The 113677-nt window shown below is 59.9% G+C and carries 106 protein-coding genes (2 of these 106 only partly in view); 47 read left to right on the plus strand and 59 right to left on the minus strand.

Going from position 1 to position 113677, the window contains the following annotated elements; translation table 11 throughout:
- On the plus strand, positions 1-442 hold the 3' portion of the coding sequence (locus HNR03_RS14905; RefSeq protein WP_259154363.1) for a nitrilase-related carbon-nitrogen hydrolase. It extends 533 nt beyond the left edge of the window; 442 of the gene's 975 nt are visible here — the last part of the coding sequence; its start codon lies off the left edge, out of view; it ends in the stop codon at positions 440-442.
- A gap of 460 nt (positions 443-902) precedes the next feature.
- On the opposite strand, the gene HNR03_RS14910 is transcribed toward HNR03_RS14905, so the two are convergent.
- The 4 genes from HNR03_RS14910 to HNR03_RS14925 are packed head-to-tail and all read right to left on the minus strand — an operon-like array spanning position 903 to position 3094.
- Positions 903-1601 carry a dienelactone hydrolase family protein gene (locus HNR03_RS14910; protein WP_222586099.1) on the minus strand — a complete coding sequence of 233 codons (699 nt, stop codon included), beginning with the start codon at positions 1599-1601 and terminating at the stop codon, positions 903-905.
- 37 nt (positions 1602-1638) lie between these two features.
- Positions 1639-2262 (minus strand): glutathione S-transferase family protein, encoded by a 624-nt coding sequence (locus tag HNR03_RS14915; RefSeq protein WP_090182999.1) that lies wholly within the window; start codon positions 2260-2262, stop codon positions 1639-1641.
- Between the two features lie 54 nt (positions 2263-2316).
- Complete coding sequence (locus tag HNR03_RS14920) at positions 2317-2832, minus strand: DoxX family protein (protein WP_222586100.1); 516 nt, start codon at positions 2830-2832, stop codon at positions 2317-2319.
- A gap of 58 nt (positions 2833-2890) precedes the next feature.
- Positions 2891-3094 carry a hypothetical protein gene (locus tag HNR03_RS14925; protein WP_090183003.1) on the minus strand — a complete coding sequence of 68 codons (204 nt, stop codon included), beginning with the start codon at positions 3092-3094 and terminating at the stop codon, positions 2891-2893.
- 377 nt (positions 3095-3471) lie between these two features.
- Between HNR03_RS14925 and glsB the strand changes: the two genes are divergently transcribed.
- From glsB to HNR03_RS14940, 3 genes are all read left to right on the plus strand, one after another.
- Positions 3472-4380 carry a glutaminase B gene (gene glsB, locus HNR03_RS14930; protein WP_222586102.1) on the plus strand — a complete coding sequence of 303 codons (909 nt, stop codon included), beginning with the start codon at positions 3472-3474 and terminating at the stop codon, positions 4378-4380.
- 84 nt (positions 4381-4464) lie between these two features.
- The gene (locus HNR03_RS14935) at positions 4465-5967 is read left to right on the plus strand and encodes an aldehyde dehydrogenase family protein (protein WP_259154364.1); all 1503 of its coding nucleotides are present in this window, start codon (positions 4465-4467) and stop codon (positions 5965-5967) included.
- A 76-nt stretch (positions 5968-6043) separates the two neighbouring features.
- Complete coding sequence (locus tag HNR03_RS14940; RefSeq protein WP_222586104.1) at positions 6044-6391, plus strand: BON domain-containing protein; 348 nt, start codon at positions 6044-6046, stop codon at positions 6389-6391.
- An 81-nt stretch (positions 6392-6472) separates the two neighbouring features.
- Here the strand turns inward: HNR03_RS14940 and HNR03_RS14945 are convergent, their stop codons facing one another.
- Together HNR03_RS14945 and cynS are read right to left on the minus strand one after the other, a co-directional pair.
- Positions 6473-7132 (minus strand): carbonic anhydrase, encoded by a 660-nt coding sequence (locus HNR03_RS14945; RefSeq protein ID WP_259154365.1) that lies wholly within the window; start codon positions 7130-7132, stop codon positions 6473-6475.
- A gap of 89 nt (positions 7133-7221) precedes the next feature.
- Positions 7222-7689, minus strand: coding sequence for a cyanase (cynS, locus tag HNR03_RS14950; RefSeq protein ID WP_008043963.1), 468 nt, complete (start codon positions 7687-7689; stop codon positions 7222-7224).
- A gap of 122 nt (positions 7690-7811) precedes the next feature.
- Between cynS and cynR the strand changes: the two genes are divergently transcribed.
- Positions 7812-8693, plus strand: a complete 882-nt coding sequence (gene cynR, locus HNR03_RS14955) for a transcriptional regulator CynR (protein ID WP_222586106.1) — start codon at positions 7812-7814, stop codon at positions 8691-8693.
- A 9-nt stretch (positions 8694-8702) separates the two neighbouring features.
- Here the strand turns inward: cynR and HNR03_RS14960 are convergent, their stop codons facing one another.
- The 6 genes from HNR03_RS14960 to HNR03_RS14985 all read right to left on the minus strand — a co-directional run bounded on the left by HNR03_RS14960 (position 8703) and on the right by HNR03_RS14985 (position 13242).
- On the minus strand, positions 8703-9002 hold the full coding sequence (locus HNR03_RS14960) for a hypothetical protein (RefSeq protein WP_259154368.1): 300 nt from the start codon (positions 9000-9002) through the stop codon (positions 8703-8705).
- A gap of 144 nt (positions 9003-9146) precedes the next feature.
- Positions 9147-9476: a hypothetical protein gene (locus HNR03_RS14965; protein ID WP_208667882.1), complete on the minus strand. Its 330-nt coding sequence runs from the start codon at positions 9474-9476 to the stop codon at positions 9147-9149.
- 221 nt (positions 9477-9697) lie between these two features.
- Positions 9698-9850, minus strand: coding sequence for a hypothetical protein (locus HNR03_RS14970; protein WP_007946257.1), 153 nt, complete (start codon positions 9848-9850; stop codon positions 9698-9700).
- Between the two features lie 145 nt (positions 9851-9995).
- Positions 9996-10499 (minus strand): GNAT family N-acetyltransferase, encoded by a 504-nt coding sequence (locus tag HNR03_RS14975; protein ID WP_259154371.1) that lies wholly within the window; start codon positions 10497-10499, stop codon positions 9996-9998.
- 50 nt (positions 10500-10549) lie between these two features.
- Positions 10550-11179, minus strand: a complete 630-nt coding sequence (locus tag HNR03_RS14980; RefSeq protein WP_259154372.1) for a glutathione S-transferase family protein — start codon at positions 11177-11179, stop codon at positions 10550-10552.
- Between the two features lie 113 nt (positions 11180-11292).
- Positions 11293-13242: a DNA topoisomerase III gene (locus tag HNR03_RS14985; protein WP_259154373.1), complete on the minus strand. Its 1950-nt coding sequence runs from the start codon at positions 13240-13242 to the stop codon at positions 11293-11295.
- 246 nt (positions 13243-13488) lie between these two features.
- Here HNR03_RS14985 and HNR03_RS14990 point away from each other — a divergent pair, with 246 nt between their 5' ends.
- Positions 13489-13857: a DUF427 domain-containing protein gene (locus tag HNR03_RS14990; protein WP_259154375.1), complete on the plus strand. Its 369-nt coding sequence runs from the start codon at positions 13489-13491 to the stop codon at positions 13855-13857.
- A gap of 226 nt (positions 13858-14083) precedes the next feature.
- On the opposite strand, the gene lldD is transcribed toward HNR03_RS14990, so the two are convergent.
- The 3 genes from lldD to HNR03_RS15005 form a co-directional block, all read right to left on the minus strand.
- A complete protein-coding gene (lldD, locus tag HNR03_RS14995; protein ID WP_259154377.1) occupies positions 14084-15226 on the minus strand; it encodes an FMN-dependent L-lactate dehydrogenase LldD in 1143 nt (380 codons plus the stop codon).
- Between the two features lie 1015 nt (positions 15227-16241).
- Entirely contained in the window at positions 16242-17864 is a 1623-nt protein-coding gene (locus tag HNR03_RS15000; RefSeq protein ID WP_259154378.1) for an MFS transporter, read from the minus strand.
- 141 nt (positions 17865-18005) lie between these two features.
- Positions 18006-19670, minus strand: a complete 1665-nt coding sequence (locus HNR03_RS15005) for a GMC family oxidoreductase (RefSeq protein WP_259154380.1) — start codon at positions 19668-19670, stop codon at positions 18006-18008.
- Between the two features lie 133 nt (positions 19671-19803).
- Here HNR03_RS15005 and HNR03_RS15010 point away from each other — a divergent pair, with 133 nt between their 5' ends.
- Positions 19804-20688 (plus strand): LysR family transcriptional regulator, encoded by an 885-nt coding sequence (locus tag HNR03_RS15010; protein ID WP_259154381.1) that lies wholly within the window; start codon positions 19804-19806, stop codon positions 20686-20688.
- Positions 20689-20945: 257 nt separating this feature from the next.
- On the opposite strand, the gene HNR03_RS15015 is transcribed toward HNR03_RS15010, so the two are convergent.
- The 9 genes from HNR03_RS15015 to HNR03_RS15055 all read right to left on the minus strand — a co-directional run bounded on the left by HNR03_RS15015 (position 20946) and on the right by HNR03_RS15055 (position 30252).
- Entirely contained in the window at positions 20946-21965 is a 1020-nt protein-coding gene (locus HNR03_RS15015) for an AbrB family transcriptional regulator (RefSeq protein WP_259154382.1), read from the minus strand.
- Between the two features lie 204 nt (positions 21966-22169).
- Positions 22170-23558 carry an amidohydrolase family protein gene (locus tag HNR03_RS15020; RefSeq protein ID WP_259154383.1) on the minus strand — a complete coding sequence of 463 codons (1389 nt, stop codon included), beginning with the start codon at positions 23556-23558 and terminating at the stop codon, positions 22170-22172.
- A 12-nt stretch (positions 23559-23570) separates the two neighbouring features.
- Entirely contained in the window at positions 23571-23876 is a 306-nt protein-coding gene (locus HNR03_RS15025; protein ID WP_259154384.1) for a solute carrier family 23 protein, read from the minus strand.
- Positions 23877-23968: 92 nt separating this feature from the next.
- Entirely contained in the window at positions 23969-25006 is a 1038-nt protein-coding gene (locus HNR03_RS15030) for a GTP-binding protein (RefSeq protein WP_259154385.1), read from the minus strand.
- A 76-nt stretch (positions 25007-25082) separates the two neighbouring features.
- On the minus strand, positions 25083-25700 hold the full coding sequence (locus tag HNR03_RS15035) for a UbiX family flavin prenyltransferase (RefSeq protein ID WP_259154387.1): 618 nt from the start codon (positions 25698-25700) through the stop codon (positions 25083-25085).
- Positions 25697-27082 (minus strand): UbiD family decarboxylase, encoded by a 1386-nt coding sequence (locus HNR03_RS15040; protein WP_259154389.1) that lies wholly within the window; start codon positions 27080-27082, stop codon positions 25697-25699. Before HNR03_RS15040 ends, HNR03_RS15035 begins: the two co-directional genes overlap by 4 nt.
- A 123-nt stretch (positions 27083-27205) precedes the next feature.
- Positions 27206-28120, minus strand: coding sequence for an amidohydrolase family protein (locus HNR03_RS15045; protein WP_259154390.1), 915 nt, complete (start codon positions 28118-28120; stop codon positions 27206-27208).
- A gap of 4 nt (positions 28121-28124) precedes the next feature.
- Positions 28125-29054 carry an amidohydrolase family protein gene (locus HNR03_RS15050; RefSeq protein ID WP_090183042.1) on the minus strand — a complete coding sequence of 310 codons (930 nt, stop codon included), beginning with the start codon at positions 29052-29054 and terminating at the stop codon, positions 28125-28127.
- A 307-nt stretch (positions 29055-29361) separates the two neighbouring features.
- Positions 29362-30252 carry a LysR substrate-binding domain-containing protein gene (locus HNR03_RS15055; RefSeq protein ID WP_259154391.1) on the minus strand — a complete coding sequence of 297 codons (891 nt, stop codon included), beginning with the start codon at positions 30250-30252 and terminating at the stop codon, positions 29362-29364.
- A gap of 118 nt (positions 30253-30370) precedes the next feature.
- Between HNR03_RS15055 and HNR03_RS15060 the strand changes: the two genes are divergently transcribed.
- From HNR03_RS15060 to HNR03_RS15080, 5 genes are all read left to right on the plus strand, one after another.
- The gene (locus HNR03_RS15060) at positions 30371-30835 is read left to right on the plus strand and encodes a (2Fe-2S)-binding protein (RefSeq protein ID WP_259154394.1); all 465 of its coding nucleotides are present in this window, start codon (positions 30371-30373) and stop codon (positions 30833-30835) included.
- Positions 30835-33048 (plus strand): molybdopterin cofactor-binding domain-containing protein, encoded by a 2214-nt coding sequence (locus HNR03_RS15065; protein WP_259154395.1) that lies wholly within the window; start codon positions 30835-30837, stop codon positions 33046-33048. Before HNR03_RS15060 ends, HNR03_RS15065 begins: the two co-directional genes overlap by 1 nt.
- 6 nt (positions 33049-33054) lie before the next feature.
- Positions 33055-33984, plus strand: a complete 930-nt coding sequence (locus HNR03_RS15070; RefSeq protein WP_259154396.1) for a LysR substrate-binding domain-containing protein — start codon at positions 33055-33057, stop codon at positions 33982-33984.
- A 141-nt stretch (positions 33985-34125) separates the two neighbouring features.
- Positions 34126-34833: a TetR/AcrR family transcriptional regulator gene (locus tag HNR03_RS15075; protein WP_259154397.1), complete on the plus strand. Its 708-nt coding sequence runs from the start codon at positions 34126-34128 to the stop codon at positions 34831-34833.
- Complete coding sequence (locus HNR03_RS15080; RefSeq protein WP_259154398.1) at positions 34823-35599, plus strand: pyrroline-5-carboxylate reductase; 777 nt, start codon at positions 34823-34825, stop codon at positions 35597-35599. The genes HNR03_RS15075 and HNR03_RS15080 overlap by 11 nt, the downstream gene beginning before the upstream one ends.
- Positions 35600-35638: 39 nt before the next feature.
- Here HNR03_RS15080 and HNR03_RS15085 read toward each other — a convergent pair whose 3' ends face one another.
- Positions 35639-37675 carry an NADH:flavin oxidoreductase gene (locus tag HNR03_RS15085; RefSeq protein WP_259154399.1) on the minus strand — a complete coding sequence of 679 codons (2037 nt, stop codon included), beginning with the start codon at positions 37673-37675 and terminating at the stop codon, positions 35639-35641.
- A 295-nt stretch (positions 37676-37970) separates the two neighbouring features.
- Between HNR03_RS15085 and HNR03_RS15090 the strand changes: the two genes are divergently transcribed.
- On the plus strand, positions 37971-38879 hold the full coding sequence (locus HNR03_RS15090) for a glycine betaine ABC transporter substrate-binding protein (RefSeq protein WP_259154400.1): 909 nt from the start codon (positions 37971-37973) through the stop codon (positions 38877-38879).
- 105 nt (positions 38880-38984) lie between these two features.
- Here the strand turns inward: HNR03_RS15090 and HNR03_RS15095 are convergent, their stop codons facing one another.
- From HNR03_RS15095 to HNR03_RS15125, 7 genes are all read right to left on the minus strand, one after another.
- Positions 38985-39581, minus strand: a complete 597-nt coding sequence (locus HNR03_RS15095; protein WP_259154401.1) for a sarcosine oxidase subunit gamma — start codon at positions 39579-39581, stop codon at positions 38985-38987.
- Between the two features lie 3 nt (positions 39582-39584).
- Positions 39585-42482: a 2Fe-2S iron-sulfur cluster-binding protein gene (locus HNR03_RS15100; protein ID WP_259154402.1), complete on the minus strand. Its 2898-nt coding sequence runs from the start codon at positions 42480-42482 to the stop codon at positions 39585-39587.
- Entirely contained in the window at positions 42479-42778 is a 300-nt protein-coding gene (locus HNR03_RS15105) for a sarcosine oxidase subunit delta (protein WP_259154403.1), read from the minus strand. The genes HNR03_RS15100 and HNR03_RS15105 overlap by 4 nt, the downstream gene beginning before the upstream one ends.
- Before the next feature lie 13 nt (positions 42779-42791).
- Positions 42792-44033: an FAD-dependent oxidoreductase gene (locus HNR03_RS15110; protein WP_222586120.1), complete on the minus strand. Its 1242-nt coding sequence runs from the start codon at positions 44031-44033 to the stop codon at positions 42792-42794.
- Positions 44015-44920, minus strand: a complete 906-nt coding sequence (gene folD / locus HNR03_RS15115; protein ID WP_259154404.1) for a bifunctional methylenetetrahydrofolate dehydrogenase/methenyltetrahydrofolate cyclohydrolase FolD — start codon at positions 44918-44920, stop codon at positions 44015-44017. Before folD ends, HNR03_RS15110 begins: the two co-directional genes overlap by 19 nt.
- Positions 44917-45783, minus strand: coding sequence for a formyltetrahydrofolate deformylase (gene purU / locus HNR03_RS15120; protein WP_259154405.1), 867 nt, complete (start codon positions 45781-45783; stop codon positions 44917-44919). Before purU ends, folD begins: the two co-directional genes overlap by 4 nt.
- Before the next feature lie 1184 nt (positions 45784-46967).
- A complete protein-coding gene (locus HNR03_RS15125) occupies positions 46968-47567 on the minus strand; it encodes a helix-turn-helix domain-containing protein (RefSeq protein ID WP_090183071.1) in 600 nt (199 codons plus the stop codon).
- Between the two features lie 282 nt (positions 47568-47849).
- On the opposite strand from HNR03_RS15125, the gene glnT reads away from it, so the two are divergent.
- From glnT to HNR03_RS15150, 5 genes are all read left to right on the plus strand, one after another.
- Entirely contained in the window at positions 47850-49184 is a 1335-nt protein-coding gene (gene glnT / locus HNR03_RS15130; protein ID WP_259154406.1) for a type III glutamate--ammonia ligase, read from the plus strand.
- A 78-nt stretch (positions 49185-49262) separates the two neighbouring features.
- Positions 49263-50168 (plus strand): glutamine amidotransferase family protein, encoded by a 906-nt coding sequence (locus HNR03_RS15135; RefSeq protein ID WP_090183074.1) that lies wholly within the window; start codon positions 49263-49265, stop codon positions 50166-50168.
- An 11-nt stretch (positions 50169-50179) separates the two neighbouring features.
- Complete coding sequence (locus HNR03_RS15140; RefSeq protein ID WP_222586124.1) at positions 50180-50863, plus strand: protein glxC; 684 nt, start codon at positions 50180-50182, stop codon at positions 50861-50863.
- Between the two features lie 20 nt (positions 50864-50883).
- Positions 50884-52218: an FMN-binding glutamate synthase family protein gene (locus HNR03_RS15145; protein ID WP_222586125.1), complete on the plus strand. Its 1335-nt coding sequence runs from the start codon at positions 50884-50886 to the stop codon at positions 52216-52218.
- A gap of 192 nt (positions 52219-52410) precedes the next feature.
- Complete coding sequence (locus HNR03_RS15150; RefSeq protein ID WP_259154407.1) at positions 52411-53736, plus strand: ammonium transporter; 1326 nt, start codon at positions 52411-52413, stop codon at positions 53734-53736.
- 52 nt (positions 53737-53788) lie between these two features.
- Here HNR03_RS15150 and HNR03_RS15155 read toward each other — a convergent pair whose 3' ends face one another.
- Positions 53789-54832: an LLM class flavin-dependent oxidoreductase gene (locus tag HNR03_RS15155; RefSeq protein ID WP_090183080.1), complete on the minus strand. Its 1044-nt coding sequence runs from the start codon at positions 54830-54832 to the stop codon at positions 53789-53791.
- Positions 54833-54931: 99 nt separating this feature from the next.
- Entirely contained in the window at positions 54932-55417 is a 486-nt protein-coding gene (locus HNR03_RS15160; RefSeq protein WP_208667910.1) for a flavin reductase family protein, read from the minus strand.
- Between the two features lie 325 nt (positions 55418-55742).
- Here HNR03_RS15160 and HNR03_RS15165 point away from each other — a divergent pair, with 325 nt between their 5' ends.
- Positions 55743-57149 carry a cytosine permease gene (locus HNR03_RS15165; protein WP_259154409.1) on the plus strand — a complete coding sequence of 469 codons (1407 nt, stop codon included), beginning with the start codon at positions 55743-55745 and terminating at the stop codon, positions 57147-57149.
- A gap of 1071 nt (positions 57150-58220) precedes the next feature.
- Here HNR03_RS15165 and HNR03_RS15170 read toward each other — a convergent pair.
- The 5 genes from HNR03_RS15170 to ribBA form a co-directional block, all read right to left on the minus strand.
- Positions 58221-59375: an ABC transporter ATP-binding protein gene (locus tag HNR03_RS15170; RefSeq protein WP_259154412.1), complete on the minus strand. Its 1155-nt coding sequence runs from the start codon at positions 59373-59375 to the stop codon at positions 58221-58223.
- 17 nt (positions 59376-59392) lie between these two features.
- Positions 59393-60202, minus strand: coding sequence for an ABC transporter permease (locus tag HNR03_RS15175; protein ID WP_222586128.1), 810 nt, complete (start codon positions 60200-60202; stop codon positions 59393-59395).
- A 6-nt stretch (positions 60203-60208) separates the two neighbouring features.
- Complete coding sequence (locus tag HNR03_RS15180) at positions 60209-61153, minus strand: ABC transporter permease (RefSeq protein WP_222590390.1); 945 nt, start codon at positions 61151-61153, stop codon at positions 60209-60211.
- Complete coding sequence (locus HNR03_RS15185) at positions 61150-62175, minus strand: ABC transporter substrate-binding protein (RefSeq protein ID WP_208667913.1); 1026 nt, start codon at positions 62173-62175, stop codon at positions 61150-61152. The genes HNR03_RS15180 and HNR03_RS15185 overlap by 4 nt, the downstream gene beginning before the upstream one ends.
- A gap of 274 nt (positions 62176-62449) precedes the next feature.
- The gene (ribBA, locus tag HNR03_RS15190; protein ID WP_259154413.1) at positions 62450-63559 is read right to left on the minus strand and encodes a bifunctional 3,4-dihydroxy-2-butanone-4-phosphate synthase/GTP cyclohydrolase II; all 1110 of its coding nucleotides are present in this window, start codon (positions 63557-63559) and stop codon (positions 62450-62452) included.
- A 70-nt stretch (positions 63560-63629) separates the two neighbouring features.
- Between ribBA and HNR03_RS15195 the strand changes: the two genes are divergently transcribed.
- The gene (locus HNR03_RS15195) at positions 63630-63926 is read left to right on the plus strand and encodes a DUF1330 domain-containing protein (protein WP_222586130.1); all 297 of its coding nucleotides are present in this window, start codon (positions 63630-63632) and stop codon (positions 63924-63926) included.
- Positions 63927-64507: 581 nt separating this feature from the next.
- On the opposite strand, the gene ppnN is transcribed toward HNR03_RS15195, so the two are convergent.
- Positions 64508-65881 (minus strand): nucleotide 5'-monophosphate nucleosidase PpnN, encoded by a 1374-nt coding sequence (gene ppnN / locus HNR03_RS15200; protein ID WP_222586131.1) that lies wholly within the window; start codon positions 65879-65881, stop codon positions 64508-64510.
- Positions 65882-66092: 211 nt separating this feature from the next.
- Between ppnN and HNR03_RS15205 the strand changes: the two genes are divergently transcribed.
- Positions 66093-66620 carry a DUF3087 domain-containing protein gene (locus tag HNR03_RS15205; RefSeq protein WP_259154415.1) on the plus strand — a complete coding sequence of 176 codons (528 nt, stop codon included), beginning with the start codon at positions 66093-66095 and terminating at the stop codon, positions 66618-66620.
- 128 nt (positions 66621-66748) lie between these two features.
- Positions 66749-68326, plus strand: coding sequence for a sensor domain-containing diguanylate cyclase (locus HNR03_RS15210; RefSeq protein WP_259154417.1), 1578 nt, complete (start codon positions 66749-66751; stop codon positions 68324-68326).
- Between the two features lie 45 nt (positions 68327-68371).
- Here HNR03_RS15210 and HNR03_RS15215 read toward each other — a convergent pair whose 3' ends face one another.
- On the minus strand, positions 68372-68773 hold the full coding sequence (locus tag HNR03_RS15215) for a DUF2784 domain-containing protein (protein WP_259154418.1): 402 nt from the start codon (positions 68771-68773) through the stop codon (positions 68372-68374).
- Positions 68774-68920: 147 nt separating this feature from the next.
- On the opposite strand from HNR03_RS15215, the gene HNR03_RS15220 reads away from it, so the two are divergent.
- From HNR03_RS15220 to HNR03_RS15230, 3 genes are read left to right on the plus strand one after another with little or no spacing between them, the layout of a single operon-like run.
- Positions 68921-69619, plus strand: a complete 699-nt coding sequence (locus tag HNR03_RS15220) for an AzlC family ABC transporter permease (protein ID WP_259154419.1) — start codon at positions 68921-68923, stop codon at positions 69617-69619.
- On the plus strand, positions 69619-69930 hold the full coding sequence (locus HNR03_RS15225) for an AzlD domain-containing protein (RefSeq protein WP_162830874.1): 312 nt from the start codon (positions 69619-69621) through the stop codon (positions 69928-69930). Before HNR03_RS15220 ends, HNR03_RS15225 begins: the two co-directional genes overlap by 1 nt.
- Before the next feature lie 60 nt (positions 69931-69990).
- Complete coding sequence (locus HNR03_RS15230; protein ID WP_222586136.1) at positions 69991-70149, plus strand: hypothetical protein; 159 nt, start codon at positions 69991-69993, stop codon at positions 70147-70149.
- 956 nt (positions 70150-71105) lie between these two features.
- On the opposite strand, the gene HNR03_RS15235 is transcribed toward HNR03_RS15230, so the two are convergent.
- Both HNR03_RS15235 and HNR03_RS15240 read right to left on the minus strand, forming a co-directional pair.
- Complete coding sequence (locus tag HNR03_RS15235; RefSeq protein WP_259154420.1) at positions 71106-72260, minus strand: NnrS family protein; 1155 nt, start codon at positions 72258-72260, stop codon at positions 71106-71108.
- Positions 72260-72508 (minus strand): transmembrane sensor/regulator PpyR, encoded by a 249-nt coding sequence (locus HNR03_RS15240; RefSeq protein WP_259154421.1) that lies wholly within the window; start codon positions 72506-72508, stop codon positions 72260-72262. The genes HNR03_RS15235 and HNR03_RS15240 overlap by 1 nt, the downstream gene beginning before the upstream one ends.
- Before the next feature lie 267 nt (positions 72509-72775).
- On the opposite strand from HNR03_RS15240, the gene HNR03_RS15245 reads away from it, so the two are divergent.
- The 3 genes from HNR03_RS15245 to HNR03_RS15255 all read left to right on the plus strand — a co-directional run bounded on the left by HNR03_RS15245 (position 72776) and on the right by HNR03_RS15255 (position 78006).
- The gene (locus tag HNR03_RS15245; protein ID WP_222587082.1) at positions 72776-73273 is read left to right on the plus strand and encodes a VOC family protein; all 498 of its coding nucleotides are present in this window, start codon (positions 72776-72778) and stop codon (positions 73271-73273) included.
- 34 nt (positions 73274-73307) lie between these two features.
- The gene (locus HNR03_RS15250) at positions 73308-74141 is read left to right on the plus strand and encodes an AraC family transcriptional regulator (protein ID WP_259154422.1); all 834 of its coding nucleotides are present in this window, start codon (positions 73308-73310) and stop codon (positions 74139-74141) included.
- 178 nt (positions 74142-74319) lie between these two features.
- Positions 74320-78006 carry a hypothetical protein gene (locus HNR03_RS15255; protein WP_259154423.1) on the plus strand — a complete coding sequence of 1229 codons (3687 nt, stop codon included), beginning with the start codon at positions 74320-74322 and terminating at the stop codon, positions 78004-78006.
- 25 nt (positions 78007-78031) lie between these two features.
- Here the strand turns inward: HNR03_RS15255 and HNR03_RS15260 are convergent, their stop codons facing one another.
- Positions 78032-78619: a LysE family translocator gene (locus tag HNR03_RS15260; protein WP_259154424.1), complete on the minus strand. Its 588-nt coding sequence runs from the start codon at positions 78617-78619 to the stop codon at positions 78032-78034.
- An 80-nt stretch (positions 78620-78699) separates the two neighbouring features.
- Positions 78700-80031, minus strand: coding sequence for a PLP-dependent aminotransferase family protein (locus HNR03_RS15265; RefSeq protein WP_259154426.1), 1332 nt, complete (start codon positions 80029-80031; stop codon positions 78700-78702).
- 91 nt (positions 80032-80122) lie between these two features.
- Between HNR03_RS15265 and HNR03_RS15270 the strand changes: the two genes are divergently transcribed.
- The 8 genes from HNR03_RS15270 to HNR03_RS15305 all read left to right on the plus strand — a co-directional run bounded on the left by HNR03_RS15270 (position 80123) and on the right by HNR03_RS15305 (position 86719).
- On the plus strand, positions 80123-81019 hold the full coding sequence (locus HNR03_RS15270; protein ID WP_259154427.1) for a DMT family transporter: 897 nt from the start codon (positions 80123-80125) through the stop codon (positions 81017-81019).
- Positions 81020-81119: 100 nt separating this feature from the next.
- A complete protein-coding gene (locus HNR03_RS15275) occupies positions 81120-81740 on the plus strand; it encodes a LysE family translocator (RefSeq protein WP_259154428.1) in 621 nt (206 codons plus the stop codon).
- 74 nt (positions 81741-81814) lie between these two features.
- Complete coding sequence (locus HNR03_RS15280; RefSeq protein ID WP_259154429.1) at positions 81815-82855, plus strand: DMT family transporter; 1041 nt, start codon at positions 81815-81817, stop codon at positions 82853-82855.
- A gap of 75 nt (positions 82856-82930) precedes the next feature.
- Entirely contained in the window at positions 82931-83416 is a 486-nt protein-coding gene (locus HNR03_RS15285) for an arsenate reductase ArsC (RefSeq protein WP_259154431.1), read from the plus strand.
- Positions 83416-84105 carry an arsenical resistance protein ArsH gene (arsH, locus tag HNR03_RS15290; RefSeq protein ID WP_259154432.1) on the plus strand — a complete coding sequence of 230 codons (690 nt, stop codon included), beginning with the start codon at positions 83416-83418 and terminating at the stop codon, positions 84103-84105. The genes HNR03_RS15285 and arsH overlap by 1 nt, the downstream gene beginning before the upstream one ends.
- A 64-nt stretch (positions 84106-84169) precedes the next feature.
- The gene (locus tag HNR03_RS15295) at positions 84170-85252 is read left to right on the plus strand and encodes a bifunctional transcriptional activator/DNA repair enzyme AdaA (protein WP_259154433.1); all 1083 of its coding nucleotides are present in this window, start codon (positions 84170-84172) and stop codon (positions 85250-85252) included.
- A 40-nt stretch (positions 85253-85292) separates the two neighbouring features.
- Complete coding sequence (locus HNR03_RS15300; protein ID WP_259154434.1) at positions 85293-86096, plus strand: isocitrate lyase/phosphoenolpyruvate mutase family protein; 804 nt, start codon at positions 85293-85295, stop codon at positions 86094-86096.
- 5 nt (positions 86097-86101) lie between these two features.
- Positions 86102-86719 carry a DNA-3-methyladenine glycosylase gene (locus HNR03_RS15305; RefSeq protein ID WP_259154435.1) on the plus strand — a complete coding sequence of 206 codons (618 nt, stop codon included), beginning with the start codon at positions 86102-86104 and terminating at the stop codon, positions 86717-86719.
- Between the two features lie 125 nt (positions 86720-86844).
- Here HNR03_RS15305 and HNR03_RS15310 read toward each other — a convergent pair whose 3' ends face one another.
- The 3 genes from HNR03_RS15310 to HNR03_RS15320 all read right to left on the minus strand — a co-directional run bounded on the left by HNR03_RS15310 (position 86845) and on the right by HNR03_RS15320 (position 90054).
- Complete coding sequence (locus tag HNR03_RS15310; protein ID WP_259154436.1) at positions 86845-87942, minus strand: extracellular solute-binding protein; 1098 nt, start codon at positions 87940-87942, stop codon at positions 86845-86847.
- A gap of 2 nt (positions 87943-87944) precedes the next feature.
- Positions 87945-89069 carry an agmatine deiminase gene (gene aguA, locus HNR03_RS15315; RefSeq protein ID WP_259154437.1) on the minus strand — a complete coding sequence of 375 codons (1125 nt, stop codon included), beginning with the start codon at positions 89067-89069 and terminating at the stop codon, positions 87945-87947.
- A 100-nt stretch (positions 89070-89169) separates the two neighbouring features.
- The gene (locus tag HNR03_RS15320) at positions 89170-90054 is read right to left on the minus strand and encodes a LysR substrate-binding domain-containing protein (protein WP_222587100.1); all 885 of its coding nucleotides are present in this window, start codon (positions 90052-90054) and stop codon (positions 89170-89172) included.
- A gap of 159 nt (positions 90055-90213) precedes the next feature.
- Here HNR03_RS15320 and HNR03_RS15325 point away from each other — a divergent pair, with 159 nt between their 5' ends.
- On the plus strand, positions 90214-90702 hold the full coding sequence (locus HNR03_RS15325; RefSeq protein WP_259154439.1) for a GFA family protein: 489 nt from the start codon (positions 90214-90216) through the stop codon (positions 90700-90702).
- Between the two features lie 170 nt (positions 90703-90872).
- Here the strand turns inward: HNR03_RS15325 and HNR03_RS15330 are convergent, their stop codons facing one another.
- From HNR03_RS15330 to HNR03_RS15340, 3 genes are all read right to left on the minus strand, one after another.
- Positions 90873-92159, minus strand: coding sequence for an ATP-binding protein (locus HNR03_RS15330; protein ID WP_259154440.1), 1287 nt, complete (start codon positions 92157-92159; stop codon positions 90873-90875).
- Complete coding sequence (locus HNR03_RS15335) at positions 92160-92867, minus strand: response regulator (RefSeq protein ID WP_259154722.1); 708 nt, start codon at positions 92865-92867, stop codon at positions 92160-92162. It lies immediately after the preceding gene.
- A gap of 209 nt (positions 92868-93076) precedes the next feature.
- The gene (locus HNR03_RS15340) at positions 93077-93685 is read right to left on the minus strand and encodes a tRNA-(ms[2]io[6]A)-hydroxylase (protein WP_090183294.1); all 609 of its coding nucleotides are present in this window, start codon (positions 93683-93685) and stop codon (positions 93077-93079) included.
- Positions 93686-93848: 163 nt separating this feature from the next.
- On the opposite strand from HNR03_RS15340, the gene HNR03_RS15345 reads away from it, so the two are divergent.
- Positions 93849-94712: a universal stress protein gene (locus HNR03_RS15345; RefSeq protein WP_222587103.1), complete on the plus strand. Its 864-nt coding sequence runs from the start codon at positions 93849-93851 to the stop codon at positions 94710-94712.
- A 39-nt stretch (positions 94713-94751) separates the two neighbouring features.
- Here the strand turns inward: HNR03_RS15345 and HNR03_RS15350 are convergent, their stop codons facing one another.
- Positions 94752-95222 (minus strand): DUF1289 domain-containing protein, encoded by a 471-nt coding sequence (locus HNR03_RS15350; protein ID WP_008149863.1) that lies wholly within the window; start codon positions 95220-95222, stop codon positions 94752-94754.
- Between the two features lie 408 nt (positions 95223-95630).
- On the opposite strand from HNR03_RS15350, the gene acnB reads away from it, so the two are divergent.
- Positions 95631-98240 carry a bifunctional aconitate hydratase 2/2-methylisocitrate dehydratase gene (acnB, locus tag HNR03_RS15355; RefSeq protein WP_259154723.1) on the plus strand — a complete coding sequence of 870 codons (2610 nt, stop codon included), beginning with the start codon at positions 95631-95633 and terminating at the stop codon, positions 98238-98240.
- Between the two features lie 680 nt (positions 98241-98920).
- On the opposite strand, the gene HNR03_RS15360 is transcribed toward acnB, so the two are convergent.
- Both HNR03_RS15360 and HNR03_RS15365 read right to left on the minus strand, forming a co-directional pair.
- Positions 98921-100582 (minus strand): SulP family inorganic anion transporter, encoded by a 1662-nt coding sequence (locus HNR03_RS15360; RefSeq protein ID WP_259154442.1) that lies wholly within the window; start codon positions 100580-100582, stop codon positions 98921-98923.
- A 195-nt stretch (positions 100583-100777) separates the two neighbouring features.
- Positions 100778-102058 carry a serine/threonine transporter gene (locus tag HNR03_RS15365; protein WP_259154443.1) on the minus strand — a complete coding sequence of 427 codons (1281 nt, stop codon included), beginning with the start codon at positions 102056-102058 and terminating at the stop codon, positions 100778-100780.
- A 269-nt stretch (positions 102059-102327) separates the two neighbouring features.
- Between HNR03_RS15365 and HNR03_RS15370 the strand changes: the two genes are divergently transcribed.
- The 6 genes from HNR03_RS15370 to HNR03_RS15395 all read left to right on the plus strand — a co-directional run bounded on the left by HNR03_RS15370 (position 102328) and on the right by HNR03_RS15395 (position 108275).
- Positions 102328-102711 (plus strand): tautomerase family protein, encoded by a 384-nt coding sequence (locus tag HNR03_RS15370; RefSeq protein WP_259154445.1) that lies wholly within the window; start codon positions 102328-102330, stop codon positions 102709-102711.
- Positions 102712-102753: 42 nt separating this feature from the next.
- Positions 102754-103692 (plus strand): DMT family transporter, encoded by a 939-nt coding sequence (locus tag HNR03_RS15375; RefSeq protein WP_259154447.1) that lies wholly within the window; start codon positions 102754-102756, stop codon positions 103690-103692.
- A gap of 195 nt (positions 103693-103887) precedes the next feature.
- Complete coding sequence (locus tag HNR03_RS15380; protein WP_259154449.1) at positions 103888-104853, plus strand: 2-hydroxyacid dehydrogenase; 966 nt, start codon at positions 103888-103890, stop codon at positions 104851-104853.
- 143 nt (positions 104854-104996) lie between these two features.
- The gene (locus HNR03_RS15385) at positions 104997-106064 is read left to right on the plus strand and encodes a phosphotransferase family protein (protein ID WP_259154451.1); all 1068 of its coding nucleotides are present in this window, start codon (positions 104997-104999) and stop codon (positions 106062-106064) included.
- A 44-nt stretch (positions 106065-106108) separates the two neighbouring features.
- Complete coding sequence (locus HNR03_RS15390) at positions 106109-106876, plus strand: SDR family oxidoreductase (RefSeq protein ID WP_259154453.1); 768 nt, start codon at positions 106109-106111, stop codon at positions 106874-106876.
- A 283-nt stretch (positions 106877-107159) separates the two neighbouring features.
- Positions 107160-108275 carry a Gfo/Idh/MocA family protein gene (locus HNR03_RS15395; protein ID WP_259154455.1) on the plus strand — a complete coding sequence of 372 codons (1116 nt, stop codon included), beginning with the start codon at positions 107160-107162 and terminating at the stop codon, positions 108273-108275.
- Between the two features lie 55 nt (positions 108276-108330).
- Here HNR03_RS15395 and HNR03_RS15400 read toward each other — a convergent pair whose 3' ends face one another.
- The 3 genes from HNR03_RS15400 to HNR03_RS15410 form a co-directional block, all read right to left on the minus strand.
- Positions 108331-108552: a hypothetical protein gene (locus HNR03_RS15400; protein ID WP_259154456.1), complete on the minus strand. Its 222-nt coding sequence runs from the start codon at positions 108550-108552 to the stop codon at positions 108331-108333.
- Positions 108553-108725: 173 nt separating this feature from the next.
- The gene (locus tag HNR03_RS15405) at positions 108726-108974 is read right to left on the minus strand and encodes a DUF1652 domain-containing protein (RefSeq protein WP_259154457.1); all 249 of its coding nucleotides are present in this window, start codon (positions 108972-108974) and stop codon (positions 108726-108728) included.
- Positions 108975-109174: 200 nt separating this feature from the next.
- Entirely contained in the window at positions 109175-110671 is a 1497-nt protein-coding gene (locus HNR03_RS15410) for a helix-turn-helix transcriptional regulator (RefSeq protein ID WP_259154458.1), read from the minus strand.
- A gap of 187 nt (positions 110672-110858) precedes the next feature.
- Between HNR03_RS15410 and HNR03_RS15415 the strand changes: the two genes are divergently transcribed.
- Together HNR03_RS15415 and HNR03_RS15420 are read left to right on the plus strand one after the other, a co-directional pair.
- Positions 110859-111290, plus strand: a complete 432-nt coding sequence (locus tag HNR03_RS15415; RefSeq protein ID WP_405046056.1) for a YeeE/YedE family protein — start codon at positions 110859-110861, stop codon at positions 111288-111290.
- A gap of 2 nt (positions 111291-111292) precedes the next feature.
- The gene (locus tag HNR03_RS15420) at positions 111293-111706 is read left to right on the plus strand and encodes a DUF6691 family protein (protein ID WP_259154460.1); all 414 of its coding nucleotides are present in this window, start codon (positions 111293-111295) and stop codon (positions 111704-111706) included.
- 78 nt (positions 111707-111784) lie between these two features.
- Here the strand turns inward: HNR03_RS15420 and HNR03_RS15425 are convergent, their stop codons facing one another.
- Positions 111785-113068 carry a Zn-dependent hydrolase gene (locus HNR03_RS15425; RefSeq protein WP_222587114.1) on the minus strand — a complete coding sequence of 428 codons (1284 nt, stop codon included), beginning with the start codon at positions 113066-113068 and terminating at the stop codon, positions 111785-111787.
- Positions 113069-113234: 166 nt separating this feature from the next.
- Positions 113235-113677, minus strand: partial view of an NCS1 family nucleobase:cation symporter-1 gene (locus HNR03_RS15430; protein ID WP_259154462.1) — the 3' portion only. Its footprint extends 1042 nt past the window's final position; the window shows 443 of its 1485 coding nt (coding positions 1043-1485); the start codon falls outside the window, past its right edge; it ends in the stop codon at positions 113235-113237.

The raw sequence follows: 113677 nt of genomic DNA on the forward strand, positions 1-113677 counted from the left end.
GATCCACGCCTCGATGTACCCGGGCTCATTCGCAGGTCCTTTGTTCACTCGCCAGATGGAAGTCAGCATCCGCATGCACGCGCTGGAGTCGGCGTGCTTTGTGGTCAACTCCACGGCCTGGTTGTACCCGGAGCAGCAGGCCCAGATCATGGCCGACACCGGCTGCGAGATTGGACCGATCTCCGGCGGCTGCTACACCGCGATCATCGACCCTCAGGGTGAAGTCGTCGGCGCATTGACCGAAGGCGAGGGCGAAGTAATTGCCGACATCGACCTGTTCCAGATCGAAATCCGCAAACGCCAGATGGACGGCCGCGGTCACTACAGCCGTCCGGAAATCCTGAGCCTGAACATCGACCGTACGCCGCATCGCCATGTTCACGAGCGCAATGACCAGCCGAAACCGGGTGTGATCGACACTGCTGAAGAAACTGGGCGTTGAAAACGGCTTGAGACCGAGGCGCTCCCATCGCGAGCAGGCTCGCTCCCACAGTTAATCTTTGTCGAACACAAATGCTGTGTTCACTGAAAATTCCCTGTGGGAGCGGGCTTGCTCGCGAAAGCGATATACCAGGCACTGCCAAGCTGAATGTGCCACCGCTTTTGCGAGCAGGCTCGCTCCCACACTTGATCTTTGTCGAACACAAATGCTGTGTTCACTGAAGATCCCTTGTGGGAGCGAGCTTGCTCGCGAAAGCGATATACCCGTCACCGCAATGCTGAATGTACGACCGTCATCGCGGGCAAGCCCGCTCCCACAGTTGATCTTTGTCGAACATAAATGCTGTGTTCACTGAAAATCCCCTGTGGGAGCGGGCTTGCCCGCGATAGGGCCATCACAGCGCTGAAAAAAAAGGGACTTCCACCGAGCAATGGAAGCCCTCCTTTTTCCAGTTTTGCTTTTACAGTTCCTGACCCAAAAAGATCAGTGTATTGCCATGGGCCTCAGCGGCGGCGCGCTGGTTGTAGCTTTCACGGTGCGAGCAGTTGAAGCCATGTTCGGCGTCCGGATACACGACAATTTCCACGTTGTCGTTGTTCTCGAAACGCTCGGCGATTTTCTCCACGGCTTCCAGTGGAATGTGGCTGTCCTGTTCGCCGAAGTGCATCAGCAACGGCACCTCGATGTCGTCGGCGCGGTCCAGGTGGTTCTGGATGCCACCGCCGTAATAGGCGACGGCCACTTCCACCAGGCCGTTGGCGGCGGTGAGGTACGACAGCAAGCCGCCAAAGCAATAACCGATGGAGGCGATGCCGCCGTCCAGGCCTGGCTGTGCATCGAGTGCGTCGATGGCCAGCTTGATGTCGGCCTGGGCCTTGTCGATGTCGGTGGCGTTCATCAACTCGACGGCGCGTTTCCAGCCGGCTTCGTCGTAGCCCAGTTCGATGCGGTGGCCGTTGCGCCAGAACAGGTCCGGTGCGATGACAAGGTAGCCATCGGCGGCGTATTGCTCGGCAACCGAGCGGATGTGTTCATTCACGCCGAAGATCTCCTGGATCAGCACAATCCCCGGACCTTTGCGGGTATGCGGGATGGCCAGGTAAGCGCCGAATGTGCCTTCGTCGCTGTCGATCTCGATCCATTGGGTGGTCACGCTCATGGTGGCTCCTGTTTTCGCAAGTGAGGTGGAGTGAAGCTTAATGCGGCTGTGTGGCCTTGAAGCTTGGCAGAGACTGCATGCGTTTCCACCATCCGTCGAACCCTTCGACCGCAAACACCTGCGGCGCATCCGGCGTCATCGCGATGTAGGCGCAGCCCGGCGCGAGGTAAAAGTCGCCGATACTGGGTTCAAGACCTGCAATATACGGATCGGTGCCTTTTATTTTCATCAGCTCGCGCAGCACCCGTTTCGAATTTTCGATGCCTTTGCGGCGCGCCTCTTCATTCTGCCCGCCAATAAAGTCAGGAAAAAGATGATAGCCGAACACCTGCACCAGGTTGCCATAGCCATAGGAATCGTAAATCCCCTGGGCCATGTGCGTGCGGGCGCGGTCGTGGGCGTTATCCGGGGTGATGGACGGACCGGGCAGGACTTCGTCCAGATAGGCGACGATCGCGCCGGTTTCGATCACCCGGAATCCGTCGTGATCGATGACCGGCACCTTGCCGAAAGGGTGACGCACCAAATGCTCTGGCAGGTGCGGCTCGCCCTTGATCACGTTGACCTGCACCTGTTCGTAGTCCGCGTCTTTTTCTGACAGCAGCATCTTCACGGTGCGCACATACGTACTGCCGTCGAAACCGTAGAGAGTGAGGCTCATGGCGATTGCTCCGTTGTTTCAGGGAGTGGAGGACGCGCCCGAGCCTCTGGTCGGTCAAGGGTGAGTGCGACGCCAGATGAATCGGGCCAACAGTGCATCCAGGCTGAGCTTGCCGGCACCCGAGAGCAACAGCGGCATGAGGGCTGCGAGGTAGATCAGCGGCAGCTTGAAGTTGCCGTGCCCCTTGTTGCTGATGGCGTAACCCTGAGCAAGCTCACTCAATGTAGACCAATCGGCTGGCCAGTGAACGGCAGCGGTCGCGACGACCGTAACGATGATCAGGATGATTGCCGAAATACGCGTGCCCAGGCCGACGAGTATGGCCAGGGCGCAAATCAGCTCGGCCCACATCGACAGTTCCCAGTTCAAGGTGACCGGCACGTGGTTGAACGGAAACGGGAAGGCGTCCTGGATGTCGGCGAACCAGTTTTCGCCGTTCCATTTTTCCAGGCCCGACTCGAAAAATTCCCAGGCAATGAACAGCCGTAGCGTCAATGGCGCGAGCCAGCTACCGGCGCGGTCGAGGTTCAGGTGCAGGCCTTTCACGGCCGATGAAATGGCAGAAGTCATGGACGGGGTCTCCGTTCTGTCAGGGAAGCGGGGCAACGCGTTGCCCCTATGCAATGGGTTACTCGCCGGCGCCGCACTTGCCTTCGCCACATTTGCCTTCGGCGGGTTTCTCCGCGCTGTCGGCCTGGACCTGGCTATAGCCGTGGGCCAGTTGTTTCATGCTGAACGCCTCGGATTCGGAGGCCGACGCCACGTTGGACAAGGCCAGGCCGCCTGCGATGATCAGGCCGAGGGTCAGGGAAGAAGTCGAGAGCTTGAACATGGTGATACTCCGTAGCATTGAGTGAGTTGAGCGCTTTGATCGGCGTGGCCAATCGACAGGCACAGTTCATCAAGCGGGTGTATCTGCGATGTGTCGCGGGGGCGGGGTTTTATGGATGGGGTGTGTCACGGGCGGGTCTGTACACACTCCGATACACAGCCACCATCAATCCTTGTGGGAGCGGGCTTGCTCGCGAAGGCTGTGTATCAGACACATGTAAGTTGACTGAAACACCGCCTTCGCGAGCAAGCCCGCTCCCACAGGGGATTCGTGGTGATTTTGAAATCGGTGTTTAGCAATCTGTGATCCAGCGCCAGCCAACAGCGTCTAGCCTCCGTGTCCCCGCAATTCCTCGGGGCGAGACTTCGGAACCCGGCATGCAAGCGCTGTTGAACGAGATTCTTGATGCTGTCCGACCGCTGATCGGTCAGGGCAAGGTGGCTGACTACATTCCTGCCCTCGGCACGGTCCCGGCCAATCAGCTGGGCATTGCCGTGTATGGTAACGACGGCGAGCTGTATTGCGCAGGCGATGCCGAGACGCCGTTCTCGGTGCAAAGTATTTCCAAGGTGTTCAGCCTGGTGCAGGCCATCGATCACTCGGGTGAAGCGATCTGGGAACGTCTCGGCCACGAGCCGTCCGGCCAGCCGTTCAACTCGCTGGTGCAGCTGGAATTCGAACGCGGTCGCCCACGCAATCCCTTCATCAATGCCGGTGCCCTGGTGATCTGCGACATCAACCAGTCACGCTTTGCCGCGCCAGCTTTGTCGATGCGCGATTTTGTCCGACGGCTGTCCGGCAATCCGCAGGTGATGGTAGACGGCAAGGTCGCCGAATCCGAATACCAGCACCGCGCGCGTAACGCGGCGATGGCTTACCTGATGCAGTCGTTCGGTAACTTTCACAACGATGTCGAGGCGGTGCTGCGCAGCTATTTCAGCCACTGCGCGTTGCGCATGAATTGCATCGACCTGGCCCGGGCGTTCTGCTTCCTGGCCAACGACGGGTTCTGCAAACACAGCGGCGAACAGATTCTCAGCGCCCGCCAGACTCAGCAGGTCAACTCGATCATGGCCACCAGCGGTTTGTATGACGAGGCCGGCAACTTTGCCTATCGCGTCGGTTTGCCGGGCAAGAGCGGCGTGGGCGGGGGGATTGTCGCGGTGGTGCCGGGGCAGTTCACGGTGTGCGTCTGGTCACCGGAATTGAATGCCGCCGGCAACTCGCTGGCCGGGATGGCGGCACTGGAGTTGTTGAGCCAGCGCATTGGCTGGTCGGTGTTCTAAGGCAATCGGGGCGGCGGGGCTAATGACGCTCCGTGGATTTTCCTATACATTTTCCAGCCGCCCCCTGCATGGTGAAACCGCTTCATGTCTCTTGCGCTCGAACGTCTAGTCGCTGGCACGCCAATCCCTTTTGCCGGTAATCGTGTCACGGTCGTCAGCCCCGAACTGGCCGCGCGCTTCCAGCCCGGTGACCATTTGCTGGTGGAGCAGGTCAGCGGCGAGTTGCTGCTGATCCCGGTGGTGGACCAGCAAGCGGCAGCCGTCGCGATCGAGCGCGCCGAAGCGGCGTTCACCGCGCTGTCGAGCGTGCCGGATCAGGCGATCAGCACGTTCTTCGATCTCTTTGCACAACGTCTGGAAAACCCGGACTGCTGGGCCTTGATCGAAGCCGCCAACCTGGCCGACATCGAACGCGCCAAATCCCGTGGGCGTTCCACCACACGACTGCTGGCCGATGAGCGCATGCGCCGCGACATGATCGCCGGCCTGCGGGCCTGGCGCGATGCGCCGGCCACTCGCGGCAAGGTCATCAGTTGCGTCGAACACGACGGCTGGAAAGTCGAGCAGGTGGTGTCGCCACTGGGCATCGTCGCGTTCGTGTTCGAAGGCCGGCCGAATGTCTTCGCCGACGCGGCTGGCGTGTTGCGCACCGGTAACACCGCAGTGCTGCGCATTGGCAGCGATGCGTTGGGCACTGCCCAGGCGATTGTCACTCATGCACTGAACCCGGCACTCAGCGAGGCCGGATTGCCGGTCGGCGCAGTGTCGCTGGTCGAAAGCGTCAATCATGCGGCGGGCTGGGCGATGTTTGCCGACCGCCGTTTGTCACTGGCGGTGGCCCGTGGTTCGGGACGCGCGGTCAGCCAACTGGGCAGCATCGCCCAACAGGCCGGCACCGCCGTCAGCCTGCACGGCACCGGTGGCGCCTGGCTGATTGCCGACAAAGACGCTGACGCCAAGCGCTTCGCCGCTGTGGTGCGCAATTCCCTGGACCGCAAGGTCTGCAACACCCTGAACGTCTGCCTGATCCAGCGTGACCGCGCTGCGGAGCTGGTGCCGCTGTTCCTCGACGCGCTGCAACAGGCCGGCACCGCTCGGGGCCAAGGCTGCAAGTTGCACATCGTCGAAGGCAGCGAACAGTACTTGCCGGTCGAATGGCAAACCGCGAGCGTCCAGGTATACCGCGCTGAAGGCTATCAGACCGAAGCCTTGGCCGAACCATTGCCAGAGGACCAGTTGGGCCGCGAGTGGGAATGGGAAGAAACCCCGGAAGTCAGCCTGAACATCGTCGACGACCTGGACCGCGCCATCGCCTTGTTCAATCGCTACAGCCCGCAGTTCACGGTGTCGCTGATCAGTGAGGACGCGGCTGCGCATGAGCGTTTCTACAATGCGGTCAACGCGCCGTTTGTCGGCAATGGCATCACCCGTTGGGTGGACGGTCAATACGCGCTGAACAAGCCGGAGCTGGGCCTTTCGAACTGGGAGAGCGGCCGCCTGTTCGCCCGTAGCGCCATTCTGTCGGGCGACGGGGTGTTCACCGTTCGCAGTCGCATGACCCAGACGGACCTGACGGTGAAACGCTGATCCACTTCCGACCGCAGACGCCAGGCGCACTATACTAAAAGGTGTGTTTGCGTCTGCGTTTCGAGAGAGGTCCGCCATGAAACTTAATTCATTTCAGCATTACTCTCATGATCTGGAAGCGGTCGTGCACGACACATGGATCACCGGCCGGGTGAAGTCGGCCCTGGCATTGGCCGAACCCAGCCTTGCCATGCAGGTCCATGTCAAAACCCATGCGGGAACAGTGGTGTTAAGCGGTCGTGTCATCACCCATAAACAGTGTGAGCAGGCCGTTGCGCTGGCCCGTTCGGTGCCGGGTGTCGTCGAGATCGATGCCAGGGAATTGCTCACTCACGTGTTCACGCCAGGCAGCGTTCCAACGGCGCCCAACGCCGAGGAAACCGCTGAGCGTCGGTCGTCGTCCTCCAGACCTGACGACAAATGACAATCACCATCGTCTGAAAGGCAGCGCTCCCGTAATCCGGGAGCGCTGCACCGATCGTCTTTTGGCCACGTTCTGAAACCATTAAGCCGCTTCAACTGTTTTGCCATAAACCGCGCAGGTCGTCGGGTGTTCGGCCAGCGACACAAAGGTGCGGCTACTGGCTTGCAGCGCATCGATCGAACCGGTCTCGATGTCGTAGACCCAACCATGCAGGTTCAACTGACCTTTTTCCTGGGCCAGGCGCACGCTTGGATGGGTCTGGATATTGGCCAGTTGCGCGATGACGTTTTCGCGCACCATCGAACTCACCTTTGCCGCGTCATCAGCGTGAGGGCGCGATTCGTTGATGACCTTGGCCGACTCGGCGTGTTGCAACCATCCGCTGACGGCAGGCAGGTGATCCATGCATTTGCACTTGGCGATGGCGGTCATGGCGCCGCAATCGGAGTGGCCGCAGATCACGATGTCCGTCACGCCGAGTACCGCGACGGCATATTCGACCGTGGCCGACACCCCGCCTGGATGCGGGCTGTAGGAGGGTACGATGTTGCCGGCGTTGCGGATCACAAACAGCTCGCCGGGTTCTTGTTGGGTCAGCAGTTCCGGCACCACGCGACTGTCAGAGCACGTGATGAACAACGTGCCGGGATGCTGGGTGGTGGCCAGGTGTTTGAACAGATCGGTGCGTTGCGGAAAAGCTTCGTTCTGGAACTTCAAAAAACCTTCGATGAGCGCTTTCATGGTGATTTCCTTTTGAATCGGATCGTTACCCTGTAGCAGCTGGCGAGCAGCGCGAAGCTGCTACAGGATGGCGTGTTCTGCAGATCGGCTTAGAAAGGACGCAGAGGCAGGAACTTGCCGTCCAGGGTAATCACGGCGCGGGAACCGCCTTCCGGATCTTCGACTTTCTTCATGTCGAGCTTGAAGTTGATCGCGCTGATGATGCCGTCGCCAAATTGTTCATGGACCAGGGCTTTGAGCGTGGTGCCGTAGATCTGGATCATTTCGTAGAAACGGTAGATGGTCGGGTCGGTCGGGACACCTGAAAGGCTGCCGCGCAGCGGAATGATCTGCAGGCGGGCCACGGTGTCGGCGTCCAGGTCCAGTTTCTCGCCGATGACTTTAGCGGCGGATTCGGGCAGTGGATGCTGGCCGAGCAGGGCGGCGGTGACGTAGGCCAGGCCCAGGCCAGTGCCGTCGGTCAGGTCCTGCCAGGACAGATTCTTACGGGCCTTGGCATCGAGAATCGACGTGGTCAGGGCCAGACTTGGGTCGTTGTAAGCGTGGGACTGTTGCATGGTGATTCTCCTATCGGGTTGGTATTGCTTGGGTGTGAAGCAATCTTCTGCCGATTGATCCATAGCGTCCAAGACCGATATACAATGCTGCGCATAAGTCCTGCCTATAGATGGTGAGCCCCATGCTGCTGCGACATCTGCGTTATTTGCTGGCGGTTGCCGACCACGGCGGCTTTACCCGCGCTGCCGAGGCGCTGCACGTTTCACAGCCGACCCTGTCCCAGCAGATCCGCCAGCTGGAAGAAACCCTCGGTGTGAGCCTGTTCGACCGAACCTCGCGCACGGTCAAACCGACCGATGCCGGTGCGGCCTACATCGAGTGTGCGCGTCGGGTATTGGTCGAGCTGGAAGCGGGGAAACGTGCGCTGCACGACGTTAAAGACTTGTCCCGCGGCAGCTTGCGCCTGGCCATGACGCCGACGTTCATGGCGTACCTGGTGGGGCCGTTGGTGCGCGATTACGTGGCGCAATTTCCGAACATTCACCTGGAGATTTTCGAGCTGTCGATGGACGACATCGAGGCCGGGCTGCTCGATGACTCACTGGACGTTGCCATCGCGTTTACCCAGGTCAGAAATGCCGACATCGAATCCATCCCGGCGTTTACCGAGACGTTGGGCGTGATGGTGGGGCGCGATCATCCGTTGTATGAAAGCCAGGTCGCGCTGTCCGCTGAGCAGGTGGCGCAACTGGACTTCGCGCTGCTGGCGCCCGGCTTCGTCACCCGTACCCGCATCAATGAGTACTTTGCCTTGGAGCAGATCACGCCGAAGGTGGTGATCGAGGTCAACTCGGTGAACACCCTGCTGGAAGTCATTCGGCACACGGCGATTGCCACCATTCTCCCGGAGCCCATTGCCACCCAGGACCGGGCACTGCGAAAAATCCCGTTGCAAGGAGAGGCGCCCACTCGGGGCGCGGCGTTGCTGCGGCGTAAAAACAACTATCACAGCGCAGCGTCGGTGGCGTTCATGAATCTTGTGTTGGGGACGGTGGCTCGTTAGTCGACAGGATCAATCATCCAGTGTTGGGCACACACCATTCGAGCCCTTGCCGGCGGCTGTCACCTTGACCGTTTCGTCATCGATCACTTCAATCGAAACAGTGATGCCCGAACCCTTGGCTTCGAAGTGGTGGTCATCGATGGATTTGGTCTCGGCTTCCTTGCCGCCGATTGTGACCGGGCCCCCGGAATCCGCATGTACCGCTATTTTTCCGGGGCAGTCGGCATCGAATAAAGGCAGGCTGGAAATATCGGCATGGGCGGTATTGGCGATTGCCAGCCACAGCAGAACTGTCAGGGTTTTTTTCATCGCAAGTCTCCAAGGGCACAACAGCGAATAAGATTAACCATAGCTGTATTTGCTGCGCACGAGACAAACAAAAAAAGGCCCCGCTCGAATAGTCGAGCGGGGCCTTTTTATTGATGAGACGCGGGATAAACCCTGGAGGGGATATCAGTAGAACCGGTCAATCACCCGAACTTCATTCTGGTTCTGCATCGAGGCCCATGCCTGTTTCAGCGTTTGCAGAACGTTACCGATGAAGTCCCGGTCGGCTGCGGCTTTCTTGCCAACGTAGCCCTGGCCGCGACGGTACATCTTCAGTCGGGCGAGCAGGTTCTGGTTGTTCTGGTCGAACTCCGCTTCATGAGCGTGAGGCGACAGGCAGTCGATATGAACCTGGCCCGATTTGCTGATCCACAGAATGTGGCTGTCGTGGCTGTCTTTTTGCGCAGCGAAGATACGAGCCAGTTCATCGATAGTAGGTTGATTGTTCAGATTCATAATATGCCCCTTGACCATTTGGTGATCTTTCAAAGTTGATTCGCTAATACAAGTAGCCCATCGGTTAGTTGATCCCTGGCACCGAAACCAGGACGTCAGCGGTCGGCCGTCAAATCGACGGGGTTGCGCGTCTGTTGCATGTAGTCGTGTTGAATAACTGCTACGCGTTAGCGTCACAACGAGGAGAAGCGGCGAAAACCTGGAGGCCACTGCCGACTTTTTCAGGGTCGGCCACAAGCTTCATGAGGATTGATCGCCAGCGCTTCTCGTCCTTGTACTGGACGTTCGGGCCAGGTCAGCTTCTTCAATCTGCCTTGTGGGCAGCGTGTATCCGGGAAAAACAGCTCGGCGGTCAGACGAGCTTGCTCAAACATGTTGCTGCACTCCCGATCGGGGAGATGTCTGCATCATGCAAGGGCAAATCGAAGGCGTCAACCGTTATGTAGTGATTATTTTTGTTCACTACATATTGTCGGACAAAGCTGTTTGGAATTAAAAAAGGGAGGGCGAGGCGGGCTGTCAGGCCGATGACGGCAAACGCTGGAAGCGGTAGAAGGTGCAGGGATAACCGTCTACCGGCTGCTGGTGGAGGGTGAAGTCAGCGCCGGCGAGTTCGGGCATCACCTTGGCCCAGAACAGGCGAGCTGGCTGGTTCGCGTCGATGTGGAAAATCTGCCATTGACCGGGTAACCGGCTCAAGAGGGTGGAAACGACAAACTTCGCGACACCTTGGCCACGAAAGCGTCGACTGACAAAGAGATAGCCGATGTTGTATTCGGCACCGTCGATAACGGTGTTGTCGTCCACGGTCACGAAGCCGGCCAGTTCTGCATCCACCCTGATCAGGTACGGCCGGGTCGCGGGTTTACGCCAGTAATCCCAACTGGGCTGGAAGTTGAAGAACCCGTGTTCACCGAGTTTCAACGGCAGCCATTCGCTCAAGTCGTACAGGTAGAACTGCATCAGGTTTTCGATGGTTTCCAGTTCATCACGGTGTGCGGCGTGCAGTTCAATCGAAGGCATGTGGGGGTCGCTCCTGATCGCTGGGCCATCCGTGGCCCGTACGGCGTCACTCAGTTGGGCGCGAAGTCGTACTTCCCACCTTTTTTCAAAGCGGCGGCGTAAGCAGGGCGTGCCTGGAACCGTTCAATCCACGCCGCCACATGAGGATAGTCGCCGAGTTTGCCCTGGGCTCTGGCGATCTCGCCGATGAAACTCATCTGGATATCGGCGGCGCTGAACTCATCACCGAGCAAGTACGGAGACTGGCTCAGTGCCGTGTCGAGGTAGCCGAGGTAGTTGGCCACTTCCGAGTTGATACGCGGATGCAACGGCGCACCGGCTTCACCCAGGCGTCCGACGTAGAGGTTCAGCATCAGCGGCAGCATGGCCGAGCCTTCGGCAAAGTGCAGCCACTGGATGTATTCATCGTAGGCGGCGGTGGATGGATCGGGTTGCAGGCGTCCTTGGCCATGACGGCGAATCAGGTAGTCGATGATCGCGGCGGACTCGATCACTTTCTGCGTGCCGTCTTCGATTACTGGCGACTTGCCGAGGGCGTTGACCGCTTTCAGTTCTGGCGGTGCCAGATTGGTCTTGGGGTCACGTTGGTAGGTTTTCAGCTCATAAGGGATGGCAAGCTCTTCCAGCAACCAGAGAATCCGTTGGGAGCGGGAGTTGTTCAAGTGGTGCACGATAATCATAGATATTTTCCCTGTGGCAGCTGTCGAGTGAAACGAGGCTGCGATGTCTTGTCAGAAATAGGCAGTCGTGAGCTTGAAGAACACTAGACCATCACCGTCCATTCGAAGTGCCCTCAAGCTTTACTGGCCGGTTTTGCCGCGCGCTTGGTGCCCGTCGACGGCTTTCGCTTGGCAGGCTTGCGTTTGTTTTTCCACGGTGTGGCGCCACGACCGGCCGGGCTTGCCGGCCCGCTGATGGTCAGGCTCAGGCCGGCGCAACGGGCGACCTGCTTGCTCATCCACGCCGCTTGCTTGGTGACGAATTCTTCCAGGCTCATCTCGCCGCTTTGCACCATGTCCAGCGCCTGCTCCCAGATGGCCGTGGTCCCGGGGTCGGCAATCGCGCGCGGCACCGCGTCGATCAGGCTGAAGGCGGCCGGGGTGGCGGCCAGGGCCTTGCCGTTCTTGATCAGGTAACCGCGATCCAGCAGGCCCTGGATGATCGAGGCGCGTGTCGCCTCGGTGCCGATGCCGGTGGTGTCCTTGAGCTTTTGTTTGAGCAGTGGGTCCTCTACCAGTTTCGCGACATTCTTCATCGCCTTGATCAGGTCGCCTTCGGTGAACGGCTTGGGCGGTTGGGTCCAGAGGTCCTTGAGCTTGACCTCGGCGACGGCGCAATCAAGCCCTTCGGCCAATGCCGGCAGCGGTTGCGGCGCCGGTGCCTCGCGGCCTTTTGCCGGGGCGAGCGCCTCGGGCAGGGCCCGTTTCCAGCCGGGTTCGACGATTTGCTTGCCGACGGCGCGCAACGCTTCGCCGGCGCAGTCGAAGTCGGCCTGGGTGCGGTCGTATTCATGGTTGGGCAGGAACTGCGCCAGATAGCGCGCGCGGATCAGCGTGTAGACCGCGCGCTGCTTGCCCACCAGCCGATCGAGATTCTTGGCGGCGGCGGTCGGGATGATGCCGTGGTGCGCGGTGACCTTGGCATCGTTCCAGGCCCGTGAGCGACGCTGGGGTTCCAGGTAGTCGTTCAAGGCGTTCAGCGACGGATCGGCCTGGCGCAGCGCGGCGAGAATGCCCGGCGCTTCGCTGTGCTGGCTCAGGGGCAGGAAACCGCAATCGCTGCGCGGGTAGGTGATGACCTTGTGGGTTTCATACAGCGCCTGGGCGATGTCGAGGGTTTCCTGGGCGCCGAGCCCGAGTTTCTTCGAGCAGACTTCCTGCAGGGTGCCCAGATCGAACGGCAATGGCGCGACTTCACGCATCCGTTCAGTGCGTAGCTTGATCACCCGGGCACTCGCGGCACCGCGCAGTGCGGCGGCCGCTTGCTGGGCCAGCGCCTGGTTCAGGCAGCGATCCTGATCGTCACAGGCGTCGGATGCCGCACGCCATTGCGCGGTAAACGCGGTGCCATCGTGCAGCAGCTGCACGTCGATGGCCCAGTAGGCGACCGGCACGAAATCGGCAATGCTGCGATCGCGATCCACCACCAGGCGCAAGGTCGGCGTCTGCACCCGGCCCACCGGCAATACGCCCTGATAACCGGACTGACGCCCCAGTAGCGTAAACAGCCGGCTCATGTTCATGCCGATCAGCCAATCGGCACGGGACCGTCCGAGCGCCGAATGATAAAGGCTGAAGGTCTCTTCACCCGGTTTGAGCGCAGCCAGCGCCTTACGTATCGATGCATCGTCGAGCGCCGACAGCCACAGCCGGCGGATCGGCCCACGATAACGGCAATGCTCCACCAGCTCGCGGGCGATCATTTCGCCCTCACGGTCGGCGTCGGTGGCAATCACCAGTTCATCGGCCTCGCCGAGCAGGCGCTTGACCGCCTTGAACTGACTGGCCGTGCGCGGCTTGACGGTCATCTTCCACTTGTCGGGGATGATCGGCAGGTCCGCCAGCACCCAGCGCTTGTAACGCGCGTCGTAGGCGTCCGGCGGTGCGGTTTCCAGCAGGTGGCCGATGCACCAGGTGACCGTGACGTCCGTTCCCAGCCAGCAACCGTCGCCACGTCGCTTGGCGCCGAGCACGGCCGCGATGTCTTTGGCCTGGGAAGGTTTCTCACAGAGGTACAGCCGCATAACCACCATCGTTCATCAAGTTGGCAAGAGACGCACAGAATGGCCGGTGGCGAGCGATGGAGCAATCTTTATCTGTATGGATGTACAGGCAAAGCTGTTGCGTCAGGTTGCGACGCCCCAACGGCCCGTTCAGCTGTGAGACAGTCATTGTCGCGAAAATTGCGTTATACCTGATAAACCCTGGTCTCAGGTTCTGGCGGCGCAGCGCGCCCCACAGGTCCATCACCGTCATGAGGAACGCATTCCATGAAAAGCACTGGTCCCAGTCCTGTCATTACCATCGCGGAAGAGCCGAACACCCTGTTGGTGAAGTTTCACGGTATTCAAGTCGCCGCCTCGACACGTGCGCTGGTGATGCTGGAGGCCAATTATCCTCCCGTGTACTACGTTCCATGGGAGGACATCGCCGAACAATATTTCGCGCGCACCGACCACACAACCTATTGCCCCTACAAGGGCGACGCCACTTACTACAGCTTGAAAGTCACAGGGCATGAGGCCGCAAACGCCGTGTGGCGCTATGAAAACCCCAAAGTGTCCGTCGAACAGATTCGCGGATACGTGGCGTTCTATCCCGATCAAGTCACGTTCGAAGTTCTAAAAAATATCGAGTGATGGATTTCCAGGCACACGTGCTTTTGCTCTTCACCACTCAACAAGCCGAGCGGTAGCTCGCTTGCAGCTCTTGATCTTGATGCACACGCCCCCTCGAGAGGCCGAGTGGAGGTTCTGCGCAGTGGGCAACCCGGCATGGATGCCGGGTTAGCCGCCCTCGCCGTCAGGGCGGAACCCTAAGCAGCCATCACCTAAATAACGGATAAGCCCCCCAAATCGCATCAGCTCAACGAACAGCCCCCACCAACGTCGACTCATCAATCTGACCAATCGAAGTCACCCCGGTCAACGTCATCGCCACACGCATCTCCCTGGCAAAAATATCCAGCATGTTTTCCACCCCACGCTGGCCATCAGCCGCCAATGCATAAGCCATCGAGCGACCGAGCAATACGCCTTTCGCCCCCAACGCCAACATCCGCACCACATCGAGCCCGGAACGGATCCCCGAATCGACCAGCACCGTCAGATCATTCCCCACCGCTTGCATGATCGGCGGCAAAGCCTTCGCAGTGGAAAGCACCCCATCGAGCTGCCGCCCACCGTGGTTCGACACGACAATCCCGTCCGCGCCGAAGCTCACCGCATCCCTGGCATCCTGAGGGTCGAGGATGCCCTTGATGATCATCGGGCCTTTCCAGAACTCACGAATCCACTCCAGATCGCTCCAGCTGATCGACGGGTCGAAATTGTTGGCCAGCCAACCCATGTAGTCCTCGAGGGTGACGGCTTTGCCCAGGTACTTCGAGATATTGCCCAGATCATGCGGGCGCCCCATGAGGCCAACGTTGAACGCCCAGTCGGGTCGCGTCATGGCCTGCAACATCCGACGCGATGATGCAAAAGGCCCGGACATCCCCGAATGCGCATCCCGGTAACGAGCGCCGGGAGTAGGCATGTCGACAGTAAATACCAGGTTTTTCACCCCTGCCGCCTTCGCCCGCTCCAGCGCGTTTTTCATGAAGCCCCGGTCTTTCAACACATACAGCTGAAACCAGATGGATTGCTGACTCTGCGCTACGACTTCCTCGATCGAACACACCGAAACGGTCGACAGGCACAGCGGGATGCCTTTGTTTTGCGCCGCTTTGACGGCCTGCACTTCACCTCGACGGGCGAACATGCCGGTCAGGCCGACCGGGGCGAGAATGATGGGCATCGAAAGCGGCTGATCGAAGAGGGTGGTGCCCAGGCTCAGGGATTCGACGTTTTTCAGAATCCGCTGACGCAGGCTGATGCCGGTCAGGTCGGCGCTGTTAGCCCGCAACGTATGCTCGGCGTAAGCGCCGCCATCAATGTAATCGAACAAAAAACGCGGAAGTTTGCGGCGTGCGGCCTCACGGTAATCCGATGCGGATGAAATGATCATGGGGTGCTGATGCCTCGTTCTGGTCAGTGGCGGGGCTGCGGACTGCTTTGCGTCAGGTTAACGAAAACGCCCCGCGTGTGCGTAATGCTGTTCACTTAAGAACGTTTTGGGGTTGGGTGCATATCCGTTTCTGCGGTAACGGCGGCTTAGGGTTCCGCCCCTGACGGCGGGTCACTTGGAGAAGCCTGCGCGGCCCGACGCCAAGTAACCAAGCGCTTTTGCCCCTGACGTTCGGTGCCTCGCTTCGGTCCTGCTCCGTGGGCCCGCCGCCATCGGCCATCCATGCCGGGTTGCCCACTGCGCAGAACCTGCGCTCGGCCTCACGAGGGGGCGTGCACCGCAAAAGCCAAAGCGAGGCGGCCTACGGGCCGACCTGTTTGCTCAACGCTTGCGCGTGGTGATCGTTCCCCAGAGCACACGATCGTTCCCACGCTCTGCGTGGGAATGCATCCTGTGACGCTCCGCGTCACCATTGCGCAAGACTCAAACATGGCGTTGACGGCGGAACGCAGAGCGTCCCCGGCGGCATTCCCACGTGGAGCGTGGGAACGATCAACAGCAACAGCAACAACATCGCGAGCAGGCTCACTCCCACATAAAGCAAATCGGCGCACAGCTTTTGCTCCTCACCACTCTTCAGGTCGAGCGTTAGCTCGCCTTTAGCTTTTGATTTTGATCTTGATCTGCTCCGTCGGAAGGCCGAACGCAGGTTCTGCGCAGTGGGCAACCCGGCATGGATGCCGGGTTAGCCGCCCCCGGCCATGGATGGCCGATGGCGGCGGGCCCACGGAGCAGGACCGGAGTGAGGGAATGCCGAGCCACAGCGAGGCACCGGACGTCAGGGGCGCTAGCGCTTGGTTACTTGGCGCTTCTCCAAGTGACCCGCCGTCAGGGCGGAACCAATAGCCGCCGTTACCGCAGAAACGGATATGTCCCCAACCCCAACCCCAACCCAAAAACGGTCTTAAGTGAACAGCATTACCCGGGTGTGCGGGGCGTTTTTCTGCAGTGACGGTCAGTTTTTATCGAGGTCGACGTTTTTCGTTTCACGCAGACAGATCATCCCCACCACCAGGCTCACCGCAGTGATCACCACCGGGTACCACAGCCCGTAGAAAATATCCCCGGTGTACACCACCAGAGCGAACGACACCGTCGGCAGGAAACCACCGAACCAGCCATTGCCGATGTGGTAGGGCAGGGACATCGAGGTGTAGCGGATGCGTGTCGGGAACAGTTCGACCATCAGCGCGGCCAGCGGGCCGTAGCACATGGCGGAGATAATGATCAGCGCGACGATCAGCGCCACGATCATCGGTTTGTTGACCAACTGGGTATCGGCTTTTGACGGATATCCGCCCAGGGCCACTGCACCGCGTAGCGCCGCTTCATCGTAGCCATCGATTTTCACATCACCGACGCTCACCTGCACGGCGCTGCCGGCCGGGGCCGCTTCGCTGGTGTAAGGCAGGCCCTGTTTCACCAGGAAGGTTTTGACCTTGTCGCACGGGCTGTCAAATTTCGCCTTGCCCACCGGATCGAACTGGAAGGTGCAGGTGGCCGGGTCGGCGAGCACGGTGATAGGTGCCTGGCGACTGGCCTGGTCGATGGCCGGGTTGGCGTAGTGGGCGATGGATTTGAAAATCGGGAAGTACAGCGCAGTGGCCAGCAGCAGGCCGATCATCAGCACCGGTTTGCGCCCGACCTTGTCCGACAGCCAGCCAAAGAAGATAAAGAACGGCGCGCCGATGATCACGCTGACGATCAGCAGGCTATTGGCCAGCGCCGGGTCCATTTTCAAAAATTGGGTGAGGAAGAACAGCACGTAGAATTGCGCGGCATAGAAGGTCACCGCTTGCCCGGCGTTGATACTGAACAGGGCGATCAGCACCACTTTGAGATTTTCCCATTTGCCGAAGGAGTCGCGCAGCGGCGACTTGCAGAGCTTGCCTTCTTCTTTCATTTTCACGAAGGCCGGCGACTCGTGCAGGCTCATGCGAATCCAGGTCGAGATGCCCAGCAAAACGATCGAAAACAGAAACGGAATCCGCCAGCCCCAGACTTCGAACTGGTCACCGGTGAAATAGCGGCAACCGAGCACCACCAGCAGTGACAGCAACAGGCCAAGGGTGGCCGTGGATTGAATCCAGCTGGTGTGAAAACCACGTTTGCCAATCGGCGCGTGTTCGGCGACATACGTGGCAGCGCCGCCATATTCACCGCCCAGGGCCAGGCCCTGAAGCATGCGCAACAAGACCAGGATGATCGGCGCGGCAATGCCGATGCTGGCGTAGGTCGGCAGCAGACCGACGCAGAAGGTCGCCAGGCCCATGAGGACAATGGTCGCGAGGAACGTGTATTTACGCCCGATCATATCCCCCAGTCGCCCGAACACCAGCGCGCCGAAAGGCCTGACGATGAAGCCGGCGGCGAACGCCATCAGGGCGAAGATGAACGCGGTGGTGTCGTTGACCCCGGCAAAAAACTGCTTGCTGATCACCGCCGCGAGGGCGCCATAGAGGAAAAAGTCGTACCACTCGAAGACCGTTCCGAGTGACGAGGCGAAGATGACTTTGCGGGTGTCGGGGCTGGTGTCGACGCTAAGCGTGGTGTCCAGCGGCTGAACATGTTCTGACATATCGGTATCCCTCACAGTGATTGTTTTTGTTGTTCCACTGGTGTTGCGTATTCCTTACGGCGGGGTATTTCTACGTCGGTAAATCTGATGCGATCCCTTGTGGGAGCGGGCTTGCTCGCGAATGCGTCGTGTCAGTGCTCATCAATGTTGATGGTCTACCGCTTTCGCGAGCAAGCTCGCTCCCACAGGGGAGGGGTTTACAGTCAAAGGGTTGAGGATCAGCTGTGCAGCCTTTTCGGCAATCATCAGCGTAGGCGAACAGGTGTTGCCTGAGGTGATGCGCGGCATGATCGAGGCATCCGCGATGCGCAGGCCGGGAATCCCGTGCACGCGCAGCTCGGCGTCGACCACCGCGTCCGCGTCGTTGCCCATGCGGCAGGTGCCCACCGGATGGAAAATCGTCGTGCCAATCCGCGCTGCGGCTTCGTGCAATTGTTCTTCGGTCTGCAAGCTGGCGCCGGGCAGGTATTCCACCGGTTTGAACGCTTGCAGGGCCGGTGCGGCGACGATGCGCCGGGTCAGGCGAATCGCGTCGGCCGCGACCCGCAAGTCCTCCGGATGGCTCAGGTAATTGGGCTGGATCAGCGGTGCTTCCTGCGCATTGGCTGAGCGAATCTCCACCCGGCCACGGCTTTGCGGTCGCAGATCGCAGACCGATGCAGTGAACGCGGGGAAGGCATGCAACGGCTCGCCGAAACGCTCCAGCGACAGCGGCTGCACGTGGTATTCGAGATTGGCCGAGGTTTGCTCCGGCCCGGATCGGGCAAACGCGCCGAGCTGACTCGGCGCCATCGACAGCGGGCCGCTGCGGTCATACAGGTAACGCAGACCCATGCCCATCTTGCCCCACACACTGCCGGCGATCTGGTTCAGGGTGCGCGCATTTTCCAGTTTGTAGATCAGCCGCAATTGCAGGTGATCCTGCAGGTTGCCACCGACGCCGGGCAGCTCATGGGCCACGCCGATCCCGAGTTTTTCCAGGAGTGGGCGAGGGCCGATCCCGGAACGTTGCAGAATACTTGGCGAGCCAACGGAGCCGGCGCACAGGACGATTTCCTTGCGAGCCTTAAAGGTTTTCGCCTGACCCTGGTAGCGCGCACTGACGGCCGATGCGCGGCCGTTTTCCAGCAGCACACGATCGACTTCGACGTCGGTCAATACGGTAAGGTTGGGGCGGTTGCGCACCGGTTTGAGAAACGCCTTGGCCGCGTTCCAGCGAATCCCGGCTTTTTGATTGACCTGGAAATAGCCGCAGCCTTCGTTATCGCCCTGGTTGAAGTCATCGATGCTGGCGATGCCGCTTTGCTCGGCGGCACTGCGAAACGCATCCAGAATCGGCCACGACAACCGCTGACGCTCGATCCGCCATTCTCCGGCAGCGCCGTGAAATTCCGAGTCGCCGGCAAAATGGTTTTCGCTTTTCTTGAACAGCGGCAGGACGTCGTTCCAGCTCCAGCCCGGATTGCCGTCGGCGGCCCAGCCATCGTAGTCGCCCGCCTGGCCGCGCATGTAGATCATGCCGTTGATCGAGGAGCAGCCGCCCAGCACTTTGCCGCGCGGGTAACTCAAGGCGCGACCTTGCAGGCCTGTTTGCGCTTCGGTCTTGAAGCACCAGTCGGTGCGCGGGTTGCCGATGCAGAACAGGTAACCGACGGGGATGTGAATCCACGCATAGTTATCGCGGCCACCGGCTTCGAGCAGCAACACCCGGTGTTGCGGGTTGGCCGACAGTCGATTGGCCAGCAAACAACCGGCCGGTCCGGCGCCAACCACGATGTAGTCGAATTCATCAAGGGAAGTCTGCATCCCTGACCTCGTATTGTTGTTCTTGTTGTCAGTCATCCTAGTTGTTAGCTTTCGTCAAAAGAATGTTAGTTTTTGCGCAGCCGCTGTGCGTTTTTAAACAGCGCTTCCAACAGCGTAGACCCAAGGACGACTCATGTTCGACTGGAATGACCTGCGGTTTTTTCTCGAATTGCAACGCAGCGGGCGTTTGCTCACCGCTGCCCGCCGTTTGAACACCACGCATGCCACTGTCGCCCGGCACATCGAAGCCATCGAAAAAAGCCTCGGCACGGCGTTGTTCGTCCAGCATGCCCAAGGCTATGAGCTGACTCCGGCAGGCGAGGCGTTGCTCAAACATGCTGAGGCCATGGAAAACGTCGCGTTGCTGGCCCAGGAGGAAATCACCCAGTCCACCGCGCCGCTGGGCAAGATCCGCGTCGGCGTGACCGAAGGGCTGGGGATCATGTTCCTCGCCAGCCGCATGAACGGGCTGTTCGAACGTTATCCGGGGCTGGAAGTGGAGCTGGTGGCGGTGCCGCGCTTCGTCAGCATCCTCAACCGCGAAGCCGAGATCAGCATCCACCTCGAACGCCCGGCCGCCGACATGCTGGTCACGCGCAAACTCACCGACTATCGACTGGCGCTGTATGCCAGCCAGGCCTACCTCGACCAGGCACCGCCGCTGCACAGCCGCGAAGACCTGGGGCGCCACGCCTGGATCGGCTATGTCGACGATTTGCTGTTCAGCCAGGAACTGATGTTCCTCAACAGCTTTTGCCGCAATCCGCGTGTGGTATTTCACAGCACCAGCGTCATCGCCCAGCAACAGGCGGCACGCGCCGGGTTGGGGATTGCGGTGTTGCCGTGCTACATGGCCAGTGCCGATCCGCAGTTGGTGCCGCTGCTGCCGGATGAAAACATCCTGCGCAGCTACTGGATCAGCACCCGCCGCGAGCTGCACAAATCGGTCAGGCTGCGGGTGCTGTGGGATTACGTGGTGGCGTTGTGTGATGCGGAGCAGACGCTGTTATTGGGATAGCTCTCCCGGGGCTCTGATCCGTATTTTCCATCGTTATCTGCATCTGTTATGCATAAGGCCTGCAGCTCACAATGACGCCACGGTCTGCAGTCGCGCAGCCACTGCACCGTAAACTCATTATGTAGGAGGCCCTATGGGCAAGATGGCAATTTTCCTCGGTGGATTTCTGTTGTTAACCATTCTGATTGGTGCCCTGGCGACAATTTCTCCCGTTTAGTCCCTTCGTCCACATGGGGAGGCGTTTGAACGAAGTTCCTTCAAACATCTTCCCGCCAGCGCCGCGCCTGTACGAGCAATGCCGGTGCAAAGTGCAGCACGACCATGCGCATCAAGTGATGCGTGAGGATGAACACCACGTTCAGCCCGCCGCCGAACGCGACGATGGCGATGGTCTCGATGGCACCCGGCATATAGGCCAACCACAACGACAAGGGATCGCTGCCCAGCACGCGTGCGGCCACGCCTGCAAACGCTGTTGCGATCAGCAACATCAGGGCAATCGACATCAGCCCGGCGCGGCCGTGGCGGACCAGTTCCCCGAGGGTGATGTCCTTGAATTTCGAGCCGATCAGCATACCCAGCAGGACCGTGGCGGAGTCGACACTCCATTGCGGCAGGTGGAAGTCCTGAAGATAGCCGACCTTGAGCGAAATCCCGGTGAGGACGATGGCGGTGAGCATGAAGGGGGCGGGCACGCCGGCCTTCAACAGCAAGCGCCCGAGCAACAGGCACAAGGCGATCAGCGACAACAGGGTCAATACGGTGCTCATGACCAGCGGGCTGCTTTCGGCAAGCACCGTGTCGGTGTGTCCGGGAATGCACACACTCACCAACACGGTGATCGACAGCAGGCGGATCAGGTGCACGACAATCACTTTGCCGGACGCACGTTCGGATTCAAGCAAGTCGAACACGGCGGCAAGTGCGCCGGGGTACACGGCCAATAGCGAGTCTTTCAGGTTCCAGCCCGAAACCCTGAACAACCAGAAGCCGGCGACGCTACTTTGAACCATCAGGCACAACAGCATGAAGCCGAGACTGGGCAGCATGGCAGCCGCTGTGTGGCTGTCCCATGACTTGAACATCAGACCGGTCGCGATCCCCAAGACGATCTGCACATAACCCAGACTGAAGGGCAGCGCAGGGGAAAAACGCAGGTTGCTGGCGATTAACGCGGTCGCGAGTATCGAGCCCAGCAACAGGCCGTGGGGGACACCGGCGTATTGCAGCGCGGCGCCGACGCCGATGGCGATCAGCAAACACAACAGGGTTTTCATGGGGTCTTCCTTGATTCGTGAATTAGCCCGCGCTTCCATCCGGGCCATGCACGTTTTCCCATTTAACCAGGCGAAGCGTCAAGCATGCCTGTTGCGCTAGTGTCATCTCGGTGGATCCTGCTGGAGCCGGATGCTGACGAGGTGCCTTCTTGGCCTGGGCACTCGCTGGCAGCCAGCTCCAACAGGGGAGTGGGCTCGCGGGTATCAGTCGACGACATGCATCAACTGTTGCACCCCCTCCCACGCTTCAGCGCGCATGTGTTCCAGATCCAGTCCCAGGATCACCCCGTCGTCGACCACCAGCCGCCCACCGATCATGCTGTAGCGCACGGCAATCGGCTCACCGGCAACCACCGGTGCAATCGCGAGATCATGGAAACCAAAGAACCGTGGATGATCGAGACCATAGATCACCAGGTCCGCCGCCTGGCCAATTTCCAGCGTTCCGACCGATCCCAGCCCCAACACCTGCGCGCCGCCGGCCGTGCCCCAATGAATCACCTCTTCGGCGGTGGTGGCTGAAGCCCCTTGTTCGGCCCGATGAATCAACCACGCCGTGTGCGCTTCACCGACCATACTCCCGGACTCGTTGGACGCCACGCCATCGACCCCGAGGGATATCGGCACCCCGGCCTCTTGCATTTGTGGCACTGGCGCGACACCGCTGCCCAAGCGTGCGTTGCTCACCGGGCAATGAGCAATGCCGGTGCCGGTTTGCGCGAGCATGCGGATTTCCGCCGGTTGCAAATGCACCGCGTGGGCGAACCAGACATCCGGGCCGAGCCATTCATGCTCGGCGACGAACTCCACCGGCAGGCAGTTGTATTTTTCACGGCAGAAATTGACGTAGTTCTGTGTTTCCGAAAGGTGCGTGTGCAAACGCAAACCGAGGCCGCGAGCGGTGTGGGCAAGCTCTCGCAGCAAGGTCGGCGGCAGGGAGAAGGTCGGTGTCGTCGGCGCCACCACCACGCGCCGCATCGCATCCGGGGTGTCTTGGTGATACAGCGATTTGAGCCGTTCGATGTCGCCGACCATCTGATCAAGCGTCTCGGGTTGCAGCGCCGTTTTTGAGAATCCCGGATGCGCGCTGGCGGATTCCAGTGCGCCGCCGCGGCACAGAACAAAACGCATGCCGAAGGTCTCAGCGGTGTCGAATAGCAGGTCGCCGGTCTCGGTGGTGCCGTTGGCGTGATAAAGATAATGGTGATCGGCGCAGGTCGTCACCCCCGACAACAGCAGCTCGGCCATGCCCAGGCGTGAAGCGATCTGCGCCAGTTGCGGGGTAAAACGGTTGAGGCGCGGGTAAGGCACGCTGGCCAGCCAGCCTTGCAAGTCTTGATTCATCCCTTCGGGCACGGCTTTGAGCAGGTTTTGAAACAGGTGATGATGGGTGTTGATCCAGCCTGGGTAGACGACCGAGTGGCGGGCATCAATCACCCGTTCGCCGGGGTGCGCGACAAGGCCTGCGGCCATTTCAGCAATGCGGCCGTTGACGATGCGGATGTCTACGCTACCGGCCCGGGCGCGCGGACCGCGCAGGCCGGTCATCACCGCGGCCGGATTTTTGATCAGGATGTCTTGAAGTCGTGTCATGTGCTTCTCCAGTCAGAGGCTGTGTGGGGCGGGCTTAGTGGCTGCGCTGTCGGCAACGCTGACGCCGTTGAGCGCCGCGTCGACGGTTTGCAAAAGCGTGGCAATGCCCGAGCAAAACAGGGTGGTGCTGATCAGCACCACGGTGTCGGCCTGGGACATTTTCAGCGCGCTTGCGACAATCAACGGCACGGCAATGGCGCCGATGTATGAAACGGCCATGTGTTGCAGGCCGAGGGTGAGCATTTGCCGGACCGGCAGAATCTGGTCGACCGGGTGGACGGTGGAAGGGGTTTTTGATGGGGATGTGGCTGACGACATGGGGAAACACCTCTAGCTGTTGTTATTCGGTACAGAGGGGTATTCGTTCTGCGTGCCCGGAGCCGCCATCCACCGGCTCCGATGCCGTTCTTTCAGCTTGCCAGGCAGGCGGCAAAGCCCTGGTTCAGCGCCGCGCGGTCCAGGTCGCGGCCGATGAACACAATCTTGCTGGAGCGTGGTTCCGTGCCCCATGCGGTGGAGGCTCGGAACTCGACCAGGCTGTGGACGCCCTGCAGCACGTAGCGCTGATCCTGATCCGCGACGGCCAGCACGCCTTTCATGCGGTAAAGGTTGTCGGCCTGCTCAGTGCGCAACGCGCTGATCCACTGGTGGAAGGCGAGCAGATTCACCGCGCCGTCCACGGTGATGCCGACTGACGTCACGCTCGGGTCGTGCTCATGATCCAGATCAGGGTGATGTTCGTCGGCGTGGTGATCGTGTTCAGCGCCGATTTCCATCAGTTTCTGCGTTGACTCGAACGCACCGATGCCGAGGATCTTCGTCAAGTCGATTTGCGCGTAGCTGGACGTCACCAGCTGCGCCGTGGCGTTCAACCCGCGAATCTTGCCCCGCAGCGCGGTGACGTCGTCCTCGCTGACCAGATCGACCTTGTTGATCACGATGCGGTCGGCGCAGACGATCTGATCCACCGCCTGGTTGTCCACGCCATCGAGGTGCAAATCCTCCAGATGCTGGGCGATGTGCTTGGCATCGACCATGGTCACGATGGCGTCCAGTTCCACTTCATCGGCGATCGGGTCGTTGATGAAGAAGCTCTGTGCTACCGGGTATGGATCGGCCAGGCCGCTGGTTTCGATCAGGATGTGATCGAGTCTTACCGGGCGAGCCACCAGTTCGCGAACGATGCGCACCAGGTCTTCGCGGACTTCGGCGGTGCAGCACACGCAACCGTTGACCATCTCGTAGATTTCTTCGGTCTCGGAGCTGAGCACCAGGTCACCGTCGATGCCGACTTCACCGAATTCGTTTTCGATCACGGCAATCTTGCGCCCGTGGTTTTCCTTGAGGATGTAGTTGAGGAGGGTGGTTTTACCGGCGCCGAGGAAACCGGTGAGGATGGTCACCGGGATTTTGCGGTTCGGGGTCGGGGCGTTGAATGGAAGGTTCATGTTGAGCTCCTTGATGACTGATCGATTTGCCGGGTAATTTTTTTTGTGGGAGCGGGCTTGCTCGCGAAGCGGTAGATCAACCGACACCCCTGCGAACGGCTTTGGCTTCATCGCTCGTGCCGGGTTTCGAAGCTTCACCCCAGCGCAGCGCGGTTCCGGCGTCGAGGCCGAACAGGTCGAGGACGCGGCCAAGGCTGTGATCGACCATTTGCGAAAGGTTTTGCGGACGGGCGTAGAAAGCCGGCACCGGTGGGGCGATGATCCCGCCCATCTCGGTGACGGCGGTCATGTTGCGCAGATGGGCGAGGGTCAGCGGCGTTTCCCGGGCCATCAGCACCAGGGTGCGGCGTTCCTTCAAGGTGACGTCGGCAGCGCGGCCGATCAGTCCTGATGAGGTGCCGGTGGCGATCTCCGCCAGCGTGCGCATCGAGCAGGGCGCGACCACCATGCCCAGGCAGCGGAACGATCCGCTGGCGATCCCGGCGGCCACGTCGTCGGCGCGATGGTAGTGGCTGGCCAACGCGGTGACGTCGGCCAGCTTGTAGTCGGTTTCATGGGCCATGGTCAGCAGCGCGGCACGGCTGATGATCAAGTGGCTTTCGATGTTCAGTTCAGCCAGCAACTCCAGCAGTCTTACGCCGTAGATGAACCCTGACGCGCCGCTGATGCCGACGACCATGCGCTGGCGGTTCATGATGAATACTTCTTCAGCAGCGTCAGTGCGCGCTCGACCACGTGCTGATCCAGTTGCGCCTTGATCCCGTCGAATCCCGATCCGCGCGTGGCGTCCAGCCCCATGCGCGAGGTGGTGCCATTGACCGAGGACGAGGGGTCCAGCGGACTGCCGGGTAGGCCGTCGATGACGAAAATATCCTGATGGGGCTGAAAGTGCGTGGCCAGCGCCCAGAGCACATGGCTGTCGTCACTGATGTCGATGTCGCTGTCCACCGCGATCACGGTTTTGAGGTAGGGGTCCCAGCCGAGCAGGGCGAGCATGATCTGCCGCGCCTCGCCGTCACGGCTCTGATCCAGCGCCACATAACAATGAAAATGCGTGCCGGAGTTGGGGTAATGCACGGCAGTGACAGCGGGGAAGCGGGCCTTGAGTTTCTCGCTCATCTCCGCTTCCCGAGGCAGGCGCGCCAGAGTCAGGTGTTCGGCGTAGCGCCCGCCGACCACGTCCACCAGCCAGGCGTCCTTGCGCCGCATCAGTGTGTCGACCCGCAGCACGTTATTGGTTGAGCGGTCTGAGGAATAGCCGCTGAACTCACCGAACGGACCTTCTTCGGCATAGGCCGCCGGGTCGATGGCGCCTTCGAGTACGAACTCGGCAAACGCCGGCACGCCGATACCGTAAAGCGGGGTCTTGACCAATTCCAGCGGGGCACCGAACAGGCCGCCGGCCACCGCGCGCTCATCGCTGCCGAAGGGCAAGCGTGCAGCGGCGGCAAGCATGAACAACGGATGGGCGCCAACCACCATGGCCACGCGCAGTTCTTCGCCGCGCTCGCGGGCGGTTTGCAGCATGCGCCACAAGTGGCCACGCGAATGCAGGCTGGTGGCGAGGGTCTGCCGGGCATGGCGCATCGAGCGGTGGTAGCTCATGTTGGCGATGCCGGTGACCGGGTCCTCGGCGATGATGATGGCGTTGGTAATGTACGGGCCACGGTCGCTGTCGAAGTGCTTGAGCATCGGCAACAGCGCCAGGTCCACGGCTTCGCCTTCGAAGATTTCGTCCAGCACCGGACCAGTTTCAACGTAGCGCGGGGCGATGGGATTGTTGGCGCGAGCCTGAAAGGTTTCGTGCAACTGCGCCGGAGCAACCCCGAAAATCCGCGCGATGCGGGTCCGGGAGGCGAACAGGTTGGTCGCGACCGGCACACCCAGATGGCCGACGTTTTCGCAGATCAGCAGCGGGTCGCGACCTTGTGAGGCGAGGGCATCGACCAGGGCGGTGACGTCCTGGTCGGCGGACAGTTTTTCGTGAAGGGTCAGCACATCGTTCGGGTATTGGCGGCGATAGGCGTCGATGAAGTCGTGGAAATCCTGGGTATCGCCGAGCGTGCAGAGGGTCATGGTTTCACCTCGTAAAAAAGCAGGCGCGCAGGGGATCGGCGACGTTCGATCGACAAGCCGTTGGCCTGCCGGTCGATCGAACGCCGGTTCATCTGAACGCCTGAAAGGTCGCTGTGCGCTTGTTTAAAAAGCCTGGAGGTAGGTCGTGGTCAGACGAATGTCCGCCTCGACCAGGTCCTTGGGTGGCGGTGTCGGTTCGATGCCGCACAACCGCGCGATGTTGTTGCCCAGGTAGTCCTCAAGGTGATCCTCATCGATCCCCAGGCCTTGCGGCGCTGGCGAACACAAGACTTCGAGCTCGCGCAACCACATGCCCGGTTCGTTCGGCGGCGAATCGGTGCCGAATACGATCTTGTTGCGTGGCAGTTCCTTGGCGAATTCGACAATCCGCGACTGGAAGCACCAACCGGATTCGCAGTACACGTTCGGCGTGTCCATGGCCATCCAGAACGCTTCGAAGGAGTAGTTGCCGCCGGTCTGGATGCCGAAGTGACCGATGATGAAATTGACCATCGGGAACTCGCGGATGATCGGGTAGAACATGGTCGGGATGGTGTACGGCCCGTCGCCCGTGTGGATCAGCACCACGATGTTGTATTTGGCGCAGACTTTCATCGCCGGCCGCAGCCAGTCCAGTGCCCGGTCCGGACGATAGCCGTGCATGTTGGCGTGCAGCTTGAGCATCTTGAAGCCGTATTCCTTGATGTGGAATTCCAGCTCTGCCGCACCGTTTTCCGGTCCCCAGCGTGGGTTGAAGTTGAAGTTGCCGATGAAGCGATCCGGGTATTTCACGCACAGTTCAGCGACGTAGGACATGTAGTCGCGCACGCCTTCGCGGCCCCGACGGTTGCCGTCGCGATAACCGGTGTTGCCCGGTGGCGGCTGGATGAAGCCCATGTCGATGCGCCGTGGTTTGCCATTGATCATGTACGGGCCGTCCATCAGCTTGAGCATGCGCTCGCCGGTGAACGGTTCGCCGGTATGGCGCCAGGCCTCATCGACCAGGTTGGTGGGGTGCAGATGGGTATCGATAATCATCGGTTCAACTCCTGGCCAGCTGGGTGGTGACAGGGCGCTTCAACTGCGCCTCGGCTTCGGACACGGAACGTGGCGGCGGCGTCGGTTCGAGGCCGATCATCCGTGCGGTGTTGTTGCCCAGGTACTCTTCGAGGGTGTCCTCGTCCAGGTTCAGGCCTTGCGGCGGCTCATGGCAGAGCACTTCCAGCAGGCGCAGCCACATGCCTGGTTCGTTGGGAGGGGTGTCGGTCCCGAAGAGGATTTTGTGCGTCGGCAAGACCTTGGCGAACTCGACGATCCGCGATTGCAGGCACCAGCCTGATTCGCAGTAGACGTTGGGCAGCTCCATCGCCCATTGCATGGGTTCGAAGACATAGACGCCGCCCGTCTGCACCCCGAAGTGCGCCATGATGAAATCGACGTTGGGGAACTCCTTGATCATCGGCACCCATTCTGAGGGGATGCTGTAGGGGCCGTCGCCGGTGTGCAGCTTGACCGGGATGCCCAGTTCGGCGCATTTCTCGAAGGCCGGACGGACCCAGTCCAGCGCCCGGTCCGGGCGATAGGCGTGCATGTTGGCCTGCATCTGGACCATCTTGAAACCGTGTTCCTTGACGTAGCGCTCGATCGCCTCGACACCGTTTTCCACGCCGCAGCGCGGGTTGTAGACGAAGCAGCCGATGAAACGATCCGGGTAGGTCTGCACCATCTTCAGTGTGTAAGCCATGTAGGCATCGATGGATTCGCGCCCGGTGAGGTCGCCGTCGGTCCAGGTGTAAATGGTGTTGCCTTGTGGCGGCTGGATGAAGGCTTTGTCGATGCGGCGAGGTTTGCCGTTGACCATGTACGGGCCATCCATCATCTCCAACAGACGCTCGCCGGTGAACGGGTCACCGTCATGCCTCCAGGCGAGGTCCACCAGGTCGGTGGGATAGCAACTGATATCGATGATCATTGAAGTCGATCTCCTGATAGCGGGGAAGGGAACCTTGCGGTTCGCAGCAGCCACGTCCCGGGCAATCGGCCATTTCTATGCGCACTGCTGCGCATTCCCTCGCCTGGTCGCATCCGGCTCGGGACGCTGTCTGCTTGGGGAGGAGTATTGGAAGGGGGGATCGGGTTCGTACAATATTAATTGGGCGAGGGGTTGATACGTGTTCGATATCGGGCAGGTTTCTGGTGGTGGATGTGTGGCATTTTTCGCAAGCGGGCTCGCTCCCCGCTGGCGATCTTTTGTGGGAGCGAACCCGCCCGCGATGACGTCAGCTCAGTGTCTGCCGAGCCAGACTTTTGATCACCTCGACTACCGGCGCCACCCGCTCGGCCTGACCCGGTGGCCACACCGCGTACAGGTTGTAATGCGCTGCAATCGTCGTGTCGTTCAGTGCCACCAAACGCCCCGAGCGCAACGCATCGGCGGCCAGCAAGCCGCGCACCAGACCCGCGCCAACCCCGGCCTCGGCGGCGGCGATCAGGTTCGCCGCGTTATCAAAAATCACACGCGCGGCCGGCTCGCTCGGTGCCATTTCAGAGGCCTCCAGCCAGGGAATCCACGACCGACGCGTATACCCCAACAACGGTAATTGCAGCACTTGGGCAGGAGTCATGGGCACCTGTAGACCCTGTCTTTCCAGCAAGGCGGGCGAAGCCACCGCGCGGACGCTGTCGCCACAAATCTGCGTCATCTCGCAGTCTTCCCAATCGCCATAGCCGTAGCGCAACGCCAGGTCGACCCGCTCGAACGAGCTGCGATCCGTGCGTGGCATCGACAGCAGGACCACTTCATGGTCGGGCAGCAAATCAAGCAGTTGCGGTAGCCGTGGATTGAGCCAGCTCTGCGCCAGTTCACTGTCGACATCCAGGGTCAGCCGTTGCACGACGCTGCGGTTTTTCACCGAGGACAGCGCCCGGTCGATCTGCGCGAGGCCGTCGGACAGCACGCTGGCAAACAATTGACCGGCATCGGTCAGGTTGCTGCCGCCGCCTTCGCGAACGAACAGCGGCTGGCCAATGAAGTCTTCCAGGCTGCGGATCTGCTGGCTGATGGCGCTGTGGGTCAAGTCGAGTCTGCGCGCGGCGCTGGAGAAACTTCCGCTGCGAGCAGCCTGGATGAAGGCATTCATGGACTGCACCGACGGGTATCGCTTGTACATGCTGTTAGTCCTACTTACACAGGATGGCAGAAATCGTCGCTGGCCCGTTTTTGCGCAGGCTTCCAATAATCGGCGACCAGGCCCGCACAAAGACGGGCCGCTCTCTTGGAGCCTGACAATGATCGAATTCACGGTAAACGGCGAACGACACGAGCTGGTAGAGCCATCGCCCTCCATGCCCTTGTTATGGGTGTTGCGAGATCACTTGAAACTCACCGGCACCAAGTTCGGTTGCGGCATGGGCCTGTGTGGTGCCTGCACCGTGCACCTGGACGGTGTCGCAGTACGTTCCTGCCAACTGCCGGTCGCTGTCGTGGCGGGGCACCGCATCACCACCATCGAAGGCTTGTCGCCCACCGGACAGCATCCGCTGCAATTGGCCTGGGTTGCCGAAGATGTGCCGCAATGCGGTTACTGTCAATCCGGTCAGATCATGTCCGCCGCCGCGCTGCTCAACACCGGAGCGGCGGTCACCGATGACTCTATCCGCAATGCCATGTCCGGCAACCTGTGCCGCTGTGGCACTTACGGGCGAATCAACAAAGCCATCAAGCGCGCGGCCGCTGCGCCGAAGGAGGCGTGATGCCTTTTATCGACGACACTCAGGTTGAATTGCCGCGCCGAATTTTCCTCAAGCAGGCGATTACGCTCGCTTCCGGCCTGGCGATTGCGCTTTATCTGCCTTCGGGCCTCACCGCCACTGAGCCCGAGGCGCCAGTGCCTGCCGGTGAATTCGAGCCGAATGCCTGGGTTCGGGTGCTGCCCGACGGTACGGTGAAACTGGTGGTGCACAAGCACGACTCCGGCACTGGCACCCACACCGCGCTGGCCGCGTGTGTGGCTGAGGAACTGGACGTCAACCCGATGACCGTGCAGGTGATCTCTCCGGAAAATCCATTCTTCGAGGCGTACATCCACCCGGTCTGGAAGGTTTACTCCACCGGCGGCAGCACCAGCGTGTCGCTGGAATACGACCGGTTGCGCATGGCCGGCGCCACGGCCCGCGCACTGTTGATGATGGCGGCAGCGCAGCAGTGGGACGTCAGCCTCGACAGTTGCACAACCGAAGACGGTCGAGTGCTGCATACCGCCAGTCGCCGCAGCCTCGGTTACGGTGAATTGGCGGGGCTTGCGTCGCAGTTGTCGGCACCGGCCAACGTCACGCTGAAGGACCCGACGCAGTTCAGGTACATCGGCAAGTTGCGGCATAAACGGGATGCGGCGGCAAAGGTGTGCGGGCGCTTCAAATACAGCATCGATGTTGTGTTACCGCAGATGCTGGTGGCGGTGATTCAGCGCACACCCGTGATCGGCGCGACCGTGTTGAAAGTGGATTCCAGCGCCGCGCTGCAGGTGCCGGGCGTGCGCAAAGTGATCGCGATTCCGGGCCGGCCCGATGTCCTCGGCGGCAACCAGGCAGGCGTCGCCGTCCTGGCCGATAACTACTGGGCCGCGCATCAGGGGCGCGAGTTGCTGAAGGTGCAATGGAGTGACTCGCCGCTGGCCGAGTTCGACAGTGATCAGCTGGCAACGGCGCAAGCAGCGGCAATCGACGACAAGGCTGCGCAACGGGTGTCCGCCATGGCGGCGGGGGATGTCGCCGCGCAATGGCCGATTGCCGCGAAGTTGCTCGAAGCCGACTATCGCATGCCGTACAAGGTGCAAAACCCATTGGAGCCGGTGTGCATCACCGCGCAGGTCGCGGACAACGCCATCACCTATTGGGGCGGTGTGCAGGTGCCGTCGTCGGCGCTGGAGGCCGCGCAAACGGTGTGCAAGATCGCCAAGGATAAGGTCACCATCCATGAGATGGTGTCCGGCGGCAGTTTCGGCGCGCGGGAGGCCAAGTACTGGCTGTTCGAAGTGGCGTACCTGGCGCAACAGGCCAAGGTGCCGGTCAAGTTGATGAACAGCCGTGAAGACGAAATGCGTGCGCTGTTCATGCACCCGGCCACGTTGCACCGGGCCAAAGGCGCTTTGGACGCGCAGGGCCAATTGACCGCGTTGCAACTCAACGCGGTGTCGCCCGCGTCGCCGGAACAGTGGGAGCCGGGCTATTTCGAGCGCCCGGACCATATGGATTACAGCACCACCGAAGCCATCACCGCGTGGGATTTCGCCTATCGTCCGGCGAATCTGGACCTGGCCTGGGTCAAACACGAAAGCAACGTGCCCAGTGGCTGGTATCGCTCGGTGAGCTTCATTCCCAACGTGTTCGCCGTGGAAAGCTTCATGGATGAACTGGCCCACGGTGCCGGGCAGGATCCTTTGGCCTTTCGCCTGGCTAACATGCACGATCGCCCCCGGCACGTTGCGGTGCTCAAAAGCGCCGCCGAACGCGCCGGTTGGGGCCAGCCATTACCGCAAGACACCGCATTGGGCATTGCCACCAATCAGGGTTACACCAGCTTCATCGCGGTGGTCGCCAGGCTGTCGAAAAAAGACGGTGTGATCAAGGTCGATAAGCTCACTTGCGTGGTCGATTGCGGCCTCGCCGTATCGCCGGGCGGTGTCGAAGAGCAGATCTACGGCGGCTTGATGTGGGGTTTGGGTCACGCGCTGTTCGACCGCATGGACATCAAGCAGGGCAGGGTGGTGCAGAGCAACTTCCATGACTATCGGGTGACACGCATGTCCGACATGCCTGCGGTGGACATCCTGGTGCTGGATGGTGAACCGGGCAAACCCGGTGGCGTCGGTGAACTGGGCAGCCCTTCAGTAGCTCCGGCCATCGCCAATGCGCTGTTCAGCCTGACCGGAGTGCGCCAGCGCTCGACGCCACTGACCTTGGGATAAGCCGGCATGGACCTGAGATTGCTGCGGTATTTCATGGCCCTTGCCGAAGAGTTGCACTTTGGCCGGGCTGCCACGCGCCTGCACATATGCCAGCCGCCCTTGAGCCAGCAGATTCGTCTGCTGGAAGAAGAGCTGGGCACGCCGCTGTTCGAGCGCAGTCATCACCGGGTCGAGCTTACAGCGGCCGGACGCATGCTCAAGGAACAGGCACCGCTGGTGTTCGAACAACTGAACCGCGCGCTGGACCTGACTCGTCAGACCGGTCGGGGTCAGTTGGGTGAGCTGGAAATCGGCATGATCAGTTCGGTGATGGTGGGCGTGCTGCCACAGGCCCTGCACCTGTTTCGCGAGCGTTATCCTCAAGTGTCATGGCGTCTGCATGAAATGACGCCGGCGGCACAGGTCATGGCGTTGAAGGAAAAGCGCATCGACGCCTGTGTGTTTCGGGTCGGCTATGACGATCCGCAACTACGCAATGAACTGCTGATCTACGAACCGATTCGCGTGGTCATGCCCCATGATCATCCCTTGGCCCGACGCGAAACCCTGGCGCCAGCTGACTTGGCGAATGAGCCCTTTGTGGCGCTGGAACTGAAGCAGTCGCGGTTTGCCGATTTTCTCTTTCAGTGCTGCATCAAGGCCGGATTCACCCCGCAAATCCGCCAGCAGGTGATCGAGGTTCAAACCTTGCTCAGCCTGGTGCGGGCCGGTTTCGGCGTGGCGTTATTGCCAGCCTCCATCGAGCAGATGGCGCCGGCCGGGCTGGTGTTCCGCCGCCTGACGCCAGCGTTGCCGGAGGTGCCGTTGTATGCCACTTACCGCGCAGACGATGACTCGCCGGTGCTCAAGCTGTTTCTTGATACGTTGCGAGAGTTGATCGTTCAAGAGCGTGGTGGCCCGAGCATGGACGGTATCGATGCCCATTCCGCTTCCTGATCCAAGGCCAAAAAAAGATAAAAAGTCCTTCCCTCTGACCGCGGACGCTCTCAAAATGTACGCTGATGTACATTCTATGTACGTCGTGGAAGCTGCCGCGTACAGTGGACTGATATTTTTCGATAAAGGGGGATGTCTGGCATGTCGCAGACTGGAAAAACGCGAATCAAGGCGCAGGATGCGGGCTGGCGTGGCTCCGTCAACGGCTGGCTGGACGCGGCTTACGATGCGCTGAAGGAGTCCGGCGTAGATGCCGTGCGGGTAATGCCCTTGGCCAAGCGGCTGAATTTGTCTCGTACCAGTTTTTATTGGTTCTATGAAGACCGGGAGCAGTTGCTCGCGGCGCTGCTGGCCAGGTGGCGGGACAAGAACACGGGCGGCTTGATCAGCCAATGCGAGAGTTATTCGGAGAGTATTTCGGAAGCGATCCTCAACGTTTTCGAATGCTGGCTGAACCCTGAACTGTTCGACTCGCAGTTTGAATTTGCCGTGCGCAGCTGGGCGTTGCAATCCAATGAGGTGGCCGCTGAAATCGCGGTCGCGGATGAGGCGCGGATCAACGCCCTGGCGGGAATGTTCCGGCGGTTCGGTTATGAGGTAGAAGCTGCCGACGCCCGAGCCAGGACGATCTATCTCACGCAGATCGGCTACATCTCCATGAAAACCAGCGAGGATATCGTTGTGCGTTTCCGGCGAATCCCCCAGTACGTCACGGTGTTTACCGGCAAGGCGCCGAAGCGGCGCGAGCTCGACCGTTTTTTTGGAAAGTTCGGCTACGCGGAAAAAGAGCCCGGTGTTTTCGTGTCGTTGGTCGACACCTTTGAGGAGTCGACTCCCGATGCACAATAGAACCCTGGGCATTATCGGTGGCACCGGCTGGCTGGGCCGTGCGATTGCCGAGGCGCTGCTCGATAGCGGCTTCATCAGTCCTGATCGCCTATTGGTCTCCAACCGCTCTGGCACCCACACCTTCGAACCGCCGGTGCGGCTCCTAGCGGACAATCAGCAGCTGGTGGCGCTGAGTGACGTGGTGGTCCTGTCGATCCGGCCGGAGCAATTTCGCGAACTGCAGATCAACGCCAAAGGCAAATTAGTGATTTCCCTGATGGCTGGCATTCCGGCGGCGGCCATTCGCGCCGCTACGGGCGCCGACGCAGTGATACGGGCCATGCCCAATGCCGCGGTGGAAATCAGGCAATCGTTCACGCCCTGGTACAGCGCTGACAGTCTGAGCGAACAGGACCGAGCGCTGGTGCAAGGGTTGTTCGAGTGTGTGGGCACGGCGGATGAAGTCCCGAATGAGGACTGTATCGATTACCTCAGTGCGCTCTCCGGCACCGGGCCTGCCTTGGCCGCCATGTTGCACCAGGCGCTAGTGAGCCAGGCAGTCGCGGCCGGTATTCCTCCGGCCATCGCTCAACATGCCGCACAGGGCGTGGTGGTGGGGGGCGGTCAATTACTTGCCCGCCACGATCCTCAGGAAATGATTAAAGCGTTGATGGCTTACCGTGGCGTGACGGCGGCCGTGGTGCAGTCGATGGCTGATCAGGGCATTGACGCCATGGTCGGACGGGCGGTGCAACAAGGCGCAGAAGTGGCACGGCGGGGTTTGTAGGCGTGGGCCTCCTTCCTGCCAGGGAAGGAGGCGCACGGGTTAAATGTCTTTCACCAGGCGCAAGGCGTCGTAGATCGCCGCGTGAGTATTACGCGCGGACACCGCGTCACCAATCCTGAACAACTGGAAACGCCCCTGAGGGTTAGTGACGATGTTCTGTGCCTTGCCCGCGATGAGGTCGTGCTGTTCGACGGCGCCTTCATTGCTCGAATGAGGACGAAGGTCGAAATACAGATCGTCCAGGGGAATCGTGCCGTGGTTGACCACGACCTGATCGACGACGCGCTGCTTGTGGACCTTGCCGTAGTCGCTGCCGAAAGTCGCAACGAGCTTGCCATCGCGTTTTTCAACCGCTTCGACCCGGTAGGTGACGGTGAAGGTGACGTTCAGGTCCTGCAGGCTGCGCATGTAGGGCACCAGGTTCATGGCCATTACTTCAGGCGCAAACGAACGGTCAGGGGTGACGATCTCCACGGTTGCACCGCTTTGCGCGATGACCTCGGCGGCTTGCAGGGCGGCATGGTCGCCAGCATCGTCAAAGATCAAGACGTTGCGCCCCGGCTTGATGTCGCCGGAAATGATGTCCCAGGTCGAAATTAATAATTCGTTGCCCTGCGACAGCACCTCCGTATGCGGCAGGCCGCCAGTGGCGACGATCACCACGTCAGGTTCATGGGCCAGCACCGTGTCGGCCTCGGCCCAGGTGTTGAAGTGGAACTTGACGCCCAGACGCTCGCACTGGCTCATCCGCCAGTCGATGATGCCGATCATTTCGCGGCGCCGCTCGTTCAATGCCGTCAGGCGGATCTGTCCGCCAGGGCGGTCCGCTGCCTCCAGTACGGTGACATCGTGGCCACGCTCGCCGGCCACCCGCGCCGCCTCCAATCCGCCAGGACCGCTGCCGATGACCAGCACCTTGCGCTTCACCGTTGCTTTTGGAATGTCATGGGGCATCGTGGTTTCCCGGCCGGTTGCCGGGTTGTGGATGCAATAAGCGGCGCCACCCTGATAGATGCGATCCAGGCAGTAATTGGCGCCTACGCATGGACGGATGTCTTCTTCGCGCTTCTCGATGATCTTGCGCACGATGTGCGGATCGGTCATGTGCGCGCGGGTCATGCCGACCATGTCCACCTTGCCTGAGGCGATGGCATAGCGCGCCGTGGCTACGTCGGGAATCTTCGCGGCGTGGAAGGTCGGAAAGCCTGTGGCGGAGCGAATCTCGCCAGCGAAGTCCAGGTGCGGCGAGTTGCGCATTCCCTGGATCGGAATGACATCGGTCAGGCCTGCATCGGTGTCGATGTGGCCCCGCACCACGTTGAGGAAGTCGACCAGTCCGCTGTCCTTGAGCATGTGGGAAACCTGCATGCCCTCACTGGCGTTGAAGCCACCCGGCAGTGTTTCGTCACCGGTGTAGCGAACACCGAGCAAGAAGTCCTCGCCGACACGTTGGCGAATGCCCCTGAGGATGTCGAAGGTAAAGCGCATGCGGTTTTCCAGTGAGCCGCCGTACGGGCCTTCGAGGTCGTTGGTCAGCGGTGACCAGAACTGATCCATCAGATGCCCGTAAGCCTGCAGCTCCAGACCATCCAGACCCGCCGCCTTCATGCGTTCGGCCGCGTCGACGTAGTCCTTGATGATCCGCTCGATGTCCCAATCCTCCATCTTTTTCGGGAAGGAGCGATGAGACGCCTCGCGACGGTGTGAAGGTGACACCACGGGGAGCCAGTCGGCTTTGTCCCAACGGGTACGGCGGCCCAGGTGGGTCAGTTGGATCATCACCGCGGCACCGTGTTCATGGCATTCGTCGGTCAGGTCCTTCATCCATTTGACGACTTCGTCCTTGTAGGCGAGCACGTTGTTGAACACCGGAGGACTGTCCCGGGACACGGCTGCGGAGCCGGCGGTCATGGTCAAGGCCACGCCGGCCTTGGCGCGTTCGACGTGGTACGCACGATACAACGCTTGCGGCATGCCATCGACCGGGTAGGCCGGCTCGTGCGCGGTGGTCATGATCCGGTTTTTCAGGGTCAGGTGCTTGATCTTGTAAGGTTGCAGCAAGGGATCGCTGGACATCGTGGTGAGCTCCGTCGTGGGCTTCATCAGGCTTGGGCGACTTGAAATTAGGATAACTGTACACCTGTGTCAATCATCGCTGACACAGGTGTACATTTTTCTTGCGTGGGGCAAAACTCGTCGATAAGATCAGGCTCGAAAGGGTGCAGAGACCCCGCCGTCAAATCGTGCCGATAGAAGATGGGCAAAGGATTGCGTGCCCGGATTGAAAGCAGCGAAGACTGCACTGTTCACGACCGTAAGGCCGTTCAAACGAAGACAACCTGCCTATCCCACATCAATAGGAAGACGCCTGATGAACGCTCATTCGCCGTATCGAAAAAAAGTCTGTGCCTGTCTGTTAGGTTTTGCGTTGGGGAGCAGCGCTGCGCTGACGCAGGCCGCTGAACCCGAGCCCGTACGCATTGGCTGGGTCAATTGGTCCGACACCGAAATCACCGTCAAGCTCGCCAGCACCGCGTTGCAGGAGCATCTCAAGCAACCGGTCAAACTGGTGATGGCCGACATTGGCATTCAGTTTCAAGCCCTGGCCAACGGCAATATCGACCTGATCCCGATGGTCTGGCTACCGAGCACCCACAAGGCGTTTTACGACAAGTACAAGGACAGGCTCGAAGACCTCGGCGTGCTGTACGAAGGGCGGATCGGCATGGCAGTTCCCACCTCGATACCCGTCAGTGAAGTGTCGAGCGTCGAGGATTTGAACAAGCCGCAGGTCAGGGAAAAACTCGACGGCAAGATCCTCACCTCTGAAGTCGGCAATGGCCAATACAAGCTCACGGTAAAGGCCATCGATGAATACAAGCTCGACGGCTACAAGCTGGTGGCCTCCTCGGAATCCGGCATGCTCAACGAACTGGATCGCAACCTGAAACGAGGCAAATGGTCGTTGGTCAACGCCTGGAGTCCTCACTGGATGTTCTCCAAGTATCCACTGCGCTATCTGGATGACCCCAAGCAGATCTTTGGCGGTGCCGAGCAGATCCACGCCATGGCACGCAAAGGGTTTAGCCAGCAATATCCAGAGGTCGCCTATTTCTTCGCCCACTACTCGATTCCCCAGGCTGACCTCGAAGCGCTGATGATGCAGGCGCGCCAAACCTCCTCTGACCAGGCCGTGGCCGCTTACTACGCGGCCAACAAGCCGCGTTTCGAAGCGATGTTCGAGCAAGGCGGGCAGCAAGTCAGCAGTCGGCAGCCTTAATGGCCGTATTCAACCATTCAGGTTTCTCTACCTGTTGATCATCCCCCGTGCAGGCTGAGAGCCGGGCTCCGACTCTCAGCCTGTCTGCTCGACGCAACAGCAGAATCAGCGCCTGGTCATCGCCGACGCAAGCCCTGAATACTCCTGCATCGCATCCTCCAGCGCACCCTGAAAATACGCCTTCGATGCCCGGTCACAGAGGATGTGAAAACTCGCCTGCTGCGCCGTGCCGGAGTTGATGATGATCACATTGATGCGTGCCGCCGAGGTCTGGGCCACTGCGCCCGGGACGAAGGCTTGCGGACTCAGATCAACCCCGCAGAGCTTGGCCAGCACTTCGCTCAGGTAGTCCCCCGTCATCTGGAAGCAGGCATGACTGTCCTGGCGCGGCAGCAAGTAGTTGGCGTGATGATCGAGTTCCCAGCGTGCTTCTTCATCGGCTATTCGCTGGCCCAGATCCTCGGGGCTGCCCAGCAGCAGGTATTCGGTTTGCGAAAGCCGCGCCACGTGGCTGCCATCGGCTTGAATCGCGGCGCGATTTGGCGCGTCCGGCAGGACGAAGGCACGCCCCCGCAGGTAGTCGGCAGTGTGTGCCCCGCGAAAACCGACCCGTGGCAGGTCGGTCAAATCCGTCAGGCAGCAGCCGGTCATCGGCGCCGGCGTTTGGCGCACCTTGCTGTGTTGTTCTCTCAGGCTGGTCATGGCTCAAAGCTCCTGGCGTTGGTTGTCGGGATCGAAGAAAGGCAGCGGCACCACTTCGGCATGCACCACCTTTGCGCCTTCGACGCGGATCGGAATCCGTTGCCCCGGTGTGCTCTGGTCGATGCCGGCGTAGGCCAGGCCGATGATTTTGCCAAGGGTGGCGGAGTACTCGCACGACGTGACGTTGCCGCTGATGTCCGGGCCGTTGAGCACCAGGTGTCCTTCCAGCGGTTGTTCACTGCCCTTAGGCAAGGTGAAGCCCACCAGCTTGCGTTTCAGTGGCTGTGCTTCGAGGATGTCCACCGAGCGCCGGCCGACGAAGAACGGCTTGTTGCGACTCACCGCCCAGCCCATGTCGATTTCTGCCGGGTGGGTCATGCCATCGGTGTCCTGGCTGATGATCACATGGCCTTTTTCCAGACGCAGCAAACGCTGGGTTTCGACGCCGAAGGGACGGATGTCGTGGGCCTTGCCGGCTTCGATCAGCGCATCCCAGAGCTTGAGACCGTGGCGCGCCGGCACGTGGATTTCGTAACCCAGCTCGCCGACAAAACCCACTCGCAGCAAACGCGCCTTGATCCCTGCGACCGTTCCCTGACGGACACCCAAGTAGGGAAATGCCTGCGCGCTCAGGTCGAGATCGCTGCAGACTTTTTCCAGCACTTTGCGTGAGTCGGGACCGGCGACGTTGACCGCGCAGATGGCTGCGGTGACGTTGGCGACGTCCACGTCCAGGCGCCATTGAGCATTCCACTTGAGCATTTGCTGATAGATCCGGTCGACGCCGCTGGTGGTGGCGGTGACGTAGAAATGGTTCTCGGCAAAGCGTGCGCATACCCCGTCATCGATCACCACGCCATGCTCGTTGGTCATCAAGGCATAGCGGGAACGGCCGATCGGCTGCTTGAGAAAGGCAAAGGTGTACATCCGGTTGAGCAGCTCGGCGGCGTCGGGACCGCGTACATCGAGACCGCCCAGTGTCGAGACATCGATGATGCCGACCTTGTTGCGCACGTGCAGGGCTTCGGCCTGCATGCACGCGTCGCGGTCCTTCGCGTTGCCGTAGTAAGCGGGGCGCTGCCAGATGCCGGCAGGCATCATCTTGGCGCCCGCTTGCAGATGCCGGGCGTGCATCGGTGTTTGCCGGTACGGGTCGAAAGCCCGGCCCGCGACATGGGCGAGTTTTTCCGCAACAAACGGTGGCCGTGCGGTGGTGACACCGGTTTCGCTGATGTTGCGCTGGGTCGCCCAGGCAACCAGGCGCGCGGTCGGCAGCGCCGAGTGGCGACCCTGGGATGGCCCCATGCCGACCGTGGAGTAGCGCTTGACCAGTTGCACGTCGCGATAACCGATGCGGGTGGCGTTGACGATGTCGGCCACTTGCAGGTCTTCATCGAAGTCGACGAAGTCCTTGCCCTTGGGGTGCGGGAAGATCGGCCAATTGAAGTTGACCCGGGTCTCGCTGGCGAAATGTGCGCGTTGCTCGCCCACCACGAACCCTAGCGCGGACGCGGCATCGGCACCGGCATTCACGCCATCGGCGATTACATTTTCCAGGCGATGACGTCCATTGACCGACCCGGCCACGTCCAGGTTTTCAGGCAAGCCGCTGAGGGTGAATTCGGCACGCTGATCGTCGTAGGCCAGTTTTCCACCAGCCTGGCAGAGCAGTTGATAGACCGGCATGTACCCGGCGGACATGCACAGCAAATCACAGTCCAGACGTTGCCCGTGCTCGGCCACCTGACCCTGCGCGGTGATCCTGCGCACGTCGACGCCGGTGATATGGCGCATGCCTTTTCCGTGCAGGGCTTCATATACGGTGCTGTCGCGCTGGCAAGGAATCTTGCGCTGGGCCAGCGCCTGCAGCAGCGATTCATCGCCCGGACCGTGACGCAGGTCCACCACGGCAGCGACCTCCACGCCCTGATCGTGCAGATCAAGCGCGGCGAGGTAGCCGTCATCGTTGCCGGTCAGCACCACGGCGCGTTTGCCCGGTTTGACAGCGTAGAGTTTCATCAGGCGTTGTGCGGCACTGGTCAGCATCACCCCGGGCAGGTCGTTGTTGCGAAAGATCACCGGCTGGTCGAAGGCGCCGCTGCACACCAGGCATTGACGGGCGCGAACTTTGTACATCCGTTTGCCCTGAATGACCGGCAAGTAATTGTCGGTGAACCAGGCGTTGCACGTTGCCTCGGTGAGGATGCGGATGTTGGCGTGGTTTTCTACCGCCGCGAGCAATTCGCGGCGCAGGGTCTCGGCTTTTAACCCTTCGATATCGAAACGGGCATAGGTCAGCGAACCGCCGAGGATCGGTTGTTGCTCGATGAGCAACACTTTGGCGCCGGCATTGGCCGCGGTCAGCGCCGCGTTCAGCCCGGCTGGCCCGGCACCGATCACCGCCACGTCGGTGAACAGATAGGCCTTGTCGTAGTACTCGGGCTTGAACGTCAGGTCGAGCACGCCCAAACCGGCCTTCTTGCGAATGATCGGTTCCCAGACTTTCCACATCCCTTTGGGTTTGTAGAACGAACGGTAGTAGAAACCGACGGGCATGAATTTCGAGAACTTGCCCAGGTAGGCATCGCGGTCGTTGTCCAGCGAGCCGTTGACGTTCTGCGCAGTGACCTGCAAACCGGCCGACAGGGCATGGGCGTCGGCCAGCACGTTGGGTTCCTGTGGCAGTTGCACCAGGCTGTTGGCGTCCTGCCCGGCCATGGTCAGCGGGCCGCGCGGGCGGTGGTATTTGAAGGAGCGGGAGATCAGGAAGCGTCCGTTGGCCAACAGGGCGCTGGCGATGCTGTCGCCTTGCAAGCCTTGGTAGCGGTCACCGTCGAAGCTGAAATCCAGTGGCTGATCACGGTTGATCAGCAGGCCCATCGGGGCGGGTAGGCGGTTCATCCTGCGATCTCCTGGGCGGCGCTGAAGTCGACGCGGGCGGTGAAAAGTTCTTTGGGGTCGAAGGTGCGCAGGATTTCATCGCTGACCGTGTGCCGTTCTGCGATAAACCAGTAGCTGGACGGCGTGTGCATCCACCACTCGCGCACCACACCGGCGAGGTTGTCGGTGTTGAACACGTAATCGGCCCATTCGGCATCGCTGCAACGGACGGGGTCGGGCATGGGTTTGAACTCGCCGCCATAGGTGAATTCGTTGATGTTGCGCGGCCCGTTGAGCGGGCAATTGATGATTTTCATGATCCGCTCTCCGTCAGTGACTGGCCGCTGTGGCGCCCATTTCGTTGACTTGCTGAAAGGTCGAGAAACGCTCCAGACCAAAGGGTTTGATCAACTCGGGTACCTGACCGCCGCTGGCCACCAGTTCGGCCATGGTCTTGCCGCAGATCGGCGTCGCCTTGAACCCCCAGGTGCCCCAACCGGCGTCGAGGTAGTAATTCTTCACTGGCGACAGGCCCATGATCGGGCTGTAGTCGGGGGTCATGTCGGTGATGCCGGCCCATTGGCGCATCAGCTTGGCGTTGGCCAGGAACGGGAACATCTCGATGGCGTGGGCCAGCAGGCTTTCCTTGAGGTCCAGGGTCGAGCGGGTGTTGAACAGCGGATAAGGGTCGGAGCCGCCGCCGAAGACCACTTCGCCACGGCTGGTCTGTTGCACATAGCAATGCAGCGCGGAGGAGCTGACCAGCGGATCGAGGAATGGTTTGAACGGTTGGGTGACCATCGCTTGCAAAGGGAAGGTCTGGATCGGCGAGCGGATCCCGGCCTTGGCCATCAGCAAGGAGCTGTGCCCGGCAATCGCCTGCACCGCGCAGCCGCACTGGATGGTGCCGCGATTGGTCTTGACCGCGGTGATCGCGCCATTTTCGATGACCAGGTCCTGGACTTCGGTGAGCTGGTGGATTTCCACGCCGCGCTTGGCCGCCTGTTTGGCGTAACCCCAGGCCACGGCGTCGTGGCGCGCGGTGGCGCCGTCCATGTGCCAGAGGCCGGCGATGACCGGCAAGTGGCCCGGGTCGAGGTTGAGGCTGGGCACCAGTTCGCGGATTTGCTGGCGGTCGATCATCTCGGTGCGCCCGCCAAAATGTTTATTGACCTCGGCGCGCTGACGGAACGAACGCACCGTGGCGTCGGTATGGGCCAGGGTCAGTTGGCCGCGCTCGGAATACATGATGTTGAAGTCGAATTCGTTGGACAGCCCCTGGAACATCCGCACGGACTCGGCGTAGAAACGCACGCCCTCGCTGGTCAGGTAGTTGGAACGAATCACTGCCGTGTTGCGCGCGGTATTGCCGCCACCCAGGTAGGACTTCTCCAGCACCGCGATGTTGGTGATGCCGTGGTATTTGGACAGGTAGTAGGCAATGGCCAGGCCATGACCACCGGCGCCGATGATTACCACGTCATAGCTGCGTTTCAGTTCCTTGGGCGGTGGCAGGTCCACTTCCACCGGATACTCCGAACTCAGCCCGTATTTCAGTAGATTGAATGGCATAGGGCCTCCGATTGGCTGCGTTGAACCTGGTGTTGCGTAAGGGCTGCGGTGACGGTGTTTTTCATCAAGAAGGCAATGGTCATCGGGCCGACGCCACCGGGGACCGGCGTGATGGCCGCGACGTGGGGCAGGGCGCTGTCGAAATCGACATCGCCCACCAGGCGGCTACGGCCCTGATCGTCAATGCGATTGATGCCGACATCGATCACCACCGCGCCAGGCTTGAGCCAACTGGCGTCGATCAGCTGAGGTCGACCGACGGCGGCGACGACGATGTCTGCCTGACGGCACAAGGCTTGCGGATCGGTACTGCGCGAATGCAACACGGTCACCGAGCAGTCGGCCTTGAGCAGCAGCGCGGCCATGGGTTTGCCGACGATGTTCGAGCGTCCAATGATCACCGCGTGTTTGCCGCGCAAGTCACCGCAGGTTTGTTCCAGCAAATACAGGCAGCCGCTGGGCGTGCAGGGCGCAAGCACGGTGCGACCCTGACTGAGGCCACCGACGTTTTCACTGTGAAAACCGTCGACGTCCTTTCCGGGCGCAATGGCTTGCAGCGCCCTCAGTTCGTCGATATGCGCCGGCAGCGGCAGTTGCAGCAGAATGCCGTTGATGGCGCGGTCGGCATTCAGCGTGGCGATCAGGTTGAGCAGTTGTTCGGTGCTGGTGTCGGTGGACAGACGATGCTCCACGGAACGAATGCCCACCTCTTCGGCGCGCAGGATCTTGTTGCGCACATAGACCTGGCTGGCCGGATCGCTGCCCACCAGAATCACCGCCAGGGCCGGTTGAATGTCTTGCTCGCGCAGGCTGTCCACGTCTTTGCGCACTTGAATGAGCACACGTGCTGCTGCGGCTTTGCCGTCGATCAATTTGAGCGTGTTCACCGGAAGATCACCGTTCTGTCCTGGTTGAGGAAAACCCGGTGTTCCAAGTGGTATTTGACCGCTTTGGACAGGGCAACGGTTTCGGTGTCACGGCCGGTGGCGACCAGGTCGTCGGGCAGATAGACGTGATCGACGCGCTGGACTTCCTGCTCGATGATCGGCCCTTCGTCGAGGTCGCTGGTGACGTAGTGGGCGGTGGCGCCGATCAGTTTCACGCCGCGCTGGTAGGCCTGGTGATACGGCTTGGCGCCTTTGAAGCCGGGCAGGAATGAGTGGTGAATGTTGATCGCCCGGCCCGAGAGTTGCTTGCAGAGGTCATCGGAGAGGATTTGCATGTAGCGCGCGAGCACTACCAGTTCGGTGCCGGTGTCATCAACGATCTTCATCAACTCGGCTTCTTGTTGGGCCTTGGTGTCTTTGGTCACGGGCAAGTAGATGAAGCGAATGCCTTCGCGTTCGGCCATCGGTCGCAGGTCGAGGTGGTTGGAGACGATGGCGGTTATGGTCATGTCCATCTCGCCTTTGTGGTAGCGGTAGAGGAGGTCGGTCAGGCAGTGGTCGAATTTGCTGACCATCAGCAGGACGCGCATCGGTTCGCGGGTGTCGTGCAGTTCCCAGGACATGTCGAAGGCGTTGGCGACGTCGGCGAAGCCTTGTTTGATCTGGTGCAGGTCGCCGGCGTGGCCGTCGTTGAAGCGGAATACCGCGCGCATGAAAAACCGGCCGCTGAGGTCGTCGTCGAATTGCGCCATCTCCCCGATGTAGCAACCGTTGTCAGCCAGGTAGGTGGTTACGGCAGCGACGATGCCGGACACGGCGGGACAGGTGATTTTGATGATGAAATGGTTTTTTTCGTGTTGCATGACACGTCCTCGGGAAGATGGCGGCAGCTCATCGCAAAGCGAAAATATGTCAGCGGAGAGGGTGGCTCTTCCTTGAGCGCTGTTTCTTGATGGGAATAAATTATTCCTGTTGGTGGCTTTATACGGGGGATGGGGAGGTGGCGTCCAGACGTTTGTGAAAGTTTTTTAACTGGTGGGAATTTTTTCTGAGGCTTTTGGGGGGGGTGTACATATCCGTTTCTGCGGTCATGGCCGCTATTGGTTCCGCCCTGACGGCGGGTCACTTGGAGAAGCGCCAAGTAACCAAGCGCTAGCGCCCCTGACGTACGGTGCCTCGCTGTGGCTCGGCATTCCCTCACTCCGGTCCTGCTCCGTGGGCCCGCCGCCATCGGCCATCCATGGCCGGGGGCGGCTAACCCGGCATCCATGCCGGGTTGCCCACTGCGCAGAACCTGCGTTCGGCCTTCCGATGGGGCAGATCAAGATCAAGATCAAGATCAAGATCAAAAGCGCAAGGCGAGCTAACGCTCGACCTGATGAGTGGTGAGAAGCGACGGGTGTACACCGTCAAATGTGGGAGCGAGCTTGCTCGCGATGAGGCCCTGTCAGTCAGCGGTGATGTTGCCTGTAATGCCGCCATCGCGAGCAAGCTCGCTCCCACAGGTATTGAGTACATCTGGCAAAGCCAGGTTGGCCGGAAGGTCACCTCGCGGTTTGATGTTGATCGTTCCCACGCTCCGCGTGGGAATGCATCCCGTGACGCTCCGCGTCACCATCGCGCAAGACTCAAGCCTGGTGTCGACAGCGGAACGCAGAGCGTCCCCGGCGGCATTCCCACGCGGAGCGTGGGAACGATCAGGACGCGTAAGCGTTGAGCAAACAGGCCGGCCGGTAGGCCGCCTCGCTTTGCTTTTGCGGTGCACGCCCCCTCGTGAGGCCGAGCGCAGGTTCTGCGCAGTGGGCAACCCGGCATGGATGCCGGGTTAGCCGCCCCCGGCCATGGATGGCCGATGGCGGCGGGCCCACGGAGCAGGACCGGAGCGAGGGCATGCCGAGCCTAGGCGAGGCACCGAACGTCAGGGGCAAAGCGCTTTGGTTACTTTCGCGCTTTTCGAAAGTGACCCGCCGTCAGGGCGGAACCAATAGCCGCCGTTACCGCAGAAACGGATATGTACCCAACCCCACCCCAGCAAATCGCTAAAAGCTCACTCCTTGTCATTCCCATAATTCATGATCGACAACATCCGAATCGGCACCTGCACCAACTCCTCAGGCCCATGGGGAATCTCCCCCTCGAACGTCAAGCTGTCCCCAGCCTCCATCCGATACAGCTGATTCCCATGTCGATAGATCAACTCACCCTCAAGCAAATGCAAGAACTCGGTCCCCGGGTGGGAGAAGGTCGGAAACTCTTCACTGGCGTCATCCATGCTCACCATGTACGCCTCGAAACTCTTCTTCGGCCCACGGGTATGGTTGAGCAAATGGTAGGTATGGCCTTTTTCAGTCCCGCGGCGCACCACCTCCATGCCTTGATCCGCCTTCACCAGCAGCGCGCTGCCGTCCTGCTGATCGTATTCGCTGAACAACTTCGACAGGGGCAGGCCGAGCACGTCGCACAGGCGGCTCAGGGTATCGAGGCTGGTCGACACCTGAGCGTTCTCAATCTTGCTCAACATGCCCTGGCTGATATCGGCAATCTTGGCCACGTCGGACAATTTCAGGTCCTGGGCCTGGCGCTGGCGTTTGATCTGCAACCCCAGGTATTGCTCAAGCTTGAGGCGCGGCGCGGTTTCGTTCGACATAGTCATCAGGTTCTGCACACTTTCCGTTCAGTAATATTAGTTTCGCACTGAGAAAGTGCAAATCAACGCATTCACTTCCTGTTCCGACGTGAATATTCCCACGGGGAAAAGATTTTTCCCATATATACAGCACAAAAGCGCAGTTCACCTCCCGCGAACACCTCCCTGGCAAATGTGGCAAGGGCCTTGCATTCCTATTGGGAAACAAACTTTCTTTTTAGGAATAAAAAGTCAGTTAAGGCCTATCCATCATGTTTTGCCTTTCGCGAGGAGTGACGAGCAATGTTGCCAGCAGAAACCCAGCACATTATCGACAAGCACGGCATCAAGTACGTGCTTGCACAGTTTGTCGATATCCATGGCGCGGCAAAAACCAAATCGGTGCCGATCTGCGGGCTCAAGGCCGTGGCTGAAGACGGCGCCGGTTTTGCCGGTTTCGCCATCAGCGGCATGGGCATGGAGCCGCACGGGCCGGACTTCATGGCCCGGGGCGATTTGTCGACGCTGACACCGGTGCCTTGGCAACCGGGTTATGGCCGGGTCGTGTGCATCGGTCATGTCGATGGCAAGCCGCATCCCTACGACAGCCGCTACGTGCTGCAACAGCAGATCCGTCGTCTGGAAGACAAAGGCTGGACGCTGAACACCGGCCTGGAGCCCGAATTCAACCTGATGCGCCGTGACGAGCAGGGCAAGCTGCAGCTGGTGGATCCGAGCGATAACCTCGACAAACCTTGCTACGACTACAAAGGCCTGTCGCGTTCCCGGGTGTTCCTCGAGCGTCTGACTGAAGCGCTGCAAGCGGTGGATTTCGAGGTCTATCAAATCGATCACGAAGACGCCAATGGCCAATTCGAAATCAACTACACCTACAGCGACGCCATGACCTCGGCGGATCGCTTCACCTTCTTCCGCATGGCCGCCGGCGAGATTGCCAATGACTTGGGCATGATCTGCTCGTTCATGCCCAAGCCCGATCCGAAACGTGCCGGCAACGGCATGCACTTTCACCTGTCGATCAGCAGTGTCGAGAACAAGAACCTGTTCCACGACGCCAGCGATCCGAGCGGCATGGGCCTGTCGAAAATGGCCTATCACTTCGCGGCCGGCCTGTTGGCGCACGGCCCGGCGCTGTGTGCCTTTGCCGCACCTACAGTCAACTCCTACAAGCGTTTGGTGGTGGGCAATTCATTGTCCGGTGCGACCTGGGCGCCGGCCTTTATTGCCTTCGGTGCGAACAACCGCTCCGCGATGGTCCGCGTGCCTTACGGGCGCCTGGAATTCCGTCTGCCGGACGCCGGTTGCAATCCCTATCTGGTCAGCGCGGCCATCATCGCTGCGGGTCTGGATGGCATCGACCGTCAGTTGGAGATCGACCACGTCTGCAACGAAAACCTCTACAGCCTGAGCCTGGAGCAGATCGCCGCGCGCGGCATCAAGACCCTGCCGCAGTCGCTCAAGGAAGCCTGCGATGCGCTCGAAGCCGACCCGCTGTTCGCCGAGGTGCTTGGCCCGCAGATCGTGGGCGAGTTCATCAAGCTCAAGCGTATGGAGTGGGTCGAGTACAGCCGCCATGTCAGTGACTGGGAAGTCGCGCGCTACACCGAATTTTTCTGAGCGCCGCCAAGGCGCGTTTAAACGAACCATCTTGCAGCTTGAAACTTGCGGCTGCCGAACGAAGTGAGGACTGTTGTCATGTGTGGAATCGTAGGTCTTTACCTGAAAAATCCGCAGCTGGAATCCCGGCTGGGGCAGCTCTTCGAACCAATGTTGCAGGCCATGACCGATCGTGGCCCGGACAGTGCCGGCTTCGCCATCTACGGCGATGAAGTCGCCGATGGCTGGGTCAAGCTGACCCTGCAGGCCACCACCGAAGGTTTCGACTGGAAAACCCTGATGGGTGAACTGGAAGGGCGCCTTGGCTGTTCGCTGGACTGGTTCCAGAACGCCAGCGCGGCAGTGCTGAAGATCCACGCCGACGAAGCGCCGGTGCGTCTGGCCCTTGCCGAGTTGGCGCCCAGCGTCCGCATCATGAGCGCCGGGCAGAGCATTGAAATCCTCAAAGGCATGGGATTGCCCCAGGAAATTTCCCAACGCTTCGGCCTGGCCGGCATGAAAGGCAGTCACATTATCGGCCACACCCGCATGGCCACTGAAAGCGCGGTGACCATGGAAGGCAGCCACCCGTTTTCCACCGGTGCCGACCTGTGCCTGGTGCACAACGGCTCGCTGTCCAACCACTTCCGCCTGCGTCAGGAGCTTAAGCGCGAAGGCATCCAGTTTGAAACCGACAACGACACCGAGGTGGCCGCCGGTTACCTGACCTGGCGCCTGCAGCAGGGCGACTCGTTGAAAGAGGCGCTGGATCATGCGCTGGAAGATCTCGACGGTTTCTTCACTTTCGCCATCGGCACCCGTAACGGTTTTGCGGTGATTCGCGACCCGATCGCCTGCAAGCCGGCGATCCTCGCCGAGACCGACGACTACGTCGCCATGGCCTCGGAATATCAGGCGCTGTCGAGCCTGCCAGGCATTGAAAACGCCAGGATCTGGGAGCCGGCACCGGCCACCTTGTACATCTGGGAACGCGAGTCAGCTTAAGGAGCGCACACATGAAAACCATCGATCTTTCCATTGCCACCGTGCGTGACCTCAATCAGGCGTTGCATGACCAGGTCCACGCTGTAGAAGACCGCGAGTGGGTCGTGACTCACTCCAACGGCAAGCACAATCTCGCCGTCGGGGTGAACCAGGCCGTTTCCATCGATATCCAGGGCCACGCCGGTTACTACTGCGCCGGCATGAACCAGAAGGCTTCGATCACCGTTCATGGCAATGCCGGTGTCGGCTGCGCCGAGAACATGATGTCCGGTTATGTGCGGATCAAGGGCAGCGCGTCCCAGGCCGCCGGCGCCACCGCCCATGGCGGATTGCTGGTGATCGAAGGCGATGCCGGTGCCCGTTGCGGGATTTCCATGAAAGGCATCGACATCGTGGTCGGCGGCAGCATTGGTCACATGAGTTGCTTCATGGGCCAGGCTGGGCGCCTGGTGGTGTGCGGCGATGCCGGCGATGCGTTGGGCGATTCGCTGTACGAAACCCACATTTATGTGAAGGGTAGCGTCGCCTCCCTGGGCTCGGATTGCATCGAGAAAGAGATGCGCGCCGAGCACCTGGAAGAGCTGCAGGTGCTGCTCAACCGTGCCGGTTTCGAGCACAAGGCCGCTGACTTCAAGCGCTACGGCTCGGCCCGTCAGTTGTACAACTTCAAAGTCGATAACGCGTCCGCGTATTGATTCACGCCAGGAGAACAGACATGAGCGACTCTACCAGCCCAAAAGCAGCCCCGGTATTGCGTGAATCCGCGACCTTCGACCGCCTGACCATCCAGGAAATCCAGCGTGCCGCCGAGACCGGCATCTATGACATTCGCGGCGGCGGCACCAAGCGTAAAGTGCCGCACTTCGATGACTTGCTGCTGCTCGGCGCCAGCGTGTCGCGTTACCCGCTGGAAGGCTATCGGGAGAAGTGCGGCACCGATGTGATCCTCGGCAACCGTTTCGCCAAGAAGCCGATCCACCTGAAGATTCCGGTGACCATTGCCGGCATGAGTTTCGGTGCGCTGTCCGCCAATGCCAAGGAAGCGCTCGGTCGTGGGGCAACGATCGCCGGCACCAGCACCACCACCGGTGACGGCGGCATGACGCCGGAGGAACGCGGGCAATCGCAGCACTTGGTCTATCAATATCTGCCGTCGCGTTACGGCATGAACCCGGATGACCTGCGCAAGGCCGATGCCATCGAAATCGTCCTGGGGCAGGGCGCCAAACCCGGTGGCGGCGGCATGCTGCTGGGCATGAAAGTCACCGAGCGGGTAGCCGGTATGCGCACCTTGCCGATTGGCGTCGATCAGCGCAGCGCCTGCCGCCACCCGGACTGGACCGGTCCGGATGACCTGGCGATCAAGATTGCCGAGCTGCGCGAAATTACCGACTGGGAAAAACCGATCTACGTGAAGATCGGCGCCAGCCGGCCTTACTACGACGTCAAACTGGCAGTGAAGGCCGGGGCGGATGTGATCGTGCTCGACGGTATGCAAGGCGGCACCGCGGCAACCCAGGAAGTGTTCATCGAACACGTGGGGATCCCGATTTTGCCGGCCATTCCACAAGCGGTACAGGCTTTGCAAGAGATGGGCATGCACCGCAAGGTCCAATTGATCGTTTCAGGAGGGATACGCAACGGTGCCGACGTGGCCAAGGCCATGGCGCTGGGCGCGGACGCGGTGGCCATCGGCACAGCGGCGCTGATCGCGCTGGGCGACAACCACCCGCGACTGGATGAAGAACTGCAGAAGATCGGCTCGGCCGCAGGCTTTTACGACGACTGGCAGAACGGCCGCGACCCGGCCGGGATCACCACGCAGGATCCGGAACTGTCCAAGCGTCTGGATCCGGTGGAAGGCGGACGCCGTCTGGCCAACTACCTGCGGGTGCTGGTGCTGGAAGCTCAGACCATGGCGCGGGCATGCGGCAAGTCGCACCTGCACAACCTCGATCCCGAGGATCTGGTGGCGCTGACGGTGGAATCGGCCGCGATGGCCCGGGTGCCACTGGCCGGGACTAGCTGGATTCCGGGCTCCGGTTATTGAGTGACAGGATCGTTCCTACGCTCTGCGTGGGAATGCCTCAAGGGACGCTCTGCGTCCCGATTCGGTGACGCAGAGCGTCACGGGCTGCATTACCACGCGGAGCGTGGGAACGATCAAAGCGCCCGAAAGAGGTGCAAATCAGCGCTTGCTCACTGCCCGGCACTTCCAATTTCCTTTGCAGGAGCTTTGAACATGGTCAATCGTCTTCTCGGCAAATCCCTTCTTGGCCTGCTAGCCAGCGGTGCACTCGTGCCGTTGGCACAGGCTGCCGATGCACCCACTTTGAACACTGGCAGCACCGCGTGGATGGTCACCGCCGCCGTGTTGGTGTTGTTCATGTGCCTGCCGGGCCTGGCCCTGTTTTATGGCGGACTGGTACGGGCAAAAAATATGTTGTCGTTGTTCACCCAGTGCTTTGGCATCGCCGGACTGGTGGGTGTTTTATGGGTGATCTACGGCTACAGCATGGTGGTCGACACCACGGGCATGGTCGAGGGGCAAGTGACCTTCAACAGTTTTGTCGGTGGCTTGAGCCGGGCCTTTCTGGCGGGCATGACCCCGCAGAGCCTGGTCGGCGATATACCGGAAGGGGTGTTCGTGACCTTCCAGATGACCTTCGCCATCATCACTCCGGCGCTGATTGCCGGGGCGTTTGCCGAGCGCATGAAATTTTCGGCGGCGCTGTGGTTCATGGCGCTGTGGTTCACCCTGGTGTATGCCCCGGTGGCCCATATGGTGTGGGGCGGTTCGGGCGCCTTGATGCATAACTGGGGCGTCCTCGATTTTGCCGGCGGGACGGCGGTGCACATCAATGCCGGTGTCGCGGCATTGGCGGCGTGTCTGATTCTCGGCAAGCGCAAGGGTTACCAGAACACGCCGATGCCGGCGCACAACCTGAGCCTGACCATGGCCGGTGCGGCCATGCTCTGGGTCGGCTGGTTCGGTTTCAATATCGGCTCCGGTGGCGGCCTCAACGGCACTTCCGGGATTGTCATGCTTAACACTCAATTGGGTGCTTGCGCCGGGATTCTCGGCTGGATGTTCACCGAGTGGTTCAAGGTCGGCAAGCCAAGTGCCTTGGGCCTTGCCAGTGGTGCGCTGGCCGGTCTGGTGGGGATCACTCCGGCGTGTGCCTATGTGGGCGTCGGTGGTGCGCTGGCGATCGGTCTGTTGTGCGGGGTGTTTTGTTATTTGAGCGTCACCGTCCTCAAGCGCCGCTTCGGCTATGACGACAGCCTTGATGTGTTTGGCTTGCACGGTATCGGCGGGATGATTGGCGCGGTATTGACCGGAGTGTTCTGCGTGCCGTCGCTGGGCGGGATGGTCGAGGGCGTGACCATGGGCGCGCAAGTGGTGGCGCAAATCAAGGGTGTGCTGCTGACTACGGTGTATTGCTTCGCCGTCAGCTGGATCATTCTCAAGGTGATCAACGCGGTGATCGGCTTGCGTGCCGATGAGTCGGTGGAGGAGATGGGGCTGGATCTGGCCGAGCACAACGAGCGTGCCTATAACCATTGATAGGTGCGCTGACGGCACAACGCCGGCCATGAGCCGGCGTTGTGCTTTTTAATCAGCGGAACGCCGGGACCACGTGTTTGATGAACAGCTCCAGGGATTTTTTCTTTTCCGCATGGGGCAGGCTGTTGTCGCACCAGAAACTGAATTCGTCGACACCCAGTTCCTGGTAATACTTGATGCGCGGAATGATTTCTTCCGGCGTGCCGATCATGGCGGTCTTGTGCAGGCTCTCCAGCTGGAACTCCGGACGCTCGGCGAATTTTTCTTCCGGGCTCGGTGCCAGGAAACCGTTGACCGGTGTTTGCTTGTTGCCGAACCAGGCGTCGAAAGTGCGGTAAAACTTCGAGATCGCCTTGGCGCCGACTTTCCAGCCCTCAGGGTCATCGACGGCGTGGACGTGGGTGTGACGCAGCACCATCAGTTGCGGGCGGGGCACGTCGGGGTTGTTGTCCAGCGCGGTCTGGAACTTGTTCTTCAGGTCGAGGACTTCTTCGTCGCCTTTCATCAGCGGCGTGACCATGACGTTGCAACCGTTGGCCACGGCGAAGTTATGGGAGTCGGGGTCGCGAGCGGCAATCCACATCGGCGGGTTGGGCTTCTGGATCGGCTTTGGCACGCTGGTGGACGTCGGGAATTTCCAGATATCGCCGTCGTGGGCGTAGTCGCCTTGCCACAGCGCGCGGACCACCGGAACCATCTCGCGCAGTGCCTGACCGCCGGACGAAGCAGGCATGCCGCCGGCCATCCGGTCGAACTCAACCTGGTAAGCGCCACGTGCCAGGCCGACTTCCATACGCCCATTGCTGATCACGTCGAGCAACGCGCATTCACCGGCAACCCGCAACGGATGCCAGAACGGCGCGATGATGGTGCCGGCGCCCAGGTGAATGGTGGTGGTCTTGGCTGCCAGGTAGGCCAGCAGCGGCATCGGGCTTGGCGAGATGGTGTATTCCATCGCGTGGTGTTCGCCGATCCAGACGGTGCTGAAACCACCGGCCTCAGCCATCAGGGTCAGTTCGGTCAAGTCTTCGAACAGCTGGCGATGGCTGACGCTCTCGTCCCAACGTTCCATGTGCACGAACAGGGAAAACTTCATGACGCTTACCTCGGATCTTTTGTTGTCGGCCTGTCGACAGGCTGTTTATCGGAGTCTCGGAATTCGCAATCTACGCAACATATTCTGAGTATTGTCTAATCAGGCGAACACGGGCAGGGCGCCCATCTTGCCGTGGCAATACACCAGTGGCCCGGCGTTCTGCTGGGGCACGATCAGGTTCTTCACGGCGCCAACCATGATTGCGTGGTCGCCGCCCTCATATTCGCGCCACAGTTCGCACTCGATCACGGCCGTGGCGTTCGCCAGAATCGGGTTGCCCAGCTCGCTCAAGGTCCATTCGATGCCTTGCGCCTTGTCTTTGCCTTTGCGGGCGAATGCATAGGCTTCGCTTTGCTGACCGCCGGACAGCACGTGAATGGCAAAGCGTTTGTTCTTGATCAGTACCGGATACGAGTCGGAGCTGTAGTTGGGGCAGAACAGCACCAGGGCCGGGTCCATGGACAGCGAGCTGAAGGCGCTGGCGGTCAGGCCGACGATCTGTCCGTCGTCATCGAGTGTCGTGATGACAGTGACCCCGGAAGGAAACGAACCCATTACTTGTTTGTAGATGGCGGCATCGATCATGGGACGGTCCTCTGGCGGTGTGGTACGGGTTTTTATGTGTTTGTAGGTCTGATGGTATACCGTAATACATAGTTTGCAAGGGCTTTTTTTGTGGATCGATAAACGTGTGTCATTGGCGTTTAAGCCAATGATTACGGGCGCTTTAACGATTAAGTGAGATTTTGTATGACTCCGAATAGCGGCGCAGATCGTCGCAAAAAGACCAGATCAGCCTTGTGAAAAAGTTGGAATACCATAATATGCCTGCCATCTGAGGGGCGGCCCGAGAGCTCCCCCGGTTTGGCTTCATACAAATATAAGATCAGACAAACTCGAGTTCATGCACATGTCCCAGATGTCCCGGCAAGACCCCCTGATCGAGAATCACACGGTCGATTACGTCCCTCTCGCGGAACGCCATGGGAAGGCCCGCGATCTTTTCACTTTGTGGTTCAGCACCAACATTGCGCCGCTGCCCATCGTCACCGGTGCGATGGTGGTGCAAGTGTTTCACCTCAATCTGTTCTGGGGGTTGCTGGCCATTGCGCTTGGGCACATGGTGGGAGGCCTGGTGATCGCCCTGGCCTCGGCGCAGGGCCCGCGCATGGGCATTCCGCAGATGGTCCAGAGTCGCGGCCAGTTCGGTCGTTATGGTGCGCTGCTGATCGTGTTCTTTGCCGCACTCATCTACGTCGGTTTTTTCATCTCCAACATCGTGCTGGCCGGCAAATCCATCGTCGGCATCGCGCCTTCGGTTCCGGTGCCGGCGAGCATCCTGATCGGTGCCTTGAGCGCCACGGCGATCGGGGTGATCGGTTACCGCTTCATTCATACCCTAAACCGCATCGGGACCTGGGTGATGGGCAGTGCCTTGCTGGCCGGTTTCCTTTACATCTTTGCCCATGACTTGCCGGCCGACTTTTTCACTCGCGGCAGTTTCAATGTGTCCGGCTGGCTGGCGACGGTGTCGCTGGGGATTATCTGGCAGATCAGCTTTTCGCCTTACGTGTCGGACTACTCGCGTTACTTGCCAGCCGACATCGGGATTGCCCGTCCATTTTTCGCCACTTATCTGGGGGCAACGCTGGGTACCATTTTGTCTTTTAGCTTTGGTGCGGTCGCGGTGCTGGCGACGCCGGAAGGCACTGAGGCGATGGCGGCGGTGAAGCAATCCACCGGTTGGTTGGGGCCGATTTTGATGGTGTTGTTTCTGCTTAATATCATCAGCCACAACGCCTTGAATCTGTATGGCGCGGTGCTGTCGATCATTACTTCGATCCAGACGTTTGCCAGTCAATGGACGCCGAGCATCAAGGTACGTGTGGTGTTGTCGAGTGTGGTGTTGGCGGGCTGCTGTGTGGTGGCGTTGGGGGCTTCGGCGGATTTCATTTCGCAGTTCATCGGGTTGATTCTGGCGTTGTTGCTGGTGTTGGTGCCTTGGGCTTCGATCAACTTGATCGACTTTTATCTGATCAAGCGTGGGTGTTATGACATTGCCTCGATTTTCCGTGCGGATGGCGGGATTTATGGGCGGTTCAATTGGCATGCGATTGTGGCGTATTTCATCGGGATTGTTGTGCAGCTGCCGTTTGCCAATACGTCGTTGTATGTCGGGCCGTATGCCAATCTGGTGGACGGTGCGGATTTGTCCTGGTTGGTGGGGTTGGTGGTGACGTGTCCGCTTTACTATTGCCTGTCGACGCGGGGGCAGGTGCAGGAGGGCAGGGTTTCGCGGTTGGGGTTTGCTGACTGATTACGTTGCTTGTTTGGTTTGGAATGCCCGGCTTTGGTCGGGCGTTTTTTTTGGTCGTGTACATATCCGTTGTTTTGGTAATGGCTGCTATTGGTTCCGCCCTGACGGCGGGTTACTTGGAAGAGCGCCAAGTAACCAAGCGCTAGCGCCCCTGACGTACGGTGCCTCGCCTAGGCTCGGCATTCCCTCACTCCGGTCCTGCTCCGTGGGCCCGCCGCCATCGGCCATCCATGGCCGGGGGCGGCTAACCCGGCATCCATGCCGGGTTGCCCACTGCGCAGAACCTGCGTTCGGCCTGCCGACGGGGCAGATCAAGATCAAAAGCTGAAGGCGAGCTAACGCTCGACCTGAAGAGTGGTGAGAAGCCACGGGTGTACACCGTCAAATGTGGGAGCGAGCTTGCTCGCGATGAGGTCCTGTCAGTCGGCGGTGATGTTGCCTGTAATGCCGCCATCGCGAGCAAGCTCGCTCCCACAGGTATTGAGTACATCGGCCAAAACCAGGTTGGCCGGAAGGCCCCTCGCGTTGCTGATCGTTCCCATGCTCCGCGTGGGAATGCATCCCGTGACGCTCCGCGTCACCATCGCGCAAGACTCAAGCTTGGCGTCGACAGCGGAACGCAGAGCGTCCCCGGCGGCATTCCCACGCGGAGCATGGGAACGATCAGGACGCGTCAGCGTTGAAGAATCAGGTCGGCCCGTAGGCCGCCTCGTTTTGCTTTGGCACTGCACGCCCCCTCGTGAGGCCGAGCGCAGGTTCTGCGCAGTGGGCAACCCGGCATGGATGCCGGGTTAGCCGCCCCCGGCCATGGATGGCCGATGGCGGCGGGCCCACGGAGCAGGACCGGAGCGAGGGCATGCCGAGCCTTAGCGAGGCACCGAACGTCAGGGGCAAGAGCCCTTTGGTTACTTTGGGGCTTTTCCAAAGTGACCCGCCGTCAGGGCGGAACCCTAAGCCGCCGTAACCGCAGAAACGGATATGCCCCCAACCAAAACCAAAAAAAAAGGGCCACCACAACCCGACGTTGCAGCGACCCGAGGGTGACGCTATGTAATACCGCCCAACCGAAAATCAGTGAGCCCCGGCAGCCTTGTTCAAATCACTCTCAGCCCACTCGGTATACACACAAGCATCCGCAGTAGCCCAACGCACACGAACCGGATCCCCCGTCTTGAGCGGCATACCCGCAGCAGACAGCGCCTTCACAGTCATCGAAGTCCCACCCAGCGTCTTGACGGTGCACGTCTGGCTCTCACCCAGAAACAACACCTCACCGACAATCGCCGATACCTCATTCCAGCCCGCCGCCAAAGGCTCACGAGCCGCTTGCTCGACACTCAACGCCAACGCCTTCTCCGGACGCACCATCAGCAGCACATCCTGATCGATCTGCAACCCGGCAGTCAGGCGAATCGACAGCGACTGCCCTTCAAACGAAGCCACCGCGTTGCCCTGAGCCTTGAGCTTGAGGAAGTTCGAGTTACCGAGGAACGACGCGACAAACGCATTCGGCGGGTTCTGATACAGATCAAAACCACTGCCCAGCCCGACGATCTTGCCATGGCTGAAAATCGCAATGCGCTGAGACAAACGCATGGCTTCTTCCTGATCGTGGGTCACGTAAACAATGGTGATGCCCAGGCGCCGGTGCAGCTGGCGCAGTTCGTCCTGCAAATCTTCACGCAGTTTTTTGTCGAGCGCGCCGAGCGGCTCGTCCATCAGCAAAATACGTGGCTCATACACCAGCGCCCGCGCAATCGCGACCCGTTGCTGCTGGCCGCCGGAGAGTTGCGAAGGGCGACGATGGGCGAACTGTTCCAGTTGCACCAGCTTGAGCATCGCATCGACCCGACGCTCGCGCTCGGCGGCGGGCAGCTTGCGGATGGCCAGCGGGAACGCGATGTTGTCGCGTACCGACAAGTGCGGGAACAGCGAGTAACGCTGGAACACCATGCCAATGTCGCGCTTGTGCGGCGGCACGTTGACCAGCGATTGGCCATTGACCAGGATCTCGCCGCTGCTCGGGGTTTCGAAGCCGGCGAGCATCGACAGCGTTGTACTTTTACCGGAGCCGCTGGAGCCGAGGAAGGTGAGGAATTCACCGTCCTTGATGTCCAGCGAGATGTCGTCCACGGCGGCAAATTCGCCGTAGAACTTGTTCAGGTTGCGCAGGCTTACCAGGGGTTGGTCACTGTGTTGCGCGGAATCTTTGATCACTGCACTCATGTCGTACTCCTGGGCGCTCAGGCGCTGATTTCATTGCGCCGGCGAACGGCGGCGGCGATCACCATGACCAATACCGAGAGGCCGATCAGCAACGTCGAAGCGACGGCGATCACAGGCGTCAGGTCCTGGCGCAGTGTGGTCCACATTTTCACGGGAAGGGTTTGCAGGGTCGGGCTGGCCATCATCACGCTCAGTACCACTTCATCCCACGAGACAAGGAAGGCGAAGAGGGCGCCGGCCACCATGCCCGGACGAATGGCCGGGAAGGTCACCTTGAACACCGCTTGCAGGCGCGAGGCGCCGCAGATCACCGCCGCATCTTCAATCGACTGATCGAACAGCTTCAGCGAGTTGATGATCGAGATGATGGTGAACGGCAACGCGACGATTACGTGGCTGACGACGAAGGCAAACATCGTCCCGGTATAGCCGAGCTTGAGAAACAGCGCGTACACCGCCACCGCAATGATCACCAGTGGCACGATCATCGGCAGGGTGAACAGGCCGTAAAGCATTTCCCGACCCGGGAAGCGTCCGCGCACCAGTGCAAACGCGGTGGGCAAGCCCAGCGCCACGGCGAAGAAGGTGGTCAGGACCGCGACCTTGAGACTGGCCACGGCGGCGTTCATCCAGTCGGCATTGGAGAAGAACTGGCCGTACCATTTCAGCGTCCAGCCCGGTGGCGGGAACACCAGCCACTGGGAGGAACCGAAGGACAGCAGCACGATGAACACGATCGGCAGCAACAGGAACAGCGCGATCAGCCCAGTCGTGAAATACAGGCCGAGGCGCATGCGCCGGCTCATGGCATTGGGAGTCAGTAGCATGATGGCTTACCTCGCGTTGCTGGCGCCAACCGGGGATTCCGGCTGAAGCTTCAGGTAGAAGTAGAACAACACCAGCGTGATCACGATCAGCAACGCGGCACCGGCGCTCGCCAGGCCCCAGTTGAGGAAGGACTGCACCTGTTGAATGATGAACTCGGGCAGCATCATGTTCTGCGCACCACCGAGCAAGGCCGGGGTGACGTAGTACCCAAGCGACATCACGAACACCATCAGTCCGCCGGAAAACAGCCCCGGCCGGCACAGCGGCAGGAACACCCGGAAGAAGTTGGTCCAGGGACTGGCACCGCAGATCGAGCCGGCTTGCAGGATCATCGGATCGATGGCCTGCATGGTCGCCTGCAGCGGCAGGACGATGAACGGGATCATGATGTAGCTCATGCCGATCACCACGCCAGTGAGGTTATGCACCATCTCCAGCGGCTGATCGATGATGCCCATCGCCATCAGCGCCTTGTTGATCACCCCGGAGGCTTGCAGCAACACCAGCCAGGAATAGGTGCGGGCGAGGAGGCTGGTCCACATCGACAGCAGCACGATGTTGAGGATCCAGCGCCCCCAGCCACGTGGCACCAGGGTGATGGCCCACGCCAGCGGGAAACCCAGCAGCAGGCTGAACAGCGTCACCAGGCCGGCCACGGAGAAGGTGTTGAGCAAGACCCGGGCATACGCCGAGTTGGCGAACAGTTGCTCGTAGTTGCCGAGGCCCGGAACGGGTTCCAGCACACCACGCAACAGCAGGCCAATCAGCGGCGCGAGGAAGAACAGGCCCAGAAACAGCAGGGCCGGAATCAGGTTGCTCGCACCGCGCCAGCGCTGCGCCATGGATGCAGATTGCTTCGGCACAGCGGCCTTGCCGGGAACCGCCCCGGCAGCGCCAGCGGCGCTCCCGGTCTTCGTTGCTGGAGAGGAAGCTGTTGCCGCCATTTTCATTTGACCAGCCATTCGTTCCACCGTGTCGCGATGGCCGGACCGTTCTTGGCCCAGTACGCGAAATCAAGAGTGATTTGATCCTTGGCGTAGGCGGTCGGCAGGTTAGGCGCCAGCACTGAATCCAGGCGTGCCACGCTGTCGACGTTGACCGGCGCATAGGCGGTCAGGTTGGAGAAGTCGGCCTGTCCTTTGGCGCTGCTCGCGTTGGCCAGGAACTTCATGGCCGCTGCCTTGTTTTTCGTGCCTTTAGGCACGACCAGGATGTCGGCCATGACCAGGTTCTGTTTCCAGCTCACACCCACCGGTGCGCCGTCTTCTTGCAGGGCGTGAATCCGGCCGTTCCAGAACTGGCCCATGCTTGCTTCACCCGAAGCCAGCAGTTGTTGCGACTGTGCACCACCGCCCCACCAGACGATGTCTTTCTTGATGGTGTCGAGTTTCTTGAAGGCGCGGTCCAGGTCCAACGGATAGAGCTTGTCGGCAGCCACACCGTCGGCCAGTAGTGCCAGTTCGAGCACGCCAGGGCTTGGCCATTTGTAGAGGGCGCGTTTGCCGGGGTAGGTCTTGGTGTCGAACAGTGCGGACCAGTCCTGAGGTTTGCTGGCGCCGAGCTTGCTTTCGTTGTAACCCAGGACAAAGGAGAAGAAGAACGAACCGACGCCGTAATCGGAAACAAACCGCGGGTCGATTTTGTCGCGCTGGATCACCGAGAAATCGAGGGGTTCGAGCAAGCCTTCGGAGGCGGCGCGCAGGGCGAAGTCGGCTTCGACGTCAACCACGTCCCATTGCACGTTGCCGCTTTCGACCATGGCTTTGAGTTTGCCGTAGTCGGTTGGGCCGTCCTGGACCACCGTGACGCCGCTGGCTTTGCTGAACGGATCGGCCCAGGCCTGCTTCTGCGCATCCTGGGTGCTACCGCCCCAACTGACGAAGTTGACGCTTTCAGCCGCAATGGCCGCGTGACTGACCGTGGCCAGTAAACCCGCGAACAGTACTGCGGTTGCACGTTTGTTCAACACCATTTTCACGCCCTCATTTGTTGTGTTTTTGAGCGGGCTTGGTAATGCCCGCCTATCGGGAGCAGTAGGTCCATCTGGCCTCTAACGGCGACCGTGCCAAGGGCTGTTATTGGTGCTTTCCCTGTCGGGGGCACTTGGCTGAAGCGTCCGGTCTATGGAATATCATATTATGGTATTCCAAACTTTGTGCAAGCACTTTGCCTTACCGGCCATCAGCCAAAAGCGGGTTTTTTTCCGTCAGGCCGCGCTGTGGTGGCGACCTGCGGCGCGTCTGCGCTTATCCAGTGAACGGAATGCTCTCGACGACTTCCAGGTCGTAACCGGTCAAGCCTGCGTATTTGAGCGGCGGGCCGAGGTGACGCAGCTTGCCCACGCCGAGGTCTTGCAGAATTTGTGCCCCGGTCCCTACTTCAGAATAGATGCGCGATTGCGAACGGCTGAACTGACGGGGTGCCTGGGTCAATTGCGGCACTCGTTCGAGCAAGGCCTGGGACGATTCATGATTGGCCAGCACCACCACTACGCCGCAGCCTTCTGCCGCTACCCGTTGCAAGGCTGCCCATAACGTCCAGTTGGAAGGACCGCTGTATTCGGCGCCCACCAGGTCTCGCAACGGGTCGATTACGTGCACGCGCACCAGCGTCGGTTCGTGGCGTTGCGGATTGCCCATGACCATCGCCATGTGAACGCCGCCTTCGATGCGGTCTTCAAACGTAATCAGGCGGAAAGTGCCGTGCACCGTGGGCAGCTCACGCTCACCGATTCGCACCACGGTGTGTTCAGTGCTGAGGCGATAGTGGATCAGGTCGGCGATGGTGCCGATCTTGATCCCGTGCTTGCGCGCGAAGACTTCTAGGTCGGGGCGTCGCGCCATGGTGCCGTCGTCGTTCATGACTTCGACGATCACCGAGGCGGGCGTGAAGCCGGCCAGGCGGGCAAGGTCGCAGCCGGCCTCGGTATGCCCGGCGCGGGTCAGCACGCCGCCTTCCTTGGCGCGCAATGGAAAGATGTGGCCTGGCTGCACCAGGTCAGCCGGTACGGCGTCGGCGGCAACGGCTGCGGCCACTGTCCGTGCGCGGTCGGCGGCGGAGATGCCGGTGGTCACGCCGACGGCGGCCTCGATGGAGACGGTAAACGCGGTGCTGAAAACACTGCCGTTGCTTGGCACCATCTGCTCCAGTCCGAGCCGCTGGCAGTGATCGTCGGTCAAGGTCAGGCAGATCAGGCCGCGGGCTTCTCGCGCCATGAAGCTGATTGCTTGCGGCGTGCAGCAGTCGGCGGCGAGCAGCAGGTCGCCTTCGTTTTCGCGGTCTTCATCGTCAACCAGCAGCACCATTTTGCCGAGTCGATAGTCTTCGATGATTTCTTCGATGCTGTTGAAGGCCATGTTGGGTTCTCAGTGTTTGGTGGGAATGTAATGTGGTATACCATAATACAAAATAAACCGAGAGGTCACTATGAAGGCGTACTGGATTGCTCATGTTGATGTCACTGATCCCGATCAATACAGCCAATACACGCAGCGGGCGCCGGCGGCTTTTGCGTTGTACGGGGGGCGGATGTTGGCCAGGGGCGGGCGTAGCGAAGCGATGGAGGGCCGGCCGACGCCGCAACGCAGTGTGGTGATTGAATTTGATTCGTATGAGCAGGCGCTGGCTTGCTATCACAGCGAGCAGTATCAGGAGGCGAAACGGCACCGTGAGGGTGTGGCGCGGGCTGAGGTGATTATTGTTGAGGGTGTGGCGCCGGTTTGATTATGTGGATGTACCCAGGAGCATTTTGGGAGTGAGCCTGCTCGCGATGGCGGCCTGGTAGCCGACCATTTTCTTCTGGGTGTACATATCCATTGCTGCGGTAACGGCGGCTTAGGGTTCCGCCCTGACGGCGGGTCACTTGGAGAAGCGCCAAGTAACCAAGCGCTTTTGCCCCTGACGTTCGGTGCCTCGCCAAGGCTCGGCATGCCCTCGTTCCGGTCCTGCTCCGTGGGCCCGCCGCCATCGGCCATCCATGGCCGGGGGCGGCTAACCCGGCATCCTTGCCGGGTTGCCCACTGCGCAGAACCTCCACTCGGCCTCTCGAGGCGGCGTGTGCATCAAGATCAAGAGCTGCAAGCGAGCTACCGCTCGGCTTGTTGAGTGGTGAAGGGCAAAAGCGTTGCGTCGATCTGCTTTGTGTAGGAGTGAGCCTGCTCGCGATGGCGTACTGACAGGCGACAGAGAGCTCGGAGGCAGTGCCTTCGCACGCAAGTAAACCGCCGCAGCCTCTTGCGGAGGCAATTGCGGCAGCTTGTCAGTTCGTTGGTTGTCGTTCCCGCGCGAGGGCGGGAACTGGGGGTTTAAGCGACGACTTGATAGCACGGCACATAGGCCGCGCCACCCGGGAGTTTCATCCGGTGTTGGGCCACAAACGCCTTGAGCAGTTGGTCCAGCGGTTTCATTACGCCGGCGTCGCCACGGATCTGGTAAGGCCCGTGTTTTTCGATCAAGCGGATGCCTTTGTCCTTCACGTTACCGGCGACGATGCCGGAGAACGCCCGGCGCAGGTTGGCTGCCAGTTCGTGGGCTGGCAGGTCACGGCTGAGTTTGAGGTTGGCCATGTTTTCGTGGGTCGGGTCGAACGGGCGCTGGAAGCCTTCGTCGATTTTCAGCAGCCAGTTGAAATGGAAGGCGTCATTGCGCTCGCGGCGGAATTGTTTGACCGCTTTGAGGCCTTGAGTCATGTGCCGGGCGACTTCAGCCGGGTCGTCGATGATGATTTGGTAATGTTGCTTGGCCGCTTCACCCAGCGTTGCGCCGACGAACGCGTCCAGTTGTTCCAGATACGGCGCTGCATGTTTCGGCCCGGTGAGGACCACGGGGAAGGGCAGGCCAGCGTTGTCCGGGTGCATCAGGATGCCCAGCAGGTACAGGAACTCCTCGGCCGTGCCGGCGCCGCCCGGGAAAATGATGATGCCGTGGCCCACACGGACGAACGCTTCCAGGCGTTTTTCGATATCCGGCAGAATCACCAGTTCGTTGACGATCGGGTTTGGCGCTTCGGCGGCGATGATGCCCGGCTCGGTCAGGCCCAGGTAGCGGCCGCCGTGGATGCGCTGCTTGGCGTGGGCGATGGTTGCGCCTTTCATCGGGCCTTTCATCACGCCGGGACCGCAACCGGTGCAGATGTCGAGGCTGCGCAGGCCCAGTTCATGGCCGACTTTCTTGGTGTATTTGTATTCTTCGGTGTTGATCGAGTGGCCGCCCCAGCACACCACGATTTTCGGCTCGACACCGGGGCGCAGGGTGCGGGCGTTGCGCAGCAGGTGGAATACGTAATCGCTGATGCCCTGGGAGTTGCTCAGGTCGATGCGCTGGCTGTCGAGTTCGTTTTCGGTGTAGACGATATCGCGCAGGGCGCTGAACAGCATTTCCCGGGTGCTGGCGATCATTTCGCCGTCGACGAAGGCGTCGGCCGGGGCGTTCAGCAGTTCCAGGCGCACGCCGCGGTCTTGCTGGTGGATGCGGATTTCGAAGTCTTTATAGGCTTCAAGGATGGTCTTGGCGTTATCAACATGGGCGCCGGTATTGAGGATGGCCAGGGCGCACTGGCGGAAGAGGGTGTAGATGCTGCCGGATCCGGCTTCACTCAGTTGCTGGACTTCACGTTGAGAGAGGGTTTCCAGGCTGCCTTTAGGGCTGACGGAGGCGTTGATTACATGGCGTTGGGTCATTCAATGATCCTTAAAACGATGACATTCATACAGGCAAATGGCATCCGAATAGTATGTATCCATGAAAGAAGATGGCACGAACTGCGCTGTATCGCCATTTCCCCGTTTAACGATGAAAAGATGAAAAGGAGCCTCAGCATAGCTAAATCCTGCGCAGGGGCGATAATGCCCCGCAGTCTTTTTGCCCTCCGACCCAAGGAAACCCGACGCAATGTTCGAAATCCAGCCGATGAACGCCGAACGCTTTCGACAACAGACGCGGCGCAGCACGGTGATTATTGCCCTGATTTTCCTGGCGCTGGCGATGGTGCTGTCCACGGCGGCGGTGGCGCTGTTCGGTGAGCCCGGCGGCGACAATCTGCGGTTTAACGTCGGCGGGGTGTTTGTCGCGGTGCTGCTGATGGCGGCGCTGATGCGCGGCAAGTTCTGGAGCCAGGAATGGATGGCACCAGCGGTCTACGGCTGGCGGCTCAAGCGCAGTCTGATGAGCGTCACCAACATCATGCACCAGGTAACGGCGGCGGTGGAGCAGGGTGATCCGACGGCCATGAAGCTGTTGCGCTTCTATCACCTGGGCCTGAGCCAGATGCACGAACTGGACGGCAACTCCAGCGACCACAGCCAGTTGACCCGCGAAATGGATCAACACAAGGCGCGGATGGAAGCGCTGGGTATCGACACTCAACAAACGCAGTTGGATCCGGCCTGGCTTGAGGCAATGAAACCGCCGTCGCGGTAAACCGGTGGTGTCGGCCCATCATCACGACACAAACCCCGGCACGAACCGGCAAATCACCTATCTTGTTGAGATGCCATTGAAAGGGCGAACAGGAACATTCGCCCTGTCATCAGGAACCAGGGAACGTCATGGCGCATCCGTCCACTAAAGACCGAATTGAAAACAGCGTCGCCGCTGCGCCTTGGCTGCCCGATCTGGTTGAGTCCCGATTCAGGGTCCGACACGCCGTGTTGCTGCTGGTGGCGGTGTGTCTGTCGATGACCGCGATAGCGGTCTGGGAAGCCTGGACCTCACGCCAGTACCATCTGCATGACAAAGAAGTGGCGATGTCCAACCTTGCACAGACCTTGGCGTCGCAAGCGCGAGCGTCGATCAAGCAGGCTGATACGCTGCTGTTCACCTTGGTCGATCGTCTCGAAAACGACGGGATGGACCCGGCTCTGCTCCCCAGGTTGCAACGTTTGCTCAGGGATCAGCGCAGTGAATTGCCCCAGCTCCATGGGCTGTTTGTGTTTGATGAAGAAGGGCGCTGGGTGGCCAATTCCAATGGCGCGGATGTGCCGGGCGCGAACAATTCCGACCGCGAGTATTTCGCGTTCCATCGTGATCATCCTGACCGTGGGCCGCATATCGGGCCGGCGATCAAAAGCCGCTCGAGCGGCGAATGGATCATGACCGTGTCGCGCCGGATCAACCACCCGGATGGCCGCTTCGCCGGTGTGGCGCTGGCGACGATCTATCTCAGCCATTTCCTTGAGCTTTACGACAGCATCGACATGGGCAGCAATGGTGTAATCAACCTGATTGCCGACGATGCCAGCATCATTGTTCGTCGGCCGTTCAAAGAGTCGGAAGTTGGTACCAGCCTCGCCAATGGCCCACTGTTTACCCAACTGTTGCCCGGTGCAAGTTTCGGCACGGCAACGGTCAAGTCCTATCTGGACGGTGTTGAACGGGTGGTCGGGTATCGACGGGTCGAGGGTTATCCGCTGATCATTTTCGTAGCGCTCGACAAGGAAGAGGTCCTGGCGGGCTGGCGTCAGGAGACCGCGTTGGGCGCGGGCATCGTGCTCTTGCTGCTGATGTTTCTGGGGGCGTTGGGTTATCGCCTCATTCGCTTCATGAAACAGCAGAATCATATTCAGAGCGTCTTGCTCGATGCCCGGGAAAAACTGATCGAGGTCAATCGCAGCCTGGAACTGCTGGCGCTTGAAGACGCCTTGACCGGTCTTTCCAATCGACGTCAGTTCGACCTGTTTATCCTGGCGGAAATGGGCCGCGCCCGGCGCACCCAGACCCACCTCGCCCTGTTGATGATCGATGTCGATCACTTCAAGAATTTCAATGACCGTTACGGTCATGTGGCCGGTGATGAGTGTCTGCGCAACATCAGCGCGATCATCCAGGACAACATCAAGCGTCCCGGCGATCTTCCCGCCCGTTATGGCGGCGAGGAGTTTACCGTCGTGCTGCCCGGCACCGACTACGTCGGGGCGTTTCTGGTGGCCGAAAAAATCCGCCGCGCGGTGCAGCAAGCCAATATCGAGCATAAGGAAAGCCCGGAGGGAACGGTGACGGTCAGTGTGGGAGTTTGTGCCTATGACCGGGCCTTGCAAGAATCGCCCGACGACCTGATCGGCGCCGCAGACAAGGCTTTGTATGTGGCCAAGGCCAGCGGGCGCAACATGAGTGTGATTGCCAACTGATTTCAAAGGCTGGGATGCCCGGCGGTTTGTGGGTGGCGCCGATAATCAGGTCCGCGCGCCCCTCGCGCAGGGCTTCCCACGCCGGCGTAACTTCCACAACGTGAACAACCGAAGATAGACCAGCACGTTGACTGCCAGCACCACGCTGCCCAGCGCCAGTTGGATCGCCGGTGTCAGTCCGGCCGGATAGATCACCGGCCACACGTAGTGCTCGATGAATCCACCGCCGTAACCGGTTTGTCCGGCGGCAAGGCGCATGCGGTTTTCCCACTCGCTCAGCGGACATGTCAGGTGCAAGACCTCCACGCTCACTCCCCACACCGCGGCGGGCAGATGCCCCCAGATCAGCGGGCGCCACTTGAGCACCAGCAACCCGCCGAACAGCACGAAGAGGATGAACAACAGGTGAAACAGCACCAGCCCATCGGCGGCTATCCGGTAAAGCATGTCGACTCCCTGATGCGCAATGCCAATGGCTCCATGCTACTCGATTCCATGGAGGACAGCGGCTTGCCCGCAAGTGCGCAAGATTGTTCAAGCCTTCGGGCGTAGCGGCTGGCACAGTTGCAAGTCTTTCCCTGGCTGTAGAGCGTTATGTCGAACTCACTCCTGCCACGTAGCGCCTTTCTTCGCGGCGCCGTAGCGATCATGCCGTTGTCCCTGGCGACCGCGCCGTGGGGACTGTTGGCCGGTTCCATGGCCATCGAGGCCAATCTCACGCCCCTGCAAGGCCAGGGGTTGTCGAGCATCGTGTTCGCCGGAGCTGCGCAACTGGTGGCCATCGGCATGCTCAAGGGCGGCGCCGGAATTTTCTCGATTCTGCTGACCACGCTGTTACTCACCTCGCAGCATTTGCTGTACGGCATGAGCATGCGCTCGGTGATTTCCCCGCTGCCGGGGCGCTGGCGTGTGGGACTGGGCTTTTTGCTTACCGATGAATTGTTCGCCCTGACCAGTCAGCATGACAAACAACAGTTCAATCGCTGGTACGCTCTGGGTGTGGGCCTGACATTTTATGTCGCCTGGAATCTGTTCACCCTGGCTGGCATCGTGTTGGGCAGCAGCATTCCGGGGCTTGAGCATCTGGGGCTGGACTTCTCCATTGCAGCGACCTTCATTGCCTTGATCACCCCCGTGGTACGCAATGTTCCGACGGTGGTTTGTGTGGCGGTTTCGTTGTTTTGTTCGGTGTTGTTCAGCTATTGGCAGTGGGGCTCGGCGCTGGTGCTGTCGGGGTTGGCGGGCATGACGGCGGGCTTTGTCTGCAACAAACTGTACAGGGAGCGCACATGATGGTCTGGGCGGTGATTATCGGGATGGGCGTGCTGGTCTTTCTCAACCGTTACGTGTTCCTCGAACCGCGACTGCCGGTACGCTTGAGCAGCAATGCGCGGCAGTTTCTCGGCTTCGCCGTACCGGGGATGTTGACCGCGATTTGCGGGCCTATCGTGTTCATGCCGGACAAACAGTTGAATCTGCAGTGGGACAACCCCTACCTGATCAGTTCGCTGGTGGCGGTGGGGCTGGTGCTGTACACCCGCAATACGTTGCTCAGCATGCTGTTGAGCATGGGCTTCTTCTTTTTGTTGCGCTGGTGGCTCTGAGTCGGGGGCTGGAAATTGTTCTACGCTTAAAGGTGGATCCCTTCAGGCAGTGAGGTGAGTATGGCTAATGACCCTAAGCGTGAGGACCTGGAAGACGAAGAGGATGAGCCTTCGGAGGAAGAGATTGAGCGGCAGAAGCGTTCATCAACCCCGACCTGGAAGCATGACGATAGTCGGGAGCTGTCAGACCGCGATGAAGAGCGTCCGCTGAAGCCCTGACTCCCGAGCAAAAACCCTGAGTAAGAGCGTAATGTTTTGGGGATAGGGATAGGGATAGGGATAGGGATTGGGATTGGGGGCATATCCGTTGCTGCGGTAACGGCGGCTATTGGTTCCGCCCTGACGGCGGGTCACTTGGAAAAGCCCCAAGTAACCAAGGGCTCTTGCCCCTGACGTTCGGTGCCTCGCCAAGGCTCGGCATGCCCTCGCTCCGGTCCTGCTCCGTGGGCCCGCCGCCATCGGCCATCCATGGCCGGGGGCGGCTAACCCGGCATCCATGCCGGGTTGCCCACTGCGCAGAACCTGCGCTCGGCCTCACGAGGGGGCGTGTACCGCCAAAGCCAAAGCGAGGCGGCCTGCGGGCCGACCTGATTCTTCAACGCTTGCGCGTAGTGGTTGCTGATCGTTCCCATGCTCCGCGTGGGAATGCCGCCGGGGACGCTCTGCGTTCCGCTGTCGACACCAGACTCGAGTCTTGCGCAAGGTGACGCGGAGCGTCACGGGATGCGTTCCCACGCAGAGCGTGGGAACGATCAACAGCAACAGCATCGCGAGCAGGCTCACTCCCACATAAAGCAGATCGGCGCACAGCTGTTGCTCCTCACCACTCTTCAGGTCGAGCGTTAGCTCGCCTTGCGCTTTTGATTTTGATCTTGATCTTGATCTGCCCCATCGGAAGGCCGAACGCAGGTTCTGCGTAGTGGGCAACCCGGCATGGATGCCGGGTTAGCCGCCCCCGGCCATGGATGGCCGATGGCGGCGGGCCCACGGAGCAGGACCGGAGTGAGGGAATGCCGAGCCTAGGCGAGGCACCGTACGTCAGGGGCGCAAGCGCTTGGTTACTTGGCGCTTTTCCAAGTAACCCGCCGTCAGGACGGAACCAATAGCCGCCGTTACCCAAGAAACGGATATGCCCCCAACCAACCCAACCCAACCCAACCCCAAGCTTCAAAAAATCAGCACCTGGGCTTGAGCAAAATACCGGTATACCTCGCCAGAAACAGCACAAAAGCACCACTCCAAAACACCGCCGAAAGCCCCAGCCCGACCCCAGAAAACGGCACCAGAAACACCCGACACACAGCGGCGATCAACAACAACGCAAACCCCAACACCACAAGCCCCGACGGTTGCAGCAAGCGCCCGGTATGACCAAGACTGACCCGCGCAATCATCGCCAGAATCAATCCACCGATCCCCCCGACAGCCAGCGCATGGGTAGCCAGACTTTGCTGCGGCAAGACCCCCGCGTGCCAAAGCGCCATCGCCAGCGCCGCAACCATCAGCCAGGCGTACGCCAGAAACAGCGACCAAAGCAGCGGCACCCGCCAGATGCCCCGATCATGCCAACGCCACAAACGCAGCAAGTGCAATGCCCCCATCACCCCAAACAACAGCGCCAACCAAGGCCTGGGGACTTCATTCAACCCACCGGCAAAAGACGCGGCAGCAAGCAGACTGCTCACCAACAAGACCCGGGTGGGCAGCGCCTGAGCGGCGGCCGCTGCAGCCCGGTTCAAGCCGCGCTGGATAAAGAACGGCAGGACCCGCCCGCCAATCACGGTCATCAACGCCGCCACCAACCACAAAGCCGCCAGTACACCACGCCGTTGCAGGCCCGCATCATCCACAGCGATGCCCCACAAGGTCATGCCTTGAGCGCCGGCCATCAATGCAATCACCAACAACACCGGATAGTTGTCTCGCTTCCCCGCTGCGACCAAGTCCCGTCCGATCGCCCAGGCCAGCAGCGGAAGAAAAGGCACTTGCACCAGCAACAACAGCCCCTCGGGAATGGGCAGTAACCAGGCAAGTCGCGCCAGCAGCCACACCAGTACCAGGCCGATCAGCAGCCAGCCATTAAGGCCGGGACGCCCTGTCCAGTTGGGCACGGCCGTCAGCAGGAACCCGGCGATGATCGCCGTGGCAAAACCAAACGGCATTTCATGCCGGTGCCAGGCGAGCATGCCGCCAACGGGTTGCGCGCCGGGCAGTCCGCCGTACAACCACAACGCCCAGATCGCCACCGCGATTGCCGCGAAACCGGCGCCGGCCAGGAAAAAGGGACGAAAACCAAGACTGAAGACCGGGGCAGCGGCAAGTCTGCGCATTACGCCACCACCCTTGCCAGACGTATTCCCAGACGATGCTGGGCCAGCAGACGCATCACATAACCGATTTTGAGCAAGGTCGGCCCGATGATGGTCATGGCATGCATCGACACCAGCGCGACAATCGGCAAATGGCCGTTGTAGAGATAGGCGCCATAGATGCCGACCAGCAACATGATCAGGCCGACGCCCAGCACTTTGCTCGACAGATGCAGTACGTTCAGGGGATTGCTGAAGAAATCGAACATTTTCCGTACTCCTGAAACGGGTCAGTTGTACCGGAGATGTATCAAGTCCCGTGCCAAATTTTAAACCCCATAAAATCAATCATCTACGCCAACAAGAGTCATATCGACAACACCGAAAAGGAGTCTTAATGACACACAAAGTAGTCATACAGACTCACCTTGCAACCAATTCCACTTGGCTGTTTGTCGATCTACGGTCCGGCCAATCGACCACAGGCTGACTACGCTGATAATCCGGCATGAGCAACCCGTAGAGGAGCATCGACCATGCAACGCGTGCAAAAACTGACTCCCTGCCTCTGGTTCGACGATCAGGCAGAAGAGGCTGCGAAGTTTTACTGTTCGATCTTTGATCATTCCAAAATCACTGCCATCACCCACTATGGCAAAGCCGGTCAGGAGGTTCACGGCCGGCCCGAAGGCTCGGTGTTGACGGTCAGTTTTGAACTCGACGGACAGCCCATGACGGCACTCAACGGCGGTCCGGTGTTCAAGTTCAATGAAGCGGTTTCATTTCAGGTCAACTGCCAGACCCAGGAGGAAGTGGACTATTTCTGGGGCTCACTTTCCGCTCACCCCGAGAATGAGCAATGCGGATGGGTCAAGGACAAATTCGGCCTGTCCTGGCAGATCGTGCCGGTCGCCATGATGGACATGCTCAAAGACCCCGACACGACCAAATCCCAGCGCGCCATGCAAGCCATGATGCAGATGAAAAAACTCGACATCGCCGCCTTGCAACGAGCCTTTAACGGCGAGAGCTAATACACTCGCCCTCTGGCCGCCGAGAACATGAACGATGAAGCACACCGTTGCCAAGTACGCAGACAAAGCCCCACGCTTCTGGCGCGATGATGCCCTGCCCTTCATCGAAGCCCGGTCCATCGCCGATGGCCGCGAGGTCTGTTACGCCCGGCATTCTCACGCGCACTTCTCCATCGGTGCGATCACCGCCGGGCGCAGTACCTACGTCCATGAGCAATCGGCCTTTGAGGTCAGCGCCGGCACCGTGGTGCTGATGAATCCCGGCGATGTTCACGCCTGCAACCCGATCGACGACCAGCCCTGGTCTTACCTGATGCTGTACGTCGAGACGCCCTGGCTGACCGATTTGCAGCATCAGCTCGGCTTCAGTCAGGACGCCGCGTATCGACGGTTTTCCGTTACCCATACCCGCGATGGCAAGCTGTTCACGGGCCTGAACGATCTGTACGCAATACTGGTCGATCCCCTGCAGGACGTGTTGAGCAAGCACAGCGCAGCGGTGGAGTTTTTCACCGAGGTTCAACAGCAACTCAATCCGATTGAACAGCCGTTGCGCGAGCCCAATTTCAAACTGGAACGGGCCGCCGATTACATCCGCGACAATTGCACGCTGATGCTCAAGCTCGAGGACATATGCGAGGCCGCGCAGCTGTCACCGTCCTACCTGATCCGCGCCTTCAAGCAGCATTACGGCATGACGCCCCACGCCTATCTGGTTAACCGACGAATCCAGTTCGCCCGCGAACAACTGCGCAACGGCAAGTTGATCGCAGAGGTAGCGCTGGAAGCGGGATTTGCTGATCAGGCGCACTTTCAGCGCGCATTCAAACAGCATTTGGCGGCAACGCCAGGACAGTATCGCGGCTGAACTTATCGCTGATAACAACTCAACAATTTCTACAACTAAAAACTATAGATCCGCCCACAGACTGTTTCTTAGAAAAACGAAACACATAGAAATGCAAGCGCAATACCCAACTTCTGACCTAGCACTTAAACTGCCGCCGCACGCTACAGCCAGATAATCAGAAGATGGAACTTCCAACTTGAACATAGCAAACAACACTCTTTATCTCTCGACTAACGAGCGCCAGAAACAATCGATTACTGCGGCCATCACTACTCTGATTGGCGATGAATACATTAGAGAGAACATTGGCTGGCCCTGGGACCGTCTGACCGCTAACAGTGTGAGCGGCTCGGCACTGGACACGGTTCATCGGCCAGGTCATGTTTATCTGGCCAGACTGATCAAGCAACCCGAGTTTTCAAGAAGACTTAAAGAGCATTCCATCCCCGAAACTGCTGCGTTCCATGTCGACAAACAAGGCCGGCTTTCTTACGCCTATCAAAACCTGAGCAGTCGCGAGTTCGGCTCGGACACGTTGACTGTTACTTACTTCTCCGCGCCTTTGGACATTACCGACATCTTCACCGGCCTTGCCGGCGTTAAAGAAGACCTTAAACTTTTAGCAGATATAGCCGCATTAACCGGCGGGTTTGTCACGTCGAGCAAACATATCGCAATCGGTCAGTGGCTGCGCTTCCACGGCGTATCGCTTCCAACCACTGAAGAAGACACTAAAGAACTGTTGGACTTACTCAATTTCGCCACGCTTGCGGAAAACTCACCCTATGGGAATTACTGGCAACTGCTCGATTCGCCCAAAGACTCGCCGTTCGAGCTGACGGCGGATAATCGCGGCATTATTCGAGACGTCACTGAGCTTGAGACCGAGGGGGAAATTCCTTTGGTTGCCCTGTACGGGCGCTCCCTGCAACTCGAAGCCAGCTCTGCGGACACACTGCCGACCAGTCAGAGTTATCGTCAGAGGCGCTTGATCGATATCGCAGTCTTGTACGCCAACGAAGGTGAAGCCTACATCGAAGCCTTGGGCTGGTTCGCTGGCAAGTCAGGACCAAAACCTTCTGAGCCGTTTATCGAACAACTGCTGATTGCGGTGATGCTGCTCGACCTGGACCCCGAACTCGACAGTGCCAATACCTCGTTTGCAGGCTTTGATCTTTACTCCAAGCGCCATTTGCACCTGCGCCCGTGGCAAGTGCGCGCGCTACTGGAACAGCATCTGGTCAGCCAATTGAAGCTCGATGGCATCATTGCGCCGCTGGTCGCGGAGTGGGTACTGGCGGGCATGGCGCCGGAATATCTGGTCCTTGAACCACCGTCGAATCTGCGTATCGGCACGCCTGCCTGGGTCGTATTCACCCAAGCCGTACACTTTGCCGAAGCGATCGACCCCGGCGTTTCCCGGAACATGACCTACCAACACTTGTTGGGATTCGCCCGAACATCCGAACTTACCCCGGCGTTGAATACACTGTTTGCCGCGCACTCGGCAGACCCCGTGATCACCTGGGCACTGATGAACGATCTGATCAGCCGGGATTCGCAGGGCAACCTCAGTCAGGGAGCCGTTAGTTTAGCGACGGAGGAATACAAACAACACGTCGACACGATGACGAGCGCGTTATCTGACCTTGGGCAACCGTTACCCCATCGCAAGCCTCTAGCGTTGAAGGAACTGAAATCCTGGGAGCCTGGTTGTGACCCTGAGGAGATGCTGGTCAAACATCGCGGAACAGGCGGCGGTGCCGGCAGGAAGGTATCGGTTGTCGATCTTTATATGGGTGACGAGCTACACACCCAGGAGTGGGATCGCGCCAAAGGGGGCAGCATTTACCAGTCATTCCCTGATCTGGTTAAGCTGCAACCCGTTGCCGATTTATACAAGGAAGCGATCAACCACCATCACACCTCAATGACAGAAGCATTATCTGCCACGATCAAAATCACATTTTCGCAGATGGGCCTGGTGGACAAACAGTTGATCGAAGAAGGCCATTTGGGTGTCTATTGTGTGCAGGATTACAAAACGACGCGATTCGAAGATTTTCCCAATCCCACGCACGTTGTAAGACCTGTGACGACCTACCCTGGAAAGACCGGTAGATATGGCGTGCTCATCTGTGCGGCACTCAATTCCGAGCTTCGTTGCTACCAGCTTTTCCCAATGAAAATGGAATGTACATACAGCGAGGAGCTCAGCAAATTGTTGCGCCCTCTCTTGATGAACAACGGGACCCCAACCGAAGCAAACTTTGTAGACCACAATCGACACTTGAAGGGTCGTCTGGATATACGTGCTTATCAAGAAAACACGGCACCCCGCAGTTATGCCAACTCCGCTTTTTTCATCCGCAAGGTCGGTGAATTCAACGCGTCGCCGGCGGATGCAGATAGCACAACGCCGAACCGTTATTTCCGATCCCCGCGAAAAGCAGCTATCAGCCAACTTATTGCAAACGAGAACCCGTTTTTCACCGTCAACGAACTGATGCAACTGGGCCTTGATCAGACCCAGCGCGAAAAAGCGATTGCAAAAACTGATGCCATCTTCACGTTCATTCTGAACCTGATCATTCCATTCAAGGAATGCGTCGAGGAGCTCTCTTCTGGAAATCCCTCACGCCAACGAGCCGCCATCCTGGGTTGCGTCATGAGCGCGGCGGCCGTCGGTATTTCCGTGGCGGTCATCGGTATTAAAGTGGCCGCTATCAGCGCAAAAGCCACGACCCTGGCTTCGAAACTGCTTTCTACCTCCAGAGTCGTAGCCTCTACTGCCGTCAGTCTTTTCAATCCCGTCGACGGAGTGCCTCAACTTCTCAAGGGCGGCGGAAAACTGTTGGGCCGGGGCGTGAAAAAACTTGGCACTCATGCCCTCTCTGTTTCCAGTCTGTCCAGGCAACAATTGCACTTTATGTCGGGTGCAAACAGCTACGACCTGATCAAGGCGATCAACCATACCGGTGCGGCACCGCGGATTCGTATGTCGCTGGATACGGTTGCCCATGGCCGTGCGCTGTTCAAGGACGACACCATAAAAACCGTTGAACAGATTGTCTCTCGTCTGGGCAATAAAAATAGTCGCTTGCCGAACAACGCAACCCATCTGGAACTGGACCATTTGTTTAACAATGCGGTTGTTGAATCGACAACAAAATTCAAGCAAGCGCAAGATTTGGAGGCATTGATTGGCCGAGCGGTTGTTGAAGACCTGTTCAAGGTAACGCTGGAAAAGTCGCGATATGGCTACACCACCGCGCGGTTGGCGTCGGGTGCCGAAAGTTACGCCGATACGCTGGCAACCCTTGCCCAGATCGAAGCTAAAAACGTTACCTATATGAAGAATTACCAGCAAAATGTACTGCAACAGGATCTGGGCAAAGCGCCGTTTAATCAGGTCATGCCGGAATCAACGTTTAACCCGACCGGTTTTACTGACAACTCACAAAGGGCCGGAGCCTGGATCGTCAATGGCTCGACATCCCCAGGCAACGACCTCGACAGCATCGTTGCGTTACTGCGCGAGTACGCAGGCAACCAAAAAGCGCTGACTGATCCCGCCGTGATCAAACAGTTGCACGCCCGTATTGCGCCGGCCACTGCAGATGTCGTACGCGTCGGCATCAACGATAAGAAATACGCCAGCAATATCAGTGGCTTCGCTGCGATGGAACGGCATTTGAAAGTACTCGATACCAGCCATCAGCATTTCGACAAACACTTGCTGGCGACAGTCGTAGGCTTCCATGGTTTAGGCGACGGTAACGGTCGTACAGGTCGTGCGCTGTACGCTATCAGTCAGCTTCGAAACAACCGGTTCACACCGCTGACAAAACAACAGTTCAGTTTGCTGCACGGCCTCGATTAAGGTGAATGCCTGACTGTGTGGCCGCTTAGGAAAACAACAAATACGCTGCACTGCCTCCTAACAACATTGCCATGATCCGGTTGAAAAACCGCATGCCTGCAGGATTATTCAGATAACCCCGCAGGCATGTACCGGCATACACCCAACACCCCACCGACACGTAGCAAATCACCAGATACACCGCCGCAAACTGCCAGACCAGCCGCGCCTCGCCGTCCGCGACGAACGCGCCCATGCCCGCCACGCAGGCCAGCCAGGCTTTCGGGTTGAGCCACTGCATCACGGCGCCGTACAGCATCGAAGGTGCCCGGTGCGACTCCTTGGCATCGATGCGACCATCGTCCGCCGCCAGTTTCCAGGCCATGAACAACAGGAACGCCACGCCGGCCAGTTGCATCACCTGCGTCATCGCCGGCCAAAGGAGCAAAACTTCATGCAGTCCCAGCCCCATCAAGACCAGTAACAGAACAAACCCTAACGTTGCGCCGGCGACGTGCCGTTGACTGGCGCGAAAACCAAACTGCGCCCCCGAACTCAACGCGACAATGTTTACCGGCCCGGGTGTTATCGAAGCCACCAGCGCAAATGTGGCCATGGAAATAATCAGACTCATTGCACACCTTCTTCAATTCAGGAAATCAGCGCTCAACGTACTGATCCCCCTGCCCTGCGTATTGAAGAAAACTGCCTAAGTCACGTAAACGCCCCCACCACCCGCTTCACTTTCACCAGTGCCGCCGCGAGCGAGTCCATGTCCACTGACCCCAGCGCCAACCGGATCGCGTGCGGCACATGAACAGAGGTTGCAAAGGGTTCGGCGGTTGAAACCGCCACTTGTTCACGCAGCAATGCCACGGCGATCTGATCGGCCCTCGCGTCTTCCGCCAGCGGCAGCCAGATAAAGTAGGAAGAAGGATGACGAATGTAGTGCAGCCCTGTCAGCAGGGTGTCAGCCAAGGCTTGCCGGGCTTGCGCATCGGCGCGCTTTTGCGCTTCCAGCGCGCTGACGGTTCCGTCATCGATCCAGGCGCAGGCAATCGCGGTCATCACCCCGGGCGTGTTCCAGGTAGTCGCCCTGATCGTGCGTTCCAGCGCTGCCACCTGGTGCGCTGGGGCTGCGACAAATCCAACACGCAAGCCGGTGGAGACGCTCTTGGAAAAGCCTGAAACGTACAGCGTTCTTTCGGGTGCCAGCTGCGCGATCGGTGGCAGCGGATCTTGCGCCAGAAAAGCGTAGGCAGCGTCCTCGATGATGTGCAGGTCATGTTTGCGCGCAATCGACACGAGGCGCTCGCGTTGATCGGCGGGCATCACCCACCCCAGCGGATTGTGCAGCGTCGGCATGGTGTAGACGGCACGCACCGAGCGGCTGCGGCAGAGCTTTTCCAGTGCCTCCAGGTCTGGCCCTTGATCAGTGAGCGGAATCGGTACGACTTCAAGGTGCAGCGTTTCGGCCAGCACCTTGAACCCCGGATAGGTCAAGGCGTCAGCCGCGATCACCTCACCGGGTTGCAGCAGCGCCATGAGGGTCACGGCCAATCCATGCTGGGCGCCACTGACGATCAACACCTGTTCGGCCTGAACATTCAGTCCGCGTGTCAGCAGATGGCGCGCAATCGATGCCCGCTCATGCAGGCGGCCCGCATGCGGCTGGTAGCGCAGATGGGACTCCAGGTCGCCGGACAACGCGAGCTGGCGCAAGGCATTGCGCAGCAGGTCGGCCTGCCCCGGCACAGAGGGATAGTTGAAGTTGAGATCGACCATTCCGACCGCCACCGCCGGCTGGTGAATCCCTTGGCTGGGTGGCAGCGACGTCTCCCTGACGAACGTTCCGCGCCCCGTTTCACCGCTGACCAGCCCCATCGCCTCCAGCTCTGCATAGACCCTGCTGGCCGTGACCAAGGCGAGCTTTTCCGTGGTGGCGAGCTGACGGTGTGTCGGCAATCGCGTACCCGGCGGCAAACGCCCGGCGCGGATATCGGCGGCAAACGCGTCCACCAGCGATTTGTAACGGGAGCGAGGCATAGCAAGATGTATCCATGACAATTTTTTGATTGTATCGATACTCGGCCATACGATGCCCACAAGGCAACCCCCGAACTGCGAGTGGACTCCCATGGAACGTGCATCGAACCTGCAACACCAGTCACTGGAAAAGAACGCGAGCGGGCTGATCAACGGACTTATCGGCGTCCTGATCTTCAGCGGTTCACTGCCCGCTACCCGGGTGGCCGTCCTCGAGTTCGATCCGGTCTTTCTGACGGTTGCACGCGCCACCATCGCGGCTGTTCTGGCGCTGTGCCTTGTGTTGCTGTTGCAGGAAAAGCGTCCTGCGCGTCACCAGTTCATGCCCTTGTTTATCGTGGCGATGGGCGTTGTTATCGGGTTTCCGCTGCTGACGGCACTGGCACTTCAATACGTTACATCCGCGCATTCCATCGTCTTCGTCGGCATGTTGCCGCTCGCGACGGCGGCGTTCGGTGTGTTACGCGGCGGTGAACGTCCACGGCCGGCATTCTGGTGTTTCTCGATCCTTGGCAGTTTGCTGGTGGTGGGGTTTGCCATCGCTCAGGGGCTGACGGCCTCCCCCGCTGGCGACATCCTGATGCTGCTGGCCATCCTTGCCTGTGGGCTCGGGTATGCCGAAGGGGCGAAGCTTTCCAAGACACTGGGCGGCTGGCAGGTGATTTCCTGGGCGTTGGTGTTGTCGTTGCCGGTGGTGGCGCCGCTGACCTGGTGGCTGGCCCCCGCGTCGTTTTCGGGCATCAGCACACCGGCCTGGTTGAGCCTGGGGTACGTCTCGCTGTTCAGCATGCTGATCGGCTTCGTATTTTGGTATCGCGGGCTTGCCCAAGGAGGAATTGCCGCAGTGGGACAGCTTCAGCTGCTGCAACCATTTTTTGGCTTGGCGCTGGCGGCCACGTTGCTACATGAGCAAGTCAGCCTCGGTATGCTCGGGGTTACCGTGGCGGTGATCCTGTGTGTGGTGGGTGCGAGAAGATTCGCCAAATAATCTTCGCGAAATTGTACTGCGGCCTGCGCGCACCGCTGTACCGGGAAAGCCTTCGCCATCCGTGATAAAACTAGCGTTCTCTTGCTCCTGGAGACCTGTCATGGACCTCGCCACCCTTTCGCTGTTTCTGCCCGCCTGCTTCGCGTTGAACATGGCGCCCGGGCCGAACAATCTGCTGTCGGTCAGTAACTCGACCCGGTACGGCTACCGCATTGCCTGTGTGGCCGGCATCGGTCGGCTGCTGGCGTTTGCCGGGATGATCGCCCTCGCCTCCGCCGGGTTGGCGGTGGTGCTGCAAACGTCTGAACTGTTGTTCTACGGCATCAAGATTGTCGGTGCGGCGTATCTGTTTTACCTCGCCTGGCAATTGTGGCGAGCCGACCCCAGCGCCGAAAACGTAGTGACGGGTGCGCCCGTCGGCATCATGGCGCTGGCACGCCAGGAGTTTCTGGTGGCGGCCGGCAACCCCAAGGCCATCCTCATCTTCACCGCGTTCCTGCCCCAGTTCGTCGACCCGACTCACACCGTGACGCCGCAATTTGCGCTGCTCGGCGCGTTGTTTCTGATGCTGGAATGGATCGCCATCAGCGCCTATGCCTACATGGGCCTGCACATGCGTCGCTGGTTTGCCGAGCCTCGGGGCAAACGAATTTTCAACCGTTGCTGCGCGGGGTTGTTGTCGGCCGCGGCGTCGGTGCTGTTGATGGCGCGCCGCGCCTGAGCACAGGGGATTGACGGGATTCGATACGGGTTCACACTGCGAGGCATCCCGCCTCAATACCTGTCGAGCTTCGAATGAACCTGAATGTTGTTTATGCCTTGGGCGCCGCTGCGCTGTTTGGAGCGAGCACGCCCTTGGCCAAGGTGCTGGGCCTGAATCTCTCGCCCATCCTGCTGGCCGGGTTGTTGTATCTGGGCAGCGGACTGGGCCTGACACTCCTCAGGCTGATCCGCGACCGGGGCTGGCAGCCCAGCGGCCTCAAAGCGTCAGAATGGCCCTGGCTGATCGGTGCGATCGCGTTTGGCGGCGTCCTTGGGCCGGTCGCGCTGATGTTCGGCTTGACCCTGACTTCCGGCTCCACCGCATCCTTGATGCTCAACCTCGAATCGGTGCTGACTGCCGTGCTGGCGTGGGTGGTGTTCAAGGAAAATGCCGACCGACGGATCGTTGCCGGAATGCTGGCCATTGTTGCCGGCGGATTATTGCTGGCCTGGCCACAGGGTTCGGCGCAATCGCAGAGCTGGATCGGACCGCTGGCCGTGGCGCTGGCCTGTGTCTGCTGGGCCATCGATAACAACCTGACGCGCAAAGTGTCGGCCTCCGACGCCGTGTTCATCGCGGGCATCAAGGGGCTGACTGCCGGGCTGGTGAACTGCGCCCTGGCACTGGCGCTGGGAGCCAAACTGCCGCACATCGCGGTACTCGGGCCGACGTTGCTCGTCGGTTTCCTCGGCTACGGGATCAGTCTGGTGCTGTTTATCCTGGCGCTGCGCGGGCTGGGCACCGCACGCACGGGGGCTTACTTCTCGACGGCGCCCTTCCTTGGCGCGGCGATTGCCATTGTGCTGTTCGGTGAGCCGGTTAGCATGACGTTCTGGGGCGCGTCACTGCTGATGGGGCTGGGCGTCTGGATCCACCTCAAGGAACGTCATGCCCATGAACATCAGCACCTCGCACTCCTTCATAGCCACCGGCACGTTCATGACGAACATCATCAACATGAGCATGCGTTCCAGTGGGACGGAGTCGAGCCACACACCCATGAACATCAGCACACGCCGATCCGCCACAGTCACCCGCACTTTCCGGACATCCATCACCGGCACAAACATTAAAAGGTCGAAAAAAGTGGATTGGCATTTTCGGCGAGCATACGTATATTCGAATATCCATATATTTGAGCCGTCGCAATGAACTCACGTCCCACCAAGGTTCTTTTCATGTGCACCGCCAACAGCTGCCGCAGCGTGTTGAGCGAAGCACTGTTCAATCACTTGGCCCCCGCCGGTTTCACCGCAGTGAGTTCCGGCAGCTTCCCCAGCGGCCGGCTCAACCCTCAAGCCGTGCAAACCCTGCACACCCTTGGAGTCTCGACCGACGGCCTCTATAGCAAAGACTCCTCGGCGTTCGCCGATTCACCGCCCGATATCGTCATCACCGTTTGCGACAAGGCCGCCGGGGAGGCCTGCCCGGTCTACTTCGGCCCGGCGCTCAAAAGCCATTGGGGACTGGCCGATCCATCGGAGGTGCGTGGCACCGAACAAGCGATCCAGGCCGCTTTTGACCACACGGTCGAAACAATCAAACGACGCTTTGCAGCCTTCTTCGCATTGGACCTGAACAGCCTTTCGCACGCAGAACTGAAGGTCGAACTGGACCGCATTGGAACCTTGTGATGAACGACGACCTGCCCAACCTGGATCTGGAACTGCTGACACTTTCAGATCAAAGCACCCACAAACCGCGCATTCTGCTGCTCTACGGCTCGACTCGCGAGCGCTCCTTCAGCCGCCTGCTGACCGAAGAAGCCGCGCGGATCCTGCGTCTGTTCGGCGCCGAAACGGTGATCTTCGACCCTAGCGGCCTTCCCCTGCCCGACGATGCGTCCAGCGACCATCCGAAAGTCAAGCAACTGCGCGAGCTGGTGCTCTGGTCCGAAGGCCAGGTCTGGTGTTCACCGGAACGCCACGGTTCGATGTCGGCCGTATTCAAGGCGCAAATCGACTGGATCCCGCTGACGATGGGCGCGGTGCGTCCGACCCAGGGTAAAACCCTCGCGGTGATGCAGGTCTGTGGCGGCTCCCAGTCCTTCAACACCGTCAATCAGCTGCGCGTGCTGGGCCGCTGGATGCGCATGCTGACCATCCCCAACCAATCGTCGGTGCCCAAGGCCTTCATGGAATTCGATGACGCGGGCCGGATGAAGCCTTCCGCGTACTACGACCGTGTGGTGGATGTGATGGAAGAACTGATGAAGTTCACACTGCTGGTGCGAGGTCGTGAGGAGTTTCTGGTCGACCGTTATTCCGAGCGTAAAGAGAGCGCTGAAGAGCTGTCAAAACGGGTCAATCAACGCTCGATCTGAGGCGGCATAATTCTCTGTCGATTTTCCGGTGGAGGCGTCGGCCAACGCGTTTTATGCTCAGCCCATGAACCTACAGAACGCTTTGCTTCCGCCCCACGCCGAGATGGTCCGCGCCATGCTCGAACGCGACACCGCCTACGAGGGGGTGTTCTTCACTGCGGTCAAGACCACCGGGATCTTCTGCCGCCCCAGTTGCACGGCGCGCAAACCCAAACCGGAGAACGTCGAGTTTTTCGCCCATGCCGATGAGTGCATGTCGGCAGGTTATCGCGCCTGTCTGCGCTGCAAGCCCCTCGACGCCGCCGCCATTGCCCCCGACTGGGTGCAGTCGTTGCTCAAGACCGTGGACGCCGATCCCGACCTGCGCTGGACCGACGCCCAGCTTGTGGCGCAAGGCATCGAGCCGCTGAAACTGCGCCGTTGGTTCAAACAGCATTTCGGCATGACCTTCCACGCCTGGCTGCGCACCCGACGCCTGGGCATGGCGCTGGGCGGCATCAAGCAGGGAAACTCCATCGATAACGCTGCCTACGACTCGGGCTACGAATCCCTGAGCGGTTTTCGCGACGCGTTTCAAAAATCCTTTCACATCACCCCGGGCCGTGCAGCCAACAGCGAGCCGCTGCTGTTTACCCGGCTGACCACGCCGCTGGGGCCGATGATCGCCATGGCTGAGCGTCGCGGCCTGGTGCTGCTGGAGTTTCTCGATCGACCAGCGCTGACCAAGGAAGTCGAAGAATTGCAGGCCCGTTATGGCTATGCCGTAGCGCCCGGACACAATGCGCACCTGCAGCAGATTGAAGCCGAGCTTGCGCAGTATTTCGCCGGCAAACTCACTGAATTCACCGTTGCCCTGCACTCGCCGGGCAGCGAATTCGACCGCCAGGTGTGGGCTGAACTGGCGACGATCCCCTACGGCCAGACCAGCACCTACGGCGCCATTGCTGCAAAACTGGGCAAGCCCGGCGCCAGCCGCGCGGTGGGCCTGGCCAACGGGCATAACCGTCTTTCGATTGTGCTGCCCTGCCACCGGGTGATCGGTGCAGACGGCTCGCTGACGGGCTATGGTGGAGGACAACCGCGCAAGGCGTTTTTGCTCCGACTGGAAAAGGCCGCCGTGCAGCTGACCGAACAACTCGCATTCTGATCCCCTGTTTTTCACCAAAAGTCTTAAGGAAGGACACACGATGGACAGTCAATTTCATCAATTGCACCACGACGGCCTGTTGATCCTGACCAACGTCGCCGATGCCACCGGCGCGCGCATCGTCGAGCAACTGGGCTGCAAGGCCGTGGCCACCAGCAGCGCCGCGGTGGCGTGGGCGCATGGCTACCCGGACGGCAATGCCCTGCCCCTCGAACGCCTGATATCAACCGTCGAATCCATTGCCCGAGTGATTTCGGTGCCGTTGACCGTGGACATCGAGGCGGGATATTCCAACGACCTGGCGCGGGTTGCCGAGGTCATTGATGCGGTGATCGCGGCTGGCGCAGTCGGAATCAATATCGAGGACGGCGCTTCGCCGCCCGAGTTGCTGGCACACAAGATCGAAATCGCCCGCCAGGTTGCCGAACGCCGCCAGGTGACGCTGTTCATCAATGCCCGCACCGATGTTTACCTCAAAGGCCTGGTGCCTGCTGAGGACCGTGTCGCCGAAACCCTCAGACGCGCCGCGTTGTATCAGGCGGCGGGCGCTGACGGGTTGTTCGCTGCGGGCGTGACGGCCGAGTACGAGATCGCTGCGTTGTGCCAAGGCACCTCGTTGGCAGTGAACGTGCTCGGACTCCCGGGGCTGCCGTCGCTCGATGAACTCAAAGCACTCGGCGTGCGCCGCCTGAGTGCCGGTTCGGGCATCGCCGAGTTTCTCTATGGGGCGATGGCCTCGTTGGCCAAAGGCTTTCTGGAAACCGGCAAACTCGACAGCAGCCATCTCAAGGCCTTCACTTATGGCGAAGTGAACGCCCTGCTCAAGCCTGCGGAAAAAGCCTGATCGACATGCCCGATCCCTATCAGGACGCGACGCAATTCCTGGCGTCCATCGATGACGACTGGCGCCGCCATATCGTGGCCATCGGCCCGTGCCTGCATCAACCGCACCCGGCTCGCGATCCTTACGAATCGCTGGTGCGGGCGATTGCCTATCAGCAACTGCACGCCAAGGCCGGTGATGCGATCGTCGGGCGGCTGCTGGCGTTGTTTCCGTCAGTGGCATTTCCGCGGCCGGAACAAATCATCGCCACCGACTTTGATCAGCTGCGCAGCTGCGGTTTTTCCGCAGGCAAGATCGCGACCATTCAGGGGATAGCGCAGGCCACCCTCGACGGCGTAGTGCCGGATTACGCAACGGCACTGGCGATGGACGATGAAGCGCTGATCGAGCGCTTGATCACCTTGCGCGGGGTCGGCCGCTGGACGGTGGAGATGCTGCTGATCTACAGCCTGGAGCGTCCGGACATCTTGCCGGCCGATGACTTCGGGGTACGCGAGGGGTATCGGCGCTTGAAGCGGCTGGAGGTGCAACCGACGCGCAAACAGATGATTGAGATTGGCTTGGCGTGGAGTCCGTATCGGACGGTGGCGTCCTGGTATTTGTGGCGGATGCCTAGCCGGTAGACCGAGTCATCGTTCATCGCGAGCAGGCTCGCTCCCACATCGGATTTTCAGTGTTCACAAATCCCTTGTGGGAACGAGCCTGCTCGCGATGGCAGCCGAAAGGCCAACATATTACTCAGGGCCAATCACAACCCCGACTTCAACCGACTGAATGCCCGAATCAGCGCCCGGTTGAACGCCTTGTCATTGTCATTCTTGCTATACAACGAAGCCCTCACCTGCGCCGACGGGTACGTCCCCGGATCATTGCGAATCGCCGGGTCAATCAACCCGTCCGCTGCGGTAATCGCATTGGCGTAGTGGATGGTGTCGGTGATCGGTGCAATCACCTCCGGTGTCATCAGATAGTCCATCAACGCCAGCCCGGCCTCAGGGTGCGGCGCATCCTTGGGAATGACCATGGCGTCGAACCAGATCAACGTGCCCTCCTTCGGTATCCGGTAACTGAGCTTGAATGGCTTGTGCGCAGCCTCGGCCTGTGTGGCGGCGATGCCTACGTTGCCGTTCCACGACATCGCCACGCAGGTGTTGCCGTTGGCCAGGTCGCTGATGTTCAGGTCGTTGTCGAAATAGCGGATGTACGGCCGGATCTTCGCCAGTTGCTGCTCGGCCAGTTTCAGGTCATCAAGGTTCTGGCGGTTGATGTCCAGGCCCATGTACTTCATGACCGCGGCAAATACCTCGTTGGGATCGTTGAGCAGGCTGACCCCGCAATCGGCAAATCTGGACACCACGGTCGGGTCGAACAGCATCGCCCAACTGTCCCGTGGCGCATCGGGCAGACGCTTGTTGATCGCCTCTTCCTGATAACCGACGCCGGTGGTGCCCCAGGCGTAAATCCCGGCGTAGCGATTACCTGGATCGAACACCGCCATGTGCTGGCGAAACTCTTCGCCGACACCGGCAAAGTGCGGCAGTCGCTGGTGGTTCAACGCCTGAATGGCCCCGCTCTGGATCGCCCGGGACAAGTGCTGCCCCGCCGTCAGCACCAGGTCATAGCCGCTGCGACCGGTCAGCAATTTGGTCTCGACGGTTTCCAGCGAATCAAAGTGATCGGCCACCACATGGATGCCGGTTGTTTTCTCGAAATTGGTCAGCGTGTCCGGTGCCAGGTACTCGCCCCAGATGTACAGGTTCACCACCGGTTTGGCGGTGTCGGCGGCCTGCACACACAAGGGTGCAAGCACCAGCAATAACGCTTGAGTCAGTTTGTGCAGGCCCATGTTCACACTCCCTGTTGGCTGCGGGCAGGTGCCGCGTATTGCGGCATGGTGATGCAGGCGACATTGCCGCCACCGAGGAGGATCTCCCGGGAGTTTTCGATGCCGACGATCTTGTGCTGCGGGAACAGTTCGGCGAGGGTCGCCTGGGCCGCCTGATCGTTACGATCGCCAAACAACGGCACCACTATCGAGGTGTTGCCGGCGTAGTAGTTGATGTACGACGCGCAGATTTTGGTGCCAGCCTGACGGGTATGGGTACTGTCTTGCTGGTCCAGGCCTTCGGCTTCCTCGGCGGTCCATTCCAGCACGTCTGGTTGCGGCAGTTTGTGCACGATCAGCTCGCGGCCACGGCTGTCGCGGGTGCTGCGCAGGATGTCATAAGCCTCCTGATAGATCTCCCACTGCGGGTCATCGCGATTGTCGGTCCATTGCAGCACGACTTCGCCGGGACGCACGAAGCACGCGAGGTCGTCGACATGGCCATCGGTTTCGTCGAACTTGCAACCGCGCGGCAGCCAGATGATTTGTTCGGCACCGAGGTAATCGGTCAAGCGACGGGTGACTTCGTCCTTGCCCAAATGCTGGTTGCGATTGCGGTTGAGCAGGCATTGTTCGGTGGTCAGGATGCTGCCCTGGCCGTCGCTCTGGATGCCACCCAGTTCGGCAATCAGCGGCGCGCGATAACGGTCGAAGCGTTCGATTTCAAGGATTTTACTGGCGATCTGGTCGTCCTTGTCCCACGGGTAATACAAGCCACCGTCGAGGCCACCGTATGCGTTGAACTCAAAGTCGACGCCGCGCACCTCGCCACTCTCGTCGTTGACCACAAAGCACGGGCCGCTGTCGCGAAACCAGGTGTCGTTGCAGGTCATTTCCACCACGCGCACCTGAGGCGGCAACTGACGGCGGGCGGTGGCGAACTGGGTGGCAGAGGCGCACACCGTCACCGGTTCGCTTTGGGCAATGGCGCTGACAATCTGCACCCAGACTTTCTGCGCGGGCTTGGCACCGTTACGCCAGACGTCGGTGCGCTCCGGCCAGCCGAGCCAGCAACCGGACTTGGTTTCGAATTCGCCGGGCAGGCGGAAGCCGTCGAGTTTGGGAGTGGAGTCGAGCAAACGTGCCATGGTCAAACCTCATCAGCGGGGATTGGAATGACCACAGGCTAAGGGGGTGAGCGCCCTGCTCACCAACGATGATTATTTCGGAATAGTTGAATTCAACTCATCAATCGATCAATTGATCGTTGAACCACTCGAGCATCTGCGCCACGGCTGGGCGCTCCAGGCGCACCCGTTCGCAGACCAGCGCATATTGGCCGAGCGCCGTCATGCTTGAGGTAAACGGCCGGACCAGACGACCACTGAGCAAATCCTCCTGCGCCGTCAGGTTATCGCCCATCGCCACGCCCTGGCCTTGGACCGCCGCTTCCAGCGCCAGGCCGGCATGGGCGAAATACAGTTGGCGTCCGGGACGCTGATCGCCGGCATGACTGGTCAGCCACGCGGTCCAGGTCTTGCCGTCCTGATCGTCGTGCAGCAGGCAGTGACGCACCAGATCCTTGGGCGTTTTCAGGGTGCCCTGATTGAACAGGCCGGGACTGCACACCGGAAAGAACTGCAACGCGGGCAAGGGGCGCACGAAGTATGCGCTGCTGTCGACCGGGCCGGTGCCGTAGGTGATCGCCAGGTCGATGTCTTCCCCCGGCGCCGTGGCGTCGATCGGTTGTTCGTAGAGGTGCAGCGTGATGTGCGGGTAGCGGGCGTAGAAGTCTGTCAGGCGACTCATCAGCCACTTTTGCGTCAACTCGGCGGTGACCGCCAGGCGCAACACGGCCAGCGATGACGGGTCGCGCAATTCATCGCAGGCATCGCCGATCAATTCGAACGCTTGCTGCAGACTTTGCATCAGACGGCCAGCGGCCATGGTCGGACGGATTTGCCGGCCCTCACGGATGAACAGCGAGACACCCAAGTGTTCTTCGAGTTGGCGAATCTGATGACTGACGGCGCTGTCGGTGACACACAGCTCGGCAGCGGCGCGACCGAAATGGGCGTGCCGGGCGGCGCATTCGAAGGTCCTGAGTGCTGCCAGAGAAGGCAATCGTCGCATGGGTTCAGCCCCTGTGATGAAGGCGCCCATGCTGCCTTGGCGATTGATAGGCGTCCAGCCACACCTGACACAGATTCATTTGGCACCGCGATGCTGCAGTCGAGAGGCGCTGACGGTCTAGGCTGTATCGGGTCAGTCCCAGACCTGTTGGAGGATGTCATGCAGCTAGAAGGTTCCTGCCATTGCGGTGCCGTGTCGTTCAGTTTGACCAGCGCTCACCCCTACCCTTATCAGCGTTGCTACTGCTCGATCTGCCGCAAGACCCAGGGCGGTGGCGGGTATGCGATCAACCTCGGTGGCGATGCCCAAAGCCTCACCGTACGCGGCCGCAAGCACATCTCGATTTACCATGCGCGTCTCAAGGACGAAGGCGATAAGCGCGCCCGACGCAGCACCGCCGAGCGGCATTTCTGTTCTTTGTGCGGTTCCGGATTATGGCTGTTCAGCCCTGAATGGCCGGAGCTGATTCATCCGTTTGCATCCGCCATCGACACCCCGCTGCCGGTGCCGCCGGAACACACGCACTTGATGCTCGTGTCCAAGGCGCCGTGGGTGGAGGTCAGCCTGCGCCCCGGGGACCAGCAGTTCGACGTCTATCCCGAGGAATCCATCGCCGACTGGCATGAACGATTGGGTTTGTGTCGCTGAGAGGGATACAGACCTCGTTGGCTGGGCAGGTGGTGTACAGCTTTTGAGGATGCGGTGTTGCTGATGACGCCATCGCGAGCAGGCTCGCTCCCACAGGGGATTTGTGAACGACACAGACCCAATGTGGGAGCGAGCCTGCTCGCGATGGCGTCAGTGAAAGCAACCCCGACCTAATCCAGATGCGCCCAGGTCATGCGAAACGACGCCCCGCCCCACGGCGAATCCGTCACTTCCACTTGCCCGCCATGGGATTGCGACACCCGGCGCACCAGGGCCAATCCCAGACCAAAACCACCGGTGCGACGGTCGCGGCTGGCGTCCAGTCGCGAGAACGGTTCGAAGATTTTCTCCCGCCCGTCCACCGGCACGCCCGGCCCATCATCGTTGACCTGCACTTCATAATGATCACCGGTACGCACCAACGACACCTCTACCCGCTCATCGGCGTAGCGAATGGCGTTGCGCAGCAGGTTGATCACTGCTCGAGCCATAAAGCGCGGTTCGATACGCACCTCATCGACCTGGCACTCGACGATCACCAACTGCACCCCGGCGGCTTCGGCCTCCAGCGCCACGCTGCCCACCACGCTGTCCAGCCAACTGATGGCCTGAATATTCTCTCGGTTGATCACCGTGGCGCCGCGCTCCAGGCTGGCGTAGGTCAGCAACTCGGAGACCATTTCCTCCAGCTCGCCGAGGTCGGCGTACATGTCGGCGATCAGCTCACCGCTCTGGGTCGGATCAGGTTGCTGCTTGAGCTGATCGAGCTCAAACGACAGCCGGGCAATGGGCGTGCGCAGCTCGTGGGACACCGCGTTGGTCAGTTCGCGCTGGTTGGCGATCAAGCCTTCGATGCGAGCCGCCATCAGGTTGAAGTGTTCGGCCAGGTCGCGAATGTTCGAGCGCTTGGACAGCTGAATGCGTGACGACAAGTCGTTATCGCCAAAGCGCTCGGCCGCCAGGCGCAGCTTTTCCAGATCGCGCCAATGCGGTCGGACCCAGAAAAACAGCACGATGCCGATCAGCACGGCCAGCATCAGATAGGCCGCCGTGATGTAGAACGGCATCAGGCTCGGCTCGGGCGGCAGCTTGATGCTCAATAGCTGGGCACCGCCATCGATCGACGAAATGAACTGGGTGTACTTCTCGCGAATCACCAGTTTGCCTTCGGCCAGCAAGGCTTTCTCATCATCGTCGAGGGCCAGATGATCGGACTCGATCAGGCTCAGCCCCAGTCCGTAGTGCTGGCGTAGCGTGTCCAGTTGTTGCTCGCGTTGCGAGCCTTCCAGCCCGCGCAATTGCTCGACCAGCGAATACGCCTGCCCCCGCACCGCCTCGCGGTTATAGGCCTGCATCTGCCCATCGAGCAGCACATTGAACGTGTGCTCGACCGTCTGTAATGCCAGTACCAACCCCACCGCCAGCACGACGTACAACCCCAGAAATAACCGCAGCATCTACAGCTCCCACGCAAACGGATTGAACAGATAACCCTTGCCCCAAACGGTCTTGATGCACATCGGTTCGCGCGGATTGTCCTTGAGCTTGCCGCGCAACTTGCTGATGTAGACGTCAACGCTGCGGTTGAGGCCATCGAAGGCAATGCCGCGCATGCGGTTGAGGATGTCGTCGCGGGACAGGATCTTGCCGGCGGCGCTGGCGAGCAACCACAGCAGTTCGAATTCCATGGTGGTCATGTCGATGACGTCGTCCGCGAGCCTGACTTCGCGACAGCTGCGGTCGATGCTCAGGTGGCCGAACTCCAGGGCGCTGCACACGCTGCTCTCGGGCGTCTGACGGCGTTGCAAGGCCCTCAGGCGTGCGAGCAGCACTGGCGGTTTGATCGGCTTGATGACGTAGTCGTCGGCACCGGACTCGAGGCCGAGAATATGATCGAGGTCGTCTTCCTTGGCGGTCAGGATGACGATCGGCGTATCGGACACACTGCGAATTTCGCGGCATACCTGCAGGCCGCTCTGGCCCGGCAGCATCAGGTCGAGCACGACCATTTTCGGTTTGAACTCGAGGAACGCGTCCAACGCCAGGTCACCGCGGTGCACCTGCCGGACTTCAAAGCCGTGTTGGGACAGGAAATACGCGATCAACCCGGCCAGCTTCTCGTCGTCTTCCACCAGCAATACTTTGCCAAAACCCAGGCTATCCATAACGACCGTCTGCCAACCCTTGTGTGAAGTGGGCGGCATTATGGCGCCAATCGATGACGGGACGGTTATCGCAGGCAGCAAAAACCGGCCTTGAGAGCCGGTTTTTGGCGATGTTTCATACAATTAAGAGTTTTTAACAATTCAAGATCAAAAGATCGCAGCCTCGTTTCACTCGACAGCTCCTACATCGAGTTGCGATCCCTTGACCTTTACGCCGCGACCGGGACGCCGCTGTGGAAGCGAAATTCCACGTCTGGCGATTCGATCAGTTCCTGTTCGGCGGCGCGGACTTTGTCGATGACGTGAGCAATGTCCTTGGCATCACCGTACTGGTAAGCCAGTTTCAGGTAACCCTGAAAATGCCGAGCCTCGCTTTTCAGCAGGCCGAAATAGAACTTGCCCAGTTCTTCGTCCAGATGCGGCACCAGCGCCTCGAAACGCTCGCAACTGCGGGCCTCGATGAATGCGCCCACCACCAGGGTATCCACCAGTTTGACCGGCTCGTGGCTGCGCACCACTTTGCGCAACCCCGAGGCGTAACGCCCGGCGGAGAGCTGACGCAGCTCGATCTTGCGTTTTTTCATCAGGCGCATGACTTGTTCGTGGTGAACCAGCTCTTCCCGGGCCAGGCGCGACATCAGGTTGATCAAGTCGACGTGAGAGTGATATTTGGCGATCAGGCTCAACGCCGTGCTGGCCGCCTTGAACTCACAGTTCTTGTGGTCGATCAGCAGGGTTTCCTGATCGGCAAGCGCGGCCTGGACCCAGCCATCGGGGGTGCGGCAGCCGAGGAACTCGTGAATTTCGGGAAGGATCATGGGGCTCACGGATAAAAAGGTTCAAAACGAAGGGCGCCGATTATACCGGCCTGCCGGCAGACCACCAGTCGCTACAGTTGATATGCATCAAGTACCTGGCCGGCGACCAGCAACTATAGTTGTCCAACGCCATGCCTTTTTATCGTTAATGGAGGTCCCGATCATGCAAGCCATTCGCAGCATTCTGGTGGTCATTGAACCCGAACACTCGGAAAGCCTGGCGCTCAAGCGGGCCAAATTGATTGCTGGCGTAACCCAGGCCCATCTGCACCTGCTGGTTTGCGACCGCAAGCATGACCATAGCGCCATGTTGGGCGTGCTCAAGGCGGCGCTGGTGGCGGACGGCTACAGCGTCACCACCGAACAGGCCTGGAACGAGAGCCTGCATGAAACCATCATCGATGTGCAGCAGGCGGAAGGTTGCGGGTTGGTGATCAAACAGCATTACCCCGACAGCCCGCTGAAAAAGGCGCTGCTGACGCCCGAGGACTGGAAGATATTGCGCAACTGCCCGGCACCGGTGCTGCTGGTAAAAACCGTCGGTTCCTGGAAGGACAAGGTGATTCTGGCGGCAATCGATGTCGGCAATACCGATGACGAACACCGCCATTTGCACAACACCATCATTGATTACGGCTATGACATTGCCAGCCTGGCGAAGGCCAAGCTGCATGTGATCAGCGCCCATCCGTCGCCGATGCTGTCGGCATCCGATCCAACGTTACAGCTCAGCGAAACCATCGAGGCTCGTTATCGCGAGCAGTGCAAGGCGTTTCAGGCCGAGTTCGACATAGATGACGAGCACCTGCATATCGCCGAAGGCCCTGCGGATGTGTTGATCCCGTACATGGTGCACAAGCTTCAGGCTGCGGTGACAGTGATTGGCACGGTCGCGCGGTCCGGGTTATCAGGGGCGTTGATTGGCAATACCGCCGAAGTGGTGCTCGATGCGGTGGAGAGCGATGTGCTGGTGCTCAAGCCCGAAGAGATCATGGACCATCTGGAAGAGATCGTGAGCCAGCATTGAGATGTTCGGCGTCAAGCAGATCGCCTTCGCGGGCAAGGATTACCCGCCGAAGGCGTCCTTGAGAAAGCCCGGCGCGATGTAGCGCTGGTAATGCGCCTCGGACAGCAGAAAGAACTCCCGATCAATGGCATCGCGCAGCTCCGGCAGGTTCCAGTCGCGAAACTCCGGCATCAACACCATCCCGTAGGCTTCGAGATTGTTGATCACCCGCGCGCCACGGGCGATCAACTGATACGCCCAGCAATACTCGGACTGGTGCGGCACGAAGCGAATCTTGCGCTGCTCCAGCTGCAGACGCAGGCGCTGGGGATCGAACACTTCCAGCTTGCTGGCCATCACCTGCGACAGCAACAGCTCCAGACGCAGCCACACCGCACGCTTTTCTTCCTCGTTGTAACCATTCCAGTTGATCACTTCATGGTGGAAACGCTTGCAGCCACGACACACCAGATCACCGTAAACAGTGGAGCAGAGGCCGACGCAGGGGGTTTTGATGGTCTGATTGGGCATAGGTAGGCAAAACACGGGAAAGCAGAACAGACCGGCATGTTAGCCCTTTGTCTAACATTGATCACCCCTCAAAATTCGGGGGCTAACTTACCTTTAATTTTTTTTTGCCGTAGAATCAGCCAGCCTTTTAAGGCGCCAATGTCCGTTAGAAGCTGTTTTCAAAGCGTCACGAGCACAGTCGTTCCTTCAGAGCGGAGTTGGCGAAGGGTTTTTCCAGCGGGGAAAAGCTCTACGCCAACCCTCATCAGCTCCCCGTTCTGCAGGCGTAAAACTTTGAAAGCAGCTTCTGTAAGGAATTGTCGGTAATTCTGGCTAAGTGGCCCACAACGCCACGCAGCGCATGAGTACGGCAATTTCGGGATGAGCGTCCCGGACACCCATTTGGGACCACTGATGAGGGTAATAACTGTGCTTGAAGCCTACCGCAAACATATCGAAGAGCGCGCAGCACTGGGTATCGTTCCCCAGCCGCTTAACGCCGAACAAACTGCAGGCCTGGTCGAGCTGCTGAAAAATCCCCCGGCTGGCGAAGAAGCTTTCCTCGTTGACCTGATCACCAATCGCGTACCACCTGGAGTGGACGAAGCAGCCTATGTAAAGGCCGGTTTCCTCTCTGCCCTCGCCAAAGGCGAAGCAACCTCCCCTCTGATCGACAAGAAACGCGCTGTTGAACTGCTCGGCACCATGCAAGGCGGCTACAACATCGTCACCCTGGTCAACCTGCTGGACGACGCCGAACTGGCGCCAGTCGCAGCCGAAGAACTCAAGCACACCCTGCTGATGTTCGACGCCTTCCACGACGTCGCAGAACGCGCCAAAAAAGGCAACGTTCACGCCAAAGGCGTGCTGCAATCCTGGGCTGACGGCGAGTGGTTCAAGAACCGCCCTGTCCTGGCCGACAAGATCAGCCTGCGTGTATTCAAGGTCACCGGCGAGACCAACACCGACGACCTGTCCCCTGCTCCTGATGCCTGGTCCCGCCCGGACATCCCGCTGCACGCCCTGGCCATGCTGAAAATGGCCCGTGAAGGCATCGTGCCTGACGTCCAAGGCGTTACCGGCCCGATGAAACAGATCGAAGAAATGCGCGGCCAAGGCTTCCCGATCGCCTACGTCGGCGACGTGGTCGGTACCGGTTCTTCGCGTAAATCCGCCACCAACTCGGTGCTGTGGTTCTTCGGCGACGACGTTCCTTACGTCCCGAACAAGCGTGCCGGCGGTTTCTGCTTCGGCAGCAAGATCGCTCCGATCTTCTACAACACCATGGAAGATGCTGGCGCACTGCCGATCGAATTCGACGTAACCAACATGAACATGGGCGACGTGATCGACCTGTATCCGCATGCTGGCAAAGTCTGCAAACACGGCACTGACGAAGTCCTGACCACCTTCGAAATGAAGACTCCGGTACTGTTGGACGAAGTCCGTGCCGGCGGTCGTATTCCGCTGATCATCGGCCGTGGCCTGACCGAGAAGGCACGTGCCGAACTGGGCCTGCCACCTTCGACCCTGTTCAAACTGCCGGAAGTTCCGGCTGAAAGCACCAAGGGCTACACCCTGGCGCAGAAAATGGTCGGCAAGGCGTGCGGTCTGCCAGAAGGCAAAGGCGTTCGTCCTGGCACCTACTGCGAACCGAAAATGACCACCGTGGGTTCCCAGGACACCACCGGTCCTATGACCCGTGACGAACTGAAAGACCTGGCGTGCCTGGGCTTCTCGGCCGATCTGGTCATGCAGTCGTTCTGCCACACCGCGGCTTATCCTAAGCCGATCGACGTGACCACCCACCACACCCTGCCTGACTTCATCATGACCCGCGGCGGCGTTTCCCTGCGTCCGGGCGACGGCATCATCCACAGCTGGCTGAACCGCATGCTGCTGCCGGACACCGTCGGTACCGGTGGTGACTCGCACACCCGTTTCCCAATGGGCATTTCGTTCCCGGCCGGTTCCGGTCTGGTTGCGTTCGCTGCAGCCACCGGCGTCATGCCGCTGGACATGCCGGAATCGATCCTGGTGCGTTTCAAAGGCAAAATGCAACCGGGCGTCACCCTGCGCGACCTGGTTCACGCCATTCCTTACTTCGCGATCCAGGCTGGCCTGCTGACCGTCGAGAAGAAAGGCAAGAAGAACGCCTTCTCCGGCCGCATCCTGGAAATCGAAGGCCTGGACAACCTGAGCATCGAGCAAGCTTTCGAGCTGTCCGACGCTTCGGCTGAACGTTCGGCTGCCGGTTGCACCATCAAGCTGTCGAAAGAGTCGATCACCGAGTACCTGAACTCCAACATCACCCTGCTGCGCTGGATGATCGGCGAAGGCTATGGTGACGTGCGCACCCTGGAACGTCGTGCTCAAGCGATGGAAGCCTGGGTTGCCAACCCTGAGCTGATGGTTGCCGATGCTGACGCCGAATACGCTGAAATCATCGAAATCGACCTGGCCGACATCAAAGAGCCTGTGCTCTGCGCGCCAAACGATCCGGACGACGCTCGTCTGCTGTCCAGCGTTGCTGGCGAGAAGATCGACGAAGTGTTCATCGGTTCGTGCATGACCAACATCGGTCACTTCCGCGCTGCCGGTAAACTGCTGGATCAGGTCAAGGGTCAGCTTCCAACCCGTCTGTGGCTGTCGCCTCCGACCAAGATGGACGCTCACCAGCTGACCGAAGAAGGCTACTACGGCATCTACGGCAAAGCCGGCGCACGCATGGAAATGCCAGGCTGCTCGCTGTGCATGGGTAACCAGGCACGCGTAGAGCCGAACTCGACTGTAGTGTCGACTTCGACCCGTAACTTCCCGAACCGTCTGGGTGACGGCGCGAACGTCTACCTGGCCTCGGCCGAGCTGGCGTCCGTTGCTTCCATCCTGGGTCGCCTGCCGACCGTCGAGGAATACATGGAATACGCTGGCAAGATCGACAGCATGGCGGCCGATGTCTACCGCTACCTGTCCTTCGACCAGATCGCCGAGTTCCGTGAAGCTGCTGCGAACGCCAACATCCCGGTCGTTCAAGCCTAACGCTACAACGCAATAAAAAACGCCGCCCATCGAGAGATGAGCGGCGTTTTTTTATGCCTGCAGATTTGCAGTAACCCCACACAACGGATCGGCGTACACGCTCCGCTCCTCACCACTCAACAGTCCGAGCGGTAGCTCGCCTGCAGCTTTTGATCCACCCGCCCCTTCGGAACGCAGAGCGTCCCTGGCTGCATTCCCACGCGGAGCGTAGGGAACGATCAGTGGGGTAGCTGGAAGAGAATGGTCGGCTGACAGGCCGCCATCGCCGGCAGGCCAGCTCCCACAGTAAATCGAGGTGTCCCCCCGCTCTTCACCACTCAATAGGCCGAGCGGTAGCTCGCCTGCTTTTGATCTTGATCTACCCGCCCCTTCGGCAGGCTGAGTGGAGGCGTTCATCTGGGGGGTAGGCGCGTAGCGCCGTGCGGCGAAGCCGCACACATCGAGAGGAGGTCGTCGCGAAGCAGACCGGAGGCGATGCCCCCAGATGAATGCCGGAGCGAAGGAACACCGAGCCCCAGCGAGGGGCCGGACGCCGGGGCGAGCCTTTTTTTTGCTTACTTTTTTTGAGGCGTTTGTCAAAAAAAGTGAGTCGCCGTCAGGGCGAAACCCTAAGCCGCCGTTACCGCAGCAACGGATATGTACCCGATCAACCCAAAACATGGTCGGCCCAAAGGCCGCCACTAAACAGAAGGCTTGAGAGCCTGCCGCACAGCATCATCAACACTCAACCCACTAAGAAACACCTGCTCCAACTCCTGCGTCGGCAACATCGAAAGCACCGCCTTCGCCTCATGCTTAAGCCGCGCCAGAATCAACAACATATCCAACGCCCGCACCTGCAAAAAGAACACCTCCAGCGCCTCGATACTCGTGCCATCCAGATCCGGCGACTCCTCCAGACTAAGAATAATCGTATGCACCGGCGGCTCCGCATGCCGCGCCAGACGCAACGCACCACCCAAAATACGCTCCACGTTAGCGAAAAACAGCGCCTCGCTGGGCCGCACAATCAGCACGCCAGGAATTTTATGGGCATCCGGATGACGCTGCACATCAACATAATCATGACCGCCGCCCATCTGCCCCAACACCTGAATATCCGCCGACGACATCTGCTTGAGCATCAGCACCACACTGATCGCCACCGCCACAAGCAAACCATCCAGCACGCCCAACACCAACACCGCCGCCACCGCACAAATCACCAGCAGACGATCACGACGCCAGATGAAATAGCGGCCCAATGGCTGAAGACTCAAACCCCGCGCCAAGGCATAAATAACGATGGCGGCCAACACCGGCTCAGGCGTCAAGGCGATGTAAGGCAATACCGTCAAAACGATCAACAACACCACCGCCGCCGCGACCACCCCGGACAGCCGTGAACCGGCACCCGCCGCCTCATTCGCCGACGTCGCGGAATAACCGGCACCCGCCGGCATGCCATGGAACAGGCCAGACAGCAGATTCGCCGCCCCCAGGGCCAGCAGGTCACGGTTCGACGAAACCCGGTCATTATGCTTAAGCGCAAAAGAGGTAATTGATCCATAGGATTCGGCATACAGAATCATCACCATGGCAAACGCCAACTCCCCCAGGCGCAACCAGTCGGCAAATGGCAACACCGGCAGCCTCGGCACTTCAAGGCTCAGGTCTATCACCCCGATCAGATCCACTCCATAAGCCGGCAAGTTCAGCCACTGACCGGCGGCGATGCCGAGCGCCACCACCAGTAAACCGCCCGGGACATGCCGTAACCGCGCGCACAGCCCCAACACCAGCAGTGCGACCGCCGCGACCAGCAAACCAACGCGATTCCATTGCGACCACTGTTCCAGCAGCTGCGGGACAAAACGGATCAGGTTGCCATTGCTCAGGTGCACATCGACGATGCTCGCGAACTGCTTGAGGATGATGGTAAGCGCCAACCCCAAGGCAAAGCCGCGCAGTACCGGTTTGGCGATAAACGAGGTGACGCTGCCGAGCTTGAACAGGCCGGCCAGCACAAACAGCCCGCCGGTGACCAATACAAGACCGATTGCCAGCGTCATGCGCAAACCTGAATCGCCATTAGCCAATGTGGCAGTGGCCGCAGCCAGAACTGCCGCCGAAGACGAGGTCGCCGAAACAATCGCAAAGCGACTGGTGCCCAACAACGCGTAGCACAGCAAACCGGCGAACAATGCGATGACCCCGGCCTGGGGCGGCACCGCGGCAATGCTCGAATAGGCCACCGCCTCCGGCAACAGCAAACCGGCAATCGACAGCCCGGCCAACAGGTCTCGCCAACGGTTGGGGGAATCGGCAAGAGGTTGCACCGATACGCCTTGAACACGAGCCATGGAGCGTCTCCAGAGAAAGATCAACAAGCCGTCTACGACGCGCCAATGATGGCTCTTAGGTTAACCGTTAATCCGGTTGGGCGTGTGCTTTGGGTCATGGCACAGGCCATAAAAAACGCGGCCCTTTTGCAAGGAGCCGCGTTTTTTTGTGTTGATCGTTGATCATTCCCACGCTCAAGCGGGAACGATCATGCGTCAGGCAGTCAACGAATAGATCAACGCCGAAATCGCCACCAGCCCTACCGCTGTCACGAAGACGTTGGACGCCTGGCCGCGATAACGGGCCATTGCCGGCACTTTGCGGATTGCGTACATCGGCATCAGGAACAGAATCGCCGCGATGACCGGGCCGCCGAGGGTTTCGATCATGCCCAGGATGCTCGGGTTCAGCGTGGCCACCACCCAGCACACCACCAGCATGAAGGCGGCGGTCAGGCGGTCGAGCGTCTTCGGCGCCGGACGCTTGCCGCTTTTCACGATCAGGCCTTTAAGACCTTCGCTGGCGCCGATGTAGTGACCCAGGAATGACTTGGAAATGGCCACGAACGCAATCAGCGGCGCTGCGAAAGCAATGGTCGGGTTGCTGAAGTGGTTGGCCAGGTACGACAGGATCGACAGGTTCTGTGCCTTGGCTTCGGCCAGTTGCGCCGGGGACAGGGTCAGTACGCAACTGAAGACGAAAAACAGCACCATCACCACCATCAAGAGGTGGGCGCGAGACAGGATTTGCGAGCTGCGCTCCTCGGCGTGTTCACCGTAGCGACGCTTCTGGTCCACCGCAAACGCCGAGATGATCGGCGAGTGGTTAAACGAGAACACCATCACCGGAATCGCCAGCCACAACGTATGCAGCAGTGCCGACGGCTCGGGCAGGGTCGACGCCGTGGTCAGGATGCCACCGTTCCAGTGCGGAATCAGGAACACCGCGAGGAACAGCAACGCCACAATAAACGGGTACACCATCAGGCTCATGGCCTTGACGATCGCCTGCTCGCCACAGCGCACCACGGCCAGCAGACCGAGGATCAACACCAGCGACAGCACGGCGCGTGGTGGCGGCGTGATGTGCAGTTGATGCTCAAGGAAGCTGCCGACGGTATTGGTCAGGGCCACGCTGTAAATCAGCAGGATCGGGAAGATCGCAAAGAAGTACAGCAAGGTGATCAGCGCACCGGCCTTGAGACCGAAGTGTTCTTCCACCACTTCGGTGATGTCGGCGCCTTCGCGACCGGACAACACGAAGCGTGTCAGGCCACGGTGTGCGTAAAAGGTCATGGGAAACGCCAACAGCGCCAGAATCAACAGCGGCCAGAAGCCGCCCAGACCTGCGTTGATCGGCAAAAACAGGGTACCCGCGCCGATGGCCGTGCCAAACAGGCCCAGCATCCAGGTGGTGTCATGGCGATTCCAGCTTGTGAGGGTCGCTGGTGTCGCCGCTACATAGCGTTCGTCGACGCTATTGGCCTGATCATTCATCCGGTGGGATCTCCGCATTCCGGTCATTTGCTACCCGGTCAGGACGAGTCGGAAAAAACCGACGGGCAGCGCCCTGGCCGAAACAGGGGCGCGATTGTCCGGGATTAATGAACAGAAGCAAAGACTTAGCTGAGGAGTGGTGGTACGGATCAGATTCGTGAAGCACACCATTGAATGGATATGTAAAAAATCTATCCAACAAAAGATCGGCCTCATGTAACTTTCAAGCCTGACTGCCGACCGGCAGCCGCACATCACGGAGCGCCCCCATGCCACTCGTTCGCGTCGATATCAAACAACATCAGGACCCCACTTTCGCCAAGCGTGTCGGGCAGTTGATCTACGCCGCCATGCACAGCGCCATTGGTGTACCGGAAAACGATAATTTCCAGATTCTTGCCGAGCACGACGAACAGCATTTCATCTTCGATCCCGGCTATTTAGGCATCAAGCGCACCGACGCGCTGGTGGTGATTCAGATCACCCTGAGCGAAGGCCGCACCGTCGAACAGAAAAAGCTGCTCTACAAAACCATCGCCGAAAACCTGAATACGGAACTGGCGATACGCCTGGAAGATGTCTTCATCAATCTGGTGGAGGTCAAAAAAGAAAACTGGTCTTTTGGCAACGGAATCGCTCAATACGCCATTTGAGTGGTCGAATGATTGACCTTTACCGACCCAGGGAGCAATTCCATGAAACAGGCCGCGTATATCGCGTTCGCTCTGCTCGGCCTGATCTGGGGCACCAACTTCATTTTCATGAAGTGGGCAGCCGAATGGATTACTCCCACGCAAATCGTGTTCCTGCGCGTGCTGTTCGGGTTCTTGCCAATCCTGGCCTTTGCCCTCGCACGTCGCAGCTTGAGCTGGTCGCACCTGCGCTATAGCCATCACTTCCTGGTGATGAGTTTGCTGGCGACATCGATCTACTACTACGCCTTTGCCAAAGGCACCTCGTTATTGCTGTCCAGCGTGGCCGGGATGCTCAGCGGCGCGATCCCTCTGTTTTCGTTCATCACGGCGTGGCTTTTCCTGCGTGCAGAACCCTTGAACGCCCGCACGGCTTTCGGCATTGCCCTTGGCTTTATCGGCGTAATACTGATCGCACGTCCCTGGAACAGCCTGGCGGCCGGCGTCGATGCCAGCGGCGTGCTGTACATGATCGCCGGCTCGCTGAGCGTCGGCTGCTCGTTCGTCTATGCCCGACGATTCATCACACCACTGGGGCTGTCACCACTGGCGCTGTCGACCTATCAGATAGGTTTCGCCCTGGTGCTCATCACGCTTGTCACCGACATGCACGGCATCGCGCACATTTCACTCGACCCCGTGGCGCTGGCCGGGGTAATCCTGGGCCTTGGACTGGCCGGAACCGGCGTGGCCTACATCCTTTATTACTACATCGTGCAACGCTTGGGCGCCCTCGCCGCTTCGGGTGTCACGTACATTCCGCCGGTGGTTGCCTTGCTGATCGGCACGTTGCTGGTGGGCGAACCGATCGAACTCCTCGATTTGCTGGCAATGCTGCTGATCCTGGGTGGCGTTTACGTCCTGCAATCGAGCGCGAAGAAACCAATCGCAGCCCCGACTATTGCGGCGAAGCGCGCTATTGATCGATTGTCGGCGCGTTGACCCTGCTCCAGCACCACCCGCGCAGACGCGTCGCCCGATGAAATTCTCGACGCAGCCCGGACATTTTTGACATCGCAAGGATCAACGGTGCCATCAATCGCGTGTGCAATCCCCGGCCGTTGCTAAACTCCTCTGGAATCAGCAATCTGAAGCAACATTCTAGAACCGACATTCCGATGCCTACAGGAGCCCAGCATGCCTGCAACCGTTCTGGTACTGGTTGAAACCATCAACGATTATCTGCCGATTCTCGAGCATCAGGGTTTCCACCTGATCCTCGCCCCGACACCTGCCGAACGTGCAGAAGCTATCACTCGGCATAGCGGTCAGATCGATGCCGTGCTGACCCGCGGCCCCTTGGGCCTGTATGCCGATGAAATCGCCGCGCTGCCCAACCTCAAGATCATCTGCGTGATCGGCGCCGGTTACGAACACGTCGACCTGCAAGCCGCCGCCGACCGGGACATCACCGTAACCAATGGCGCCGGCGTCAATGCCTCCTCGGTTGCCGACCATGCCATGGCGATGTTGCTCTCGCTGGTGCGCGACATTCCCCGTTGCGACGCTGCCGTGCGCCGTGGGGAGTGGCCGAAGATCATGCGCCCGTCCCTGGCCGGCAAGCGTCTGGGGATTCTCGGCCTGGGCGCGGTTGGCATGGCCATCGCCAAGCGTGCCAGCGCCGGCTTCGACATGACCGTCAGTTACCACAATCGCCAGCATCGCAGCGACGTTCCCTATGCCTTCTGCTCGACGCCAACCGAACTGGCGCGCGCCTCGGACTTTCTGATCGTCGCCACACCCGGCGGGTTGGGCACCAAACACCTGATCAACAAGCAAGTACTCGACGCCCTGGGCCCGAAAGGCTTTGTCGTGAACATCGCCCGGGCCTCCGTGATCGCCACCGCCGACCTGATCAGCGCACTGGAACAAAGACGCATCGCCGGTGCCGCACTGGATGTGTTCGATGCCGAGCCGCAAGTGCCCGATGCCTTGAAAACGCTGGCTAATGTAATTCTGACGCCCCACGTCGCGGGATTGTCCCCGGAGGCGACCCAAGGGACTGTTGAACTGGTGGGGAAAAACCTGGTGGCGTTCTTCTCCGGTCACCCGGTGCTGACGCCCATTACCTTGCCGTCAGCACTGAGCAGCGTGGAGCTTTGAAGCCATTCAAACGGGTGTATCAAATACAATGATTGCCCGGCAACACGCTCACCTATAAGGCCCGATGATGGTTGTGGGGGCCGGGTGCGCGCATTAGATTAGCCAATAATCGCAGGCCTCCAGAATAAGCAGAAGGGATAAGCATGGCGCTTACTGACCAGTCCACCCGTATCCGCTCCGGCGAAGAACTCGATGCCAGCCTGATCGATCCGTACCTCAAGGCCCACATTCCGGGTCTGAGCGGTTTACCCCGGATCAGCCAGTTCCCCGGCGGCGCGTCGAACCTGACCTACTTGCTGGAATACCCGGAACAGGAGTTCGTCCTGCGCCGCCCGCCGTTTGGCCACAAAGCCAAATCCGCCCATGACATGGGCCGTGAATTCCGCATCCTCAATCAACTGCGCGACGGCTTTCCGTATTGCCCGAAAGCCTATGTGCATTGCACCGACGAATCGGTGATCGGCGCCGAATTCTATGTGATGGAACGGGTCAAGGGGATCATCCTGCGCTCCGAACTGCCCCCGGAACTGGGCCTGGATTCGGCGAAAACCGAAGCCTTGTGCAAGAGCTTCATCGACAAGTTCGTTGAACTGCACCGCGTCGATTACAACGCCTATGGCCTGGGCGACCTCGGCAGGCCCGAAGGCTACGTGGCACGGCAAATCAAGGGCTGGAGCGATCGCTACGAAAAAGCGCTGACCCCGGACGCGCCAAAGTGGGAAGCGGTCAAGGCGTGGCTGAACGACAAAATGCCGGCCGATCACCCGACCTCAAGCATCGTCCATAACGACTATCGCTTCGACAATGTGATCCTCGACCCGAACAACCCGATGCAGATCATCGGCGTGCTCGATTGGGAACTGACCACCCTTGGCGACCCGCTGATGGACCTGGGCAACACCCTCGCCTACTGGATCGAAGCCGACGACCCGGCACCGGTGCAACTGATGCGACGCCAGCCCAGCCATGCCCCGGGCATGCTGACCCGACGCGAGTTCGTTGATTACTACGCCGAGCGCTCGGGCATCCAGATCGACAACTTCGATTTCTACTACACCTATGGCCTGTTCCGCCTCGCCGGCATCGTGCAACAGATCTACTACCGCTTCTTCCATGGTCAGACCCAGGACAAACGCTTCGCGCAGTTCATTCACATGAACAAACTGCTGGAGCAAATGAGCCTGCAAGTCATCCAGAAATCCTGCCTTTGATTACGCGCCTGGCCCAATAACAAGACTTTTCATAAGAGAATCCCATGTCCAAGACTCAGTTGTTCGACCTCGACGGCAAGATCGCTTTCGTCTCCGGCGCCAGCCGTGGCATCGGTGAAGCCATCGCCAAGCTTCTGGCCCAGCAAGGCGCCCACGTCATCGTCTCGAGCCGCAAACTCGACGGCTGCCAACACGTGGCCGACGCCATCATCGCCGACGGCGGCAAAGCCACCGCAGTGGCCTGCCACATTGGTGAAATGGAGCAGATCAGCCAGGTCTTCGCCGGCATCCGCGAACAGTTCGGGCGCCTGGATATCCTGGTCAACAACGCGGCAACCAATCCGCAGTTCTGCAACGTACTGGACACCGACCTCAGCGCCTTCCAGAAAACTGTCGACGTGAACATTCGCGGTTACTTCTTCATGTCGGTCGAAGCCGGCAAACTGATGCGCGAACAGGGCGGCGGCAGCATCATCAACGTCGCGTCGATCAACGGCATCTCGCCGGGCATCTTCCAGGGCATCTACTCGGTGACCAAAGCGGCAGTGATCAACATGACCAAAGTGTTCGCCAAGGAATGCGCGCAATTCGGCATTCGCTGCAACGCCCTGCTGCCAGGTCTGACTGACACCAAGTTCGCTTCGGCGCTGGTGAAGAACGAAGCCATCTTGAACACCGCGCTACAGCAGATTCCGCTGAAACGTGTGGCGGATCCGAGCGAGATGGCCGGCGCCGTGTTGTATCTGGCGAGCGATGCGTCCAGCTACACCACCGGGGTTTCGCTGAACGTGGATGGCGGGTTCTTGTCCTGATCCGTTTCACCTGATGAAGAAAAGGCAGCCTTGGCTGCCTTTTTTATTTCCCACGGACCTACACCCCCCAATGTAGGAGCTGTCGAGTGAAACGAGGCTGCGATCTTTTGCTCTTCGGCGGTCTGAAGTCGTCAGAAGATCAAGATCAAAAGATCGCAGCCTCGTTTCACTCGACAGCTCCTACAGGAGGATGACAAAAGTATTTTTGTTCTATTATTTGCATTATGAGAATTTATATTCCATAAATAGTCTTCTCGAAAATAAGATCCAGAAGGCCCCAGCTATGCGCGAACTCGGTATCGGACTCATCGGCACAGGTTTCATGGGCCGTGCCCACGCCTTGGCGTTTCGTAACGTCAGTGCAGTCTTCGAACTCCCCTTCAAGCTCAAGCTTGCCGCCCTCGCCGATGTCGATCCGCAGCGCGCCCGAAACTGTGCGCAGGCCTGGGGCTTTGAAACGGCTCACTCCGACTGGCAACAGTTGATCGATGACCCGAAGGTCAATCTCGTCGCCATCACCACGCCCAATCATCTCCACTACCCCATGGCCATGGCCGCCCTCGCCGCCGGCAAAGCGGTGTATTGCGAAAAGCCTTTGGCGGTGAATCTGGAGCAAGCCGCCGCCATGCGCCAGGCGGCCAAAGCGGCAGGTGTGGTGACGCGGGTGGGTTACAACTATCAGCACAACCCGATCATCGAGCTGGCGCGGTCGTTGATCGACAGCGGCAAGCTGGGGCAGATCATCAGTTTTGAGGGAGAGTTCAGCGAGGATTTCATGGCCGACCCAGCTTCACCCTGGTCGTGGCGTTGCGATGCCGGTCATGCGGGCGGCGCGCTGGCGGACCTGGGCAGCCATTTGCTGGCGATGGCGCGTTATCTGGTGGGTGACGTCGAGGCCGTTTGTGCGAGCACTCAAACCGTGCACCGGCAGCGTCCTGCTACGGCCGGCAGTCAGGAACAACGGCCCATTGCGGTCGACGATCACGTCCATGCGCTGCTGCGATTCGCCAATGGCGCCCAAGGGACGTTCAGCAGCAGTTGGCTCAAGCAAGGCTACAAGAATCACCTGAGTTTCGAGATCGGCGGTACCGCAGGCACGCTGGCATTCGATCAGGAGCGCTTGAACGAATTACGCCTGTATCGCAGCGGCCAGGACGGTTTCCAGCGTTTGCTGGCAGGGCCTGACCTGCCAGGTTACGCAGCATTCAGCCCGGCGGCGGGTCACCAACTGGGTTACAACGAATTGAAGACCCTGGAAGTGCATGACCTGGTGTTGGCCCTTGCCGGCCTTTCCCAAGGGGGAACTGACTTTGAGCAAGCCTGGGAAGTCGAACGACTGGCGACAGCGATTCGCTTGGCTGCGAATGAGTCAAGGTGGGTAGCAATAGAAGAAGTCTGAGGCACGCCACGGGCGATCCGTCGCCCATGGCTTGAAAGAGGCTTTCGCCCGGGTCTTACTGGGTGACGCAACGGGTCAGCGTGGTCGTGCGGGTGACTTGTGCATCAACCCGTGCATCGCCTTGTACATCGGTTTTATCCGTGGTTTCACAGGTGCGTTGTGGAATCGGCGGCGGAGCGGCTGGCGGTGGAGGCGGCGGACTGGAGCAACCGCCGAGAATCGCCACGCAGAAGGCGAGCGACAGAGGCGAAAAAACACATTTCCCAAAACTGTTCATAGGCGGACTCGCGGTCAGTAATCGACACTTTCCGCGACCCGACGACAACACCGCGAACCCGCGGACCGGTCACAGAAAATTATACCCTCGCATTTCTTATAGCCCAGTCACCCGTCAATGCCAGCAAATAAGCCACTTTGGCCCCATTCAAAGCACAAAAACGACAGTCTCCATTACCCCCTGTCCGAGCGATGCAAGCTGTTACTTTCAAGTTCATAGCGCAATTCTTCAACCAACGCCTGAATCGCCTCGGGTGTTCCGAGGTTTGTGACCTTCAATCCGCTGACCACGAGGTCGACCTGCCCCGAGACGGGATGATAAAGCTTCACCGTCACCGAGTTATCGCCCGAAACACTGCACTCACAGGCCCGAGGAGAAAACTGCTGCTCCAGTTGCGCGCGCAGTTGCGCTATATGAATCATCAAAACTCACCCTTGGGCTGGCTGGCTATCCCGTCGATTGCAACGGTGTGGAATTGGGGAAGCATGCGACTGTTCCTTAATCTGTTTCATAGAGGATGCGACACAGGTCAACAAAGCCCATGTCGCACCCTCACAGATTAAAAACACTGAGCACTAGCAAAAACATTCATTTGCACCGTCCCGACTAGTGCATTTGCACCCTATCGCTGTGGCTTGGGTCGCCGTTCGCTGGCGAACAATCCCCGTTCCCGCGCCCACACAATTGCTTCACTGCGACTGTGCACGTCGAGTTTGGAATACACCGTCGACACATGATTACGCACAGTATTGGGTGCCAGTTTCAGGCGCGCGGCGATTTCCTTGTCGGCCAGTCCCTCGCAGATCAGCTCGAGTACATCGCGCTCCCGGGCGGTCAGGTCGGTGAAGGACACGCTGGGCAACTGCGGCGAGTTGACGCTCTTCACATTGGCCAGCTTTTCAATGAGCGTCCGGCTGAACCAGGAGGCGTCTTTCATCACCTCTTCAATCGCCGCCACCAGCTCAAGTTCAGTGCGTTTACGTTCGGTGATGTCCATCAACACCAACAGGTAGCAGGGATTGTCCTGAATGTTGACCATGTCGGCCGACACCGCGCAGTCGAGCAATTGCGTGTCTTTCCTGCGGATCCTGACATCGACCCGGTCCAGGCTTCCGGTCTTCTCCAGCACCGCAAACAGCCGTGAGCGAGCGGCCTTGTCATCGATAAAATCGATCTCCGCGACGGTTTTGCCGAGGACATCTTCACTGCTGTACACCAGGGTATCCAGGAAGGCTTCGTTGACATCGATCACCACCTGGTCCTCTGCGTTGCAGACCAGGGTCGGGACCGGCATCAAGCGAAACGCTTTGGCGAAGCGCTCCTCACTCTGACGCAAGGCAATTTCGACCTTGTGCCGTGGGTCCATGTCGACGAAGGAAAACAGCATGCAGTCTTCTTCGTGCAGTTCCAGCGGTTGCCCGGCGACGATCACCTGTTTGCTGCCACCTCCCGCGACTTTCAGCTCGGCTTGCATCTGCGGAATCGTGGCGTGCTCGCGCAGTCGTTGAATTGCCAGGTCTTTCTTTTCGGCACCTTCCAGGATGTCCAGTTCATACGTCGATACGCCGATCACCTGATCACGGGTATAGCCGGTCATCTCCAGAAAACCGGAATTGACCTTGATGTAACGCAAGTCACTGAGACGACAGATCACTGCCGGCGCGGGATTGGCGTTGAAGGTCTTTTCGAACCGTTGCTCGGCGCTGGCCCATTCGGTGACGTCATCCATGATCAGTACCAGCGACTCCGGTTCCCCGGCGCTATCGGCCAACACCATGCTGCGCACGTTGTGCACCCAGGTGCGCTCTTCGTCGTCGACCGGCGTCACTTCTACCAGCACATCACTGAAGGTCTCGCCCTTGGCGACGCGGCTGATCGGGTAGTTTTCCGGCGGCACCGGGTGATTGTTGCGATAGCGCAAAGCGAAACGCTTGGCATACGCCTTGGCATTCTCTCCCAACTCGCCGATCCGACTGACGCCGTGCATGGCCAGCGCGGCGTCATTGGCCCAAAGGATGGTCTGGTCGAGTTCCAGCAGAATCACCCCGTCGGACAACCCGGCGATGATTTGCTGCAACTGTCGGCGATTGGTTTCGGTGGTCAGGACGTCCTGGCTCATTGGATCTCCACGCTTGCGGCGGCGCATTAGCGCCAGTCTGTGAAGATTACGACCGCACGGTGATGGGATAGTGCAGCGAACAATTCCCGCCTTGCGCCATAGCGCGTGACACACCCGCAGAGTCAGCCCCGGCTCAAACAACAAAGTGTTTTAATACGCTTTATGACCTGTCAGGAGAGTTGCCGTGATGCTGGATACGATGCATTTCACCCCGTGGTCCGCGTTGGCGGGCGGCGCGTTGATCGGCTTGGCGGCCAGCCTGCTGGTGGTGGCCAATGGACGGGTGGCCGGGATCAGCGGTTTGCTCGGCAGCCTGATGTCCCCGACGGATTCGGGGCGTGGTGAAAAAGCCTTGTTCATCCTTGGGCTACTGGCCGCCCCGCTGGTGTGGGCGTTGTTTCAGGCATGGCCGACCATTGAGTTCAAGACCGGTGCCGTTGGGTTGGTCGTCGCGGGATTGTGCGTCGGGATCGGCACCCGCTATGGCTCGGGATGCACCAGCGGCCATGGGGTATGTGGTATTTCGCGGTTGTCGCCACGCTCTATCGTCGCGACGTTGTGTTTCATGTTCGCAGGGTTTGTGACGGTGTTTGTGCTGCGTCATTTGTTGGGGTTTTGAGCATGAAAAAACTGACGGCTTTTGTCGCCGGGCTGTTGTTCGGCATCGGCCTGTTGCTGGCAGGCATGGCCAATCCGGCCAAGGTTTTGGGGTTTCTCGATATCGCCGGTGCGTGGGATCCGTCACTGGCGCTGGTGATGGTCGCGGCCATTGCAGTGGCCTGGATGCCGTTTCATTGGGCGATGAAACACCCCACGTCGTTGCTGGGCGCGCCGATGCAATTGCCGGTCAGTCGTGAGCTGGATCGACGGTTGATCGGAGGCAGTCTGTTGTTCGGGGTTGGTTGGGGCATTGCCGGCATCTGCCCCGGGCCTGCGCTGGTGTTGTTGCCGACCGGGCACTGGCAAGCATGGGTGTTCGTGATCGCCATGCTGGCGGGCATGTTGATCTTCAAGGCATTGCAGGCGCGCCGTTAAGTCAGAGCAAGCTTAACCCTGGAGAGACCGTAGCTTTCGCGGCGCAGGCCTTGCAGAAAGCTACGATCGTTGCGGCGCTCAGGCCACTATGTGTCCGCTGGCAATCGCCGCCGATGCCGCCAGCATCGCCCGCAACAACACCGCACACCCCGCCGCCAGGTCATCCGGTGCGGCGTTTTCGATTTCGTTGTGGCTGATGCCGCCTTCGCACGGCACGAAGATCATTCCGGCCGGGCCCAGTTCGGCGAGGAAGATCGCGTCGTGCCCTGCTCCGCTGACGATGTCCATGTTCGACAACCCCAAGCCTTGCGCCGCATTGCGTACGGCTTCGACGCAGCCCTTGTCGAAGTACAGCGGCGGAAAATCGGCGGTTGGGGTCAGTTCGTAGGTCAGGCCGTGTTCCTCGCAGGTGGTTTCGATGACTTCGCGGACTTCGGCGATCATCGAATCCAGGCGTGCCGGTTCCAGATGACGGAAATCCAGGGTCATGCGCACTTCGCCGGGAATGACGTTACGTGAGCCGGGATAGGCTTGCAGGCAACCGACGGTGCCGCAGGCATGGGGTTGATGGCCGAGGGCGGCACGGTTGACGGCGCCGACGATCACCGAGGCGCCAACCAGGGCGTCTTTGCGCAGGTGCATCGGAGTCGGGCCGGCATGCGCTTCGACGCCACGCAGTTTCAGGTCGAACCATTTCTGGCCCAGGGCGCCCATCACCACGCCGATGGTCTTGCGTTCGTCTTCAAGGATCGGCCCCTGCTCGATGTGGGCTTCGAAATAAGCGCCGACGGCGTGGCCACTGACCGGGCGTGGCCCCGCGTAGCCAATGGCGTTCAGCGCCTCACCGACCGTGACGCCATCGGCATCGACCTTGGCCAGGGTTTCTTCCAGAGTGAATTTTTCCGCAAACACGCCGGAGCCCATCATGCATGGAGCGAAACGCGAGCCTTCTTCGTTGGTCCAGACCACCACTTCCAGCGGCGCTTCGGTTTCCACGCCAAGGTCGTTGAGGGTGCGCAGCACTTCAACGCCGGCCAGGACGCCGAAACACCCGTCGAACTTGCCGCCGGTGGGCTGAGTGTCGATGTGGCTGCCGGTCATCACCGGTGGCAGGTTCGGGTTACGGCCTGGGCGGCGGGCGAAGATGTTGCCGACGGCGTCGATGCTGACGGTGCAGCCCGCCTCCTCGCACCAGCGCACGAAAATGTCCCGGGCCTGGCGGTCGAGGTCAGTCAGGGCCAGGCGACAGACGCCTCCCTTGACCGTCGCACCGAGCTTGGCGAGTTCCATGAGCGACTGCCATAAACGGTCGCGATTGATGTGCTGATGGGTGGATTGCAGAACGTCTACCGCTGCGTTCATGGTGATCTCCTCAGGCAGTTCTTATGGATTTCTTCAGGTATTTCATCGGTGAATTCGAGGCCGTCTTCGCGGGCAAGCCCGCTCCCACAGTGAATCGGGTGTACACAGCATTTGTGTACGACCTCAATCCCTGTGGGAGCGGGCTTGCCCGCGAAGAGGCCATCCACTACACCGCAGATTTCGCGACTGATGGACTGGGCCGCATCGAGCACAGGCCGTAGTAAATCAGCCCGCCCAGCGCCGAGCCGGTAAACCAGCCATAGCTGTAAAACCAGCTGAATGCATCGCTGCCCAGCGACAGCAGCGTCAACGCCACCGGCACGCCAAACGCGGTAAACCCGTACCAGTTCCAGGCCGGGTACACGTCATCGCGATACAGCCCGGCCAGGTCCAGTTGCTGTTTCTTGATCAGGAAATAGTCCACCACCATGATCCCGGCGATCGGTCCCAACAGGCTTGAATAACCCAGCAGCCAGTTCGAATACACCGTTTCCAGGCTCACGTCAGAAACAATCAGCCCAAGCTTTTTCAGCAACTCATGACCCATCAGCAACAGCCCGACCAAACCGGTCAGCAACACCGCTTTGGTGCGGTTGATGAGTTTGGGCG

This window comes from Pseudomonas sp. JAI111, from assembly GCF_024809425.1.
In the GTDB taxonomy this organism is placed as follows: Bacteria; Pseudomonadota; Gammaproteobacteria; order Pseudomonadales; family Pseudomonadaceae; genus Aquipseudomonas.

Bases quoted from the DNA above. Each gene is read 5' to 3' on its own strand.
- HNR03_RS15105 (WP_259154403.1), bottom strand. From the start codon at position 42,778: ATGAAAATCATCAATTGCCCGCTCAACGGGCCGCGCAACATCAACGAA.
- HNR03_RS15045 (WP_259154390.1), bottom strand. From the start codon at position 28,120: ATGATTATCGATACCCATCTGCACCCCACCAACCTGGTCGATGAGGCC.
- HNR03_RS15175 (WP_222586128.1), bottom strand. From the start codon at position 60,202: ATGCTACTGACTCCCAATGCCATGAGCCGGCGCATGCGCCTCGGCCTG.
- HNR03_RS15295 (WP_259154433.1), top strand. From the start codon at position 84,170: ATGAACCTACAGAACGCTTTGCTTCCGCCCCACGCCGAGATGGTCCGC.
- HNR03_RS15250 (WP_259154422.1), top strand. From the start codon at position 73,308: ATGAAGCACACCGTTGCCAAGTACGCAGACAAAGCCCCACGCTTCTGG.
- HNR03_RS15350 (WP_008149863.1), bottom strand. From the start codon at position 95,222: ATGCCCAATCAGACCATCAAAACCCCCTGCGTCGGCCTCTGCTCCACT.
- HNR03_RS15055 (WP_259154391.1), bottom strand. From the start codon at position 30,252: ATGTACAAGCGATACCCGTCGGTGCAGTCCATGAATGCCTTCATCCAG.
- HNR03_RS15225 (WP_162830874.1), top strand. From the start codon at position 69,619: ATGGTCTGGGCGGTGATTATCGGGATGGGCGTGCTGGTCTTTCTCAAC.
- HNR03_RS15335 (WP_259154722.1), bottom strand. From the start codon at position 92,867: ATGGATAGCCTGGGTTTTGGCAAAGTATTGCTGGTGGAAGACGACGAG.
- HNR03_RS15300 (WP_259154434.1), top strand. From the start codon at position 85,293: ATGGACAGTCAATTTCATCAATTGCACCACGACGGCCTGTTGATCCTG.
- HNR03_RS14910 (WP_222586099.1), bottom strand. From the start codon at position 1,601: ATGAGCGTGACCACCCAATGGATCGAGATCGACAGCGACGAAGGCACA.
- HNR03_RS15230 (WP_222586136.1), top strand. From the start codon at position 69,991: ATGGCTAATGACCCTAAGCGTGAGGACCTGGAAGACGAAGAGGATGAG.
- HNR03_RS15185 (WP_208667913.1), bottom strand. From the start codon at position 62,175: ATGGTGTTGAACAAACGTGCAACCGCAGTACTGTTCGCGGGTTTACTG.
- HNR03_RS15165 (WP_259154409.1), top strand. From the start codon at position 55,743: ATGTCCCAGATGTCCCGGCAAGACCCCCTGATCGAGAATCACACGGTC.
- HNR03_RS15320 (WP_222587100.1), bottom strand. From the start codon at position 90,054: ATGCGACGATTGCCTTCTCTGGCAGCACTCAGGACCTTCGAATGCGCC.
- HNR03_RS15395 (WP_259154455.1), top strand. From the start codon at position 107,160: ATGCGCGAACTCGGTATCGGACTCATCGGCACAGGTTTCATGGGCCGT.
- HNR03_RS15205 (WP_259154415.1), top strand. From the start codon at position 66,093: ATGTTCGAAATCCAGCCGATGAACGCCGAACGCTTTCGACAACAGACG.
- HNR03_RS14915 (WP_090182999.1), bottom strand. From the start codon at position 2,262: ATGAGCCTCACTCTCTACGGTTTCGACGGCAGTACGTATGTGCGCACC.
- glnT (WP_259154406.1), top strand. From the start codon at position 47,850: ATGTTGCCAGCAGAAACCCAGCACATTATCGACAAGCACGGCATCAAG.
- HNR03_RS14985 (WP_259154373.1), bottom strand. From the start codon at position 13,242: ATGCGGCTGTACCTCTGTGAGAAACCTTCCCAGGCCAAAGACATCGCG.
- HNR03_RS15385 (WP_259154451.1), top strand. From the start codon at position 104,997: ATGGCGCTTACTGACCAGTCCACCCGTATCCGCTCCGGCGAAGAACTC.
- HNR03_RS15390 (WP_259154453.1), top strand. From the start codon at position 106,109: ATGTCCAAGACTCAGTTGTTCGACCTCGACGGCAAGATCGCTTTCGTC.
- HNR03_RS15410 (WP_259154458.1), bottom strand. From the start codon at position 110,671: ATGAGCCAGGACGTCCTGACCACCGAAACCAATCGCCGACAGTTGCAG.
- purU (WP_259154405.1), bottom strand. From the start codon at position 45,783: ATGCAACACGAAAAAAACCATTTCATCATCAAAATCACCTGTCCCGCC.
- HNR03_RS15005 (WP_259154380.1), bottom strand. From the start codon at position 19,670: ATGCAGACTTCCCTTGATGAATTCGACTACATCGTGGTTGGCGCCGGA.
- HNR03_RS14945 (WP_259154365.1), bottom strand. From the start codon at position 7,132: ATGAAAGCGCTCATCGAAGGTTTTTTGAAGTTCCAGAACGAAGCTTTT.
- HNR03_RS14970 (WP_007946257.1), bottom strand. From the start codon at position 9,850: ATGTTTGAGCAAGCTCGTCTGACCGCCGAGCTGTTTTTCCCGGATACA.
- HNR03_RS15020 (WP_259154383.1), bottom strand. From the start codon at position 23,558: ATGACACGACTTCAAGACATCCTGATCAAAAATCCGGCCGCGGTGATG.
- HNR03_RS15425 (WP_222587114.1), bottom strand. From the start codon at position 113,068: ATGAACGCAGCGGTAGACGTTCTGCAATCCACCCATCAGCACATCAAT.
- HNR03_RS15405 (WP_259154457.1), bottom strand. From the start codon at position 108,974: ATGATTCATATAGCGCAACTGCGCGCGCAACTGGAGCAGCAGTTTTCT.
- HNR03_RS15360 (WP_259154442.1), bottom strand. From the start codon at position 100,582: ATGGCTCGTGTTCAAGGCGTATCGGTGCAACCTCTTGCCGATTCCCCC.
- HNR03_RS15090 (WP_259154400.1), top strand. From the start codon at position 37,971: ATGAACGCTCATTCGCCGTATCGAAAAAAAGTCTGTGCCTGTCTGTTA.
- HNR03_RS15215 (WP_259154418.1), bottom strand. From the start codon at position 68,773: ATGCTTTACCGGATAGCCGCCGATGGGCTGGTGCTGTTTCACCTGTTG.
- lldD (WP_259154377.1), bottom strand. From the start codon at position 15,226: ATGATCATTTCATCCGCATCGGATTACCGTGAGGCCGCACGCCGCAAA.
- cynS (WP_008043963.1), bottom strand. From the start codon at position 7,689: ATGCAACAGTCCCACGCTTACAACGACCCAAGTCTGGCCCTGACCACG.
- HNR03_RS14975 (WP_259154371.1), bottom strand. From the start codon at position 10,499: ATGCCTTCGATTGAACTGCACGCCGCACACCGTGATGAACTGGAAACC.
- HNR03_RS15270 (WP_259154427.1), top strand. From the start codon at position 80,123: ATGGAACGTGCATCGAACCTGCAACACCAGTCACTGGAAAAGAACGCG.
- HNR03_RS15370 (WP_259154445.1), top strand. From the start codon at position 102,328: ATGCCACTCGTTCGCGTCGATATCAAACAACATCAGGACCCCACTTTC.
- HNR03_RS15010 (WP_259154381.1), top strand. From the start codon at position 19,804: ATGTTCGACTGGAATGACCTGCGGTTTTTTCTCGAATTGCAACGCAGC.
- HNR03_RS15050 (WP_090183042.1), bottom strand. From the start codon at position 29,054: ATGATCATCGATATCAGTTGCTATCCCACCGACCTGGTGGACCTCGCC.
- HNR03_RS15245 (WP_222587082.1), top strand. From the start codon at position 72,776: ATGCAACGCGTGCAAAAACTGACTCCCTGCCTCTGGTTCGACGATCAG.
- HNR03_RS15170 (WP_259154412.1), bottom strand. From the start codon at position 59,375: ATGAGTGCAGTGATCAAAGATTCCGCGCAACACAGTGACCAACCCCTG.
- HNR03_RS15420 (WP_259154460.1), top strand. From the start codon at position 111,293: ATGAAAAAACTGACGGCTTTTGTCGCCGGGCTGTTGTTCGGCATCGGC.
- HNR03_RS14990 (WP_259154375.1), top strand. From the start codon at position 13,489: ATGAAAAGCACTGGTCCCAGTCCTGTCATTACCATCGCGGAAGAGCCG.
- ppnN (WP_222586131.1), bottom strand. From the start codon at position 65,881: ATGACCCAACGCCATGTAATCAACGCCTCCGTCAGCCCTAAAGGCAGC.
- HNR03_RS15365 (WP_259154443.1), bottom strand. From the start codon at position 102,058: ATGAATGATCAGGCCAATAGCGTCGACGAACGCTATGTAGCGGCGACA.
- HNR03_RS15030 (WP_259154385.1), bottom strand. From the start codon at position 25,006: ATGAACCTTCCATTCAACGCCCCGACCCCGAACCGCAAAATCCCGGTG.
- HNR03_RS15065 (WP_259154395.1), top strand. From the start codon at position 30,835: ATGCCTTTTATCGACGACACTCAGGTTGAATTGCCGCGCCGAATTTTC.
- HNR03_RS15220 (WP_259154419.1), top strand. From the start codon at position 68,921: ATGTCGAACTCACTCCTGCCACGTAGCGCCTTTCTTCGCGGCGCCGTA.
- HNR03_RS15145 (WP_222586125.1), top strand. From the start codon at position 50,884: ATGAGCGACTCTACCAGCCCAAAAGCAGCCCCGGTATTGCGTGAATCC.
- HNR03_RS15415 (WP_405046056.1), top strand. From the start codon at position 110,859: ATGCTGGATACGATGCATTTCACCCCGTGGTCCGCGTTGGCGGGCGGC.
- HNR03_RS15075 (WP_259154397.1), top strand. From the start codon at position 34,126: ATGTCGCAGACTGGAAAAACGCGAATCAAGGCGCAGGATGCGGGCTGG.
- cynR (WP_222586106.1), top strand. From the start codon at position 7,812: ATGCTGCTGCGACATCTGCGTTATTTGCTGGCGGTTGCCGACCACGGC.
- HNR03_RS15040 (WP_259154389.1), bottom strand. From the start codon at position 27,082: ATGACCCTCTGCACGCTCGGCGATACCCAGGATTTCCACGACTTCATC.
- HNR03_RS15080 (WP_259154398.1), top strand. From the start codon at position 34,823: ATGCACAATAGAACCCTGGGCATTATCGGTGGCACCGGCTGGCTGGGC.
- HNR03_RS15400 (WP_259154456.1), bottom strand. From the start codon at position 108,552: ATGAACAGTTTTGGGAAATGTGTTTTTTCGCCTCTGTCGCTCGCCTTC.
- glsB (WP_222586102.1), top strand. From the start codon at position 3,472: ATGCAAGCGCTGTTGAACGAGATTCTTGATGCTGTCCGACCGCTGATC.
- HNR03_RS15280 (WP_259154429.1), top strand. From the start codon at position 81,815: ATGAACCTGAATGTTGTTTATGCCTTGGGCGCCGCTGCGCTGTTTGGA.
- HNR03_RS14965 (WP_208667882.1), bottom strand. From the start codon at position 9,476: ATGAATCTGAACAATCAACCTACTATCGATGAACTGGCTCGTATCTTC.
- HNR03_RS15150 (WP_259154407.1), top strand. From the start codon at position 52,411: ATGGTCAATCGTCTTCTCGGCAAATCCCTTCTTGGCCTGCTAGCCAGC.
- HNR03_RS15275 (WP_259154428.1), top strand. From the start codon at position 81,120: ATGGACCTCGCCACCCTTTCGCTGTTTCTGCCCGCCTGCTTCGCGTTG.
- HNR03_RS15265 (WP_259154426.1), bottom strand. From the start codon at position 80,031: ATGCCTCGCTCCCGTTACAAATCGCTGGTGGACGCGTTTGCCGCCGAT.
- HNR03_RS14920 (WP_222586100.1), bottom strand. From the start codon at position 2,832: ATGACTTCTGCCATTTCATCGGCCGTGAAAGGCCTGCACCTGAACCTC.
- HNR03_RS15160 (WP_208667910.1), bottom strand. From the start codon at position 55,417: ATGATCGATGCCGCCATCTACAAACAAGTAATGGGTTCGTTTCCTTCC.
- HNR03_RS14940 (WP_222586104.1), top strand. From the start codon at position 6,044: ATGAAACTTAATTCATTTCAGCATTACTCTCATGATCTGGAAGCGGTC.
- HNR03_RS15110 (WP_222586120.1), bottom strand. From the start codon at position 44,033: ATGCCATTCAATCTACTGAAATACGGGCTGAGTTCGGAGTATCCGGTG.
- HNR03_RS15085 (WP_259154399.1), bottom strand. From the start codon at position 37,675: ATGTCCAGCGATCCCTTGCTGCAACCTTACAAGATCAAGCACCTGACC.
- HNR03_RS15260 (WP_259154424.1), bottom strand. From the start codon at position 78,619: ATGAGTCTGATTATTTCCATGGCCACATTTGCGCTGGTGGCTTCGATA.
- HNR03_RS15100 (WP_259154402.1), bottom strand. From the start codon at position 42,482: ATGAACCGCCTACCCGCCCCGATGGGCCTGCTGATCAACCGTGATCAG.
- HNR03_RS15380 (WP_259154449.1), top strand. From the start codon at position 103,888: ATGCCTGCAACCGTTCTGGTACTGGTTGAAACCATCAACGATTATCTG.
- HNR03_RS14925 (WP_090183003.1), bottom strand. From the start codon at position 3,094: ATGTTCAAGCTCTCGACTTCTTCCCTGACCCTCGGCCTGATCATCGCA.
- HNR03_RS15345 (WP_222587103.1), top strand. From the start codon at position 93,849: ATGCAAGCCATTCGCAGCATTCTGGTGGTCATTGAACCCGAACACTCG.
- HNR03_RS15340 (WP_090183294.1), bottom strand. From the start codon at position 93,685: ATGATCCTTCCCGAAATTCACGAGTTCCTCGGCTGCCGCACCCCCGAT.
- ribBA (WP_259154413.1), bottom strand. From the start codon at position 63,559: ATGGCCTTCAACAGCATCGAAGAAATCATCGAAGACTATCGACTCGGC.
- HNR03_RS15305 (WP_259154435.1), top strand. From the start codon at position 86,102: ATGCCCGATCCCTATCAGGACGCGACGCAATTCCTGGCGTCCATCGAT.
- HNR03_RS15310 (WP_259154436.1), bottom strand. From the start codon at position 87,942: ATGGGCCTGCACAAACTGACTCAAGCGTTATTGCTGGTGCTTGCACCC.
- HNR03_RS15035 (WP_259154387.1), bottom strand. From the start codon at position 25,700: ATGAACCGCCAGCGCATGGTCGTCGGCATCAGCGGCGCGTCAGGGTTC.
- HNR03_RS15015 (WP_259154382.1), bottom strand. From the start codon at position 21,965: ATGAAAACCCTGTTGTGTTTGCTGATCGCCATCGGCGTCGGCGCCGCG.
- HNR03_RS15140 (WP_222586124.1), top strand. From the start codon at position 50,180: ATGAAAACCATCGATCTTTCCATTGCCACCGTGCGTGACCTCAATCAG.
- HNR03_RS15240 (WP_259154421.1), bottom strand. From the start codon at position 72,508: ATGTTCGATTTCTTCAGCAATCCCCTGAACGTACTGCATCTGTCGAGC.
- HNR03_RS15155 (WP_090183080.1), bottom strand. From the start codon at position 54,832: ATGAAGTTTTCCCTGTTCGTGCACATGGAACGTTGGGACGAGAGCGTC.
- HNR03_RS15285 (WP_259154431.1), top strand. From the start codon at position 82,931: ATGAACTCACGTCCCACCAAGGTTCTTTTCATGTGCACCGCCAACAGC.
- HNR03_RS15025 (WP_259154384.1), bottom strand. From the start codon at position 23,876: ATGTCGTCAGCCACATCCCCATCAAAAACCCCTTCCACCGTCCACCCG.
- HNR03_RS15135 (WP_090183074.1), top strand. From the start codon at position 49,263: ATGTGTGGAATCGTAGGTCTTTACCTGAAAAATCCGCAGCTGGAATCC.
- HNR03_RS15330 (WP_259154440.1), bottom strand. From the start codon at position 92,159: ATGCTGCGGTTATTTCTGGGGTTGTACGTCGTGCTGGCGGTGGGGTTG.
- arsH (WP_259154432.1), top strand. From the start codon at position 83,416: ATGAACGACGACCTGCCCAACCTGGATCTGGAACTGCTGACACTTTCA.
- HNR03_RS15095 (WP_259154401.1), bottom strand. From the start codon at position 39,581: ATGACCAGCCTGAGAGAACAACACAGCAAGGTGCGCCAAACGCCGGCG.
- HNR03_RS14935 (WP_259154364.1), top strand. From the start codon at position 4,465: ATGTCTCTTGCGCTCGAACGTCTAGTCGCTGGCACGCCAATCCCTTTT.
- HNR03_RS15375 (WP_259154447.1), top strand. From the start codon at position 102,754: ATGAAACAGGCCGCGTATATCGCGTTCGCTCTGCTCGGCCTGATCTGG.
- HNR03_RS15325 (WP_259154439.1), top strand. From the start codon at position 90,214: ATGCAGCTAGAAGGTTCCTGCCATTGCGGTGCCGTGTCGTTCAGTTTG.
- HNR03_RS15125 (WP_090183071.1), bottom strand. From the start codon at position 47,567: ATGTCGAACGAAACCGCGCCGCGCCTCAAGCTTGAGCAATACCTGGGG.
- HNR03_RS15000 (WP_259154378.1), bottom strand. From the start codon at position 17,864: ATGTCAGAACATGTTCAGCCGCTGGACACCACGCTTAGCGTCGACACC.
- HNR03_RS15195 (WP_222586130.1), top strand. From the start codon at position 63,630: ATGAAGGCGTACTGGATTGCTCATGTTGATGTCACTGATCCCGATCAA.
- HNR03_RS15180 (WP_222590390.1), bottom strand. From the start codon at position 61,153: ATGAAAATGGCGGCAACAGCTTCCTCTCCAGCAACGAAGACCGGGAGC.
- aguA (WP_259154437.1), bottom strand. From the start codon at position 89,069: ATGGCACGTTTGCTCGACTCCACTCCCAAACTCGACGGCTTCCGCCTG.
- HNR03_RS15235 (WP_259154420.1), bottom strand. From the start codon at position 72,260: ATGCGCAGACTTGCCGCTGCCCCGGTCTTCAGTCTTGGTTTTCGTCCC.
- HNR03_RS14980 (WP_259154372.1), bottom strand. From the start codon at position 11,179: ATGATTATCGTGCACCACTTGAACAACTCCCGCTCCCAACGGATTCTC.
- HNR03_RS15070 (WP_259154396.1), top strand. From the start codon at position 33,055: ATGGACCTGAGATTGCTGCGGTATTTCATGGCCCTTGCCGAAGAGTTG.
- HNR03_RS15210 (WP_259154417.1), top strand. From the start codon at position 66,749: ATGGCGCATCCGTCCACTAAAGACCGAATTGAAAACAGCGTCGCCGCT.
- HNR03_RS15060 (WP_259154394.1), top strand. From the start codon at position 30,371: ATGATCGAATTCACGGTAAACGGCGAACGACACGAGCTGGTAGAGCCA.
- HNR03_RS14960 (WP_259154368.1), bottom strand. From the start codon at position 9,002: ATGAAAAAAACCCTGACAGTTCTGCTGTGGCTGGCAATCGCCAATACC.